Below are 115343 nucleotides of genomic sequence, written 5' to 3'. Positions count from 1 at the left end.
CAGCCGCTTCGGGCAATCCGAAGCACCCGGCACATGGCTTTGATGCTGAACTCAGCCTGATGCTTTTCGATGAAGACATACTTCATTTCAGGCGCTTCGCGAAGTATGTCGCGGCCTTTTGGAGAATGGCCAGCTCCTCAGCCTGTTCCGCCAGCTGTCGTTTGAGACGGGCATTTTCGGCCGCCAGTTCATTCTCGCGCTCTGAGGAGGTCATCTGTTGCTGTTGTTTACTGCGCCAGTTGTAGAGCTGGGATTCATACAGGCTGAGTTCACGAGCGGCGGCAGCAACACCGATGCGTTCAGCGAGTTTCAGGGCTTCATCGCGGAATTCGGGGGTGTACTGTTTACGTGCCGTTTTGCTGGTTGATGCTGGTTTTGTCATGAGTAATCACCTCTGGTTGAGAGTTTACTCACTTAGTTGCGTGTCCACTAATGGTGGGGAGGATCAATTAAGCAAATCTGCTTATGCCAGACACATGGGCGTAAGCCGGCAGACGGTGTACTCCTGGGCTGCCCGGGGCAGTATTGTACTGTCTGGTGATAAAGTTGATGTTGACGCATCACTGGCCAGACGAAATGCTGTCGCAGCCGGCGGCGTTCACCGGACTGAAATGACCTGGGCACAGGCGGCTGTATGGGTATGGGGGCATGATGGTAGCGAACTTTCTGATGGTGTGGAAGGTGGCCAGAGGGTTAAGGCTGCAGCCACTGAGCTGGGTTTTGATATTCAACACGAACCTGATGAGCAATTACTCATTTTGTTTCGACTGGATGAAGAAACCCACAGCTTTTATGGCAAAGACCGTGTGGCAGGCGCTTTACGTTTCCTCCGTTCTGAGCTGGGCTACGTTGCCACAATGCATCCGGATATACCGGACGACTGGAATGAACCGGGCCTGCGGGCATTATGTCTGCTGAAAGGCGAAAAACTGTAAACCTCCGTTTAAACTAAACCCGCCAACAACACACCAGCTTGACACTTTTTCGGGTAAAAACGGGAAAAGTGTCAACTTCGTCTAACAAATCCTGACGCCGTTGAACAACAGTTACAGATTGCCTGTAAAGGCCAGGTACTGAGTTTTGGTGAACGTAGCAGGGGGAACCAGGTTGTCAAAAGTTGGCATCCTTTAGGGCAGCCAGTGGCAGATTTTTGGCTGTGTGTGCCCTAAGTTACAGTTGATTTAATCTGTTGATTAATATGAAAATTAATGCAATTTTAATGCCGATAACTTATCAGGTTGAAAGACTTATTAAACTCATAAAATGAGAGTGATTACAGACAAATCATTGACAAAAAATGGCACATTTGGTTAATTCTTATATGCAATTTGTGACAAAAAAGTCATATAATGCCTATATGATTTTTTGTTTGAAGTAGTGGGGGTAAAATGATAGTTAACTTTGGATTTAGAAATTTCTTTTCCTTCAAAGAAGGTGCTGAGATAACCTTCTCGCTTGAGAAAAGAGTGTTAGATTCGATTCCGAATAAAAATGGGATCAGCTACATTCTCGGCATCAAGGGGGCAAATGGTTCAGGGAAGACCAACATAATTAGAGCGCTCGGCTTCATCTATACATTTGCCACCAGTTCATCTGATAGAAAGATTGATGAAACAATAAGATTAGACTCTTTCTTTGAAAGTGAAGAACCAAGTGAATTCTATATCGATTTTATTTTAGATGATAAACTTTATACCTATAGCTTTGTTATTGATAAATTTAAAGTTTACAATGAAAAGTTAACAAAAAAAGCTAAGCGTGAAGTTGTTATCTTTGAGCGTAAGAAGAATGTCATTGAGCATTGCTTGAAGAGTTTAGATGAAATTAAAAAAATAAAACTTAGAACTAACGCTTCCTTAATAAGCTTGGTTGATAAATTTGATTTTGATTCTGATATGGCCGATTTGCGAGCTGTAAATAAATATTTTTCCAAAATCATTTGTAACGTTGGTTATGCCGGGATGATGCGGGATAATTTTGGCCTTTCAATGAATGATATTTCTAGATTGTATAATTCAAATGAAAGACTACTTTGTTTTGCAAAGGATATTATAAAAACAGCGGATCCCTCTATTTCTAATATTAGCATTATTAAAGGTGATGATGATGATGGCAAAGAGCGGTATTATCCAATATTCGAACATTCAAACGGGAGTGATACTCATAGGGTAATATATCTTGATGAATCTAGCGGAACTCAAACGCTTTTTAACAAGATGGCAATGTATTGGTCAACTTTTATACGTGGTGGGGTTCTCGCTATAGATGAATTTGATATTCATCTTCATGCTTTGCTTCTGCCAAAAATAATCAGTTTATTTGAAAGTAAAAAATCAAATAACTTAGCTGCTCAATTCATCTTTACAGCCCATAATACTGAGATAATGGATTATTTAGGCAAGTACAGGACTATCTTGGTTGATAAGAAAAATTTAGAAAGTTATTGCTATCGACTTGATGAAATGCCTGCAACGCTAGTTCCTGGTACAACCGTTAGGTCTGATAGAAAACTTTCTGGCCTCTATCTTAAGAAAAAATTGGGTGGAGTTCCTGAATTATGAGCAGATTTAAGAATAGAGGAAAAGAAGACTTCATAAAGAAGGCGCATGAAATTGAGGACCATGAGCAACTTGTCAGACAAGTCGATCATGTTGAAAATAATATCTCAAAGAGAATGGCTTTCAATTTTTCTTATTTTTTAGGAGAGGCTCCCGGGGCCGATTTCAATAATTTAAACCAAGAATCACTTTCAAGTTTATTCATTAAGCTCAGGGAGTTTTGCCGGGAACCAATCAGTCATTGGCTATTAGAACCTATAGGCCATAAAGGAACCGTATTTGCTAATTACATTAATTTCCCTAAAAATTCAGACTTTGAAGTTCCAGCGCATGTACCCAAGGGCGTCGAATGGGGGCGATTTAGAATTGATAGAGCAACCAGATTAGCTGGTTTTATCGTGCCAGATAAAAAAAATGGTATTGAAATAACTAAAGGATACCGACTTTGCAATAATGTCTTTTATGTTGTTTTTTTAGATCTCAATCATGGATTTTATAAAACAGACCCTACCAAAAAGAAATAGGTACATTTGAAAAAGATATATTTAAATGAGAATTTCATGAGTTAATTTTGAGATAAATGATAAAGAAGCAATCATATAATTAGATCGCAGATAGTTAAGGATATTTAGTTAGAACTTAAATTCTCCTTACTGAGAGGATGATATTCTATAAAAGGGCAGAACTCTGCCCTTGCGTACAAGTCTTAATCTTCAATATCGCATATAGAAGCAATGATTGAAAGTCTATCCACATTTCAGAATACCTACCATTACATCACGCGAAATAAAGTTAATCCTCATTGCGAGGCTCGAGCATGACGGCCCGACCGGGCGAACTAAGTCCATCAATAAGAAGGGAAAGTGGCACCACGAGGCCCTGCATATCCTGTAACAAACCAGCCTATGATTTGATAAGCGCCAGTTGAGTCGACTACAGGTGAAGACAGAGGTCGAACAGTAGACAAATAAGATGGAAGCAGCGAACGAATGTGTATAGATTAAATTAATTAAACTAATTTTTATAAATTTCAATTAGTTATGATGAAATTCCTAATCCCTTCTGTGGTATTCAAAATCAATATGACACTTTATGTCATCTGTCAATTTGCAATCGCTGTCTATCAGGTCTCGCTGGTAAAGGACTATGGAAGGGCGAACGAGCATGAATGTGGATGTTTTTGTCGAGCACTACAAAATGGAAGGTAGATAACCGTTCTCTATTTTGGCAGGACACGGTAAATGCAGCACAACTTGCAACAGCCTGAGATTGGTCGATGCATTGTGATTTACTCACTCATACCTTTCCGTGGTATCCCCTGAGTATCCCTGAAAAAGACTAAGGGCCTACGTTTGCACGTAAGCCCTTGTTTTATTTGGTGGCCCCTCCCCGGCTTGAACGGGGGACCAAGCGATTATGAGTCGCCTGCTCTAACCACTGAGCTAAGGGGCCGTGGCGGACGATTATAATGGAACTGACTGGCTCAATCCAGCCATTATAATGCGTATGCTGATTTTATAAGCAGTGTTAACCCGTTAGAAAATCAACAAGAATTGGGAATGCCCGCTTGTCAGTAGCCTGGTTGCGGGTGCACTGGATTATTAAACGCGCTGAGAGTATCTGTATGGGCTTCAGGGCCATTATAGGGGAGAAGGTGAAGTCGGGCCGTTAAGGTCACTTGCTATGGCATATAGCAGCATGGCGGTTAAAGGGCCACTACCCAAAGGTAGTAGCCCATAAACGCTAATCAGAACACTAATCAGGCACTCAGCCAGCCCAGTTTGATAACAAACAGGATGGACATGATAATCAGTGCAGCATTCACTTCTTTAGTACGGCCGCTCAGCAGTTTCACCACAGTCCAGGTGATAAACCCGAAAGCGATACCGTTAGCGATGGAATAAGTCAGCGGCATGGTCAGCGCGGTTACGGTAACCGGCGCAGCAGTGGTGACATCTTTCCAGTCAATTTCTGCCAGGCCAGAGGTCATCAACACAGCAACGAACAGCAGTGCTGGTGCTGTAGCATAAACCGGTACGCTGCCAGCCAGTGGTGAGAAGAACAGGCTCAGCAGGAACAGAACTGCAACCACAATTGCTGTCAGGCCAGTGCGGCCACCGGCGCTCACACCTGCAGCAGATTCCACATAACTGGTAGTGGTGGATGTACCCAACAGTGAACCAAACAGTGCAGCGGCGCTGTCGGCAATCAGTGCGCGGCCCATCTTCGGCAGGTTACCGTCTTCATCGGCAAGACCGGCGCGTTTGGTTACACCCAGCAGTGTGCCGGTGTTATCAAATACATCTACAAACAGGAAGGCAAAAATAACGCTTACCAGGCCCACATTAAATGCACCGGAAATATCCAGTTGCAGGAAGGTTGGAGCGATTGATGGCGGAGCAGAGAACACACCACCGAACGGTGTCAGGCCAATACCCATAGACAGGAAGGTAACAATCAGAATACCAATCAGTACAGCACCTGTTACGCGGCGGGCTTCCAGTACCACAATGATGATAAAGCCCAACAGAGCCAACAACGGACCCGGTTTGGTCAGGTCGCCCAGGCCAACCAGTGTCGCCGGGTTATCAACCACAATCCCGGCACCTTCCAGTGCGATCAACGCCAGGAATAACCCAATACCTGCGGCTATCCCGGAACGTAAAGCTAACGGAATACTGTTGATAATCCACTCACGGATTTTGAATATCGACAGCGCAAAGAAGATACAGGCTGAAAGAAATACCGCACCCAGCGCGATTTGCCAGGTGTAGCCCATGTGCAACACCACGGTGTAAGTAAAGAAGGCGTTCAGCCCCATACCCGGTGCCAGAGCAATTGGGTAGTTGGCAATAAGGCCCATCAGCACACAGCCAATTGCCGCAGCCAGACAGGTGGCAACAAACACCGCACCTTTATCCATGCCGGTGGCACCAAGGATGCTGGGGTTAACAAACAGAATATAGGCCATTGCCAGGAAGGTAGTGATACCCGCGATAACTTCGGTGCGAACCGTTGTATTGTGCGCTTTTAGCTTGAATAGTTTTTCTAACATCATCATCTCTCGTGATGGGGAGACGTCACTGACGTGCGTTCTCTTGCCAATAATGGGTTGCATGCGCGTTATTGTTTCGGGAAAAGGCTGACAGCTGCATGCTCGGCTATCAATTTGACGATTTTTCGCCAGCGCCTTGTATACCAACTCCTTTCCCTGAATTCACATAGCAATTGCTATGCCATGCCTGGACGCAATCGTTTACCTTCTTCGTTGCATCACTGGCTAAGACTATTCCGAACCAGAATGAGGCGTGATTATGGTGCATTGCACTATGTGTGCGCAATCGTTTTCCCACACGAAAAGTGTATGTCAGGCCTTGGTTATGCGGGTTTGTTTAGCGAACGGTATAAAAGACGAAGTGTTGAAGGAATAAGGCAGGTTTTCGTGTATGTTTTTCTGTACTGCGGGCGATTACCCTACAAAATAAAAAAGGCCCATAAAGGGCCTTTTCACGTTGGAGGATTAAAATATTAATCGTCCAGGAAGCTGCGCAACACTTCCGAACGGCTCGGATGGCGCAGTTTACGCAGTGCTTTCGCTTCAATCTGACGAATACGTTCACGGGTTACGTCAAACTGTTTGCCCACTTCTTCCAGAGTATGGTCAGTATTCATATCAATACCAAAGCGCATACGCAGGACTTTTGCTTCACGGGCTGTCAGGCCGGCGAGAACATCGTGGGTTGCGGCACGCAGGCTTTCCGTTGTTGCGGAATCCAGCGGCAGCTCGAGGGTAGTATCCTCGATGAAATCACCCAGATGCGAATCTTCATCATCACCAATTGGTGTTTCCATGGAGATAGGCTCTTTGGCGATTTTCAGCACCTTACGGATTTTATCTTCTGGCATCAGCATGCGCTCAGCCAGTTCTTCCGGTGTTGGTTCACGGCCCATTTCTTGCAGCATCTGGCGTGAAATACGGTTGAGTTTGTTGATGGTCTCAATCATATGTACCGGAATACGGATGGTACGCGCCTGGTCAGCGATAGAACGCGTGATAGCCTGACGAATCCACCAGGTGGCATAAGTTGAGAACTTGTAACCACGGCGGTATTCGAACTTATCTACTGCTTTCATCAGGCCGATGTTACCTTCCTGAATCAGGTCAAGGAACTGCAGACCACGGTTGGTGTATTTCTTGGCGATAGAAATAACCAGACGCAAGTTTGCTTCAACCATTTCTTTTTTGGCGCGGCGAGCTTTCGCTTCACCAATCGACATACGACGGTTGATGTCTTTAACCTGCTCAATGGTCAGGCCGGTTTCTTCTTCAATCTGACGCAGTTTTTGCAGGCAACGCTGAACGTCTTCTGTCACTTCGTTCAGTTTTTCAGACCAGGGTTTGTTCATCGCGATAGCCGCGTTGAACCAGGTTTCGCTGGTTTCGTTGCCGGTAAACAGTGTGATGAAGTTTTTCTTCGGCATTTTGCACTGTTCAACACACAGTTTCATGATCAGACGTTCCTGGGTACGAACACGGTCCATCATGGTACGCATGTTGTTTACCAGGTAATCAAACTGTTTTGGCACCAGGCGGAACTGTTTGAATACTTCAGACAGTTTCAGGATTTCTTCCTGTGCAGTCGCGTGGCTACGGCCTTTCAGTTTGATGGTGTCACGAGTAACAATGTATTGATCACGCAGTTCAGCAAATTTCTCGCGCGCCAGTTCCGGGTCGATACTGTTATCGTCGTCGCTGTCGTCGTCTTCGTCTTCATCTTCGTCGTCGTCATCGTCCATATCTTCCTGGGACAATTCAGAACCAACGTGAGTGGCGGTCGGGGCAAGATCTTCTTCTGCGTTCGGGTCAACAAAGCCCGTGATCAAGTCGGACAGACGAGCTTCTTCTGCTTCAACACGATCATACTGTTCTAACAGGTAGGTGATAGCTTCCGGGTATTCGGCAACAGAGCACTGTACCTGGTTGATCCCATCTTCAATGCGTTTGGCGATGTCGATTTCGCCTTCGCGGGTCAGCAGTTCAACGGTACCCATTTCACGCATGTACATACGTACGGGATCGGTGGTGCGGCCAATTTCAGATTCAACACTTGAAAGCACTTGTGCGGCTGCTTCAGCTGCATCTTCGTCTGTGTCATTCGTGTTTTCAGCCAGCAACAGATCATCGGCATCCGGCGCATGTTCCATCACCTGGATGCCCATGTCGTTGATCATTTGGATGATGTCTTCGATCTGGTCGGAGTCGACGATATCCTCCGGCAGATGGTCATTGACCTCGGCATAGGTCAGGTAGCCTTGCTCCTTACCACGAGTGACAAGAAGCTTGAGCTGTGACTGCGGGTTTTGCTCCATAAGACGGTATCCACACTTAAGTCATGAGAGTTGGTGTTGGTCGGCGAAACTGCCAACAATAACGTATACCCGTTTCTTTCAAACTGCGGCGTTGTATGACCTGGTCTGTGTTTACCCGGCGGTTTCTTTCCGCCCGGGCCACGCCATCACTGTCATGCTGCACCCTGAAAAATCTCAGGTACGGCGGGCTGGTTTATTTTCTGGCCGCTGCCCGTCTTTGCGGCATTCGGGGTCTTCCCGAGGTATATTCGGCAGTTAAGCCGCTTAAATTCTTTCTCGTCATACTTCGCGCCGCAGGTGTGTTTTCACTTCCCTCACAACACAAAGCATGTTAATTCTGTAGTGCCACGCGCCTATTTCTTTGCGCGTTTTAACGCTTCGGTAATCACGCGAACTTCTTCACGCTCCGCAGCGTTTAAGCCTTCAGTCCTTGACCGTGCAATAAGCTCGGTGAGCCTGAGCTCCAGCACCGTATCAAACATGTGGCTGAGCGCATCGGTGAAGGTTTGTTCTGCAATGTCCTTATCTGCTATATCGTCCCAGGTTGCCAGTTTTTCAAGGGTCGGGGCTTCTTTTCTTCCACGATAAAGCTCAAGTAACTGCCCGGTGTTCAACCCTGGTTGCGCCAGACAGGCTGCAACCAACTCAGAGAACAACCCTAATCCTGGCAATTTTGCCTGCTCAAGCCCTGCCAACGAAGGAACCAGCGGTGCAAGCTGCGGGTTTTGTATCAACAACCCTATCAGTATACGCATGGTTGTCCGTTTTAGCCCGGCTGGCTGCGGATTTACTGGTGTTTCCGCCTGGCGCGGCATCAACCGTTCCAGTTGTGTTTCGTCCAGAATACCGAGTTTGTTACCCAACTCCTGGCGCAAAAAAATGCGTAACGTTTCGCCGGGTACCTGGCTGATTAATGGCAAAGCCAGTGTACTTAACTGTGCCCGCCCATCGGGTGAACTCAGGTCTACCTGTGGCAGCAAACTGTTAAACAGAAACGCAGAGAGCGGCTGAGCCTGCTCAATCCGGGTTTCAAAGGCGGCTTTGCCTTCTTTGCGAACCAGTGTGTCCGGGTCTTCGCCATCGGGCAGAAACATAAAGCGTAGCTGACGACCGTCAGTCATGAAAGGCAGCGCTGTTTCCAGAGCTCGCCACGCCGCGTCACGACCTGCCCGGTCGCCGTCATAACAACAAACCACGGTGTTCGTTGCCCGGAACAGCAGTTGAATATGATCTGCTGTTGTCGACGTACCCAGCGAGGCAACAGCATAGTTAATGCCATACTGCGCCAGCGCCACTACGTCCATATAACCTTCAACCACTAATAACCGTGCAGGAGAAGGCTGGCTTTGCTGTGCTTCATAAAGGCCATATAGCTGGCGGCCTTTATGGAAAATATCGGTTTCCGGTGAGTTGAGGTATTTGGGAAGCCCGTCACCCAACACGCGACCGCCAAAGCCAATGACTCTGCCGCGTTTATCCCGGATAGGGAACATAACGCGTTCCCGGAAACGGTCATAACTGCGCCCGTTATCGTTGGTTACCAGCATCCCGGCATCAATCAGCGCCTGTTTATTTTCGGCATGCTGACCAAAACGTTTAAGCACATTATCCCAACCAGCCGGTGCATAACCGATGGCGAAATGTGCAATAACTTCCTGGCTGAGACCGCGTTTTTCCAGATACTGGCGCGCGTTTTCAGCAACAGGTTGAGTCAGAGATTGTTGGTAAAATGCATTCAGCCCATCGAGCAGCTGGTACAGGTTTTGCCGCTGATGGCGTTCAATCTGCCCCGGGCCGTTACCGGCTTCGTAGGGAACTTCCAGATTGTGCATGGCAGCGAGCTCTTCAACGGTTTCGACAAACTCAAGCTTGTCGTAATTCATTAAAAAGTCGATGGCATTACCATGAGCGCCACACCCAAAACAGTGATAAAACTGCTTCTCGCCATTCACCGTGAAAGAAGGGGTTTTTTCATTATGGAATGGGCAACACGCGTGGTAATTCTTGCCTTGCTTTTTCAGCTTCACACGCGCATCGATCAAATCGATGATGTCGGTGCGAGCCAGCAAGTCATTGATAAAAACGCGTGGGATACGTCCAGCCATAGGCCCCGGTTTTTCAGCTCTTAAACGAGAATAAGCCGCGCATTCCTTTCGGAAGCACGGCCTTTACAACTAAAACTCAGTCTGTGTGACTGTTGTATTGCGGATAGCCCGCAACCAACAATTAGTACAGACGAGTACGGCGTGCGTTTTCGCGAGCCAGTTTCTTCGCGTGACGTTTTACCGCAGAAGCTTTAGCGCGTTTACGTTCAGTAGTCGGTTTTTCATAGAATTCACGACGACGAACTTCCGCCAGAACACCCGCTTTTTCACAGGAACGTTTGAAGCGACGCAGTGCTACGTCGAACGGCTCGTTTTCACGTACTTTAATTACCGGCATGTGCCTCTCACCTTTACTAAATCGGTTTGCCACTGGCATCAACGCCAGCATATTTCAAAATGGTGCGGAATTTTACTTCAACTATTGCTGCTTTGTAAAGCACCTGCTGCAAGCTGAAGAGGGCTTTTCTGTCAGGCCTTTCCAAAAGTCCGGCATTATACACTACGATGCGCCAGGATGAGCAAAGTTTTACAAGCCGCGCATCTGGGCATACACTTCGCGCTGACAAAAGAGGGTGAAGTATGCGTGTACTGGGTATCGAAACATCCTGTGATGAAACAGGAATAGCCATCTATGATGATGAAAAAGGGTTGTTAGCCAACGAGTTATACAGCCAGGTTAAATTACATGCCGACTACGGTGGTGTGGTGCCTGAACTGGCATCACGGGATCATGTCCGTAAAACGGTGCCTCTTATTCAGGCTGCGCTGGCATCTTCCGGGTTATCTGCGAAGGATATTGACGCCGTTGCGTATACGGCAGGGCCTGGTCTGGTCGGTGCATTATTAGTTGGTGCAACCGTTGGCCGTTCGCTGGCATTTGCCTGGAATGTTCCTGCTGTGCCTGTTCATCATATGGAAGGGCACTTGTTAGCCCCGATGCTGGAAGATAACCCACCTGATTTCCCTTTTGTTGCATTACTGGTGTCTGGTGGTCATACCCAACTGATTAGTGTGACGGGTATTGGCGAATATGCATTATTAGGTGAATCCATTGATGATGCCGCCGGTGAAGCGTTTGATAAAACCGCGAAGCTGCTTGGCCTGGATTACCCGGGCGGGCCATTACTTTCGCGTATGGCGCAGCAAGGGCAGGAAGGGCGGTTTGTTTTTCCGCGTCCAATGACAGACCGGCCCGGGCTGGATTTCAGCTTCTCCGGCCTGAAAACTTTTGCGGCGAATACCATTCGGAGCAACAGCGACGACGACCAGACTCGTGCCGACATCGCCAGAGCTTTTGAAGATGCTGTGGTTGATACGCTGGCAATCAAATGCAAGCGTGCACTGGAGCAAACCGGTTTCCGCCGCCTGGTTATGGCGGGTGGGGTCAGTGCTAACCGGGCATTGCGCGCGAAACTGGCGCAGGTAATGGAAAAACGTGGCGGTGAAGTTTTTTACGCCCGCCCGGAATTTTGTACCGATAATGGCGCGATGATTGCCTATGCGGGCATGGTGCGCTTTAAAGCGGGTGGGGTGTCTGATTTAGGCGTTCGTGTACGCCCGCGCTGGCCGCTGGCTGAACTACCGGCAGCGCAATAACTGCTTTTGCTTGCCCGTGTTTATTCTGTGCCGTGCTGAGCCACGGCATTATTCTTTGCTTTCACTCTTCTTTTTACGCCGCAGTTTTTCCCAAATTTTGGTTTCCTGACCGCGCCATAACCGCTGTATATTATCGTGATGGCGCAGCAGAATCAGGCATGAAAGCATGGCGACGGGGAAGGTGAACTGGGGTTTGAACCACCAAACATAGAAAGGTGCAATCAGGGCACTGATAATAGCGCCCAGCGAAGAATAACCGCTCAGCAGCACGGAAAGTAGCCAGGTTCCTGCCATAACACCTGTCAGATCCCAGCCAATAGGCGCGATGGCGCCAAAAGCTGTTGCAACACCTTTACCACCACGAAACCCGAAAAAAACCGGCCAGATATGCCCAATACAGGCGGCAATGGCGATAAAACCAAGCCACATCGGGCTGACGCCCAATGCCCATGCACCCCAGACAGGCAGCATGCCTTTCAGAACGTCAAAAACCAGCACGGCTGCGGCGGCGCCTTTCCCACCGATACGCAATACATTGGTTGCCCCGGGGTTGCCGGAGCCCTGGACACGCGGGTCGGGAAGGCCGATAAGCCGACAGACAAGAATGGCGCTGGATATCGAGCCACAAAGGTACGCGAGGAGCACTATTCCGGGCGCGATTGCACTCATAACGCTGTTCCGTTTTGAAAATGTCGTTTTATTCTCTGCATCAGTGGATAATACGCATATTTCGCCGGAAGTGGTATCCGGCTGGGCTAAAAAGCGGCGGGACGTGATGGATATTGTATTTATAGAGCAACTTTCGGTAATCACCACAATCGGTGTTTACGACTGGGAACAGACCATTAAGCAAAAACTGGTGTTCGATATCGAAATGGGCTGGGACAACCAAAAAGCAGCGCAAAGCGATGATGTGAATGATTGCCTGAGCTATGCCGATGTGAGCGAAGCAATATTAGCCCATGTCTCTGGCGGGCGTTTTGCACTGGTAGAGCGCGTGGCAGAAGAAGTTGCCAGTTTGCTGTTGGCGCGGTTTCCCATCCCCTGGCTGCGCCTGAAAGTCAGCAAGCCGGGAGCCGTTGCTGAAGCAACTAATGTTGGCGTAATAATTGAACGTAAGCAAAGTCTGAAAAGCGAATAACTTAATCTAAACTAAATTATTTCCGGTTAAGCTGGTCTTACAGATAATCATTTGCGGCAGTGCGAGTATCTGCCGTTTTTTTATATCTTTTTTTAGGGGTAACGTTGTCATGAGCGATCTGCATTCGCTTGGTGTTGCGGGCATTTTAGGGGTGGTCGAGGGTTTGACTGAGTTCCTCCCGGTATCCAGCACAGGCCATCTGATAATTGTCGGCCATTTACTGGGGTTTGAAGGTGAAAAGGCCGATACCTTCGAAGTTGTTATTCAGTTGGGGTCTATTCTCGCTGTGGTCGTGATGTTCTGGCGGCGGTTGTTTGGTCTGATTGGTATTCATTTTGGCTCTGTACCACATGAAGGCTCGGGCACCGGGAAACTCACCCTGTTGCACATTATTGCTGGCATGGTGCCTGCGGTTGTTCTCGGGCTGGTTTTTCATGATTTTATCAAGACACTGTTTAACCCGGTGACAGTAATGTACGCGCTCATTGTGGGTGGCTTCTTACTGATTGCCGCCGAGTGCCTGAAGCCGAAAAAACCGCGTGCTGAAGGGGTGGATGACATGACAATCCGCCAGGCATTTGTGATTGGCTGCTTCCAGTGCCTTGCGTTATGGCCGGGTTTTTCCCGTTCGGGCTCAACGATTTCAGGTGGGATGTTAATGGGCGTAAGCCGCTATGCCGCCTCTGAGTTTTCGTTTCTGCTGGCCGTGCCAATGATGATTGGCGCAACTGCGCTGGATCTCTATAAAAGCATTGGCTTTCTGAGTATGGCTGATGCGCCGATGTTCGCGGTCGGGTTTGTGATGGCGTTTGTCGTTGCGTTAATCGCCATTAAAACCTTTTTGGAATTAATTAAACGAATTTCGTTTATTCCATTCGCCATTTACCGGTTTATCGTTGCAGCAGCCGTTTACCTGGTCTTTGTGCATTAATCCCTGCAGCCCTTAACTTTCGGGTTGAGGGCAGTGCTCCTGCTTCCAGTCTGCAACCGCCTGTATACGGCGGCGTGTCAGCTCTTCCCTAATGCTTGCGCCCTGAAAACCCGCCGCTACCACCGCTTTACTGTCTACTGAACGGGCAACCTGCCAGGCGGCACGTAACAACCGGCCCTGCGGATAATCGCTGGATTCAAAACCGGTTCGCCCACGGGCATCGGCTTCACTGGTTAAGGCCAGTTGCTCAACACGTTCCGGCTTACGCCAGGCATCCAGGTTATCAAACAACTTCACCAGAGTTTTTGGCTGCAGTATTTGTATGGTGTGAATCAGGTCGTGGAACTCCGCAACCAGTTTGGCCAGGTCACGGATGGCAACCGGTACTTTATAGCGCTCACATAACCGGGCCACCAGTTTCACCCCGGCAGGGCCATGCCCATGATGACGCGGCCACAGTTCAGGTGGAGTCAGGCCTTTGCCTAAGTCGTGGCACAGTGTGGCAAAGCGTACATCCAGTGCCGGGCTGAGCTGGGCTGCAATGGTCAGCGTCATTAATGTGTGAATGCCGGTATCGATTTCGGGGTGCCATTTCGCAGGGGCCGGAACGCCGAACAGGGCGTCCACTTCCGGGAACAGCACGCTCAGTGCGCCGCAGTTGCGTAGTACCTGGAAAAAGACCTGTGGGTTGCGTGTTAACAGTGCTGATTCCGTTTCTTTCCAGACCCGCTCAGGTGTCAGGTGAGACAGCTCACCAGCCTGAGCCATCTGTTGCATAAGCGCCAGAGTTTCCGGCGCAATACGAAAGCCCAAATGGGCATAACGGGCAGCGAAGCGCGCCACCCGTAACACGCGTAACGGGTCTTCACAAAAAGCGGGGGAGATGTGGCGTAACACACGCTGAGCAATATCTTTTTGCCCGTTCCAGGGGTCAATAAACGCCCCGTCTTCGCTTTGGGCAATGGCGTTGATAGTCAGGTCACGGCGCAGCAGATCCTGCTCAAGTGTGACGTCTGGTTCAGCATGGCAGATAAAACCAGTGTAGCCGTGGCCACTTTTTCTCTCTGTGCGGGCAAGCGCATATTCTTCGTGGGTATCTGGGTGCAAAAATACAGGAAAATCACGGCCCACCTGTTGGAAGCCTTGACCCAGCATTTCTGCTGGCGTGGCGCCCACAACAACCCAGTCCCGGTCTTTTACCGGCAGGCCTAACAACGTATCCCGTACTGCACCACCCACCAGAAAAATCTTCACCCGCTACCTCATTTATGGTCACTTTGCCCAATATCATACGTTAAGTGTAACCATAATGGAGCAAGAACAAGAAGAGAACGCCCAGTTTACCGGGGTGGCAGAACATGGGCATCTTCACAACCGGGGTTAGTTCATCCACCGGTCTTTACGGCGGCGACCAGGAATAATATGGGGCAGGATCAGGCCCAGTAACAAACCAATACCTGCAACGCCGCCGCCATACATAAACCATTGCATGATGATGGTACGCTGCTTGTCATCCAGTTGCAGATTAGCCATGTTGACCTTTTTCTGGGCAACAACCAGCTCATTCTTCAGCTTCTGGTTTTCGCTTTTCAGGCCATTGATGATGCCATCACTTTCGGCCACTTTTTTCTGCATATCTGCCGTGCGCTGGTTCCAGGTGGCATCAATGTTATTGAGCTTATCTGTCAGGGTTTTTACCTGAGATTCAAGTGCAGGTACGCGAGTACGCATACTGGGGTCAGTATTCAGTTCTTTCAGCGGTATCCAGGCTGTTCGCCCGTCTTTGTCACGAACCTGGCCATAATTTGTGTTTTCATTGGTTTGCAGCAGCGTAACAGCTTCGCCCGCAGAAAGGGTGCCGACCAGACGGTAGTTGTCACCCGGCCCGCTACGCAGCCAGGTGGTGAGATCATCGGAAACATAACGTGTTTCATCCGCGACAGCTGTAGCGGAAACGCTTAAAGCAAATAAAGAGAGACAAATCAGGCGTAATTTCTGCATTAGTAAGTCATTATTGTCATAAATGGTAGAAAGATAGTAATGGCAACAGTCTGACGACGCAAAAACTAAACCTGAATGGGAATCTTCCTGATGTGATTTTCACCACCAAAAAGTCAGGTCGCGCCGAAGCCAGCTACCCTTAGCGTCATTGGGTGTCACTTCCATTCTTCGGGTTTCACCAACAGTTGCTGTGTTGGCTGTGTTTCTGGCCGTAGGGTTATTTTGCAGCCCTGAAACCCGAATTATTTAGAGTATACTGACAGTTAAATGTTTTTTTAGTTCACTTCCCAACCTGGGGAACGACAGTAAGCAGAGACTATGGCACAAGAAATCGAATTAAAGTTCATTGTTCAACCGCAAAGCCGTGATGCGTTATGCACTTTTCTTAATACGCTTCCCGGCCAGCACAGTGAGCCACGGAAACTAAGCAATATCTATTATGAAACGCAGGATAACTACTTGCGGCGCCATGATGCCGGCTTGCGTATCCGTGGTGTGGATGGCCGGTATGAAATGACGATTAAAACGTCCGGGCATGTTGTCGGTGGGTTGCATCAGCGCCCTGAATATAACGTTGCTCTGGATGCGCCTGTATTAGCACTGGAAAAGTTTCCGGCAGAGATTTGGCCACAAGGTTGTGATGTAGCAGAGCTGGGAAAAGCGCTGCACCCGCTGTTCAGTACCGATTTTTTGCGGGAAAAGTGGGTGGTTACTCACGGTGAAAGCGAAGTAGAAATAGCTTTTGACCAGGGCGAAGTGAAAGCGGGTGAGTTCAGCGAAGTCATTCATGAACTTGAACTGGAACTGATTAAAGGCAATACGGAAGATGTCCTGAGCCTTGCCGGGGTTTTGTCCTCCCACCCGGGCATTCGCCAGGGGCTGCTCAGTAAGGCTGCCCGGGGTTACCACCTGGCGAAGGGCAATCCTGAGCGTACTCATCAGGCGTTACCCATTATGCAGCTCCCGTTGAAATCCAGTGTGGAAGCCGGTTTGGAGTGCGCGCTGGATATCGCGCTAAACCATTGGCTTTACCATGAAGAGTTGTGGGTGCGTGGCGACCAGAAAGCGAAGAACGAAATTATTGAAAGTATTGGGCTGATTCGTGCAGCGCTGGTGCTGTTTGGTGGCATTATTCCCAGAAAAGCAAGCACTCACTTACGTGATATGTTGACCAATGCTGAAAGTGACCTGGCGCTGGATGTCTCAGCAGAAAGCGTGGTGTGGGAAACACGCTTTACGCAAACTAAACTGGCGTTAACCCAATGGCTGGTGACCCGGGGCTGGCGTCCATTTTTGGACGATAAAGCGTTGCGTAGCCTTAATGAAGGGTTTAAGCGTTTTGCCGATATTAATTTGTCGCGCCACAGTGCGGAGCTGAAGCGTGCATTTACTCATGTAACAGGCGACAGCCTGCGGGACCAGCTACCGCGTCTGAGCCGTGAAGTCCATATTTTACGCCTGTTGTCTGGCTTTTATGATCAAACTCAGGCCAGCCACTGGCTGGAAAACTGGCAGGAGCTTTGCCTGGCTATCAGGCAGGGGAGCCGCCATGAAGCAGACCACTTCCGCCATGAGGCACTGGCTCAGGCCCCCTTCTGGTTGCACAGTGGTCAATCAGGGAAACACTAATTAAGGGAAAATGGTGATGATTCCTCTCTCTCCTGTTTTACAGCAACACTGGCAGGCGCGTCTGGCGTGCCTGCCTGAGTCTTTTGCATCCCAGGCGCTGTCTCAGCAGGCACAAAGTGTTCTGGCGTTCAGTGACTTTGTGTGCGACAGCGTGCAGGCCTGGCCGCAATGGCTGGAAGAGTTGCAGGCTGCTGAGCCTGGCCCTGACGAATGGCAAAACTATGCTTCAGCGCTGGAGAGCTTGTTGGGCAGTATTGAGAGCGAAGCAGAACTGATGCGCGCACTGCGTATTTTCCGCCGCCGGGAAATGGTCCGCATTGCGTGGGGGCAGGTGACAGAGAGCAGCAGCACAGAACAAACATTGGTGCAATTAAGTGCACTGGCTGAAGCGTTAATTGTTGCTGCCCGCGACTGGGTATACCTGGCATGCTGCCGGGAATGGGGAACGCCTTCCAATAAAGAAGGTGTTCCTCAGTCATTGTTTATCCTGGGTATGGGGAAACTGGGCGGCGGGGAGCTTAACTTTTCTTCGGATATCGACCTTATTTTTGCCTGGCCGGAAAGCGGCGTAACACAAGGTGGGCGCAGGGAGCTGGATAATGCGCAGTTTTTTACGCGCATGGGGCAGCGTTTGATAAAGGTACTGGACCAGCCGACACAGGATGGCTTTGTCTACCGGGTTGATATGCGCCTGCGTCCTTTTGGCGAGAGCGGGCCACTGGTAATGAGCTTTGCGGCCCTTGAAGATTATTACCAGGAACAGGGGCGCGACTGGGAACGTTATGCCATGGTGAAGGCGAAAATGCTTGGCCCGCAGGACAGCACCTGGAGCAAAGAGCTACACGCAATGCTGAGGCCGTTTGTTTTTCGCCGCTACATTGATTTCAGCGTGATTCAGTCACTGCGTACTATGAAAAGTATGATTGCCCGGGAAGTACGGCGGAGAGGGCTGAAAGATAATATTAAGCTTGGTGCCGGAGGGATTCGCGAAGCCGAGTTTATTGTTCAGGTGTTTCAGCTTATTCGTGGCGGGCGTGAACCCGCTTTGCAGTCACGCTCATTACTGCAAACGTTGGATGTTATCAACGAACTGAATTTGCTGCCTGCCAGCGATGTCGTTGCGTTGCGTGAGGCGTACTTGTGGCTGCGCCGGCTGGAGAATTTACTGCAAAGTATTCATGATGAACAAACCCAAACATTGCCGGGCGATGAACTGAATCGCGCACGCCTTGCCTGGGCGATGAACGCCCCCGACTGGGCCGCGCTTGAAGCAACATTGCAGCACCATATGCTGGCGGTACGCACGATTTTCAATGCACTGATTGGCGATGAAGAGAGCGCGGAAGCGCAGCATGCGGTGGATGATGGCTGGAGTGAATTATGGCACGACACGCTGGATGTCCAGGATACCCCGGAAGTGCTGGCTCACCTTGCGGATACTGATCGCCAGCAAGTTCTGCGCCTGATTACCGACTTTCGTAACGATACCAACCGGCGGACCATTGGCCCGCGAGGTCGGCAGGTGCTTGATCAGTTAATGCCGCATTTGTTGCAGGCTGTTTGTAGCCGTGATGATGCGCCAGTCCCGTTCTCGCGCATGGTGCCTCTGCTCACGGGCATCCTTACCCGAACCACCTACCTGGAACTGCTCAGCGAGTTCCCGGGCGCATTGCAGCACCTGGTGCGTTTATGTGCCGCTTCGCCAATGGTTGCGGAACAACTGGCACAATACCCTTTGTTGCTTGATGAGCTGCTCGACCCTTCCACGCTTTACCAACCTACAGCACCAGATGCCTACCGGGATGAGCTGCGCCAGTATTTGTTACGTGTTCCTGAAGACGACGAAGAACAGCAACTGGAAGCACTGCGCCAGTTTAAACAAACGCAGCTGTTACGTATCGCCGCGGCCGATATCGCCGGGACTTTGCCTGTAATGAAAGTGAGTGATCACTTAACCTGGCTTGCCGAAGCAATCATTGATGCGGTTGTGCAGCGCGCGTGGGCACAAATGGTGGCACGTTTTGGCAGGCCGGGGCATTTAGCTGGCCGCGAAGGGTACGGGTTTGCCGTAGTCGGTTACGGCAAGTTGGGCGGATGGGAACTGGGTTACAGTTCAGACCTGGATCTGGTGTTCCTGCACGACTGCCCGGCCGATGCGGTTACGGATGGTGAAAAGGAAATTGATGGCCGCCAGTTTTATCTGCGTCTGGCCCAGCGCATTATGCATTTGTTCAGTACGCGGACTTCTTCCGGTATTTTGTATGAAGTTGATGCGCGCCTGCGCCCGGCAGGTGAAGCCGGGATGCTGGTCACCACTGACAGCGCTTTTGAAGACTACCAACGTAATGAAGCCTGGACATGGGAGCACCAGGCGCTGGTGCGTGCCAGAGTGGTATATGGCGACAGCCAAATCCACACCCGGTTTAACGCCATTCGCCAAAAGATTTTGTGTACTGAGCGTAATGAAGACCAGTTGCGTACTGAAGTGCGTGAGATGCGTGAGAAAATGCGCACGCATCTTGGCAACAAACACCGTGGCCGGTTTGACATCAAAGCTGACCAGGGCGGCATTACTGATATCGAATTTATCACGCAGTACCTGGTATTGCGCGATGCAGCAAAAGTCCCTGGCCTGACCCGCTGGTCTGATAATGTGCGCATTCTGGCGTTGTTAGCTCAGCATGGCATTATGCCTGAAGATGAAGCGCACGCGCTCACATCCGCTTATGTGACGTTACGCGATGCCCTGCACCATTTGGCCTTACAGGCACAGCCCGGGCATGTGGAGCCGGATGCTTTTGCAGCACAACGCCAACAAGTTACAGCCAGTTGGAATACCTGGCTGGAACAGGCCTGAACAGTGCGATTAATATCAGTTGTGGTATTATCGCGCGCAAATTTGCTATCTCTGCTGGAGAATAAGGAATGAAAGTAACGCTGCCCGAATACAACCGTGCTGGCGTCCTGGTGGTAGGTGATGTCATGCTGGACCGCTACTGGTATGGCCCTACCAGCCGAATTTCCCCTGAAGCGCCTGTTCCGGTGGTAAAAGTGGACACCATCGAAGAACGCCCCGGTGGTGCAGCCAACGTTGCGATGAACATTGCTTCTCTGGGCTCCAGCTCACGCCTGGTTGGCCTGACGGGGATTGATGACGCTGCACGGGCGCTGAGCCAGTCTTTGGCGGATGTGCATGTTAAATGTGATTTCGTTTCCGTGCCTACCCACCCGACAATCACCAAATTACGTGTATTGTCACGTAATCAGCAGTTGATTCGCCTGGATTTTGAAGAAGGTTTCGAAGGCGTTGACCCGGCACCGTTGCATGAACGTATCCAGCAGGCTTTGCCTGAAATGGGCGCGATTGTGCTGTCTGACTACGCCAAAGGGGCACTGGCTTCTGTACAGCAGATGATAGCTCTGGCGCGCCAGGCTGGTGTCCCCGTGTTAATCGACCCGAAAGGTACCGACTTTGAACGTTACCGTGGGGCAACCTTGCTGACGCCAAATTTATCTGAATTTGAAGCTGTGGTGGGTAAATGCGCTACAGAAGAACAGATTGTTGAGCGCGGTTTGAAACTCATTGCTGATTATGATTTGAGTGCTTTGCTGGTAACTCGCTCGGAACAGGGCATGAGCTTATTGCAGCCGGGTAAGGCCCCTCTGCATATGCCCACTCAGGCGCAGGAAGTTTACGACGTCACAGGTGCCGGGGATACCGTAATTGGCGTGCTGGCCGCAACGCTGGCAGCCGGAAACTCACTGGAAGAAGCCTGTTACTTCGCTAATGCTGCAGCCGGGGTCGTTGTTGGTAAACTGGGTACATCTACCGTTTCGCCAATTGAACTGGAAAACGCGGTGCGTGGCCGGGCAGAAACCGGGTTTGGCGTGATGAGCGAAGCGGCGCTGAAACAGGCTGTGAGCGATGCCCGTAAGCGGGGCGAAAAAGTGGTCATGACGAACGGTGTGTTCGACATACTGCATGCCGGCCATGTTTCCTATCTGGCAAATGCCCGTAAGCTGGGCGACAGGCTGATTGTGGCCGTCAATAGCGATGCCTCGACGCGCCGCCTGAAAGGAGAAACCCGGCCGGTTAATGCGCTGGAACAACGTATGATTGTACTGGCGGCACTGGAAGCGGTAGACTGGGTCGTTGGGTTTGAAGAAGACACCCCGCAGCGCCTGATAGCTGACATCCTGCCTGATTTACTGGTAAAAGGCGGCGATTACAAACCGGAAGATATTGCCGGGAGTAAAGAAGTTTGGGCAAATGGCGGTGACGTGCTGGTGCTCAACTTTGAAGATGGCTGCTCAACCACCAATATTATTCGTAAAATTCAGAATCAGTGATTCTGAACAGAGCCCTGTGAGCCACCAACGGTTGGCAGTCAGTTAATGTTACCAGCCGTTGGTTTTTCAGGGTTATGCCTGCTCGTCACTCTCTTGTTTCTGGGCACTTTCAAGTGCGGCGAGGCGCTGTTCCAGCACAGCAAGCTTTTCGCGCGTCCGCAGTAAAACCTGGGTCTGCACATCAAACTCCTCACGGCTCACCATGTCCAGGCGCGTCAGCTGTGCCTGCAGGGTCTGGCGGATTTTTTTCTCAACATCTTCACCAAAATCACGCATGCCTTTGGGCATTGATTCGTGAATCTGACGGGCTATCTGCTCAATTTTTTTGGGGTCAATCATTGTCTTTTCCGGCGATAAAGTGAGGTGATTCTTCTATTGTAATCGCTGAGTCCGGGGGGATAAACCAGAAATATTTCTAAGCCCGTTGCCGGGTTAGTGGATTGGCGTTATAGTAAGTGCGTTTATTCTCAGGGCGGGGCGAAATTCCCCACCGGCGGTAAATCAGCTCTTTGCTGAAAGCCCGCGAGCGCTCCGCTGTCATGGCGGAGGTCAGCAGACTCGGTGTAATTCCGGGGCCGACGGTTAGAGTCCGGATGGGAGAGGATAGCGATCCAGTCGGGTGAAAGCCCGCTCGCGTTATTTATTTGCCTTTTGGCACTCCTAAGACTGCCCTGGTTCTGGTAATCCATAAGTTTAATGAGGTTTCTTACCATGAATCAGACGCTGCTTTCTTCTTTTGGCACGCCTATTGAACGTGTTGAACAAGCGCTTACTGCATTACGTGAGGGCCGTGGTGTAATGGTCCTTGATGACGAAAATCGTGAAAACGAAGGTGACATGATTTTTGCCGCTGAAAACATGACGGTTGAACAAATGGCACTTACCATTCGTCATGGTAGCGGTATTGTGTGTTTGTGCATTACGGACGAGCGCCGTAAGCAACTTGACCTGCCTATGATGGTAGAAAATAACACCAGTGCGTTCGGTACCGGGTTTACCGTTACTATTGAAGCTGCTCACGGTGTGACTACCGGTGTTTCTGCGGCCGACAGGCTGACCACAGTGCGTGCCGCAATTGCCGATGGCGCAAAACCCAGTGATTTGAACCGCCCGGGGCATGTTTTCCCGTTGCGTGCTCAGGCTGGTGGTGTGCTTACCCGCGGTGGCCACACTGAAGCGACGGTAGATTTAGTTACGCTGGCCGGGTTCAAACCAATGGGTGTGCTGTGTGAACTGACCAACGACGATGGCACTATGGCTCGTGCGCCGGGTTGCATCGAATTCGCTGGTAAACATAACTTAGCGGTTGTCACCATCGAAGATATCGTGGCTTACCGCCAGGCTAATGAGCGTAAAGCCAGCTAACTGGCAATGACCTTTTATTTACTGTGGCAGCCATTTGGCTGCCACAGTGCTTTTCGGGGCCTGATACGGTTATGAAACCAGGTAAATCATGATGCCCTCGGTCACAATGCCCAGAGCTGTCCCCAGTAAAATGGACGATGAAGCTGATTCCACATAAGTATCACTGCGTATGGCAAACATCCCGGCAGCTATAGCGGAAGGTGTTGCGCCAATAATCACCACTTGCTGCATAAACGTGTGGCTCAGGCCAACCGCCAACCCTGCGGCAACCATTAATGCAGGCTGGATCAGGTTCTTAATACTGATGTTGGTGAGTGTATGTATATTGAAAGCAGGGCGTTCGCCATAGAACAGTAACCCCAGAGCAAACAGTGAAATCCCTCCGGCAGTTTTCCCCATCATCTCAATTGGTGACTCCAGTAGTGCCGGGATTTTCAGACCACTCAGGCTAAGCAATACCCCCAGAATCGGGATCCAGACAATAGGGTTGCGAACTGCTTTAAATAAATTCGCGGCTATCATACTGCCCAGGCTAACGGCTTCAGATTCGCTACCTTTTTCCCCCATGCGAATCAGCATAATGGTCAGTGGGATCATCAGTACGCTGGTTATCAGGTTACCTATCAGAACCCCCAGAAAACCTTCCGGGCCAATCAATACCGCCAGTACCGGTGCGCCAAAGTAAGCCATATCCGGGAAGGCACATACCAGTGACTGAATTGCACTGGTTTTAATATCATGGCGAAAGACAAACCGCGAAATAAGTAATGCCAGCAACCACGACCCCATCAGACCAAATACCAGTACGGCCATGAATGGCAGGTTTTGAATTTTCTCCGGGTCTGTTTTTAGTGCCCCCATAAATAAATGTAGAGGCAGAGCAAAACGGATAACTACCGTCGCCAATACCGATGCATCTTCACGACGGGTATAACCCAGCTTACCACTTAGCCAGCCAAGAACCATAATAAACACAAGTGGAAATAATGAGGATAAGAGTAATGTTGGCATGATATTACCTTGTAATAGTATTGGGTGAAAACAACCTGTATATCATCTTCAGTGATGTTTTCTCTCGTTGAGATTTTTCTGGTAACTCACTGAATACCAAGGTTGTATTACGCTGTTTTTGTAATGGTTGAATAATCGTTATGGTGAACTGAATATATAGTTACTGGGTTTTCTTGTGAGTGACATTAGTCACAGCAAAGGGCTAACATTAATTACTAAAGCCTGATTAAATTTAATAAAGTAACCAGTGCGTGTTTTTGTGGTGGAAGGCTATTTATCAATGGCTGATGGCGGGAATAGATGTGAGAAATAAAAAATGCGCCAATAAATGGCGCATTATGCACAGGCAAGAAAAATAAATTAAAATGCCGCGTGTTTATAAGGCTGGTATTCTGCTTTCCAGAATGTTTTATCTATAGCGGCAAGAATAGCATTGTCATCCATTTGTGGCGCAACACCATCCTGCTGTGCGGCTTTAGCCACAGACAGCGCTATTGCCCGGGAAACCTGTTCGATTTCTTCAATCGGAGGCAGTAACTTACCGCGCTCGGTCTGTACCAGCGGTGAGTGGTCTGCCAGTGTCTGGCTTGCCGCCAGCAACATACCATCTGTGACACGGCGAGCTTTCGCCGCCAGAATGCCCAGCCCCAGGCCCGGGAAAATATAGGCATTGTTACACTGGGCGATATCGTAAATATTATCCTGGTAGCATACCGGTGGGAACGGGCTCCCGGTAGCAACCAGTGCTGCACCTTCAGTCCAGGCAATTAAGTCCTGTGGTTTAGCTTCCGCGCGTGATGTTGGGTTAGACAACGGCATAATAATGGGATGCGGGCAGTGGCGATGCATCTCTTTGACGATTTCTTCACTGAATAACCCGGGTTGCCCGGAGACGCCAATTAACACAGTGGGTTTAGCGTGGCTGACTACATCCATCAGGGAAATTGTTCCGGCTTCATTTCCCCAGCCCTGCACTTTTTCCCTGTTGGTAACCAGGCGGTGTTGGAAATCCCGCAGGTTGGGCATGTCGTCGGTCAACAGGCCAAAACGGTCTACCATGAAGACTCGTGAACGTGCTTCTTCTTCACTGGCGCCATCTGCCACCATACGTGCAATGATCGTTTCCGCAATACCGCAACCAGCGGAACCCGCACCCAGGAAGGCAATACGCTGGTCACGCAGTGTTGAACCTTTAGCCTGTGAACCGGCAATCAGTGTACCTAATGCCACTGCGGCGGTGCCCTGAATATCGTCGTTGAAGCAGCACAACTCGTCACGGTAACGGTTCAGTAATTGTGTGGCATTATTCTGAGCAAAGTCTTCAAATTGCAGCAGAACGTTTGGCCAGCGCTCTTTCACGGCATTGATAAACATATCCATAAATTCACGGTATTCACCATCCGTGATTCGCGGGTGGCGCCAGCCCATATACAGCGGATCGTCCAGGCGCTGGGCGTTGTTTGTGCCCACATCGAGCATAATCGGCAATGTGGATGCCGGGTCAATGCCACCACAGGCGGTGTACAGCGATAATTTACCGATAGGGATCCCCATGCCGCCGATCCCCTGGTCACCCAGGCCGAGAATACGCTCGCCATCGGTAACAACAATGACTTTTATGTCATGACGGGAAAAGTTTTGCAGCATGTCATCAATACGGTGGCGGTCTGGCCAGGAAATAAATAACCCGCGGGCGCGGCGGTAGATATCAGAGAAGTGTTCACAGGCCTCACCCACTGTAGGGGTATAGATGATGGGCATCATCTCTTCAAGGTGTGCACGCAGCAGGTTATAGAATAATGTTTCGTTAGTATCCTGGATATTTCGCAAATAAATATGGCGGGAGAGGTCGCGTTTAAAGTGATTAAACTGGGACCATGCACGGTCAGTTTGTTCAGTGATGGTTTCGACTTGTTCCGGCAACAGGCCAATTAAATTTAATGCAATACGCTCTTCATGAGAAAATGCCAGGCCTTTATTTAATAAAGGGTTTTCCAGCAACATAGCCCCAGTATATGGGGTATATACAGAATTTTTTTTTAACATCTGAATGCTCCAGGGACGACCATACTGCCACGGCGCATAAGAGAAAATATCACCATGTAAATATACGTCTGGCGTATGATGTAGGGGTGTAACGGTTTAATTTAGCCCCGATTGTAGTCCTCATTTTTGCAGATTTTTAATTACTTTAATTGCATTAAACTTTAATTAGTTTTTTTAGTGTTTTTTGTTTGATTATTATCCAGAGGATGGATGGCGGGTAACTATCTATGGGGAACTGATAACCTATATAACGGTATTGGTGCGTTATATAATACCAAGTGTTTTATTTTATGTGACGAAGTTAAATATTTCAATAAATGATTGTGGAAAATCTGAGTTAAATATGTATTTAGTTTCCTGCCTCTATTCGGTTTTTTTGTGCGATTGCCTGGTATTCATTACCAGCTACTACCAGGCTAATCGCGCACAATGAACACACCGGGAGTTAACCCAGCCCCAAACTTTGTAATGCGCTCAGGCTTAATCCCATTACAGCCATGCCGCACAATACGCCATAACTGGGGTTATTTTGCGGGTCAATCTCTTTTGCCAGTGGCATCAGTTCATCTACGGACAACGCCACCATAATACCGGCAACCGCTGCCATTACTGCGGCCATCACCACAGGTGAGACCATACTACCGAGCAGCAACCAGGCAAGGATCCCCCCCAGAATTTCTGCCATGCCGGATAAGCCTGCCCACAGTAATGCTTTGCGCTTCGAACCTGTTGCGGCATATACCGGAGCGGAAACCGCCAGCCCTTCTGGAATATTATGCAGCGCGACAGCGAGTGCAATACCCAGCCCCAATTCAATATTGCTGCTGGCGGTTACGAATGTCGCTATTCCTTCAGGAAAGTTGTGCAGACTAATCCCCAAAGTGAGTAACAAGGCTGTGCGCCGCAATTTCCTGGTGTTGATACTGCCATCCATCAGGTCCTGCGGGTGGGCATGGGGCAGCGCGCGATCAAGAGCAAAGTAGCCAGTCAGCCCGGCGATAAACATACCGTAACCCAACAATGGCGACATATTAGGTGTATCCAGGGCTGCAGGCAGCATTTCCATCAGGGAGATTAACAGCATAATACCTGCGGCAAATCCCAGTGCGAATGCCAGCAGGCGGTTAGAAGGTTTTTGGCCTATTATCCCTAAAAATGCGCCAATAAATGTCGAACTACCCGCTAACAGAGTCAGAACCAGCGGTACGGACATAGCACTCTCCTTTGATAATGATTATCATTTATACATTTGGTTACACAGAGTGTCGAGAGCCGGGACTGCGTTTTACATAACAATACATTCAAAATTTCTGATGATCATCATCATGGTTATCTGCGTTTATTTGCAGGCTAAAAGCCGTAATCTGACAGTAAGTAATCTGACACGGTAATTAAGGATATAATGATGAACACCTCACGTATGCCTGCGCTGTTTGTTGGTCATGGCAGCCCAATGAATGTGCTTGAAGATAACGTGTTTACCCGTTCCTGGCAGCAACTGGGTAAAACACTGCCTCGCCCGAAAGCGATGGTAGTGGTTTCTGCTCACTGGTACACACGGGGAACTGGCGTTACAGCTATGCCTAATCCAAAAACTATTCATGATTTTGGCGGGTTTCCGCAGGAACTGTTCGATACACAATACCCGGCGCCTGGCGCACCGGATTTAGCTCAGCACTTAGTGGATATACTGGCTCCTGCCGCCGTAATTAAAGATGACAGTGCATGGGGTTTTGACCACGGTTCATGGGGAGTGGTTATCAAAATGTACCCTGATGCCGATATTCCTATGGTGCAGTTGAGTATTGATGCCACCCAACCACCGGCCTGGCATTATGAAATGGGTCGTAAGCTGGCAGCACTGCGTGATGAAGGTATCCTGCTGATTGGTAGCGGCAACGTTGTACACAACCTGCGTACTGTTCGCTGGCAGGGGGGGAGTGAGGCTTATCCCTGGGCAACCGCCTTTGACCAGTATGTTCGCGATAATTTGACCTGGAAAGGTGAAGCGCAAAACCACCCGTTGGTTAACTATATGGACCACTCAGGCGCTCAGCTTTCTTGCCCAACACCAGACCACTACCTGCCACTGTTGTATATTCTGGGAGCATGGGATGGCGAAGAGCCGGTGAGTATTGTCACCGAAGGGATTGAAATGGGCTCTCTGAGTATGCTTTCTGTGCAGGTTGGCGCATAACCGCGTTGCCACACAGTACTGTGTCAGAGCCAGATGAATACTGAGTAAGAGCGCGCCTGGTTAACAGGCGCGTGCAGTATTTATTCAGGTGTGAAGCTGTGTGGGTAAAAGCGCGAAAGATCTTGCGTGATCAGCTCTCTGTCTTCCCGAATACCGATCCCGGCGGGTTGATCATTAATAAGCCAGGATCCAATTAGCGTATAGCTGTCGCCAAACCTGGGTAACGGGTGGTATTGCTGGACAATCATACCTTCTTCGCCATATGGCCCATCTGCCCGGGCTATTTCTTTCCCGTGTTCGATAATCTGAATATTGGCACCTTCACGGGAGAAAATGGGTTTCACCACGTAGCTCTCCATGGCGGGGTGATCATCTGCGGCAAACCAGGCGGGTAAAAGGTTTGGGTGGCCTGGAAACATTTCCCACAGCAATGGCAGTAACGCTTTGTTAGATAAAATACTCTTCCAGGCCGGTTCCAGCCAGCGCACACCAGCATCTTCCAGTTTTGTCGAAAACATCTCTCGCAGCATGAACTCCCACGGGTAGAGCTTGAACAAGTTGCTGATGACCTGATCCTGCATATCAGTAAACTGGCCTTTCTCACCCAGCCCAATTTGGTCCATAAACAGGAATTCGGTCGGGAGCCCGGCTTCGGCTGCGCAGTCCTGGAGATATTGCACTGTGCCACGGTCTTCAATACTGTCCTGGCAGCAGGCCATGTGCAGCAAATTGAATCCATGTTGCTCGTGCAATACACGAAAACGCTCGATTAGCTGTTCTTGCAGGCTGTTGAACTGATCACTTCCCGCTGGCAGGTTACCGGCGTTGATTTGATCTTCCAGCCAGATCCACTGGAAAAACGCAGCTTCATATAGTGAGGTTGGGGTATCGGCATTGTTTTCCAGTAGCTTAGGTTCCCCGGTGCCACCCCAGGCAAGGTCCAGCCTGGAGTAGAGCGATGGCTGGCGGGTTGCCCAGCTTTGGCGTACGAAATCCCGGGTATGGCGCGGGATGCAAAATTTATCCATCAAAGCATCACTGGCAACCACGCGTTCTACGGCTTTCAGGCACAACTGGTGTAATTCAGCAGTCACATCTTCCAGCTTTTCAATTTCCGCCAGAGAGAACTGGTAATACGCGTCTTCACACCAGTAGGGTTCGCCATACATGGTGTGAAAGTTGAAGCCAAATTCACGGGCTTTATCCTGCCAGCCTGGGCGTTCGGTAATAGGCAGACGTTTCATGAATTAACCACCCATTGTACGACGCGTTGTGCCACTGGTACTGGAGCGTTGCATGGAAGTTTGTTTGGCTACGCTTTCACCAAAACCACCACGAGTAATTGTGCTGGTGGTTGCTGGTTTTGGTGCCATTGCGGTTTTGGGAACTGTCATCGTGCGCCCAGGTGTTGCGGCACCATAGTTTTTGCCGCTGGCGTCTGTGTAGCGGCCATAAGCCGGGCTGGAAGGGTTTTTCGAACTGAATAGTGGCTGTTGAGCGTAAGAGCCGCCCATCATTCGGCCCATCATGTAGCCGGCCATTAACGGCATCCAGAAACTCCCTCCTGACTGGGCCTGTGCCTGGTTATCACCTGCCACACTGGCCTGAGATGGCGCAGGCTGGCATTGCCCTTCACCAAACTCGGCAATACAGTCTTCGCGGGTGGCGTATTTAGGTGCAGTGCGTTCAGCTTCTTTCAGAGCGTTGTTATAGGCTGTTGTACACTGCTGGCTTTCACCCGGGTTGGCAGCGCTGCAATCATCTGCATTTTGGTAAAGTTTTACGGTCTCATCGCTTTTTTCGCAGCCTGCGAGTAAGAATGCCGCCGTGACAGCCAGAGCTACAGGCGTTAAATGCCGCGCATTCCAGCTTTTGCGAAAGGCGGAGAGTTGTATTGTTTTGGTCCTTTTCATCATTCTTTTCCTGGCCCAGTGGTAGGTATTACTTGGAGTGCCAAGAATAGAGGAACACTGATTATATTTGAAGCAATGTGCAGAACTGTGGAGGCTTCTTTACGAAGCCTTACGTTTAGCAAAAAAAAGAGAGCCAAAAGGCTCTCTGTATATGAGTGAAAAACGACTGGTTTGACTGAACGTTCATGGAACGAGTAAATGAACCAGGGAAAATCAATTCATTGATTTTCGGCTGTTAACTAAAAAGCAGGGAAAACCACGTTTTTCCCTTCTTTTTCATCAAGCTAAGAGAGCCAAAAGGCTCTCCCGGGGAAAACAAACGGCCAGTTAGTGGCTCAGCATTTTTTTGCTGCTGGTGGTGGTTCTGCTGGCTGTTTTCTGTACAGTAGTGTCACTGTAACCATCTGCACTTGCGTCCTGTTGCACATTATCCGGCGCAATGCTTTCAGGTGAAGTCGAAACCGGTTTGCTCAGTTCACTGTTCAGTGTGACTAAGTCCTGCTGGTTCAACGTACCCAGAGCAGATTTCAGTGTCAGAGTATTAATCAAGTAGTTATAACGCGCGCTGGAAAGCTCCTGCTTGGCGCTATACAGCGTGGATGTTGCATCCAGAACATCAACAATAGTACGGGTGCCGACAGAGTAACCGGCTTCCATTGCATCCAGTGAGCTTTGCGCAGAAACAACTGCCTGTTTGTAGGCATTGATGCTGCTAATAGATGCATTGATGTTGTTCCAGGCTGAGCGGGTGGTTTGCACAACACTGCGGTGAGCGCTTTCCAGCGATTCGCTGGCACCCACAAAGTTATATTGCGCCTGTTTCACCTGTGAAGTGACAGACCCACCGCTGTAGAGCGGTAAAGAGAAGCTCAGGCCAACAGAGTTCTGGCCGATGTCTCTGTCTGCATAGCTTGAACCAACAGCGTTGTGACCATCGTATTTGGTGTTGGAAACACTACTGGACGCGGTCAGATTCAGTGTCGGCATATGGCCGGTCTGGTAGTAGCGAATTTGCTCACGAGCCAGATCCTGGTTCAAACGAGCCTGCAACAAAGACAGGTTACGGTTTTCCGCTTCTTTGAGCAGGTTCTGAACAGCCTGAGGTTTGTTGACTTTCATGTCCGCAACATTGACGGATGCCAGTTCAGGGTAGAAATTGCCGGTAATCTGGCGCAAAGATTCCAGTGCATTATCCAAATTGTTACGGGCGGTGACTTCATTAGCCAGAACGCTGTCGTATTGAGCACGGGCGTTTTGTACGTCAGTAATCGCCACCAGGCCGACATTAAAACGCTGGGTAGTTTGGTCAAGCTGACGGTAAATAGATTGTTTTTCCGCTTCAACGTATGACAACGAATCGATAGCGCTCAATACGTTAAAATAAGCTGTTGCGGTATTAAGGATCAGCGTCTGTTCGTCAGACTGGTAGGAGACATCCTGTATTCCTGCCGTTTTTTCCTGAATGGTCAGCGCACGCCATTTTGACATATCGAAAATAACTTGCGTAAGCTGTAAGGACGCACTGGTGGCATTGGAGTTAATGCCATCGTTGTCACGGTAGCCGTTGTTATAGGTATAGTCGGCTCCCAGACCCAGTTGAGGTAATAATGGGCTGCGTGATTCATTGATTTTCTCAAATGCCGCGTCGCGATCAGCTGCGGATTTACGCAGGTCAGGGTTACTGATACGTGCCTGCTGATAAACCTGCAACAGGTTTTCTGCCTGGCTCATGGTACTGAACGCGACAAAGCTCAGACCAATAAGTGTGGGGAGCAGTTTCTTCATTTGCATTCCTTGTTGTGAAGCAGAAATTGTGTGTAATAGCGCTGACTGATGCCAAAAAGGATCGCCGATTTTAGCAGGTTCAGCTTTGACAACGTCTTGGCGTTAAGTGCCATCTGCCCTGAAAATTCATCAATCTACCACAGAGTGGTTGAAACAACATTCCTGATGGATTGAAATCAAGAAATCAATCACTGTTCGAGCAGGTTTACTGATGGCTATAGAAAACAAAAACATCACAACGTTTACAAAAAACGATGTAGAAATTATTGCACGGGAAACAGTTTGGCGTGGTTTTTTTTCGCTCGATGTCTGGCGTTTTCGTCACCGTATGTTCAATGGTGGAATGAGCGAAGAAGTTCGGCGGGAAATTTTCGAGCGTGGGCATGCTGCAGTACTGTTGCCCTACGATCCTGTGCGTGATGAAGTGGTGATTATCGAGCAAATTCGAATTGCTGCTTTTGATACCAGTGAAACCCCATGGTTGCTGGAAATGGTTGCCGGCATGATTGAACCGGGCGAGTCGCCGGAAGATGTAGTGCGCCGTGAAGCAGAAGAAGAGGCCGGGTTGCATGTGAAACGTACCCGGCCAGTATTAAGTTACCTGGCAAGCCCTGGCGGAACCAGTGAACGTTTGTCTATTCTGGTCGGAGAAGTGGATGCAACGACAGCTACCGGGATCCACGGCCTGGCGGAAGAAAATGAAGATATCCGCGTTCATGTCGTCAGCCGGGAAACTGCTTACCAATTAGTCGAGGAAGGGAAAATCGACAACGCCGCATCTGTCATCGCCTTGCAATGGCTGCAGTTGCATTATCAACAATTACGACAAGAGTGGAACGCATGACAATGAAGCGCTATACACCTGATTTCCCTGAGATGATGCGTTTGTGCGAAACCAACTTCGCCCAGTTGCGCCGGTTGCTGCCACCTGTTGACGCAATCGGTGAAAAAATCAGCTACCAGGTCAATAGTGCTCAGTATCGGTTAACGATTCTTGAATCAACTCGCTACACTACGCTGGTTGAGATTGAACAAACGCTACCCTCTGTAACATACTGGAGTCTTCCTTCCATGTCCGTCAGGCTCTATCATGACGCCATGGTTGCTGAAGTGTGTTCAAGTCAGCAGATCTTCCGTTTTAAAGCACGTTATGATTATCCTAATAAAAAGTTGCATCAACGCGACGAAAAACATCAAATTAACCAGTTCCTTGCCGATTGGCTACGTTACTGTTTAGCGCATGGAGCGATGGCGATTCCGGTTTGTTAGCGTCGTGAAACCTAAGGACACCATTTGGAAAGCCTGTTGACAATACCTGCTGCTGATGAAGCCAGTATCAGGATACTACAAATTACTGACACCCATTTATTTGCCGGGAAAGATGAAACGCTGTTGGGCGTTAACACCTGGTCAAGCTACCGGGCAGTGCTGGCGGCTATCCACAAAGAGGCCCGCCCGTGTGATCTGATAGTTGCCACCGGGGATTTAGCACAGGACCAGAGCAACGAAGCCTATCAGCACTTCGCTGAAGGGGTTTCTTCGTTGGCGGCGCCTTGTGTCTGGCTGCCTGGTAATCATGATTTTCAACCCGCAATGTTCAGCTCGCTGAAAGAATCGGGTATTTCGTCTTCAAAGCAGGTACTGGCAGGGAAAAGCTGGCAGATTGTGCTGCTTGATAGCCAGGTTTTCGGTGTGCCCCATGGTGAACTGAGCGAATACCAGCTTGAGTGGCTGGAAAAAAAACTGGCTGAAAACCCTGACCGGCAAACTTTGTTGCTGTTGCATCACCACCCTCTGCCTGCCGGGTGCAGCTGGCTTGATCAACACAGCCTGCGCAATGCTCAGGCACTTGATGATGTGTTGCAACGTTATGCCGGAGTGAAACACTTGCTGTGTGGGCATATCCACCAGGAAATGGATGTAGACTGGAATGGGCGCCGGATGATGGCCACACCGTCTACTTGCGTGCAGTTCAAGCCACATTGCGCCAATTTTACGCTGGACACGATTGCTCCAGGATGGCGCTGGATAACACTGCACCCTGATGGTTCGTTGACAACTGAAGTTTGTCGTTTGTCGGGCAGTGCTTTCAGCCCCGATACTGATTCTGAAGGTTATTAATGGCCACTCTTCTTTATCTCCATGGTTTCAACAGCTCACCACGTTCTGCTAAAGCCACCAGTATGAAAAACTGGCTGGCTGAACATCATCCTGACATCACCATGGTTATCCCTCAGTTACCTCCTTACCCGGCCGACGCCGCAGAAATGCTTGAATCTATTGTGATGGCCAGAGGAGGGGAACACATGGGCATTGTGGGTTCATCATTAGGTGGGTACTACGCCACATGGTTGTCGCAATGTTTTATGTTGCCTGCTGTGGTTGTGAATCCGGCTGTACGCCCTTTTGAATTACTGGCAGATTTTCTGGGAAACAATGAGAACCCATACACCGGCCAGCAATATGTGCTAGAGTCTCGCCATATTTATGATCTCAAAGTCATGCAGGTTGACCCGCTGGAAGCACCCGATTTACTTTGGTTGTTGCAGCAAACGGGTGATGAAGTGCTGGATTACCGCCAGGCAGTGGCTTATTACGCCCCTTGCCGCCAGCATATTGAAGAAGGCGGTAATCATGCATTCACCGGCTTTGAGCATCATTTCACACAGATTATTGATTTCCTGGGGCTGAGTTAGTACCAGGTATCTTCTTCCTTAGTTGAGCAGCGAAAAACCATGACGCAATCCTATAACGCTGATGCCATTGAGGTACTTACCGGGCTTGAGCCGGTTCGCCGTCGCCCGGGAATGTACACTGACACCACGCGCCCTAACCACCTTGGTCAGGAGGTTATTGATAACAGCGTGGATGAAGCGCTGGCAGGCCATGCCAAAAAAGTTGACGTAATTCTCCATGCGGATCAGTCGCTGGAAGTCATTGATGACGGGCGTGGTATGCCTGTCGATATTCACCCGGAAGAAGGCGTTCCGGCGGTTGAGCTTATTCTGTGCCGTTTACACGCCGGGGGGAAATTCTCCAATAAAAACTACCAGTTCTCTGGTGGATTACACGGGGTGGGTATCTCGGTTGTCAACGCGTTATCCAAACGGGTTGAAGTCACAGTTAAACGCGATGGCCAGGTGTATGGCATTGCGTTTGAAAATGGCGATAAAGTTGAAGAACTGCATGTGACAGGGACCTGCGGTAAACGTAATACCGGTACCAGCGTGCATTTCTGGCCTGATGAACAATTTTTCGACAGCCCGCGCTTCTCTGTTTCTCGCCTGTCGCATTTGCTGAAAGCGAAAGCAGTACTGTGCCCGGGCGTTGAAATCACTTTCCGCGATGAAGTGAACAACACCGAACAGCGTTGGTGCTACCAGGATGGCCTGACAGACTACCTGTGTGAAGCTGTTAATGGTCTGGTGACACTTCCGGAAAAGCCATTTGTGGGTAACTTTTCTGGTGAAGCCGAAGCCGTTGACTGGGCACTGCTGTGGTTGCCGGAAGGTGGTGAACTGCTCACTGAAAGCTATGTCAACCTGATCCCTACCATGCTGGGCGGGACTCATGTTAACGGTCTGCGCCAGGGGCTGCTGGATGGTATCCGCGAGTTTTGTGAATTCCGCAATATTTTGCCGCGTGGTGTGAAATTATCTGCTGACGATATTTGGGAACGCTGTGCTTACGTACTGTCTGTCAAAATGCAGGATCCGCAGTTTGCCGGGCAGACCAAAGAACGCCTGTCATCGCGCCAGTGTGCGGCATTTGTCTCTGGTGTGGTAAAAGATGCTTTCAGCTTGTGGCTGAACCAGAACGTGCAGGCGGCAGAACAACTGGCTGAACTGGCGATTGCCAGCGCGCAGCGCCGTCTGAGAGCCGCTAAAAAAGTTGTGCGTAAGAAACTGACCAGTGGCCCGGCCCTGCCTGGTAAGCTGGCAGACTGTACCGCCCAGGATTTGCATCGTACCGAGCTTTTTCTGGTGGAAGGGGATTCCGCAGGGGGTTCGGCAAAACAGGCTCGCGACCGTGAGTACCAGGCCATCATGCCTTTGAAAGGTAAGATCCTGAACACCTGGGAAGTGTCTTCAGACGAAGTGCTGGGCTCCCAGGAAGTGCATGATATTTCCGTCGCCATTGGTATTGATCCCGACAGCGACGATTTAACCCAACTGCGCTACGGTAAGATTTGTATCCTGGCGGATGCTGACTCCGATGGCCTGCACATTGCTACATTGCTGTGTGCGCTGTTTGTGCGCCATTTCCGCCCGCTGGTGAAAGCAGGCCATGTGTATGTGGCAATGCCACCGCTGTATCGTATCGACCTGGGTAAAGAAGTTTATTACGCCCTGACTGACGAAGAAAAAGACGGTGTCATGGAGCAGCTTAAGCGTAAACGCGGTAAACCAAACGTTCAGCGCTTTAAAGGGCTGGGTGAAATGAACCCGCTACAGTTACGTGAAACGACGCTGGATCCCAATACCCGCCGCCTGGTGCAGTTAACCATTAGCGATGACGATGAAGAGCGTACCCAGTCAATGATGGATATGTTATTGGCGAAAAAACGTTCTGAAGACCGCCGTAACTGGTTGCAGGAAAAAGGCGATATGGTGGATATCGAAGTCTGATTGATTGCCGGTTAACAACCCTGATGGTGGAGGCGTAAAGCCCGAATCACAGGGTTTTTTTATGCCCGTTGGCACGTCGCAGGCTCACCTGTATAAGCGTGTTGCCTCATAATGATGCAACCGCAGCCTCATTGATGGCTAATGCCTGCATAAATAAATTAATCACCGGGTTAATTTTTTTTCCTTTTTTTAGCATCAGATAAAAAGGTGTTTCTGCCACCAGCTTTTCATTACTGAGTGCCTGCAGTAAGCCCCGATCAATATAGCTTTGCGCATAATGTTCCGGGAGGTAACCAATAAAGTGCCCGGTTAATATTAGCATAGCAACTGACTCTACCTGAACAGCCTGTATTTTTGTGTCGTGAACCGGCAGGATACCACTGGTATCGCGGTGTGAAACATACATGTGATTAATCATTTTTTGTTGTTTTATTGTATCAATAGAAACATTATTTTCCGCTTCTTTATTAAATAATGGGTGAGATGAAGAACAATAAATTTTCGAGGTTTCATGATATAAAAGGAAATATTCAAAGGCTTCTTTTTTTTCGTATACAGGGCCAATTCCACAATGAAAACGCCCCTCGCTAATACCTCTTTCTATATCTTCTAATTGTGATGTCTGCAGGCGGATATTTACTTTTGGTGCATTCTGGTGCAATTGTTGCACCGCTTTGGTGACAGGTGATTGAGTGTCTGAAATAGTATTATCAACCACGCTAATTGCGATGTCTCCAAGAACTTCATTGCGGCTGCTGTGAACCCTCTCACGGAAAGTATTAAGTGAAACAAAGAGTTCCAGTGTTGCCTGGTATACGTTTACACCATATTCAGTCAATTCAAATCCTTCGCGCCCGCGGCTACATAAGGTCATCCCAAGGCGTATTTCAAGGTCGGAAACCTGTTTGCTAATTGCGGCAAGGCCAATATTCAGTTCATGGCTGGCCGCCGTCATTCCCCCGGCTTCAACCACACATTTAAACACCCGCAGTAATTTAAGGTCGATGTTATTTAATGAAAGTGTTGTTCCGTCATTACGATTCATCGCGCTGTTTCCATTGCCCGGACTTGCCATGTTTCCATAATGAGAAACTTTACTTTCCATTTTTACTATTTAACTCCGTAAATATTGCGGTAAAAGTACAGTGAACATGAAATGAATTAAGTTTTCCAGTGATTGTAAAAATAAGTTTTTATTATTACCGGAAACGAAATCATTTATCGCCGTCTTGAAAGGGAAACAGCATGTCTGAAAATGCAGAGCGCCTTTGGGGAGCGCGTTTTAAATCCGCCCCAGCCGCGAGCCTGAGTGCGTTATCACGCAGCCCAGAGCACTATTTCTCACTGGCTCCTTACGATCTCGCCGGGTGCCGGGCCCATGCCAGAGAGCTGGAAAGAGCCGGGTTGCTCAGTGCTGAAGAGTTATCAGCCATGCTGGTGGCGATTGATAAGCTGGACCAGGATTTTCGTGCCGGGCTGGTTTCACCGATTATTGCGGATGAAGACGTTCATACATTTATTGAACGTGTACTGGTTGAACGCCTGGGGGAATTGGGCGGCAAGTTACGCGCAGGCCGGTCTCGTAATGACCAGACAGTGAATGATTTGCGTCTCTACCTGCGGGATAACGGGCGCCGTGTAGCCAGTGCATTGCTGGAGTTACAACAGGCTCTGATGGGGCAGGCAGCCCAGCATCTTAACAGTGTTGCTCCAGGTTTTACCCACCTTCAGCAGGCTCAGCCCATTGTTTTTGGACACCAGTTACTGGCTCACGCTCAGTCTTTCGCCCGGGATATTTCACGTATGCAGGACTGGGATCAGCGCAGTGCATACTGCCCTCTGGGCGCTGCGGCCATGGCTGGTTCCGCTATTGCCCGCCAACCGGAGCTTGCAGCGCAGGAACTGGGGTATATCGCAGCCTGTGAGAACTCTATTGATGCCGTTGCCAGCCGTGATTTTGCCGCGGAATTCTTGTTTGTGACTGCCATGATAGCCGTCAACCTGTCGCGCTTGTGCGAGGAAGTCTGCCTCTGGTCATCTCGCCAGTTCCGTTGGGTTGAACTGGATGACAGCTATGCCACGGGTAGCTCGATTATGCCGCAAAAGAAAAACCCGGATATTGCCGAGCTGACCCGTGGGCGCAGTGGTCGCCTGGTCGGAAACCTGATGGCATTACTGACCACCATGAAAGCGATGCCACTCTCCTATAACCGGGATTTAAGTGATGACAAGCGCAATGTCATTGATGCGGTAGAGACCCTGTTACTGGTTCTGCCTGCCATGTCTGGCATGGTTGCCACCCTGAAATTCGATACACAAAGAATGGCTCAGCAGGCGCCAGAAGGCTTCACCCTGGCAACAGAGGTGGCGGACTGGCTGGCAATGCGCGGGGTGCCATTTAAACATGCCCATGAAATTACTGGGCAACTGGTACAACTGTGCGAACAACAGCAGTGCGCGCTGGATGCGCTGAGCGATGCCCAACTGCAATCGGTAGATGAGCGCCTGACACCTGACGTTCGCGAGGCCCTGACTCTGGAAGCGGCATTAGCTGCCCGCCACGGTTTCGGTGGCACCGCGCCGCACTGTGTTGAACAGCAGTTAGCCCGCCTGCAAACACTGACTGAATCCCAGTTGCGCTGGACCCGGGATTACACAGGGCCGCGAGCCTGAAGGAGGCAGGATGGAACAATCAACCCCGCTTGCAACATCATCACCGGCGCACAACAGCCGCACACAGTATGACCTGGATAAATACCAGGTCGTCCCGCGCCGTTACTACGGGCGAATTACTGCCTCGGTTGTGATTTTGTTCCTGGTGGCAATGCTGGTGAATGCTTTTGCCCACGGCAATATTGAATGGCGCTATGTCGGGCAGTTTTTTACGGCCAAAGCCATTCTTCAGGGGGTGATGAACACCCTGATTATGTCGATTCTGGCCATGATGCTGGGCGTGGTTTTTGGTGTGGTGGCGGCAATTATGTATATGTCGCCCAACCCGGTGTTGCATTACCTCGCAGTGGTCTATGCCTGGATTTTTCGTGGCACTCCACTGATTCTGCAATTACTGCTGTGGTTCAACCTCGCACTGGTATTCCCGGTGATTTCCATACCCGGCCTGTTCAGTGTGCAAACCGTACACGTAATGACACCATTTCTGGCCGCTTTGCTGGGGCTGAGTATCAACCAGGGAGCGTATACCTCCGAAGTGGTTCGTGCCGGTTTGCTGTCTGTGGATATTGGCCAGTATGAAGCGGCGAAATCTATTGGCATGCCGCGCCTGCAGGCTTTACGCCGCATTATTTTGCCCCAGGCGATGCGAGTTATTCTGCCGCCAATTGGTAATGAATTTATCAGCATGATCAAAACGACCAGTCTGGCGAGCATGATTCAGTACTCCGAATTGCTCTACAACACGCAAAACATCTACTTCGCTAACGCGCGTGTGATGGAGCTGCTGTTTGTGGCTGGTATTTGGTATCTGATGATTGTCACGGTGCTCTCTTTTGGCCAAAGCCAACTGGAGCGTTATTTCTCCCGCGGTCATCGCCGCCGCCAGTAACTGGAGAGCCTCATGAGAAACATTGTTCGTGCCATGAAGGTGAACAAATATTTTGACCAGTTCCACGCGCTGAAAGATGTCAGTCTGGAGGTGAATTACGGCGAGGTGATGTGCATTCTCGGGCCATCTGGTTCAGGGAAAAGTACCTTTCTGCGTTGTATTAACCAGCTTGAAAAGGTGGACAGGGGCGGGATCTGGATAGACAACGAATTGGCTGGCTATCGCATTGCGGGCGATAAGCTGTACCCGCTCAGTGACAAACAAATTGCCCGCCAGCGCCTGCATACCGGCATGGTTTTCCAGCGCTTTAACTTATTTCCCCATAAAACTGCGCTGGAGAATATCACTGAAGGCCCATGCAATGTGTTATTGCGCCCAAAACGCGAAGCAACTGAAGAAGCAATGGCATTGCTGGAGCGGGTTGGTTTGGCAAACAAAGCACACGCCTACCCGCAGTCGCTCTCTGGCGGGCAACAGCAGCGCGTTGCCATTGCCCGGGCACTGGCCATGAAACCAAAACTGATGCTGTTCGATGAACCCACTTCGGCACTGGATCCCGAAATGGTGGGGGAAGTGTTGGCTGTCATGCGTCAACTGGCGCAGGAGGGCACAACAATGCTGGTGGTGACCCACGAAATGGGCTTTGCCCGCGAGGTTGCCAACCAGGTGGTGTTTATGGATGAAGGCCAGATTATTGAGCAGGGCGCACCAGAAGAGATTCTGCTCAACCCGCGTAACCCGCGGATGAAAAATTTCATTAATGCCATTCTCCTTTAATTAACCGGGGTAAACCATGAAGAACGTGTTTCTGAGCGTGATAGCAACTGCACTCGTTGTCCAGGCCTCCAGCACCTGGGCGGCAACTGAATTACCAGCATCCATTAAGGCAAAAGGCGAAATTACCGTGGCAATTATGCCGAACTACCCGCCAATGGATTTTAAAGACCCGACCAGCAATCAGTTAACCGGTGTGGATTACGATCTGGGCGTTGCCATTGGCAAAGAGCTGGGTATCAAAGTGAACTGGCAGGAAATCGCGTTTGAGCAGATGGTCAATGCTGTAGTAACCAAACGAGTCGATATGGTGATGTCAGGTATGACAGATACCAAAGAACGCCAGAAAGTGGTCGATTTTATTGACTACTTCAAAACCGGCCCACAGTTTTACACGCTGACCGCCCGTCAGGATCTCCAGCATGATATTGATTTGTGTGGCAAACATGTTGGCACCAGCCGCCGTACTACATTCCCGCAGGAAATTGCTAACTGGAGCAAATCCCATTGCGAAGCTGCGGGTAAACCGGCCGTTGTGGTTGTGGGTACTGAAGGTAGCGCGGATGCACGCACGCAGTTACGCCAGCGCCGCCTGGATGCAGCTGTGCAGGGGAGCGAAACGCTGCCTTACATTATGGGCCTCGAAAAGGGAACCTTTAAGCCACTGGATAAAGCATTCGCCTTCCAGTACACCGGGATGGCGATTGGCAAGGACAACACTGCATTACGTGATGCCATTCAGGGCGCGTTGAATGACATGATTGCTAATGGCACCTATCAAAAAATCCTCACTAAATGGGGCTTATCAGATAACGGTGTTGCCAAAGCCACCGTCAACCAGGGCTAAAGCAGGAGCAGATGATGCAATCACCGGGTGAATTGCGTTGGCCTGAGGGAAAACGCGGTTGTATGGCGCTGGCGTTTGATTTAGATGGGCCAACTGGCGATGCCATGCTTAATGGCAGTATCTGGTCTTCGCCGGAGTACTTTACCTTTGGCTCGTATGGGCCATTTCGGGCACTCGGTCGTTTGCTCGATTTACTGCAAGACTTTCAGTTACCTGCCACGTTTTTTGTTCCGGCCTGGGTTGTTGAGCACTGGCCGGAACAATGCCGCGCCATCGTGGAGCAGGGGCATGAAGTTGCGTTTCATGGTTATCGGCATGAATCGTTTTTTGCCCTGAGCCCTGATGAACAACATGCAGTGATGGCGAAATCCGCAGAAATCTTTCAACGCTATTTAGGTATCACCGCACGGGGGTTTCGTACCCCGTCGGGAGACTGGCATGCCAGTACCCCTGAAGTGCTCAAAGCGGCAGGTGTTCTCTATTCGAGCAGTATGCGTGGCGATGATCGCCCTTATTGCATTGAGGTTGCGGGTTTCCCGCCCCTGGTGGAAATTCCTGGTAAGTGGGAAATGGATGACTACGCCTCACTGGCTTATACCCGAAACCCGGATTTCCCCAAAGGGGGAGACCGTACTGCCAGCTATGCACTGACGCTGGATAACTGGCAACGGGAATTTGATGGCGCCATGGATGAAGGATTATGCCTGACAACTTTGTTCCACCCCAAAATCTCCGGGCAGCCCGGACGCATTTTGTTGCTGGAGAAATTCTTTGCCCATATGACTTCCCGTGACGACGTGTGGTTTGCCCGCTGTGATGCCGTCGCTGAGTGGTATATGCAGGAGTGTCAACATGCCGGATAAAAACACAATGTTTACCGGGAGTACTTCGCCCTGGCCGCAGGGGTACCGTTCTGCTGCGGTTATCACCATTGATTTTAATGATATCTACGGCATTTTGACCCAGGCTCCTGCTGTTGAAGGGCGGGATAAAACATTGTCTGTCTGGCGCTATGGCACGCTGCGCGGTGTGGACCGTTTACTGAATCTGCTGGCGAAAAAACAGGTGAAAACCACCTGGTGCCTGCCTGCCATTGTGGCGCAAGAACAGCCACTGCTGCTGGAACGGATTTTGGCAGAAGGGCACGAAGTTGCCTGCGCTGGCGACCAGCACGAAGATTTTTCCGCTATGAGCCTGGAAGAGCAGGTTGCCTGTGCGCGCCGCGCTACAGAGAAACTGACAGCGTTATGTGGCCGTGCGCCACGGGGTTTTCGTACTCCTGCCGGGCAGTGGAAACCCGGGTTTGCTCAGGCACTGAGCGGCATGGGGTTTCAGTGGTCTTCATGCTGGCGGGGCGATGACCTGCCGTATTTCCATCCGGGCACACCTCTGGTTGAGTTACCGCTGCATTATGAACTGGAAGATGAACCCTATTTCGCGTTTAACCTCAGCCCGGCAGTACCACCTGGCCAGTCGCGTATTGCGTCCTACCAGGAAACACTGGCGAACATGACCCAGGATTTTTACGGTTATCACCGGTTCGGTTTGTGTTACTTACTCCGTTTACACCCGGAAATTATGGGGACGGCAGGCCGAATTTCATTACTGGAAGCGCTGATTGATACGTTGCAACAACAACCCGTCTGGTTAACCACCGCGGAGTCTGTGGCCGAACACTGGCGTTCTTCTCAACCCGCTAATACGCCAGACCACCCGGCGGAAATATTCCAGCGGTTGTGGGAGCAAAATCATGGCTGAACCAGTGATTGATTATGCGCACTCGCTGGGTGAGTTCATTGCCTCTACAGGCTACAGCGATTTTCCGCCGCACCTGGTGGAAAAAGCCAAACGCCATTTTTTAGATACCCTGGGCGCTATGCTCGCAGGCACAGACAGTGATATCTGGCATCAGTGTGCTGCATTAGCCAGGGAAGAAGGTGGGCATGCACAGTCCCTTCTTGTCGGGCAGGCGTGGCGGGTAACCCCGCGCCAGTCGGCCTGGCTGAATGGTGTTGCTGCACATATGTATGAACTGGATGATACCGGTGGCTGTGACCACTCCGGAGCGGTGGTAATGCCGGCCATTCTCGCGGCATTACCGCTGGTGGGGAACGTTGTTGACGGGCAGCGTTTGCTGACCGCGTTTATTATTGGCTATGACATTGGCCGCCGTGTGCTGGAAGCCTGTGGCGGTTATAACGCTCATAACGAAGCAGGCTGGCACTCGACGGCAACTTGCGGGGTATTTGGTGCCACTGCCGCAGTATGCAACCTGCTCCGGTTGCCCCCTGCTCAGTGCAGTGCTGCCCTAGGTATTGCGGGCAGTTTCAGTAGTGGCCTGTGGGCTTTTATACACGATGGTTCACAAACTAAAAAACTGCATGCTGGCCGGGCTGCTGAGAGTGGGCTGTTTGCCGCGCAACTGGCACAAAGAGGCATTCAGGGGCCGGGTGCTATTTTCGCTGAAAAATGGGGCGGTTTTTTGCAAACCATTGCACCTCACAGCCAGCTACCTGAGGCACTGGTGGCATCGCTCGGGCAAGTCTGGAAACTGGCGCGTTGCTCAATCAAACCTTATGCCTCATGCCGGGGAACCCATTCAGCGGTTGATGCACTGAACCAGTTGTTATCTGTGCAGCCTTTAGCTCAGGTGCAGCGCATACATGTCCGGCTGAACCCATTTTTAATGGAGATGTGCGGTGGCCGGTCAACTGACAGCCTGGCTGCGGCACAAATGAGCCTGCCTTATGCGTTGGCTGCGCGTTTATGTTACGGCAGTGCCGGGCTGGAAAGTTACAGCGAAGAAAAGCGGCTTTCGCCACAAGTGAGCGATATGATGGCGCGCATTATTCTGGAAGTTGATGCGTCTCAACAAGGTGATGAAGAACCGGTGGTTATCTTGCACACTACCAGTGGCCGTGTGGCGCAGGTTCAGGTGCCGGTACCTTCAGGTTCTCCGGGAAACCCCCTGAGTGATGAGGCATTGCTGGCAAAATTCCACCAGCTTGCCAGCCGGGTGTTGCCGGAGGCGCTCTGCAGAGAACTCGAGCAGATTTGCCTGCATTTGGATGGTTACCCGGATACTGCTGCGTTACTCAATATACTTAGCCGGGAAGAAGCACAAACAAGGGACGAGGCTGCGCGGTGAAACGGGTGAACGTTGCTTAAAAAAGCAGAATACAGCAGAAACAAAAAAGAAGGAAAACCGGGTTTTCCTTCTTTTTAGAAACGCCAGCACAGTTATGTTGTGCCTGGCACTGGAGTGAAATCAGGCGATGCCGGGTTTCAGAATGCGAATGTGCATATCCAGCACATCATTCTTCGTTTTTTCCCCGAATGCTTTCATATGCGGCGTTTCCAGGTGCGCTTTGAGATGTGCGGCGCTTTCCCACACTTCAACCATCACAATGGAATCAGGTGCAGTTGCCTGAAAATCCAGAGAGGTGTTCTCATCCACCATTGGGGTGTAGCCATGGCAACCTTCTTCCTGAAGAACAACAGGTACCAGGGTTTTAAATTCATTCAGCACGGCCTGGCGATGATGAGCGCCTGGACGTGTGCGAATTTCAGCAATCACTGTCAGCATAAATTCACTCCTTTTTAAATGTGCTAACAGTTAAGCAAAAATTGCCCGCAGATGCTCGCGATATTGTGCAATATAATGCGGCACATCTGGTTGCTTAATCACATCGTTGGCAATAAACGTGGGTAAACTTTCCAGGCCAATAAACTGATTGGCTTTGTGGAACGGCAGGTAGACGCCATCCACCCCTACGCCGTGGAAGAACTGTTCTTTGTCGGTAAATGCTTCCAGTGGAGCGTTCCAGGTCAGTGACAGCATATATTTTTTACCCTGCAGCAGGCCGCCTGAACCATATTTTTTGCTGGCGTCTGAACGGGTACGGCCATCACTGGCGTACAGGCTGCCATGGCCTGCGGTGAACACGTCATCTATGTATTTTTTAACGGTCCAGGGCGCGCCCATCCACCAACCAGGCATTTGCCAGATAATGGCGTCAGCTGCCAGGAAGCGGGCAACTTCATCGTCAACATTGTAATCGCTGTCGGCAACGCTCACTGTTACTTCGTGGCCCAGCTCACGTAATTGAGCTACAGCTTCTTCGGTCAGCGTATTATTCAGTTGGCCGGCGGAATGTCCAAATGACTTGGCACCATTAACAATCAGTATGTTACTCATGGTCTCTTTCCGATAAGTTAAGATGCAGAAGATTTTATCGTGATGTGCGTCACACCTGTAGTGGAAAGACAGGCAAAGACTTTTGCTCTGGGAGCAATAATGCGCTTCTTGTGACTCTCTACGCCAGATAGGGTACTATCGGCGACAATAGTGCCATTCAACTTTGCTTCGGCCAGTCAGTTTGAGGGTTAAGAATTAATGAGTGAGATTACTCATGACGGCGTAGAGCGCCGTGCTCTACATGAATTTACGGAAAGTGCGTATCTCAATTATTCCATGTACGTCATCATGGATCGCGCATTACCATTTATTGGCGATGGGCTGAAACCCGTTCAGCGGCGTATTGTGTACTCCATGTCTGAACTGGGGCTCAATGCAGCGGCTAAATTCAAAAAGTCGGCACGTACCGTTGGTGATGTTCTGGGTAAATACCATCCCCATGGCGACAGCGCCTGCTACGAAGCAATGGTGCTAATGGCGCAACCCTTCTCCTACCGCTATCCACTGGTAGACGGCCAGGGGAACTGGGGGGCACCGGATGATCCGAAGTCCTTCGCAGCGATGCGTTATACCGAATCCCGTTTGTCGCGTTATGCCGAAGTACTGCTTAGTGAACTGGGCCAGGGAACGGTTGATTATGTTCCTAACTTTGACGGGACGCTCAGCGAACCGAAAATGCTGCCAGCCCGTTTACCAAATATTCTGTTAAACGGCACCACAGGCATTGCTGTGGGGATGGCGACAGATATTCCGCCTCATAACCTGCGTGAAGTGGCTCAGGCTGCAGTAACCCTGATTGAAAACCCAAAAACCACGCTGGATGCCTTGCTGGATATAATCCATGGGCCGGATTACCCCACTGAAGCGGAAATCATTACCTCCCGTGAAGATATCCGTCGCATTTACCAGAACGGGCGTGGTTCTGTGCGCATGCGCGCTGTCTGGAATAAAGAAGATGGCGCTGTGGTTATTACTGCGCTGCCTTACCAGGTTTCAGGTGCACGGGTTCTGGAACAAATCGCCAGCCAGATGCGGGCGAAAAAACTGCCCATGGTTGACGACCTGCGCGATGAGTCCGACCACGAGAACCCGACTCGCCTGGTGATTGTGCCGCGCTCTAATCGCGTGGATATGGAACAGGTTATGAACCACCTGTTTGCCACTACCGACCTTGAGAAAAGCTACCGCGTTAACCTGAACATGATTGGTTTGGATGGCCGCCCGGCGGTTAAAAACCTGCATGAAATTATCAGCGAGTGGTTAGTTTTCCGTCGTGATACAGTGCGCCGCCGCCTGAGTTTCCGGCTTGAGAAAGTGCTGAAACGCCTGCATATCCTCGAAGGTTTGTTGGTTGCGTTCCTGAATATTGATGAAGTTATTGAAATCATCCGTACTGAAGATGAACCGAAGCCAGCGCTGATGTCGCGCTTTGGTATCTCAGATACCCAGGCGGAAGCGATTCTTGAACTGAAATTACGCCACCTTGCCCGCCTGGAAGAAGTGAAAATCCGTGGTGAGCAGAGTGATCTGGAAAAAGAACGCGATACACTGCAGGGCATTCTCGCTTCTGAGCGGAAAATGAATAACCTGCTGAAAAAAGAGTTACAGGCAGATGCGCAGGCTTATGGCGATGACCGCCGTTCTCCGTTACACGAACGTAGTGAAGCGAAGGCGATGAGCGACCATGAAATGATGCCGTCAGAACCCGTTACGATTGTGTTGTCGCAAATGGGTTGGGTTCGCAGTGCCAAAGGCCATGATATTGATGCCGCCGGGTTAAATTATAAAGCGGGCGACAGTTTTATGGCCGAGGCCAAAGGCAAGTCCAACCAGCCTGTGGTATTTATTGATTCCACCGGGCGCAGCTATGCGCTGGACCCGGTGAACCTGCCGTCTGCCCGTGGGCAGGGGGAACCGCTTACCGGTAAACTGACGCTGCCGCCGGGTGCGGTGGTTGAACAGGTTCTGATGGCTCCGGATGAGCAGAAACTGTTAATGGCTTCCGATGCCGGTTACGGTTTTGTGTGTACCTTTAATGACCTGGTTGCCCGTAACCGTGCGGGTAAAGCAATGATTAGCCTGCCGGAAAATGCCCGTGCATTGCCGCCGTTATGGGTAAATCATGATGATGATATGTTACTGGCGATTACTACCGCCGGGCGTATGCTGATGTTCCCGGTTCGTGATTTACCGCAACTCTCGAAAGGTAAAGGCAACAAAATTATCTCCATCCCTGCGGCCGATGCCGCGAGCGGGAAAGATAAACTGGCCTGGTTGCGTGTTCTGCCACCACAAAGCACGGTAACAATCCATGTAGGTAAACGGAAGCTGAAACTGCGCCCGGAAGAGTTGCAAAAAGTCCATGCGGAACGTGGGCGCCGGGGAGCGGTTATGCGTGGCTTGCAACGGATTGATAATATCGAGATAGACTCGCCAGCCCGCTCTGATGACGAGAGCGAGGCATAAAAAGAACAGGGGAGTGGTGCCTCACTCCCCTGAATTCGTATGATTTTTTTCACCTCACCATTGTTTGTTATGGCGAAGCGTCTGACAATGCTTGCTCCAGTTATGGTGAATAGCTGGTCTGCAAATAGTGGTTGCTAATGTTATTCAGGGGACAGGATAAAAGGCGTTGAACCCTGCCTGAAACTGAAATTATACCAGGGCTCTGGTGAACATCGCCTGTGTCTTCAGAGGTTGCTATGCTTTTGATTATTCGTTTTATTATTGTCGTATTCTACAGTATTTTGGTGTGTGTTTTCGGTTCGATTTACTGCCTCTTCAGCCCCAGAAACCCGCGCCATGTCGCCACGTTTGGCCACCTTTTTGCCCGCCTTTCGACTGTATTTGGGTTAACTGTGGAAATCCGCAAACCATCCGGCGCGGAAAATTTTGGTAATGCTATTTATATTGCCAACCACCAGAACAACTACGATATGGTTACGGCGTCTTACATAGTTCAGCCATCAACCGTAACGGTGGGCAAAAAAAGTTTATTGTGGATCCCCTTTTTTGGGCAGTTGTACTGGCTGACAGGCAATCTGCTGATAGATCGCAATAACCGGGCAAAAGCACATGGTACGATTGCCCAGGTAGTTCAGCAGATTCGCGAGCGTAATATCTCCATCTGGATGTTTCCGGAAGGAACGCGAAGCCGTGGTCGTGGCTTATTGCCTTTTAAAGCAGGGGCATTTCATGCCGCGCTGGCTGCCGGAGTGCCTGTCATTCCTATCTGTGTTTCCAACACCAGCAATAAAATTAAACTTAATCGCTGGCGTAATGGGCTGGTGATAGTTGAAATGTTGCCACCCATTGATACCAGTGGCTTTGGTAAAGATCAGGTCCGTGAACTGTCTGCGCATTGCCGCCAGTTGATGGAAGAAAAAATTCGCGCACTGGATGAAGAAGTTGCTTTGCGTGAAGCGGGAAAAGTTACGTCCGAGAAAAACGAACAACGTTAAGCCTCTTTCTGGCCATTTTTAGGCGGGAAAGGTGTCCCGCCAAATTTATTCAGTTTACATGGAGCAATTATGTCACTCAGCCGGCGTCAGTTTATTCAGGCATCTGGCATTGCACTGGGCGCGGGGGCGTTGCCGTTAAAAGCCAATGCTGCCACCCAGTTGCCTCTTCCTGTTCCGCCATTGCTGGAGTCCCGGCGCGGGCAACCTTTGTTTCTGACGCTGCAAAGCGCTCACTGGTCATTTGCGGCCGGGACGCGTGCTCAGGTATGGGGGTTCAACGGGCGTTATATGGGGCCAACCATTCGGGTATGGAATGGTGATGATGTCAAAATGATTTACAGCAACCGGTTAACGGAAAATGTCGCGATGACGATTTCCGGGTTGCAGGTTCCGGGGCCTCTGATGGGCGGCTCGGCGCGCATGATGACACCTAACGCAGACTGGGCGCCGGTGCTGCCGATTCGCCAGCAGGCTGCAACGTTGTGGTACCGCGCAAACACGCCAAACCGTTCCGCCGAGCAGGTTTACAAAGGGCTGGCGGGGATGTGGCTGGTGGAAGATGACGTCAGTAAATCATTGCCTGTCCCTAACCACTACGGAGTGGATGATTTCCCGGTAATTTTGCAGGACAAACGGCTGGATAACTTTGGCGCGCCAACCTACAGCGAACCTTCCGATGGCGGGTTTATTGGTGATACCTTGCTGGTCAATGGCGTGCAGGGCCCTTATGTCGAAGTTTCGCGAGGCTGGGTGCGCCTGCGTTTGCTTAATGCGTCGAATGCCCGGCGTTACCAGCTACGTATGTCTGATGGCCGGCCGCTGCACGTTATTTCCAGTGATCAGGGTTTTTTACCGGCACCCGTATCCGTTTCTCAGCTCTCTCTTGCGCCCGGTGAACGCCGTGAAGTGCTGGTGGATATGAGTAATGGTGATGCCGTCTCCATTACCTGCGGGGAATCTGCCGGCATAATGGAACGCATTCGTGGCTTTTTTGAACCATCCAGCATTCTGATTTCAACGTTAGTATTAACGCTACGCCCAACAGGGTTGTTGCCCCTGGTTACCACCCCACTTCCTGCGCGCCTGTTACCTGAGGATATTATTGCCGGTTCTTCGACACGCAGCCGTGATATTTCTCTGGGTGATGATCCGGGTATTAATGGTCAGTTGTGGGACGTGAACCGCATTGATATTGAAACCCTGCAAGGGACCTGGGAGCGCTGGACCGTTCACGCCGATACGCCCCAGGCTTTCCACATCGAAGGTGTCATGTTCCAGGTGCGGAATGTGAATGGCGCTGCTCCCTTCCCGGAAGACAGAGGCTGGAAAGATACCGTCTGGGTTGACGGGCAGGTGGAATTGCTGGTGTATTTCGGCCAGCCGTCCTGGCCGCATTTCCCCTTCCTGTATTCCAGCCAGACACTGGAACTGGCCGACAGGGGCTCAATTGGGCAGCTATTAGTTCAACCTGCATCCTGATGCTTATCCACCTGATATCACTGAGCATTCAGGGGTGTCAGGTGGTAGCCAAGTGAACATAATTTGTTCAGCCCTCTTCTTTTCCTGCACTAACCGGGCGTATAATCGCGACCCTTTGATATCTTTTTACCTTTTTTCGGAAGCAATATGAGCCGTACCAGCCTGATTCAGCCCGAGCGCGACCTCTTTTCATGGCCCCAATATTGGGCTGCCTGCTTTGGTCCCGCCCCATTTCTGCCCATGTCCCGCGAGGAGATGGACCAATTAGGCTGGGATAGCTGCGATATTATTCTGGTTACTGGTGATGCCTATGTTGACCACCCGAGTTTCGGGATGGCGATTTGTGGCCGTATGCTGGAAGCGCAGGGGTTTCGTGTCGGGATTATTTCCCAGCCAGACTGGACCAGCAAAGACGCATTTATGGCACTGGGTAAACCCAACCTGTTCTTCGGTGTGACTGCGGGCAATATGGACTCCATGATTAACCGCTACACGGCAGACCGGAAATTGCGCCACGACGACGCATACACACCGGATAACGTCGCAGGTAAACGCCCGGATCGTGCCACCCTGGTTTACACTCAGCGTTGTAAAGAAGCCTGGAGCGATGTGCCGGTGATCCTTGGCGGTATTGAAGCCAGCCTGCGCCGTACCGCGCATTATGATTACTGGTCTGATACCGTTCGCCGTTCCGTACTGGTTGATGCCAAAGCAGATATGCTGATGTTTGGCAACGGCGAGCGCCCACTGGTGGAAGTGGCACACCGTTTATCGCAGGGTGAGCCGATCAGTGAAATTAAAGATGTGCGCAATACTGCAATCATCGTTCGTGAAGCACTGCCTGGCTGGGAAGGGGTGGACTCCACTCGCCTGGACACGCCCGGTAAGATAGACCCGATCCCGCATCCCTATGGCGAGGATTTGCCTTGTGCGGATAATAACAAAGCCGTTGAAGTGGGCGCGGGGGCAAAAGCTGAAGCTATCGTGGTACAGCCGCCAAAACTCAAGCAAAAGCCGTGGGAAAAGACTTACATTCTGTTGCCCTCCTATGAAAAAGTAAAAGGCGACAAAGTGTTGTATGCCCATGCTTCACGTATTCTGCACCATGAAACTAACCCCGGTTGCGCTCGGGCATTAATGCAAAAACAGGGTGATCGCTATATCTGGATCAACCCACCGGCAATTCCGCTTTCCACTGAAGAAATGGACAGCGTGTTCGCACTGCCTTACAAACGTGTACCGCATCCGTCATATGGCGACAGCCGTATTCCGGCGTATGAAATGATCCGTTTCTCAGTCAATATTATGCGTGGTTGCTTCGGCGGGTGTACTTTCTGTTCTATTACCGAACATGAAGGGCGCATTATTCAGAGCCGCTCAGAAGATTCAATCATCAATGAAATCGAGGCGATCCGCGATACGGTGCCAGGCTTTACGGGCGTGATTTCCGACCTGGGCGGGCCAACCGCCAATATGTATATGTTGCGCTGTAAATCCCCGCGCGCAGAGCAAACCTGCCGCCGTTTATCCTGCGTTTACCCGGATATCTGCCCGCACATGGATACCGATCACCAGCCGACAATTGACTTGTATCGCCGTGCTCGTGATCTGAGTGGTGTTAAAAAGATCCTGATAGCTTCTGGTGTGCGTTACGATCTGGCAGTTGAAGATCCGCGCTACATTAAAGAACTGGCAACTCACCATGTGGGTGGGTATTTGAAGATTGCGCCTGAACATACCGAAGAAGGCCCGTTGTCGAAGATGATGAAGCCGGGTATGGGAAGCTATCATCGCTTCAAAGAGCTGTTTGACAGCTATTCGAAACAGGCAGGTAAAGAGCAGTACCTGATCCCTTATTTTATTTCTGCGCACCCTGGTACGCGGGATGAAGATATGGTCAACCTTGCATTGTGGCTGAAGCAACACCGTTTCCGCCTGGACCAGGTACAAAACTTCTACCCGTCGCCGCTGGCGAATGCCACCACGATGTATTACACCGGTAAAAACCCGTTATCCAAAGTGAATTACAAGAGTGAGGATATTGTGGTGCCGCGTGGTGACAAGCAACGCCGCCTGCATAAAGCCTTGCTGCGTTACCATGATCCGGCCAACTGGCCGTTGATTCGCTCTGCACTGGAAGCTATGGGGAAAAAGCACCTGATAGGCCCGCGGCGCGAGTGCCTGGTGCCGTCACCAACAATGGAAGAAATGCGCGAAGCGCGCCGCCAGAACCGTAAGAGCCAGACAGCACTGACACGCCATACGCCAATGGCTCATCAGCGCCGGTCTCCTCAGGCAGCAACTGGCCGCGCACCTCAGGCCGCGCCTGCAGGCCGTACATCTCAGGCAGCAACTGGCCGCGCACCTCAGGCCGCATCTGCAGGCCGTGGGCCTCAGGCTACACCGGGGCGGTCTCCTCAGGCGGCGCAAAAACGTCGTAAACCTCAGGCCAAACAAGGCTAAAACAGGCTGGCTTAACAAATGAAAAAACGCCCTTCGTAATGAAGGGCGTTTGTTTGTGCGAGAGGCGCTTATATCGCCCTGCTTTGGTAAGATGCCAGGGCAGCCTTATGCTCCAAATTTATCCGGGTCCGGGCCAATACGCTTACCACAATCCAGTTTTGCCATCTCTGCCAGTTCTTCTTTTTCCAGGCGGAAATCCCAGACATTGAAGTTTTCAGCAATACGCGATGGGGTTACTGACTTCGGGATCACGACCAGGCCGTTATCCAGATGCCAGCGGATAATAATTTGCGCGGGGGATTTTCCGTATTTGTCTGCCAGATGGTGAATAATCTTTTGCTCAAAAATACCTTCACCAGCCCGGGCCAGTGGGCTCCAGGATTCCGTTTGTATTTGGTGGGTGGCATTCCATGCATGCAATGCACGTTGTTGAAATAACGGGTGCAGTTCAATCTGGTTGATCACCGGGTGCACGCCTGTTTCATCAATAATGTGCTGCAGGTGATCAATATTGAAGTTGCAGACACCGATACTCTTCACCAGCCCTTGCTGTTGAAGATCAATCATACTTTTCCAGGCTTCAATGTAGTGGCCTTTCGCCGGGACCGGCCAGTGCATCAGCCACAGGTCAATATAATCAAGCTGCAGTTTTTCAAGGCTTGTCTGGAGTGCCTGCGCAGGGCGCAGATGGTCAGCGTTCCACAATTTGGTGGTGATGAATAAGTCTTCGCGGGGGACATGACTATTTTTTAATGCCTGGCCAACGCCTTCTTCGTTGTGGTAGGCGGCCGCGGTATCTATTGCCCGGTAGCCCACATCCAGTGCACTACTTATGGCTGTTAGCACTTCTTCATTGCTGGCCTGCCAGACGCCTAAGCCAAGTTGTGGCATCAGGTTACCATCGTGCAGCTTTATCACACTTGCATTCGCCATTCTCTCCTCCTTTATTGAGCTGCCACCCGTAGCAGGTGGCAGCGAAGGGTCGAAACCAGGATCGTGAATGCTGGTTAGCGGGCCGCCTCATAAATACGGCGGCTTACTTCCAGGGTAATATCCTGATGCTCGCCCAGGTTGGTCATGCCGTGTTCTTCCAGTTTAGACAATAAGGCCGGAATAGTGCTGCCATCCAGACCATAATCGGATAAATGTGTTGGAATTCCCATGCTTTCAAAGAACTGGCGAGTGGCATCAATGGCCGCGTCAATACGGGCATCTTCGCTTCCTTCAGTGATGTTCCACACACGTTCAGCATATTGCAGCAGTTTTGCTCGTTTCTGTTCGCGTTTTTCATTCAGCAGCGCGGGCAGAACAATGGCCAGAGTTTGCCCGTGATCCAGGCCGTGCATCGCGGTGAGCTCGTGCCCCAGCATGTGTGTTGCCCAGTCTTGCGGCACACCAGCCCCAATCAGGCCATTAAGCGCCATGGTGGCGGCCCACATGATATTCGCCCGGACATCGTAGTTTTCTGGTTCTTTCAGCGCGACAGGGCCTTCTTCTTTCAGTGTCAGCAACAGGCCTTCAGCAAAACGGTCCTGAACTTTCGCATTAACCGGATAAGTGATGTATTGCTCAACGGTATGAATAAATGCATCAACCACACCGTTTGCCACCTGGCGGGCTGGTAATGTGTAGGTATAAACCGGGTCGAGAACCGCAAACAGTGGCTGAACATGTGGAGACATAAATGCACGTTTGTCGCCTGTTGTGCGGCGAGACACTACTGCGCCATTGTTTGATTCAGAACCGGTCGCTGGCAGTGTCAGCACGGAGCCCAGTGGCAGGGCACCTTTAATATTGCTGCCCCAGGTTTCCAGAATTTCCCAGGGATCCACGCCATCCTGGTATTGTGCTGCGGCGGCAATAAACTTCGTGCCATCCAGTACTGAACCGCCACCAACAGCCAGCAAGAAAGTAATATTTTCTTTCTTAACCACCTCTACGGCTTTCATCAGGGTTTCATACGCCGGGTTCGGTTCAATGCCACCAAAAGTTTGTACATTTAAACCATCCAGAGCAGTGAGCACCTGGTCAAGCACGCCAGTTTTTTTCACGCTGCCGCCGCCGTAGGTGATAAGAATGCGGGCATCTGCCGGAATATTTTCGCGCAGTGAAGACAGTGCACCTTTACCAAATAAAATGCGGGTAGGGGTATGTAAATCGAAATTGTTCATGGGGTGTACCCTTAGATAATTAATTATGCCCTGTGGGGCGTTGGCGTTTATTGTCTGATTCTACGCTCCATTGCTCAATGCTCATTTCTGCAATTGATTTGCCTATTTCTACAAAGTAATAGAGAAAGAATTCATTTCAGGTAGACTGTGCTTTGTCCGTATTCTCTCAACCTGGTAAGTAAAAATGAGCCGAAGTGAAATTTGCCTGGCGTTAAAAGAAAAGGTTAATCACCTGATAAATATAAAAAATACTTCTAATTTTTTTGGTGGTGAAATTAGCCTGCTCTATGGGGAATCTCCGTATCCCCGCACGCCGGTAATGTATGAACCAGGTGTTGTTTTTCTCTTTTCAGGCCACAAAACGGGTTATCTTAATGATCGTGTCTTTCGCTATGATGTGAACGAATATTTATTGCTGACAGTGCCATTGCCTTTTGAATGTGAAACTGCAGCAACACCAGAAGAACCGCTTGCCGGGTTACGCATCAACATCAACATCATGCAGTTACAGGCTCTGCTTATGGATATTGGCGAAGAGCCGGGGTTCCAGCCGCGTCCTGTATCCAGTGGTATTCATTCAGCACCTTTATCTGAACCCATTTTATGTGCTGTTGAGCGCTTGCTGGATGTGCTGGAAAGCCCGCTGGATGCGCGCATCCTGGGTAAAGCTATTATTCGGGAGATTCTTTATCATTTGTTGACCGGGCCGGTAGGTGGGGCATTACTGGCTTTGGTCAGCCGCCATACCCATTTCAGCCTGATTAGCCGGGCATTGCGGCGTATTGAAACTCAGTACCGCGATAACCTGACGGTCGACCAGCTGGCTATAGAAGCAAACATGAGCGTATCAGCGTTTCATCACAATTTTAAATCTGTCACCAGTACTTCACCGTTGCAGTACCTGAAAACCTACCGGTTACACAAAGCGCGTTTATTGATGCTGCATGACGGGATGAAAGCAGGGGCTGCGGCCATGCAGGTGGGCTACGAAAGCCCTTCTCAGTTCAGCCGGGAATTTAAACGTTACTTTGGGCTGACGCCCGGGGAAGATATTCTGAGAATGCGGGCAACGCAAACGAGTACCCGCAATCTGCTGAACACGGCTGTTCGCCAGTAGAACCCTGGCTGTTGGTTAGTTCACCGGGCGGTTATTGTTTGTCACAACGCCGCCCATCGGCTTTTTTTTAACAGCAACAATAATGGCCCCGAGTAACCCGGCGACCAGCAAAACAACCGGTAAAATCATTAACCCGGTCATGACCTGGTCTTCATGGCGTTTTACAAATGGAATCATACTCAGTGCATAACCCAGGCCGGTAACAGTGCCCACCCACAATATAGCACTCAGCCAGTTAAAGAACTGAAACCGGCGGTTGGACAGCCCGGACAACCCGGCAATGATGGGCAGAATGGTGCGCACAAATGCCAGAAAACGCCCCACCAACAGCGCCAGCAGACCATGGCGGTCGAACAAACAGGTTGCACGCTGGTGGTACTGCTCAGGCAGTTGATGTAACCAGCCTTTCACCATGCGCGTATTGCCCAGCCAGCGGCCTTGCAGGTAACTCAGCCAGCAGCCAAGGCTGGCAGCGGCGGTGAGCAACAATAATGTAGAAGTAAAATCCATTACACCCCGGCCAATCATTGCGCCAGCGAGTAACAGCAGGCTGTCCCCGGGAAGAAAGGCTGCAGGCAACAAGCCGTTCTCAAGGAACAGTGTTGCGAACATGATGCAATATACGATACCGATAACATGTGGATTAGTCAGAGCCACAAAATCATGGTGCCAAAGTGCAGCGATGATATTTTCGATAACAACCATGAAACATCCCGTGGAACAGCATAAATTATAGTAATTGTACCTGACGGATACAGTTTAACACCTTGATCCGGCGCTCAACATGGCACATCCCATACTCATGTATGACAACTTTTTTCAGACTTAAACCAAACTGAGTTAACCAATACGCTCCAGCCCGGCGGCGAGGTCGTCAATCAGGTCTGACACATTCTCAAGACCGATGTGAACGCGTACCAGGGTGCCAGTAAAGTCTACCTCACTCTCCGGCCTGATAGCGGCAATTTCTTCAGGTTGATTCGCTAAAATGAGTGACTCAAACCCGCCCCAGGAGTAGGCCATGCTGAAATGGCTGAAATTGTCCAGAAAATGGGCAAACTCAGCTTCGCTAAGGCGTTTTTTCAAAATAAAGGAGAACAGCCCGCTACAGCCGGTAAAATCGCGCTTCCAGAATTCATGGCCTTTACTGCCAGGCAAAGCCGGGTGGTTAACGCGCTCAACTGCCGGATGCTGTTGCAACCAGGTGGCAATAGCAATGCTGCTTTCCTGGTGTTGTTTCAGGCGCACACCCAGGGTACGTAAACCGCGGCTGGTCATGTACGCGGTATCGGCATCCAACATTTGCCCCATCAGGTAGGCATTTTCACGAAGTTGTTCCCAGCAACGGGCGTTGGAAACAGCGGTGCCAACCATCGCATCGGAATGGCCAATCAAATATTTTGTGCCAGCCTGAATTGAGATATCGACACCAAAATCCAGAGCCTTAAACAACACACCCGCAGCCCAGGTATTGTCCATCATAATAATGGCATTGGGGGCTTTCTCTCGTACTGCTTTGACGATAGCCGGGACATCATGCACTTCCATAGTAATGGAACCAGGGGATTCCAGAAAAACAACCCGCGTTTCCGGCCTGACCAGTTTGGCAATATCAGCGCCAATTAGCGGGTCAAACCAGGAGGTGGTCACGCCTAACCGGGAGAGGATTTTGGTGCACAAATCTTGCGTCGGTTCATACGCGGTGCGTGTTACCAAAATATGGTCACCTTGTTCAACGAAGGCCAGAATAGTATTTGCGACGGCCGCAGCGCCACAAGGAAACAGTGCGCAACCAGCACCACCTTCGAGTTCACACATAGCTTCCTGCAAGGAAAAATGCGTGAGGGTGCCGCGGCGGCCGTAAAATAACTCACCTGTTGCACGGCCTGCAGTAGCCTGCTTTTTAGCACTGACGGACTCAAATACCAGCGAGGATGCGCGCTGGATAACACTGTTAACAGAACCCTGGGTATAGCGCTTGTTACGGCCAGCAGTAATCAGCGCGGTTTCAAGATGTTTCTCTGACATTGCCTGTCCCTTTATACGTCTGGATGTCTAAATAAGTTACCACGCTTCTGCCGGGACCGGCACAGGGAAATTAGCGTCATAAGAAAAAGCGCGGAAAAAAGCGGTGAATTTCTGTCCTGGCGCAAAGAAAAAGAGTGTGATCCAGGTCATTATGTAAATACTAATGAGAACGACTATCAATTCGACGGTATTTTGATATGATACCGCCAATATTCATTTTTTTCATGTTGGTCCTGGAGATTCACTGTGGCAGAAAATTTGATGCAGGCGGATTTGTCCGTCTGGGGTATGTATCATCATGCCGATATTGTGGTGAAGCTGGTCATGATTGGCCTGTTGCTCGCCTCCGTGGTCACATGGGCGCTGTTCTTTCGCAAATTTACTGAACTGCTTGCCTGGAAACGCCGCCTGAATGGTGAGTATTCCGCGCTCTCAAGTGCCCGCTCTTTAGATGAAGCCAGCGAAACGGCTGCCGGTTTTCACGCCCGCAGTCTGAGTGCTCAGTTAATTAATGAAGCACAGGACGAACTGGTCCTTTCAGAAGACAGTACTGATAACGAAGGTATTAAATCGCGTACCAGTTTCCGTCTGGAGCGCCGCGTTGCGGCAACCGGGCGTTATCTGGGGCGTGGTAATGGCTTTTTGGCGACTATTGGCGCTATTTCTCCATTCGTCGGCTTATTCGGCACGGTCTGGGGCATCATGAACAGCTTTATCGGTATTGCGCAATCGCAAACAACGAACCTGGCAGTTGTGGCTCCGGGTATCGCAGAAGCGCTGTTGGCTACCGCAATTGGCCTGGTTGCTGCTATTCCAGCTGTGGTGATTTACAACGTTTTCGCGCGCATGATCGGTAATTACAAAGCCTCTCTGGGTGATGTGGCGGCGCAAGTCTTGTTACTGCAAAGCCGGGATCTGGATTTGGCCACGAGCCGTGAAGCACGAAATATCCAGCCCGCTCAGAAACTGCGTGTAGGTTGATGCCTTATGGCTATGCATTTTAACGAGAACGCTGGCGACAGCGCCGAGATGCACGATATCAACGTCACACCCTTTATTGATGTGATGCTGGTGTTGCTGATTATCTTTATGGTGGCGGCACCACTGGCGACAGTTGACGTAAAAGTGAACTTACCTGGTTCATCCAGCGAGCCGCAACCACGCCCGGAAAAACCCCTGTATCTGTCAGTCAAAGCCGACAAAACGCTGTTTATCGGCGATGAGCCTGTAACTGAGCAGAACATGGTGGACGTCCTGAACACCATGACAGACGGGAAGAAAGACACCACTATCTTTTTCCGTGCGGATAAAACGGTTGATTATGAAACCCTGATGCATGTGATGGATATGCTGCAACAGGCCGGGTATCTCAAAATTGGCCTGGTAGCGCAAGAAAGTAACCTAGCAGCCGGGGCGGCAGCAGGCCCGACGAGTGCGTCACCACAACCCGCTCAGCCATCACAGCCGGCAGAGGCCGCTACTAAGTAAGCCTTGTGTTACGAGCAGGGTAACGGGTGAGTGGCTAATCCGTTAATAATGCGGATTGCTGCCAGCCCGGCTGGTGAATCAATAGTGGGAATTTTATCTGTTCCAGGTAAGACGGAAGGCTTGCTTTGCTTCTTACCGGAATCAAGGCGTGGCACTGGCCACGCTTTTTTTATGTGTGAAAGAATGTGCCAGAAAAATTGAGATGTGGGAGGTTAGCTGCCGAGCGCAGAAGACGTCTTAAACTGGCCGTCAACCAGTTTGCGTGAGACTTCCAGTGTTTGTGCTTCATGAGTACGGAATTGCTGGTAATGAGCCTCAATACGCGCCATGACCTTTTCTTTTAGCTCCGGGTTGCTGGCCAGTAACTGGCACAACACGCTGCCATAAACTTCTTCTTTCACCTGGAACGAGTACAGCGCTTTACGGTTCTGCCACTTCAATTCAACCAGGGCTGCCGGAATGCTGGAGACTTTACGGGTATAACGGTCTACCACTTCGTTTTTATAAAGCCGCAGTGACTGTAAATTTCTACTTAAGATAAATTGGTGCTTATTTTCAGTATTTAAAGTGAAATTTTTATTAATTGATTGAGCCTGTTCAGACATAGGGCTAATCCTCAAACCGGTAAAACAAAGGTGATTTAATTTCGCTGGTAATTAAATTAAGCCAAATTTTTTCACCTTGTTCATTTATTTCTACGGTTTTCTGTGTGATTAGCTCAGAGAGGGCTTCCTGGGTAATTTCATTTTCTGCGACTAATTCTTTTAGTACCCGGGCAAATGTCTCTATTTTAGCAACACTAAATAGCCGCTCTTTGAAATAGCGGTCATGTTCTTCCAGAAGGGCGTTCTTCGGCAGGCCAATACGCCCGGGTTGCGAGACGCTGCTAAGAATTTCCACTTCGAGTTCCTGAAGTTTTTCAGTAACTAAAGTGAAATCAGATGGGGTATCAGAACTGTCTTGCGGTGATTCCGGAACTATATAGTGATACCGCCCGGGCACCAGGTTATCTGGCAGCATAACTAATAAGCCTTTTATATCAAAAAGATAAAATTATTTAGGGCGAGTGTAACGTTGACAATAACATGTTGTAAAATTAAAATCAAAAAAAAGGAGTGTAAATGTGAGCCTCACTATTTATCTCGTCTTTATATTATTAATACTGCTGGGTGGTGTGCTTGTTTTAATGCGCGATAATAAAAACAGCGCAAAACGGGAACAGCAACAGCCTTTATATTCACAACCTTCATTAACGCCAGATCAAGGTGAGGATCAGTTTGCCCGTCTGATCAACCACATTACACCACCCTGGTACTGGCGGGTGAATAACGAATACATTGATTTTGTTCGCATCACAGTCAAGCAAATGGGGATTGATAAAATCACTTCGACACCAGGGTTGTTTGATGCCCAGCGGCGTTGCAGTGACCTTAACTCGGCGGTGTACAAATACTATGACAACCTGAAAAAGCGCTGCATGAACGGTGAAGTGATTGGCTACTCAGATATCGAAGTGCTGAATCTGCGCCAGTGTTTTTATGAGTTCAGTCTGAGTGCTTATCCGGAACTGGTTGCCATTGTGTGGCCGGCTTACCAGCGCCCAATGGTTTCTCTTGGGGATGTATAACGGTTATGGCAGAAAGGAACCCGGCCAGGCGAAGGATTAGCGCCTGGCCGGGTTAAGCATTACATCAACCCCAGCAGTTTCGGTATGAACAACGAAATCTCAGGGATATAGGTTATCATCATCAGTGAAATAAACAGGGCTGCATAGAACGGCAGTAACGGTTTAATCAGGTTCTGGAGCTTCACACCAGAGATAGAACACCCAACAAACAGCGCACTCCCCACTGGTGGTGTCAGCAGGCCAATACACAGGTTAGCTACCATCATTATCCCGAAATGTACCGGATCCATTCCCAGTGTCTGCGCAATTGGCAGGAAAATGGGCGTGAAAATCAGCACTGCGGGGGTCATATCCATGAAAATACCCACTACTAACAACACCACGTTAATCATCAGCAGAATAACGAGCGGGTTGTCAGAGATACCCATCATGGCATCACTAATTAAGTAAGGGATATCTGCGTTGGTCATGGCCCAGGACATGCCCACAGAGCAGCCAATCAGCAACAACACGATAGATGTGGTGACGACAGATTCCAGAATAAGCTTGGGTAAATCGCGCCATTTCACTTCACGGTAAATCAGCACCGACAGGATAAAGGTGTATACCACCGCAATGGCTGAAGCTTCAGTGGCGGTAAACACGCCACCCAGAATCCCACCCATAACGATAAACACCAATAGCAGGCTGGGAAGTGCATCCAGAAGTGCTTTCAGTGCCTGGCGAGTTGTCGGGCGAGGTGACAGTGGATAGTTGCGTTTACGAGCCAAAAACCAACAAACCAGCATGATGGAGAAACCCATCAGAATGCCCGGCAGGTAACCCGCCATAAACAGTGAAGCTACAGAAACACCGCCAGCTGTCAGTGAAAAGACAATCAGCACGTTCGATGGCGGAATCAATAACCCGGTGATACAAGAAGAAACGTTAATGGCTGTTGAAAACTCGGGGGCATACCCTTCTTTTTTCTGAATAGGATCCAGTGTGCCACCAACGGCGGCAGCTGCTGCAACAGCCGAACCTGAAATAGAACCAAACATCATGTTTGCCAGCACGTTGACATGGCCCAGAGAACCTGGCACCCGGCCAACCATCACTTGCGCCAGGTTAATTAACCTGATGGCTATCCCACCACTGTTCATCAGGATGCCCGCAAAAATAAAGAACGGGATGGCGAGTAGTGCGAAGTTATCCAGCCCATTAGCCAGGCGCTGGGTGACGGTAATTATGGCAATATCCCACGGGAACATCAGCGCCATGGATGTGACAGTCGCTATCCCAATAGAAAACGAGATAGGCACGCCGATAAATACCAGGATAAAGAAACTACCAAACAGGGCGAGAGCAATATAACTTTCCATTATGGGGCAACCTCATCCGGATGACGTAAGCGGTGAATATCATGCGCAATAAACCATAAGGAATAGAACATCATGACGGCGCCAGTTAACGGCAGAACAAAATAGACATAACCCATAGGAATTTGCATGGCTGCAGACACTTGCGCAGTAGCAAGAGTTTTTTCAATCAGCTTCAGGCCGCCGGAAATAATCACGCCACCAGCAAACAGAAGAATAAACAGGTTAATTAAGATATTGAGAACCAGTTTTTTCCGCTCATTCAGACTGAGCGCCAGAATATCAATTGATAAATGGCGTTGCGCCCCCACGGTGTAGGCGGCACCCAGTAAGCCTACCCATATCATCAGAAAGCGTGCCAGCTCATCCGTCATGGTACTGGGTTGCCCCAACACATAACGGCTGAATACCTGCCAGACGACGCAGACAACAAGGGCTACCATTACCAGGATAGAAAAGGTCGCAATAATCCGGTCAACCACCCATTTAATACGGTCGAAGATCATTTTTGTTTTCCTGATTAAAAAAGGCGGGCTTCAAGCCCGCCAGAGGCCCGTCACTGTGGCGCGGCGGCTTCAAACTTGGCAAGCAGGGCTGCTTGTTTTGGATCTTTGGCAAAATCGTCATACAGCGGTTTTACTGCTGCACGGAACGGTGCTTTATCTACTTTTACAAAAGTGGCACCCATTGAAGTGGCTTTTTCACGAGACTCTTTGTCCACTTCATCCCACAGTTTCTGCTCATAAACTTCAGAATCAGTGGCGGCTTTAGCCAGGATCTGCTGCTGTTCTGGTGTCAGTTTGTTCCAGGTTTTGGTCGACATTACCAGGAAGTCAGGAATGGAGGTGTGTTCATCTTCAGAGAACACTTTGGCAATTTCGATATGACGTGTTTGCACCCAGGACGGCACGTTGTTTTCTGCCCCATCCACCACACCCTGTTGCATGGCTGTGTACACTTCCCCAAAGGAGATAGGTGTAGGTGAACCGCCCATCAACTCAATCATCTTCAGTGTAGTTGGGCTCGCCTGAACACGAATTTTCATGCCTTTCAGGTCTTCAGGTTTAGTAATCGGTTTTTTCGCGTAGAAACTGCGGGTTCCGGCAACATAGGCTGCCATGGTGAAGAAGCCTTTATCCTTGGTGGAGTTCATTATTTCTTTGCCCACTTCACCGTAGACGACATTGTTAAAGTGCTGCTGGTTTTTAAACAAATAAGGCAGGTTGTAGATAGCGTATACGTTGTCGAATGATTCCAGATCGCTGGCTGAACCTTTTGTCATATCCAGCGCGCCATTTTGCAGTAACTCCATGGTTTCCCTGGCGCTGCCCATTTGGCTGCTGGGATAAATACGGATCTGCATATTGCCGTGGGAAAGTTCTTTTACTTCTTTCGCCATTTGCTCAAAGGCTTTGTGAACCACATGGCTGCGCTCAAGGTTATGAGCCAGTTTAAGCGTAACTTTTTCTGCAGCGCTGGCATTGCCGGCACAGAGGGTCAAAATTGCTGCGCCCAGCAGGCTACGGGAAAAAGAGGTCAGTTTCATAACACATTCTCCGAAGGATAATTAAGGCGTAACGTCGGTGTAATAAAATGTAATTATTGGTTTTGATGTATGACATCTTATCTTACTTGTCGGATAGCATTTGTTAGTGTGGTTCACATTTTTCCGGATGAAAGCTATGGATAACCATTTCTGTGAATGAGATCACCTGAATTAACTTCATCAGGTTACTCAGTTTTTAATACAGGGTTCAGTGCAATAGTCACCGGTGATACTTATCAGCCCGCAATATTTTCCTGCGTCATTCATATAACAGCGCGTTTTAATTCGTTACTTAATAGTGCTAATTGAAATAGGTATGACAACTTCTCATATTGGTCTGTTGCATGCGGGAAACCGGCGTATTGATGGCGCTCTCACTTCTTATGTAAAAATGAAACGCTGGTTTATTTTTGTGGGTGGAATTGTTCTAATAAAAAAAACTCCGACAGGGATGCAGAGATGATTCAGTTCAGTAATTCAGCTTTTTCGTTATGTAAGTCACGTTTTCAGGCTTACCCCAATTTTATTCAGGCTATCCGTGAAGATAACGAGGCTATTTTGGCCTGGCCGGTACTGGTGCCTGAAACCGCAATCGCGACATGGAATCTTTACTATTTTTGCCCGGAGCACGGAGTCCGGCTTAACTGGGACCGGCAGTCTCCAGATGCACATTGCTGCCCGGTAGATGGCAAAATATGGCGTGGAGAACCCTGGGATGGTGCGTGGTGGCGGGGTCTTAATGGCCTTAATGCAAAGGCCTGCTATCAGTTAGGGCTACTCTGGCAACTTACCGGCGACGCAGAATACCTCGGCAAAGTGCGTGAAATACTGCTTGGTTACGCCAAATATTACCCGGACTATGAAGTACATGGTGGCATTCCTTGTAATGGCCCCGGAAAAGCCAATGCGCAAACCTTGTGTGAAGCGAATTGCCACCTGGATTTTGCCCTTGGCTATGATTTCATTCGCGATGCACTCAGCCTGGAAGAACAGCGCTATATTGAACAGCGGTTGTTGCGGGAAGGCGCCGATTTTCTGATAGCGCACCGCGCCAGGCAATTACATAACCATGAAGTAAAAATCAGTGCCACAGTGGGTGTTATTGGTTTAATTCTTGGGGATACAGACTACCTGGAATTTGCGGTCAACAGTGAATACGGGCTGCGTTATCAACTTGAGCACGGGTTACTGGAAGAAGGGCTGTGGTTCGAGGGATCGGTCCATTATCATTTTTATGCGCTACAAGGTTTCTGCGCTTTTGAAAAACTGGCCCGGGGAACCCGCTGGAGTTTATTGCCATTACCCGGCTACCAAAAGATGCTCGATTTCCCGCTGGATTTACTGCTGCCTGACGGCACTTTCCCGCCAATAAATGATTGTATCACCGGCCAGCAAGTGCTGACTCATTCCCATATTTACGAGTTCTTCTATGGGGAATATGGCAAGCCTCGCTATGGTGCAGTACTTAACACTATCTACCAAAAGCAGCCGCGCAATAATCTGGATGCCTTGCTATATGGGGCAAGCGTCTTACCCGATGTTACCCCGGTTCTGGTTCCCGTTGACACGACCCATGCACCGGGGGCCGGGCTTTCAGTGTTGCGCCAGCCTGGCAGTGACCAGGCGTTGCTGCTCAAGCACTCCCCGTTTGGCGGTGAACACGATCACCATGACCGCCTGGGAATTATATTGTTTAATCAGGGGCACCACTGGCTTCCAGACCTGGGGACCACCGGGTATGGCGCGCCGGCGCATTACCAGTATTATAAAAACAGTGTCACCCATAACACGCTGAGTATTGGGCGAACCAATCAGCCCCCTGCAGTACCTCTGGTTATCAACTGGCAACAAGAACCCGCTTATAGTTGGTTACAGGCCGAAGTGAGCTGGAGTGGCGCATTAGTGCAACTGGACAGCCATTACCCACCCGCGGTGGATACCGAAATTTGGCAGGGGGTTGTCTTTCGCCGCAATATCCTGTGGCTGGCGGGTATGGCTGTGGATGTGGTTGAAGTTGAGAACCCGCACCAGCAGGCACTGGATTTTACTTTGCATGTGGACGCGAGCCTGGCGAAATGCCCGCCAGGTGAAGCCTGCCAGTGGCCGAATCAGGGGGTCGATGCGTATTTTCATTCTGTTAGCTGCCGCCCACTTAACGGTTTGATGCCACTTAACTTCCACCATGAAGATAAACAGCTGCCGTTGTGGCTTGCGAGCGAGAAGGAAACCTCTTTATACACGGCCCTGGCTCCGGCGAACCCGGCGACTCGGGATATCAACTACCTGGTGGTGCGTAGCAACCAGGCCCGTTGCCGCCTGGCCACGCTGTATGATTTAAGCGGGAGAAACAGTATTTCGCTTACTGATGTTGAATGGCAACCAGAAAGCGTGGTGCTTCATATTAACCACGGCGGGGCACGTCAGGTGATTACGCTGCCATGGAATAAAGGCATCCCGCAGATTATCAATTAACAAACCCCGACCCGGGCGGTTACTGCCTTCGGGCATACCGCCTGTTTATTCCTTCCCATATTTATTCTTACTCAGGGTATTGTTCCTGAAGGCCGAACTCGTGTTTGTGCTGAGCTTTTTTGTTGGTGCCTGGTGGCCCTGGCACTGTTGCCTTGTTTCCGTATGAGCATTGATGTGTGTTTATACGGGCGTCATGTTTTCAGTGCTAAAAATACCGAAAATGATGAATGAAAAATCCTAAAAATAACCATCATACTAATTATTTATCCGCTAACCGTTATTTTTCCTGTTCTGTATCTTTATGAAATTTACGGAGTTGTACCGTTTTTCATTTGAGTAATGATTTTCAGTCATAACTGAAACCATTCAGCCTGCATTAAATGTGATTCAGATCATAAATAAGTGTGACCTGTTTCATAATGATTCCACAAATAAAAACCACGTCACATTATTTTTAAAACACTGTTTTATAATAGTGGGAGATTTCATGGATTGGGTGATGTTTTCAGTGAGACTGCGTTTGCCAGAGCAAATGCAAGTGGCTCAGAGGTAATTAAATGAGTATAGATATCCTGGTAATTGCAGGCTATTTCGTCCTGATGGTCGTAATTAGCCTCGCTTTCAAAAAAATGGCCAGCCAGTCGGCCAGTGACTATTTCCGTGGCGGCGGCCGCATGCTGTGGTGGATGGTCGGGGCGACAGCCTTTATGACTCAGTTCTCAGCATGGACGTTTACCGGTGCTGCCGGTAAAGCATTTACGGATGGCTTTGCTGTTACCTTCGTATTCTTCGGTAATATTTTGGGTTATATGGCTTCCTGGTGGTGGTTCAGCCAGCGTTTCCGCCAGATGCGTGTTGATACGCCTACCGAAGGCGTTCGTGCTCGCTTTGGTAAAGGCAATGAACAGTTCTTCACCTGGGCAATTATCCCGCTGAGTGTATTGAGTGGTGGTGTGTGGCTGAACGGCCTGGCTATTTTTGTCGGCGCGGTATTTGGCTATGACATGACAACCACTATTTGGGTTACCGGGATTTCTGTACTGCTCATTTCCATGCTCAGTGGCGCCTGGGGTGTGGTGGCCAGTGACTTTGTCCAGACACTGGTTGTCGCAGTGATTTCTGTGGCCTGCGCGATTGTCGCACTGGTGGCTGTCGGCGGCCCAACCAACATGATTGAGCAATTCCCAAGCGACTTTATGATGGGCCCGGATATGAACTACGGCCTGTTGCTGGTGGGCTCCTTCATCTTCTTCCTGGTAAAACAGCTGCAAAGCATCAACAATATGCAGGACTCTTATCGCTTCCTGAATGCGAAAGATTCCGGCAATGCCCGCAAAGCGGCCTTGTTGGCAATGGGGCTGATGGTGGTAGGGACTATTATTTGGTTTATCCCGCCATGGGCGACCGCTGTTCTGTTACCGGATGCCGCAGCGTCTCATGCTGAACTTGGTAACAAAGCGTCCGATGCCGTATACCTGGTGTTTGCAGAGAAACTGATGCCAGCAGGTACGGTTGGCTTACTGGTTGCTGGTCTGTTCGCTGCCACGATGTCTTCTATGGATTCAGCTCTGTGCCGTAACTCAGGTATCTTTGTGCGTAGCTTCTGGTCGCCAATTGTATGCCGTAACAAAGTGCTGTCAGAAAAACAATTGCTGCGTACCAGCCAGATTGTCACCGTAGTCAATGGTATCCTGGTCATTCTGATTGCGCAGTTGTTTGCCCAGCTTAAAGGCCTGAGTCTCTTCGAACTGATGATGCGTGTGGCAACACTGCTGCAATCGCCGATTCTGGTTCCGCTGTTCTTCGGTATGTTTATTCGTAAAACGCCGCGTTGGGCTGCATGGTCAACGGTCTGCTTCGGTATGGTAGTTTCCTGGCTGGTAATGAATGTCTTTACTGCTCAGTGGTGTGCTGACTTGTTTGGTATCACACTGACTGCTCGTGAGCGTTCTGAACTGACCACTACACTGACAGTTGCAGCACACCTGGTGTTAACCGGCGGCTTCTTTGTCCTGACAACACTGTTCTATAAAGAGTCTTCACTGACACAAGAAGAGAAAGAAAACGTCGATACCTTCTTCAAAAACGTGGATACCCCGGTTGTGGCTGCTGAAGGCCAGGACGAGTTTGACCGCCTGCAACGTAGCAAACTGGGCCGTATTACTCTGATGATGGGCGCCGGGTTGTTGTTGATGGTATTACTGCCAAACCCACTGTGGGGCAGAATGTTATTCCTGGGTTGTGCGTTAGCTGTATTGCTGGTGGGTTATTTACTCAAACGCAGCGGCGAAGCAGGGCAACCTGCAGAGCAACTGGAAAAACAACTTTCATAGTATAATCAATTAGTTTAAATCAAAGGCCAGTCGTTAAAGACTGGCCTTTTTTGCTTAAGCAGCATTCGGAAAAAACTGCTTTTAGGGCAAGGAAACCCGGCGTACCGGCTCCGGCAACTATACTTATGCGCGAACTTCACATTTTAGTTATGGAGTCTGCATGGAGATACTTCAACGAACGAACTACCTGCAGTTACTGATGTCATTGCCATTTTGGGCCGATGTGGCATTAGTGATAGCGATAACGCTGGTGACCTATTTTCTGGTTAATCGCCTGATAAAGTTTATTCACCGCCGGGTTGATGCCTGGTCGCAAAACACCACCCACAAAACGCAATTTCACTTCATTTTTTTTGAAGTGTTACAACAAACCAAAAAATTACTGATCCTGTTTGCCGCATTCCTATTCAGCCTGCAGTTCGTTGCTTTGCCGGATACACTGTACAGTACAATCTCCCATGCCTGGTTTCTGGTCCTGGCATTGCAGATTGCGATTTGGTTTGACCAGGGGATCCAGTCCTGGCTGAAAAAGCTGCTGTTTGCACCTGGTATCTCCCGTAACCCGGTCACACTGGTCATTTTGGGGTTGATATTACGGGCGCTGGTTTGGTCTGTCATGCTGCTCTCCATCCTGGCCAATGCGGGGGTGGATATTACTGCACTGGTTGCCAGCCTGGGGGTTGGTGGTATTGCGATTGCTCTGGCGGTACAAACTGTCCTGAGTGATGTGTTTGCGTCGCTGGCGATTGGGTTTGATAAGCCCTTTGAGATTGGCGATTTTATCGTGTTCAACAATGTAGCGGGCAGTATTGAACATATCGGTTTGAAAACCACACGGATACGCAGCCTCAGTGGTGAACAAATTGTCTGTGCCAACGCGATACTGTTGCAGCAGATAATTCACAACTACAAGCGCATGAATACCCGGCGCATTGTCTTTACTTTTGGTGTTTCGTACTCCACCACCGCAGCGCAGTTACGCAAAATCGGCCCACTGCTCAAAGACGTGATTGAACAAGTCGGCGGGACGAAATTTGACCGCGGGCATTTTCTGTCGTTTGACCAGGACCGCCTCACTTTTGAAGTGGTGCATATTGTTGATACTGCTGACTACAACAGATACATGGATATTCAGCAGGAGATTAATATTCGCCTGATTGAGCGGCTTAACGAAATCAATGTCAGCCTTGCTGTCCCTTGCCGGGTGATTATCCCTCAGGATAACCAGGACCGTGCCGCAGCTTAGTCTGGTGGAATGTGGCAAATAAAACAGTCCACATCCAGGTGGTTGATAAAGGCCATGGAGCGAGAGGTCAGTACACCAAACAACCGGTTATGGTGCCCAATAATCACCAGGTCAACCTCCTGTTTGCGGATAAATGTTGCCAAAGCCCTGACCTTATCTAACGAGATTATCACGCGAGTGGTGACCGGCCAGGGGCTGCTGGCCGCCAGGTGGTTAAGCAGGGCTTTGATTTCAATTACCTGGCTGGAACCCGCATCGTTCATCATACTGTCGGAAATATAATTCATGGCCCGGTAATCAATCAGAATATGTGCCAGGGTTATCCGGGCATCCTGGTGAACCATTTGGTTTGCCCGGTGCAACAGCAGGGGACCATCCTGTTCATCATTAACCAGCACCAGAATATGTTGATAGTGTTTCATACCGCCCTCCTGTGCTCTCCTTCTGGTGCTAACTATAGCCAGCGCTTCCTGGTTATCACTGTGCGCCAAGACGCATTTCTGTTTGTTGCATCAATGTTGTGCAAAAGAAAGCTATATGATGCTTTTGGTGAAACAAAAGTAACAATGTGGTGCATGAGTGATTTTATGGTTTCACCCGGTGCAGTCAGTAATACAGAGAAACGCACAGCCTGCTTACCCTGGCGGTAAAAAGCCTGCTTCGACCATACCTGGCCTGGTTTATGCATTTTAGTTTGGTACTCAACGGATCAGGATGCTTACCATGTCAGACACTAACCAAAAAGAATTGATCTATGGGCTCGAGGAGCGCATTTCTCCCTGGGCCGCACTCCTGACGGCGGTTCAGCATGTGCTGGCCAGTGTGGTGGGGATAATCACGCCACCACTGATTATTGGTTCAGTTCTGGGGCTGAATGCTTACCTGCCGTATCTCATCAGTATGTCCTTGCTGGCATCAGGCATTGGCACTTTTCTGCAGGCTAAGCGTGTGTGGGGCGTGGGTGCCGGTATGATTAGCCTGCAGGGCACCAGTTTTGCTTTCCTGGGGGTGATTCTCTCCGGGGGCTTTTTAGTTAAAAGCCAGGGCGGCAGCCCCGAAGATGTGCTGGCGATGATCTTTGGTGTTAACTTCGTCGCGGCATTTATTCCACTGCTGGTCAGCCGCTTTTTTGATTCATTGCGCCGGGTTCTGACACCGTTGGTGACCGGCACAGTTATTGCGCTGATTGGTATCAGCCTGATTAAAGTCAGTATTACTGACTGGGGCGGCGGGCATGGTGTCGCGAATTTTGGTTCACCCGCTAATCTGGGCCTCGGTGCACTGACGTTACTGGTTATTATTGCGTTAAACCGTTCCCGTAGCAGGGCTTTGCGCCTGTCAGCTATCGTGATTGGGATTGCGGTTGGCTGTATCGCTGCGGCGGTAACCGGGCACCTGGCCATTCAGCCATTGCCAGCACAGTGGTTCGCTTTACCTCAGCCATTCCGCTTTGGTTTTCACTTCAGTTGGGCCATTTTTATCCCTATTGCTCTGGTTTCATTTATTTCTATTCTGGAAGCCGTGGGGGATCTGACAGCAAATTGCATGATCTCGCAGCAGCCTATTGAAGGGGAATCATTCCGCAAACGCCTGAAAGGGGGGATCATGGCCGATGGCATCAGTTGCATGGTGGCTGCCATGTTCTCGTCATTCCCGAATACAACTTTTGCCCAGAATAACGGGGTTATTCAGATGACTGGCGTCGCCAGCCGTTATGTGGGCATGTATATCGGTGTGATTTTATTACTGTTAGGGTTGTTTCCGGTCGTTGGCGGGTTGCTGCAACAGATCCCGGCGCCAGTTTTAGGTGGTGCGACACTGGTAATGTTTGGCAGTGTGGTGGCGGCAGGGATCCGGATCATGACGCAAAGCCCGTTAGGCCGCAGGGAAATGCTGATCATTGCCATCTCGTTTGGGATTGGTCTGGGTATTGAAGCTGTACCTGAAGTACTGGGCCAGTTCCCGAAAATTATCGGCAATATTTTCGGGCATGCTGTTACCAGTGGTGGTATTGCCGCGATGGTACTCAACCTGTTAATGCCTCATGATGAACCACAAACAGTAAAAGCCGGCGCGGCAACCTCCGCGCGCTAATTAACCTGCCTGTGTGTTCCCGTCCCCTGAGCATTCAGGGGCATATTCTTGTTGAATGGCGCGGTATTAACCTGCGCCATTTTCTTTTTCTGATACGGTCTGATTACCGTTAAGCGGATCCGGACGGTAAAGTTTGCGATACCACGCAAGGCGCTGGGCAAAAAAATCCTCATACTCGGGCGGAATGTCATGGGCCAGTGGTGTGGGGTTACCCTGCTTATTCAGGTACTCCAGGAAAGCCTGGGTAGATGCCATGAAGTCAATAGCTTTATCAACATGAACAATATGTTGGCCTAATTTACGTGGCATAGTCAGTTCCTTTTTTTAAAAATTTATAGGGGACTGCCCGTAAAGCGTAGCAAAGCAATTTATCTTTGGGCGCGACGGATTTCTCATAAGGCAGGACAGAACGCTAAAATTTCTGCTTAGATGGGGTTTTACTGTAAATGTTTTCCGGCTCTGCGGGCTTGCTGTCTTGGGTGCTGGCTGTATTTTTCTCTCGTCATGGCGATTATCAGTTTTATCTATTGTCTGTTGTGATTATTTCCTGTCATTCTGTACGGGTATTATTTTTTGTGCGGTTTATCACATACAGGAGCGAGATATGGCTGTTTCAGCACGTAACCAGTTAGCCGGTGTTGTCTCTTTGGTTGCCGATGGCGCGGTAAACGATGAAGTTGAACTGACCCTTGAAAGTGGCGCTAAACTTGTCGCGGTTGTCACTCATGCCAGTAAAACTGCAATGGGGTTGGCCACGGGGAAAAGTGCGGTCGCGCTAGTTAAAGCCCCCTGGGTGATTCTGGCATCTGAAGACAGTGGGCTAATTTTTTCAGCTCGTAATCAGTTTGCTGGCGTGGTGGAGTCCGTGCAAAAAGGTGCAGTGAATACCACCGTTCATGTTAAGACTGATGCTGGCTTTACCCTGATTTCCGTTATCACTAATGAAGGCACGGATGAGATGGGGTTAGTGGCCGGGAGCCGGGTTATTGCTCTGGTCAAAGCCTCCAGCGTGGTGCTGGCTGTTAAAGCTTAACCGCCTGTTTGTGCCCACCCTTCGGCTGCAGGTGGGCACGCGGTTGCTGGTTATAGCTGGTCGTTACCCGGTGTTTTGCCCTGGGGTTTCAGGGGAGTGGGTTTACCCAGCGTCTGGCTGAACCAGGTAACAACTTTCTGAATAATTACTGGCTGGAACCAGTGAATATCGCCATGCTCAGCGCCATCCACCAGGACATATTGCACCGGGTCTCCGGCTTTTTTGAGTGCGGTGTAGAGCTGTTCGCTTTGCTGAGGAGATACCAGGGTATCGGCGCTACCATGCATAATCAGAAATGGTGGTTTTTTCCCGGCTAAATACCCCATGGGGCTTGCCTGCAGGGCTTTGGCTGGGTCAGCACTAATTGCAGCGCCAGCAAAATTGCGAAACGCCGGGCCATTTACCAACAATGCTTCCGTGACTGCTGGCGACTGATGTACTTTTTGCACATCGGCAGGAAAACCTGCGCCAATATTGCGTAAATCGGAAATACCATACAGGGTTGCAGCCGCCTGAACCTGGGAAGACTGATTCAGGTATTCCCCTTTATCAAACACCTTATCTCCACCAGTGACACCCAACATTTGTGCCATCCAGCCCCCGGCAGAATCACCTAACACTCCAATACGTGCAGGGTCGATACCATATTCCTGGGCGTGTTCGCGTAAATAACGCACTGCGGCTTTACCATCAATAACCGGGGTCGGGAAAGTATCTGGTACTACACGGTATTCCGCAGCAGCCACGACGAAACCGGCTTCTGCCAGCGCCATGCGCATTTCAATAAATTTATCGTAATCAGCAGAGATAAAACCGCCGCCCGGGAAATAGATAATCGCGGGTTTCAGGGCGCTGGTGCGTGGCACTAATAATGACATATGCAACTGGCGAACGGCCCGGACTTGTTTAATCTGCGAATAAACCACACCGTTAAGTGCATCAATTTGGGCACGTTCCGGTGCGACTTTTATAACTTCGGCACCGCTGGTATAACCGGGCAGGGAAGGCTGGGCACTGAGAACTGCCTGAGATAACAATGTCATACAAAAACCGCCTGTGATTACCAGTTTTTTTACTAAACGCATGGCTGCTTTCCTTTTCTTGTAAGGCATTCTTTCAGCAAAGAAACCGGTAATACGCCAGTTGTGGATGGCATGGCTACCGGTTTTTATATGCATACGCAAAAAGAAGGAAACGTTGTTCCCTCTTTTTCGCTATGCAGGTATGTGGCATACCTTGTTAATCAATGAACTGCGCCATTAACCTTATTTCAGGTTATTGGGGAAATCTTTCGGCAGTTCGCTGGCTGCACAGGCGATGACGCTTTCATTGTTTTCGCCACAGTCACGGATAAAGGTGATTGTCGCGAATTCATCAATGACTTCAGTTGGGTAAGCCGGGCCCGCCGCGCGGTAAGCTTCCATTTCCGGGATATGATCATTCTGGAAACAAATAGTTTTTTCCGGGTTATTGATTATCCAGCGCGGGAAGAAGATGGTGCCATGGAACAGACGATCCGCCAGGTTAACGATCAGGCTGACATCGGTGCCGGTGGGTTCAGTCCAGGAGATCTTATAAATGCTTTCCCCGACGCGGGCAATAAAGACACGTTGATCTTTCACCCAGCGGTTACCGACGATCCCACTGTGAATGCGGTAATCCATGGTGCGATCATTTTTAACGTAAATTTCGTAATTCCAGCCGTTATCGTAGGTATAAACCAGGTGTTTCCCTACCAGGCCTTGCAAATCGTGTTTATCAAAGGTGCTCATTTTGTCTCTCCTCTGTGGAATGAATACAGCTTACATCTTCATTTTTTGAATGAATAACGCTAATTTTGCATTAAATTGATTTAAAAATTGGATTGATTATGCATAAAACAACACTTGAACAGTGGGCTCTGTTGGACCAGGTTGTGCGGCTGGGCAGCTTTGCGAAAGCCGCTGAAGCAACCAGCCGTAGCCAGTCTTCGGTCAGTTATAATTTGGGGTTGCTGCAAAGCCGCCTTGGGGTGGAATTATTGCGCCAGGTGGGGCGACGGGCAGAGCTGACGCCTGCCGGGCAGGTACTGCTGACTCAGGTGAGGCCGTTGCTGAGTGCTTTTGATTATGTGGAGGCGCGCGCTCAGTCAATGCGTGGCGGTATCAGGAGCCGGTTAGACCTGGTGGTGGACAGCATTTTCCCCCGGGCACTGCTGTTTTCAGTATTACGCCAGTTCCAGCAACGCCACCCTTATACCCAGGTTAACCTCACCGAAGTGCTGGAAAACCATGTGGATATCAACACGGACGCTGACGTCATGATCCTTTCCCGCCGCCAGGATATAACTGGCCGTGGTGAGTGGCTGATGAATATTGATTTTGTTGCGGTTGCCCACCGCGACCACCCATTACACCAAATCACCCCTTTCCCCGGGGAGGACGCGTTGTCACGTTACCCTCAGGTACGCATCGCAGAACTCGACGGCGCTCAGGATACACACCAGATTTCAGCAACTGAATTTTGGACATTCTCCACCTTTGAAGCCGCCATTGAAGCCGTGTTGTACCAGGTAGGTTATGGCTGGTTGCCACAAGAGCGTATTGCCGGGCACCTTGCTGCCGGGATCCTGAAAATACTGCCGTTACCTCATGGTGTAAAACGCGCCACACCTTTGCATTTGATCGTGAAAAAGGATCTCACACCGCCGGATCAAGTGGTACAGACATTAACCGCCTTGTTCAAACAGGCTACTTCTGGCCTGGAGTGTTAAAAGCCGTACAGTTTGTCTGTTCATCGGTAAGCCATTCGTTATATAATTTTTTATATAACGATTAAGGGGACATAATGAAACACGCCACTATTACAGGCTGGCTGGCAGCCTTATTTTTTTGCTGCCTGGCATTTACCGCACAGGCTTCGCGCACAGTAACGGATCAATTAGGCAGGCAGGTGACAATTCCTGACCAGGTGGACCGGGTTGTGGTGCTGCAACACCAAACACTGAATTTGCTGGTACAAATGCATGCCGGGAACAAAATTGTTGGTGTGTTGGCAAACTGGAAACAACAACTGGGGGATAATTATTTGCGCCTGGCACCCTTTTTGGCTAACACCCCGGGGCTGGGTGATCTTACGCATGTGGATACCGAAAAGCTGGTGGCCCTGCACCCGCAAGTGGTGTTTGTGACGAATTATGCACCTGCGGCAATGATAGACAGTATTACGCAACTGGGGATTCCGGTGGTGGCTATTTCGCTGCGCCACGATGCAACCCCAGGCGATGCCACCAGGTTAAACCCAACACTTGCTAATGATGAACAGGCGTATGACCAGGGGCTGGGTGAAGGCATTACTCTGATTGGCGAAATTGTTAATCATCAGGCGGATGCCCGTGCACTGAATGAGGCGGCATTTGCATACCGCAAAGAAGTGGCTTCCCGGCTGAAAGATATCCCGGCGAGTGAAAAAGTACGGGCCTATATGGCAAACCCGGATTTAACCACTTATGGATCCGGGAAATACACCGGGCTGATGATGTCCCGCGCTGGCGCAGTGAATGTCGCTGCCAGTACGGTAAAAGGCTATAAACAGGTTTCCATGGAGCAGGTTATTAACTGGGATCCTCAGGTTATCTTTGTCCAGGCGCGTTACCCACAGGTCGTGTCTGACATCACTCACTCACCCCAGTGGCAGGTGATTGATGCAGTGAAACACCACCGGGTCTACTTAATGCCGGAGTATGCCAAAGCCTGGGGTTACCCAATGCCTGAAGCTGTGGGCCTGGGTGAGTTATGGATGGCGAAAAAGCTCTATCCACAACGCTTTAGCGATATTGATATCAGCAAAGAGGTTAATCGTTGGTATCAGCGGTTCTATGGCACTAATTACCAGGGTGAACACTAACATGAAAGCACTTGTCGCCGGGAGTTTACGGGCTGTCTGGCAGCCGTTAATGGCTGCTTTTTATGAGCTTAGTGGTGAGCACGTGGATACCGGGTTTGGCCCGGCAGGCCTTCTGCGTGCGCGCATTGAACAAGGTGAAGCCTGTGACTTATTTGCTTCAGCAAACCTTGATCACCCGCTCTCACTGTTTATGGCTGGCAGAGCGCACCAGGTGATGCCCTTTGCCACCAACCGTTTATGCCTGACAGTGAAAACAGACTGCCTGGTACCCGGCGACACCTGGTTATCCGTGCTCTCCCGGCCTGAATTACGCCTGGGGACATCCACTCCGGTAAGCGATCCTTCCGGTGACTATACCTGGCAGTTGTTCCGCCAGATAGAATGGCGTTACCCCGGGCAGGGAATGGCTATCCAACAACGTGCGCAATGTTTGGTTGGCGGCAGTGAAACGCTGCCTGTTCCCCCGGGGGAAACCGCGGCAGGCTGGCTGATCAACCAGGGGCGGGTTGATATGTTTATCGGTTATGCCAGCTATGCCGCCAGACTGCGTCGCATTACTGGGCTGACAGTGTTGGATATTCCTGAAGATATGGGGGTGCAGGCGCAATATACGCTGGCGCTGCTGGATATGCAGGCGGAACGTTTGGCTGTATTCCTGGGCTCGCCTCTGGCTCAAAAAATTCTGATTGCCGCCGGGTTTGGCCCAGGTGGCGATGAAATTTTTGCAAACTTACCGGCGGCGGTTGGGTGCCGGTGACGGCGGAGGGCTGCCAACAGCAATACCTGATTTACCATTGTGCTTAATAGAGTACATGGCTTCGTCGGCGCGCAAAACCGCATCGGCAAATGATTCACGGCTGCCAACATCAACCAAACCAACTGATGCGCCTATGACGGCCTCGCCGTTATCCAGTTCAAATGGCACCATAGCGACATCCAGAATCTGCCTGGCAAGATGCATGGTTTCAGGATGGCTTACGCCCCAGGGGATAATCAACAAAAACTCATCTCCACCCAGGCGTCCGGCAACACAACCTTGCGGGCAAACCGCGTTAATGCGTTGGGCGAGTTGCACCAGCAGATTATCGCCACTGCGGTGCCCCAGCGTGTCATTAACGGTCTTGAAATTATCCAGGTCGATAAACGCGATGGAAAACGCTGATTGCTTCTGTAGCTTCTTATACTGGTTGGTCAGTGCATGGCGGTTTGCCAGCCCGGTGAGCGGGTCATGGTTTGCAAGGCGGGCCAGTTGTTGCTCGTATTGCTTTTCTTTCGTCATATCAATATGTGTGCCCGTCACTTTCAGTGGCCGCCCTTCGTCATCCCACTGAGTAACCCGGCCTCTGTCCAGCACCCAGGTGACAGACCCATTTTTGGCTTCCATGCGGTGTAATGCTTCATAAAACGGTGTTTTGCCTTCAATATGGTTATAAAAGGCAGCCAGCACAAAATCGCGGTCATCAGGGTGCAGATGATCGCGCCAGACATCGAAATGTGCATTTAGCTCTTTTGGCTGGAACCCCAGCATGGCCCCCCAACGGCGGTTAAAAATAACCAGTTTCCCGGAGGGAATATCCAGTTGCCATAAACATAACCCTGTGCCATCCAGTGCCGCACTTAATTTATCTCTGGCATCGTGGGCAATACGCTTTAATCTGGCATTATGTTTTTTGAGATTTTGTATTTGTTGCTTTAATGTTTCTTCCGACATAAGTCAGCTATCTCAGGTGCGCAGTTTTAATTCTGTGTCTTGAGACAAATCTCAAGCAGAAGATAATTTACTCGAAATACGTCTTACTAAGATATCAACCATTCGAACCAACCAGGTAACATAATTTAAGTATCCTGCTACGGTTTCAGAGCCGGTAAGTAATAAAACTGCAATGAGAGAATGAGATGGATCGTCTGGATTGTGACCGTATGTTTGTAATGGTGCTGGAGCTTGGTAGTTTTGCCCGGGCAGCGCAACGCCTGAATACCAGCCACGGCCAGGCATCCCGGTTGATTTCGCGGCTGGAGAAAGAACTGGGGATCCAGTTATTTAAACGTTCCACCCGTTCTCTGGCACCCACGGATGTAGGCCTGGCTTATTATGAGCGGGTAAAGGTGCTGATTGATGCCTTCGAGGCACTGGACGCCGATGTGCGCCACACGGCCCGTGACCCTTCCGGTAAGTTGCGGATTTCTGCACCCGTTACTTTTGGCACGCGCCAACTGACACCCGTAATGGTAAATTTTGCCCGCGAATACCCCAACATTGAACTGGATGTCAGCTTTTCAGACCGGCGGGTGAATATTGTTGAAGAGGGGTTTGACCTGGCATTACGCATTGGCAACCTGGAAGACAGTAGCCTGATTGCCCGTAAACTGTGCGATATACATGTCACGACAGTCGCATCACCTGCTTATCTTGCTGGTGCCGGCACACCAGAACACTGGAAGTCACTCTCTGAATTTGACTGCATTGTGGACACAAACTTTCGCGACCCAAATCACTGGCATTTTCATGAAGACGGCCGGCTGATTCCCTTTCCAGTAAAAGGGCGGTTACGTTTTTCAAATGCAGAAGCCTGCCTGAGTGCAGTGGTGGCGGGGCTGGGTATTGCCAGGTTACCTACTTTCGTTGCTGGCGATGCCATCCACCGCGGAGAAGTTGTAAAGCTACTTACGCAGTGGGATACACCGCCACTTGGTCTGTATGCCATTTATCCGCCATCGCGGCATCTTGCCCATAAATCCCGGACGTTTATTGATTTTCTGGTTGGATCCTTCGCAGACCAGGCATGGTTTGATTAGTGCTGAAATGGAAATAAATAATCTCACTTTGGCCGGATAATCATTTAATCAGAAATAACGTAGTCTTGCCTTATCGACAAAACCTGTCCTGATGATGAGGAAAAGACCATGATTGATAACCGTACTGCCCCCTGGGCTGCTTTAGTAATGCGCATCGCGCTGGGTATTCTGTTTTTGGCTCACTTTGGCTTAAAAGCTTTTGTATTCACTCCGGCCGGTACTGCGAAGTTCTTTATTTCGCTGGGGCTGCCAGGTGGCCTGGCTTATATCACCATGGCCTGGGAGCTGGTGGGCGCTATTGCATTGATTCTGGGTATCTGGCCCCGTATTGCAGCTGTTGCGCTGATTCCGGTATTGCTTGGCGCGATTTTTACTGTGCATGGCCCGGCCGGGTTCTTCTTTACCAACCCTAACGGCGGCTGGGAATTCCCCGGGTTCTGGATTGTTGGCCTGGTTGTGCTGGCTCTGACTGGTGATGGCGCAATGGCACTGAAACCGACACCATTTGGCCGTAAATAAACGTTTTTACTGTAATCAGGAGGTAAGCATGCTGGTAGATGGCAAATGGACCACCGAGTGGCATCCGGTTCAGGCAACCGATGAGAAAGGCGGCTTTGTCCGGCAAACCTCCAGCTTCCGCCACTGGGTTACGCCAGACGGTGCGCCAGGCGTAACCGGAGACGGGGGATTTAAGGCTGAAGCCGGGCGCTACCACTTATATGTTGCGTATATTTGCCCCTGGGCATCCCGGGTGCTGATGGCGCGTAAACTGAAAGGGCTGGAGTCTGTTATTTCAGTCAGTGTGGTGGAACCGCAATTATTTGACCAGGGCTGGCACTTTGGGCTCTTTCCTGGTGCGAACCTTGATGAACTGAATGGAGCTGAGTGGTTACATGAGCTCTATACCCGGGCTGACCCGCATTTTACCGGGCGGGCAACTGTCCCCGTTTTGTGGGATAAGCTTACCGGCACCATCGTGAATAATGAGTCCGCCGATATTCTGCGCATGCTGGACAGCGGCTTTGGTGACCTGGCCCGCAATGAATGGGATTTATATCCACAGCCATTGCGTGAAGAGATAGACAAGCTGAATGCGGTTATCTACCCAAGGCTGAACAATGGTGTTTACCGTGCCGGTTTTGCGACGACGCAAGAAAGCTATGAAGACGCATTTAATGATGTTTTCACTATGCTGGAACAACTGGAATCACGCCTGAGCGATGGGCGGCCATTCTTGTGTGGTACACAACTGACAGAGGCAGATATTCGCCTGTTTGTTACGCTAATTCGTTTTGATGTGGCTTACTACGGGTTGTTTAAATGCAATCTGAAACCGGTGCGTGAATATGCATTCCTCAACCCGTATATGCAGCGGGTGCTTGATATTCCGGGGGTGCGCGAGACGGTGAACATTGCCCATATCAAACATGGTTATTATTCAATTAAGGCGCTGAATCCACCGGGGATTGTTCCGGCAGGGCCAGATATGAGCGCTTACGGGTTGTAAGGAGCCGGACATGACGAAGAAACTGGTTATTTTTCTGCACGGAGTGGGCAGCAGTGGTGCGGATTTAGCTGTGCCTGGGCAATTATGGCAAGAACGCTTACCCGACACCCACTTCAGCGCACCAAATGCCCCGCAGGCCTTTGGGCAAGGTGGAGGCTGGCAGTGGTTCAGTCTTAACGGTATTACAGAAGCGAATCGCCCACAACGAATTGTTGAGGCTCGCCCGGAGTTCGACCGCACTATTCAGGCTATTTGCCAGCAACAGGGAGTGAACCCTTTACAGGACAAACTGGCATTGGTTGGTTTTTCTCAGGGTTCGATTATGGCGCTGGACGCACTGGTATCGGGCCGCTGGCCGCTGGCTGCTGTCGTGGCGTTTTCTGGCAGGCTGGCAACACAGCAGGAGGGCGCTGTGCCATCAGTACCTGCTTTACTGGTACATGGTCAGCGTGATCCGGTGATCCCCTGGCAGGAGAGCCAGCAGGCGCAGGAAAAACTTCAGGCGTTGGGGATTCCGGTTCAGGTGGTATGGGATGCCACAGCAGGTCACACAATAACGCAACAGGGTGTTGATAAAGCGGGGGAGTTTTTGGCTAAACACCTGGCGTAATCCGCCCGTTATTGCACCCGAATCCATGTACCGTTGGCCGTAACATTATGACCAAAACCACATTGTTGCGGCCTGACGGTGGTGACCGTTAACTGGTCCGGTGTGAACTGCAGATGAATATTGCAGTTAATGCTGTCATCACTGTCGGTGTCATTACTGGAGACGTCATCGTCATCATCGCGTAATTTCACCGTCGCGTGGTTGCCCGAAAAGGCAACGGTACGTACGAAATGTCCCATATTGGGCCCGTTATACAACCCCATCAGCCCAAAAGCATAGCCTTCAAAATCCACGTTGATTTTGTCATTCCCGGCACTGGTTACCTTAATGCTTTGCCAAATTCCCCTGCCGGCATATTTCCACCACACCCCATCTGGAGAGCGAGAAAAAGGTTCAGCAGCCAGTTTGTCTTTAATTAAAGCCAGGTTTTGCACAGATTCAGGGTAGCCAGGTGCAAGCATCAGCCACGCCCACGCCCGGTGGTAATCTGCCTGCTGTATATAGGTGTTTGCCACAGCATTATAAGCAGCAGCAATCTGGTCATCAGGCAGGTCACACTGTTCGCTCCAGCTAACCTGCTCTTCAAATGCAGCCCGCGCAGCAGCAAACTTATTTGCCGCCCACGCCGCCTTACCCTCAGCCGCATAGTGGCTAACTTTAGCGCAATCAGCAGTAATTCTCGCCTCGGTAATATCGGCCTGCGCACCAGCCGAAACCGCAAGCACCAAAGCGACCAAACATTTAGGATGAAAAGACATAACACCAGGCTCACACTACATTATCGCCTCAACATAATACGGCATTCTGCCCCCCATCCACAGTCAGCAGAGTGCAAAGTTCGGGTTTCAGGCTAAGGCTAAGGGTAAACAAATGTGTTCAGGCGCGTCATTCTTCGCACTAACAGGTGTGTTGGCTGCCTCGCTCACGCCAGTCACTTACTCATGTAAGCTCCCGGCGGTTCGCTGCGTTGCCGCCTTCCTGTAGCACGAATAATTTAGCGCCTGGCGGGGTGTCTTTTGCACTAACAGGTGTGTTGGCTGCCTCGCTCACACCGGTCACTTACTCATGTAAGCTCGAGGCAGATTCGCTGCGTTGGGTGGGGAAACCGCCTCATCCCTGAGGTGGGTTCGGGAATCAGAACGTTTCCCAGTTATTGTCGCTGCCAGCAGGCGGCAGGGCATGTGTGGCTGCCCGTGCAGTGGGTGGGGCGCTGCGGGAAGAGGTCGTTGGCGTCTGCATACCGTTAATCCGGAACACATCAACCACCTGGTGGAGTTTGCCCGCCAGCGCTTCCAGTGCCGCAGCGGCGGTAGCAGATTCTTCAACCAGGGAGGCGTTTTGCTGGGTGACACCATCCATTTGTGAGACCGCCAGGCCAACTTGCTCAATGCCACGGCTTTGCTCGTCTGATGCAGAAGCTATCTCACCCATAATATCCGTTACCCGGGTAACTGCCTGTACAATATCCTGCATGGTAGAGCCTGCAGTCTGCACCTGGCCGGAACCAGTATTCACACGAGAGACTGCGTTGTCGATAAGCTCCTTAATCTCTTTTGCTGCCTGCGCACTGCGCTGCGCCAGGGTGCGCACTTCTCCGGCGACGACTGCAAAACCGCGGCCCTGTTCTCCTGCTCTGGCCGCTTCAACGGCAGCATTGAGCGCCAGAATATTGGTCTGGAAAGCAATACTGTCAATAACGCTGGTTATATGGGCTATTTGCTGCGAACTGTCGGCAATGGCGCTCATCGTATGCACCACAGTATTCACCACTTCGCCACCTTTGAGTGCTGTCTCCGAGGCCGTTTTCGCTAATTGCGCAGCCTGGCGCGCGTTGTCGGTATTCTGTTTAACTGTTGCTGTAAGTTCTTCCATACTGGCCGCAGTTTCCACCAGAGAGGCGGCTTGTTCTTCAGTACGGGAAGACAAATCGTGGCTACCGGAAGAGATTTCACTGGCACCAGTGAAAATGGAATTTGACGTTTCACGCACTGCACTGACAGTGCGAACCAGCGACCCCTGCATGGCCTTAACCCCGGCAGAGAGTTGCCCCATTTCATTATTGCCTGTTGCGTCAATATTACGTGTCAGGTCACCATCCGCGATGGCACGGATATGCTCCATCACTTTACGTAATGGGTGCAACAGGATCACCTGGAGTCCACGCCACAAAATGACAATAGTGACCACAACCAATAACAGAATTACGCCCAACGTCCATTTCATACTGTTATAGCTGTTCAGGTTTTCCTGCCCGGCATTTTGTAGCAGGTTGGCGTTCTGTTTACGCCACTGGTTGTACATCCCTTCCAGGTCATCCTGCGCCTGCTGAGCATCCAGATTCCCATATGCCGGGTAGTTACCTTCACCCAGATACTGAATGGACATCTTCATCACGTCATGCATGGCCTGGTACTTTTGCTCCAACTGGCTGGCAAGAGCTGTGTCCTGCCCACTGATACCTTGCGCATCCTTGTATTTGGCAAAATAACCTTCTGCCTGGACCAGTGATTTCCCGGCGCTGTCCAGCAACCGCTTCATGCCGTCGATAGCAGCCTGGTCTTTTTGGTTTTTCAGAAAACGAATGGCGACCCGGTTAATGGTGACACGGGTTTTAATAAGAGTAAGAAAGCTGTCAGTAAGTTGTGACTGTTGGTAGTTCAGTACATCAGAGTTTTGAAAGTTACGGCGATCATTATTAACGGCAGAGTAGAAAAAACCGCTGGTAACCAATTGTAGTACCGAAAATATCACCAGTACTGCGATGATACCTGTTATGACTTTCAGGTTCTTTATCATGTTCATCATCCAATGTGAGAAAAATGAGCCGGGGATGATAAATTTATCGGTAAAAGGCGTTAAAACTTTATCCAGCGAAAAGGAGCTGGCAGAGTAAGGTTATGATTTTAATATATATTAATTAATTGGTTATTTATCTGTTTTGGTATTTGAGAACAGGTCAGAAAGCACGGCATATTTTTCTGGTACTTTATTATTAGAGTTTTTATTTTTTTAGTTTTTAGAATAAAAAGTGAAAGTATTTTTCTTTATTTTTAAATGCTACTTTTGAATAGCATAATTGCCGGGAGGAAGTGTACACGCACGGCCTGAACCAGGATGTCAGCCGTTGACAACTCAGTACAGTATGATGAAAATTTGCCTTATGGGTAAAAATTAACCATTACATGATTAACTATAAAAAAACAATAGGATTTTTACCTGTTTATATCGATCAAATTGCATGAATTGATAGGCATTAACACGTATTTTATCGATCAAAAATGATGTATTAATTGGTTTTTTCGATCATTTAAGTGATGTTAAACAAGGATGTCAGTTATGGAACAATACAATGCAGCACTTGCCCTGCTGGGGCAGGTTTCTGTGCCTGGCGGTTCTGCCGCCATTATTGGTGAAACCGGGAAATTATGGGGGATCATGTCAGGTGAACCTCCGGGGCATTATTTGCCTGCGGTCTTTTCTCCAAAAGAGAATGCCAATATAAACTGGTTTGAGAATCAACTGAGTTTCATTAGCCGGGCCGCCCATGTGTTTAACCACAGAGGGTTGTGTTACCTGCTGCATATGGACTTTGAACAGGCTGCGTACCTGGCATCTTCGCCAGAACACCTGCGCCAGCTCGCGTTAGCGCCGTTTGTGACTTTAATGGTGAATGAGTCTTTCCCGAATCTGGCCGATGCTCAGCATAACCCGCTATTGAGTGCGTTAATGGCTGATGTGAATCTGGGGCTGAGCGATGCAGGTGCTGGTATCATTCCATTTTCTGTTGTGTGTAGTGGAATGTTTGCTGTAACGGTGCTGGCTCCTGCATTTTTTCACCAGTACGTCATGTCCCCAATGCTGCCTGTTGTAGCCGAAAAGATAACAGACTGTGGTAGCACGCTGGTGCTCAATGGTGTTGATACACCTCAGCTATGGCAATTGGGGCAAACCGTTCCGGAAGCGAAAATGATGGGAAAATGTTTCGATTGTTCAACACCCGCAGGAAAGTCTCACTGACGTATTTTTAGTAAAAAGTGCCATTATCTTAATGTATTTATGCTGTTTTATTTTTTATGTTGTTCAGGCACGCTCATAATCAGGCGACACATTTAAAAAAATAGAAACAAAATCAGGAACGGAAGATACAGCTTCAGGGTAGGCGTGCCAGACCCTGTGTGCTAGCTTCCCCACGAAAGCAACTTCCTTGCTTGCAGAGAGCAGGTTTGAACCTGCCTGGATATTCATTTTTCAATTGCAGGTATGTTAGCTGTCCTCGCTTACTCCGGTCACTTACCCGTGTAAGCCCCGGTATCCACTGCGTTGCCGCCTGGCTGCAACTCGAATTATCTTGAGCATATGAGCATTTCTGTACTGTAAATTGATATGCAAAAAACACCCATTCGTGATTTTGACGCAGAGAGAAAACTCTTTGTCTACAGGGTTTCCATTGCGTTCGCACTGGTGATCGTCTGTTTTTGTATTCTGATTTTTAACTTATACCGCCTGCAGATTTTGGATCATAGCTACTACAGCGAGCGATCCAGCCAGAACGACATTAAATTGCTGCCAATAGCACCTACCCGCGGGATAATTTATGACCGTAACAACACGCCGCTGGTCAAAAATGTTACCCGCTATGATATTCAGCTTACACCTTACAAAATCAAAAACTTAAAAACCACGATTGCTGAATTAACGCCTGTGGTGGGGCTGACCCCGGACGATATCGATAACTTCTGGCATACGCTGCACAATAGTAGCCGTTATAAACCCGTTATCCTGAAGGACGAACTGTCAGATCGGGATGTGGCGCGGTTTTCGGTTGAGCAGTACCGTTTTCCAGGTGTGGGGATTGATACTTACCAGGAACGCCAGTACCCCTGGGGCGCGTCACTGGCGCATGTTATCGGCTATGTTTCCAAAATTAATGACAGTGACCTCAAACGCCTGAGTGAAGCAGGGGAAGCTGAGAATTACGCTGCTGACCACGATATAGGCAAGCAGGGTATTGAGAGCTACTACGAATCGCAGCTGCATGGCAAAACGGGTTACCAGGAAGTTGAAGTGGATAACCACGGGCGTATTGTTCGGGTTCTCAAACAGATACCGCCTGTGGCGGGTAAGAACATCTGGCTGACACTCGATCTTCCGTTGCAACAATTTATCGAAAAACAACTGGTTGGTCAGCGAGCTGCTGTACTGGTGGAGAACCCTCACGACGGTTCAGTGTTAGCTATGGTCTCGACACCTTCTTATGATCCGAACCCTTTTGTCGAAGGGATTAGTGCAAAAGGTTACGCCACGTTACTCCATAATCAGGACTTGCCGTTGATAAACCGGGTTACACAAGGGCTTTATCCTCCGGCATCGACAGTCAAACCTTACATGGCGATGTCGGCACTGATAAACCATGTCATCACACCTGAAACCCATCTGTTCAGTGGATCCAGCTGGACATTACCAGGCACCAGCCGCCGTTACCGCGACTGGAAAAAATCGGGGCACGGCAATATCACGGTTACACAGGCTATAGAAGAGTCATCGGATACGTTTTTTTACCAGGTGGCGAACATGATGGGGATCGACTTGATCCATAAAATGCTCAGCCAGTTCGGCTACGGTAAATACACCGGGATAGACTTGCATGAAGAGTACCAGGGGTTATTGCCCAACCGGGAGTGGAAGCTCAAAGTTCACAAAAAACAGTGGTATCGCGGGGATACTATCTCCGTCGGTATCGGCCAGGGGTACTGGGTTGCCACGCCCATCCAGATGGAAAAAGCGCTGGTAACCCTGTTAAACAACGGGCATGTGATTATTCCCCACTTGATGGCGAAAATGGCGCTGGGGAAAGCGGTTTCTTTCTACCGAACACCTAAAGAGCAACAACAAGTTGGCGACCCGGCATCACCATTCTGGGGCGTGGTCCGCCGGGCCATGTTTGGTATGGCGAATGCGCCCAATGGTACCGGATATAAATACTTCCATACGGCACCTTACGGTATTGCGGCGAAGAGTGGAACGTCGCAGGTGTTCAGCCTGAAAGAGAACCAGGTGTATAACGCAAAAGCTATTCCGCTACGCCTGCGGGACCATGTGTTTTATACCGCATTTGCGCCTTATAACGACCCGCAGGTCGCCGTTACACTGATTCTGGAAAATGGTGGCGATGAAGGTGTCACCGCCGCACCGATTATGCGTAACATCATGGACTACCTGTTCGCCGGGAAGACGGATGTACCTGCACCCGCTCCACCCGGCGCTTCTCCTGGTGCCGTTACCAGCCCTGTGGTACCGGGGAGCTAATCAAACAACACAGGCGATAACCGCTGCCATACTTGCGGTGCCGCCGCCCACATCACATTACCTTGTGTCAGGCCATTGCGAGCCAGAAAGGGGTTAGCCTTGCCGCCAGCTTCCAGAATCAGTAGCAAACCGGCCAGGGCGTCCCAGCTATTGAGGTGGGCCTCAAAATACCCGTGCACTTGCCCGGCGGCGACATGCGCCAGCATCAGCGCACCAGCACCAAACCGGCGGTATTCCACTCCCTGGTCAGACAGGTGTTGTAAGGTTTTCAGGTAGCCATCTAAAGGCGTACGGCTGGAGCGCCCCAGTCCAATAACCACCTGCTCCGGGTCGGGTTCCTTCAGGTGCAGGGAATTCCCATTTAATGTAGCGCCTTTCCCGGCTTCAGCCACAAAAAACTCGTTGCGGTCAGGTGCATAAATAATGCCGAGTACAACCTGCTCCTCTTCAACACAAGCCACTGAAATGCACCAGTAATCCATGCCTAAAATATAATTCGTGGTGCCGTCTATCGGGTCTATTACCCAGGTGCGCCCGGTACCGGTTTGTAACCCGCTTTCTTCACCTAAAAAACCGTCTGCGGGAAAGTGCTGTGTTAACCAGTTCCGTAACTGTTGTTCCACCCAAACATCGGCCTCGGAAACAAAATCTTGCCTGCCCTTACTATCAATTTTTAGCCCCTGGTTGCGCAATGCCTGAGCATGCTGCCCGGCGTGTTTAATCAGGGTGAACAATGCCTGTTTTTGATCAGTTGTCATAACGTGTCTGTCTGCTCTGTTACGCAAGGTGAAGTACGGCGATGGACAAGTTCCACCGCCACCGGGATAACCTGAGCCGCAAGCTCCGGATTCTTTGCCCGTTCATGCAGGCAATCCAGCGCTTTTGCTGCCAGTACATCCACTTGCTGGTGAATCGTGGTGAGTTGGTAACTTTCCCATGCGGTCTGGGGGGTGTTATCAAAGCCTATCAAATGAAAATCGGTCGGGGCGTTTATGCCTTGCTGGCGCATGCCATCCAGGAAACCACAAGCCAGCAGAGCATTGGCGCAAAATACACCGGTAGTGGCCCGCTGGGGTAATAAAGCACTGTGTTGTAAATCACTGTGTTGCGCCGCCCAAAAACCGCCTTCATACCCGTCCTTTGGGGCCTGCAACTCTCTCAGGCATTCTGGCGCGATGCCTTTTGCGGTAAGTGCATGGTGAAACGCCTCACCACGCGCCCGGCCTGCCCAGGTTGAACCCTGGTAGTTAAGCCAGATAAACGACTGGCACCCTGCTGCACGGAGTTGTGCTGCCGCCAGCATAGCGCCAGCATGGTTATCTGAACAGACAACATCCATGGACGGGCCACTCTGCGCCCGGTTAATACCCACCACAGGGATATGGTGCTCTATACACTCCCGCACAATAGATTCCGGGGGCTGCCCGGAAGTCACGACCACTCCCGATACCCGAAATTGCGTAAAACGGCGTAGTGACAGGCCAGTTTCTTGCTCATCAGTAATTTCAGTGACCAGTGCCTGGTACCCCCTGGCCTGAATTGCAGATAACAAAGCATTGACCAGGGTACTGCGAAACGGATCAGTCAACCGGGCAACCACCACGCCAATTAACTGGCTACGCTGCCGGTTAAGCCCCTGAGCAAGAAAGTTAACCTGATAACCCAACTGGCGTGCCGCAGCTTCCACTCTGGCGCGGGATTGCGGGGAAACGCTGCCATTGTTGCTGAGTGCTCTGGAAACCACAGCACGGGAAACCCCCGCCAGGCGGGCAACATCCTGCGCTGTTACTGTAGATTTATTGGGACTGGGGACTTTCACCATGCCGTTTGCAGCCGGTTTGGGCGGGCCAGGTCGAACATGGCGCCGTCGTCGCTGAGCCGTAAATGAGGGTGAAGCGCGCAGGCCTGTGCAATAGCTGGCCGGTCAGCATCCTGGCAGTGGTACAACACCATCAGGTTTAATGCCAGCTTTTCACATAATGCCAGGCAGGCAGGGTAATCGCCGTGAGAAGCATCAGCAGCCAGAGGGAGCCAGGACGCACATTCCTGAAAAGCCAGAGTACTGCCAGCCATCAGTGCCTGGGTTGCGTCTGTTGGCCTGCCATCACCACTGTAAAACAGTGCATGGTTATCGGCCTCGATACGAATGGCCTGGCTTGGAATTTCATGTTGCGCGAAGGCTGTTTGAATCTGCCAGCCACGCCACCGCCATGTGGGCTGGCTGGCAAGGATTTCAATGGGAAAGGTCAGCCCGGTGTATGGCCAGTTTGCCAGCGCGATTTGGTTAACCAGCACGGTTTGTTGTTCAGGCTGGCAATAAATTTGCAGTGGTTTTACCCGCCCGAAACTTTTCCAGTGGTTAAGTAATACCGCAAGGCCCGCACAGTGATCCGGGTGAATATGCGTGAAAAAAATCACATCAATCGCATTGATATCCACTTCCCGGTTCCATAACGCGCGAGGAACTGTAGGGCCGCAATCAATCAGCCACTGTGACTGCTGGTCATCAATAATACGAATAGCCGATGTAGTGTGGTTTAACGAAAATGCGCTGCCACAACCCAGAACATCAATTTTCATTCTGCCTCGCTAAATTTCTTCCCGCATTAATTAAAGTGTCACAAATGCACGACAAAGTAGGCTCACATCATGTCGATTCAAGGTTGCATTTTTTTTACAGAGAAATGAACACGTGTTCATTAACAGAAAAATCAGCCGCAATCAGGTTAAAAGACTATGAGCTATTTACAAATCAGCCAGTTAACTTCCGGGTACGGAAAGCAGGTTATTTTGCGTGACATTGATTTGTCGGTGAATAAAGGCGAAATGCTTGCATTACTGGGGCCTTCAGGGTGCGGGAAAACCACCCTGCTAAATACCTTGTGTGGGTTTATTCCTACTCTGTCTGGTGAGGTTTCTGTTGCCGGGCGCAATATTACATTACTGCCTGCTGAACAACGTAATATCACCATGGTTTTTCAAAGTTATGCGCTGTGGCCCCATTTAACTGTGGCGCAAAATATTGGTTTTGGGTTGAAAGTGCGCAAAGTTAGCAAGGCAGAAAGCCAGCGCCGAATAATGGATTTACTCGCCATGGTCAATCTGGAGGGAATGGCCGATAAAAATGTGGCGGCGTTATCTGGCGGCCAACGGCAGCGCGTAGCTCTGGCCCGAGCCCTGGCTATTGAACCCGACGTATTAGTGCTGGATGAACCACTTTCAAATCTGGACGCAAAAGTGCGCCTGAGCGTGCGCCATGAAATAAAAACATTGCAGGAAAAACTGGGTTTCACCTCGTTAATTGTTACCCACGACCAGGAAGAAGCTCTGGTGATGGCAGACCGGATTGCGGTCATGAACCAGGGAACCATTGAGCAACTCGATACCCCGGAAAACGTGTATCAACACCCGGCAACGGCATTCGTTGCCGACTTTATGGGAGCAGATAACCGGCTGGTCTGGTTGTCTGCCCAATTGCCTGACTGTATCAGGCCACAGCCTGAAAGCTGGGAAAGCGAAATTTATTTTCGCAGCACGGATGTTGCCATTACCCGTGAACACACAGAACACGCCAGCCCCGGGCTGCGTCTGCACGGGGTTGTCGAACAGTCGGCTTTTCTCGGCCACAACTACCGCCACGGTGTGCGGGTCAATAATCAAATGCTGTTTGCTGATGCCCCCAACTGTTGGGCGCAGCAAACTCCGGTAACACTCCATATTCCAGCGCCAGCCTTGCACATTTTTGCACGTGCAATGTAACGGCTTATTGTTCGTTAATATTTTGGGGATAGTTATGTTTTCCATGAAAAAATTGGCAGTAATGGCGTCACTTTCCTGCGGGTTGCTTACACCCTTAGCCTGGGCAGATACGGTGCTTAATGTGGCAACAGCCGGTGACCAGAACATGGTGGATTACGTGAAAACGTTTTTAGCACCGAAATTCGAAGCGGCGCATCCTGGCGTTAAAGTGAATGTTATCGGGACAGGGCCGGGGGATGCCGGTTCGAACAAAATTATGGAGAAGTTATCGGCACAACAGGCGAGTGGCGTAAAACAGTGGGATATGGATGTTGCCGTGGTGCACCAAAAAGCTGGTGGCGAGTTGGTGGATAAAGGCTTACTGGCACGTTACCGGGATTCTATTCCTGAAGGCAAAATGGTCAGTGCGCAGAATGCGAAAAATGCGCTGGGCGTGAATGTCGATGGCTATGTTATGCCGATGTTTTTAAGCCAGACAGCCATTGCCTGGAATAGTGACCTGGTAAAAAAACCGCCACAAAGTTATGGCGAATTAGTGCAGTGGGCGGAAAAACATCCCAAAGCTTTCGGGTATAACGGCATCAAAAACGGCATGTCGGGCGTCAGTTTTGTGGTGGGGTGGATCTATGCCTGGGGTGGGACGGATGCCAGCCGCCTGTCTGCCGGGAAGTATGATAAATCCATTGAACAAAGCTGGGGGCCAGCATTCCAGAAACTTAAAGCCTTTAATCAGAATGTGACATTTACACCGGGTAATGCGGGTACTCTCGACATGCTGAGCCGTGGTGAGATAGCGATGGGCCCGGTATGGGTGGATATGTTTTATAGCTGGAAAGACCAGGGCAAATTGCCTCCGTCGATTAAACTTTCGCTGTTAGCGCCAGGGATGCCCGGGCAACCAATGTATTACGTTCTGCCTGCCAAAGCTGCGCACCCTGAACTGGCGCGAGATTTTATTAGCCTGGCAACCAGCCCGGCTGTTCAGGCTCAGGGAATCGTGAAGCAATTTAACTGGTACCCGGGGATTGACGCGAAATATGTAAAACCAGAGCTGGATAGCGCCACCTGGGAAAAACTGTTTGCTGAAATTACACCTCAGGCACTGGCTGAATACGGTAAAAGTTTCCCAATAGCGCCTTATTTTGATGACATCAAAGAAGGCTATGAAAGCCAGGTCTCAAATTAATTATTCAGCCCGGGGGATTCTCCCGGGCGTATTTTGGTCATTAATTCTGTAGCCGGACAGCCTGGGATGAGAAATAAAAATATTCATTTATATCTGTTAGTCGCACCTGCGGCATTAATGATAAGCCTGCTGTTTATCTGGCCGATGGGTGCTTCTCTGGTTGCCGCATTCACCGGTAAGCAGGCGGAATTCAGCCTTGAGCCAATGCGCAAAGTATTTTCGCTCTATTCGCAGGATATTGTCTTTTCGGTGGTTATTGTACTGGTTTCTCTGGCGTTGCTGGCAGTGATTTCAGTAACAGTTTCCGCGGTAGTGGTGTTATCTCCCTGGCAAAAAGCAGTCCGGTTGTTGGGGTTATTGTACCGGTTGCCGCTGTTTATTCCCTTTATTGTCACGGCGCAAATGATGCGAACGTTCCTGGCAAAAAATGGGTTAATGAATAATGCGCTGGTGGCCACTGGCCTGGTTACCCCGCTGGAAACCGTGTCATTTTTAGGGTGGAAAGGCATTATTATTACTTTTGTCTGGAAGCAATTCGCTTTTGTGACGTTATTAGTTGCCGGGGCAATGGCGGCGGTAGACCCGGCACAAATTCAGGCTGCACGGAATCTGGGTGCGTCCAGAATACGTATTTTATTCACTATTATTCTGCCGCAGGTTATGCCCACTCTGGGTGTGGCACTGGTGTTATCCACGGTAATGATGTTGTCTGTGCTTTCTGTCCCTTTAATGATTGGCACCGGCTCCCCCGGCATGCTGACAGTCGATATGGCTTTTCGTGTTAACTCTTATGGTGATTACCCGGTTGCCAGTGCATTGGGCATTGTTTCCTGGGGAATTTGTGCAGTGTTGTCCTGGTTTTATTTACGCTACAGCCTGAAAGAAAAAGGGGGCCAGTAATGGCATCGGCAATGTTACCTGTTCCGGTATCGGTCAAATTACCACGGCGTATTTTGCAGATTTATAATGGGCGGTTTTGGCAAACGCTGCTGGTTATTTTTCTGGTGTTAGTCCTGTTAGGGCCGGTTGTTAATTTACTCATCTGGAGTGTGGCGGAAAGCTGGTTTTTCCCTCATGCGCTGCCCAGCCAGTGGGGGTTAAAATACTGGTTTCAGGTATTCAGTCCTTACAGTGATGTGTCTGGTTCATTGTTTACCAGCCTGGGGGTTGCGTTACTGAGTGTGCTGGTTTGCCTGGTTGTCTCTGTGCCTGCAGGTTACGCTCTGGCACAACGTACCATGCCGTTACGCCTGGTTTTCATGTTGTTGTTTCTTATCCCGCAGGCATTCCCAAACCTTACTGTGTACATGAATGTCGCCCGCCTGTTTTACCAGTGGGGGCTGAATGGCACGGTACTGGGGGTGGTGCTGGTGCACAGTGTGCATGGGTTAATGTATTCCGTCTGGATAAGCGTTGCCGCGTTTTCAGCCACAGACCCATTGCAGGCCAGAGCTGCCCGTAACCTGGGGGCCGGGCCGGTATACACTTTCTTCACCATTATTTTGCCCCAGGCGGCACCCGGGATTATCGCCGCAAGTATCTTTGTGTTCCTGGAATCAATGGATGAATTCACCGGCACTTTTTTTGTTGGTGCTCCGGATATTTCGACATTGCCGATTATGCTTTATACCGCCAGCATGTCTGGTAATTACCAGGTATCGTCGATAACCGCATTAATTCTGTTACTGCCTTCGGTGCTGTTTATGCTGGTCATCCATAAATTTATGCGCCCGGAAATACTATCCCGGTTGGGGAAATAGTTTGCACCTGCGCTGTGCAGAGTATTTTTACTTTATGTAAAGGCATAAAGAGTATGTGGGTAAAGTGTTTGCTGTGGAGAATATATCTTGCTGTTTTGTAAATAATTAAATAAACACCCCGCCTGAATTTGCCTATAGTTAACCTGGCCTGCCTCTTGCACGGAATTGACAACCATTCCTGCAGGGTTGCAGGCTTTTTTTACATAACAGGCAAGGAGTAACAATGCTAATAAGAAAATGGCAAGGGGCGCTTTCCATCGCAGCGTTATTGGTCAGTAGCCAGATTTATGCGGCTTCGGAACCAGCAACAGAAGCACAACATGGGATGGTCGTAACATCTCAGGACCTGGCGACCAAAGTCGGGTTGGCAATTTTAAAGCAGGGAGGGAATGCCATTGATGCAGCGGTAGCGGTAGGTTATGCCGAAGCCGTAGTAAACCCTTGCTGCGGGAATATTGGCGGTGGTGGATTTATGACAATCCACCTCGCCGACGGCAAAGATACCTTCATTAACTTTCGTGAGATGGCTCCGGCTGCAGCCAGCGCCAACATGTACCAGGATGCCAATGGTAACCTGGTCAAAGGGGCGAGCCTTTATGGCTGGCTGGCATCCGGTGTACCGGGTACTGTACTGGGCATGGAAACGGCGCGCCAGAAGTACGGTAAGTTGACGCGTGAGCAGGTTATGGCTCCGGCCATTAAGCTGGCTCGTGACGGGTACATTCTCACCCGGGCTGATACGGATGTCCTCGACACAACGGTGGAGAGGTTCAAACAGGACCCATACGTCGCCAGTATTTTCCTGCGCCCGGATGGCTCGCCATTACAACCTGGGGACAGGCTGGTGCAGCGCGATCTGGCGAAGACTTTGGAAGCAATAGCAAAACAGGGTACGGATGCTTTTTATAAAGGCCGTATACCGCAAGCTGTGGCTGCTGCCGCAAAAAAAGGCGGAGGGGTTATCTCGGCTGCCGATTTTGCCAATTACCGGGTGACGGAAACCGCACCAGTTACCTGCACATACCGGGGTTACCGCTTCGTTTCGGCACCACCGCCCAGTTCAGGGGGCGTTACGCTGTGTGAAACGCTGAATATCCTCGAAGGGTATGATTTGAAATCTATGGGGTTCAACTCCGCAGCGGCTATTCATACCCTGACAGAAGCGATGCGCCACGCTTACCTCGATCGTAACACCTATCTTGGCGACCCGGCATTTGTTAAAAACCCTCTGGACAGGCTGCTCAGTAAGGATTACGCAGCAAAAATCCGGGCAACCATTCCGGCAGATAAAGCCACGCCTTCGTCATCCTTAAAGCCCGGGGTGGCGCCTCATGAAAAACCGGAAACTACCCATTATTCTATTGTGGACAGCGCAGGCAATGCCGTCTCCACAACCTATACCATTAATGGGCGTTTTGGGGCGGTGGTGATGGCACCGGGCACCGGCTTTTTTATGAATGATGAAATGGATGATTTCACCACTAAGGTGGGAGCAAAAAACATGTACGGGTTGGTTCAGGGGACAGCAAACAGTATTGCTCCGGGCAAACGGCCACTCTCTTCAATGAGCCCAACCCTGGTAACTAAAGACGGGAAAATTTTTCTGGTGCTCGGCTCGCCTGGTGGTTCACGTATTATTACCATTACCCTGGAAACGGCTCTGAACATTATTGATTTTGGTATGGCGCCGCAGGAAGCCGTGAACGCCCCACGTATCCATCACCAGTGGTTGCCAGATGAAGTCTATTATGAGCAGCGTGGCGTCTCGGCAGATACGCTAAAAATCCTGGCAGGTATGGGATACAACATGGTGGAACAAACCCCCTGGGGGGCGGCTGAGTTAATTATGGTTGGGTTACCCGGTGCCGCGGGTGTCAGTACTGCCAGTTCCGGGAACGATGGTGCGGTATCAGGAAAAGTGCGTGAAGGGTATTTATATGGGGCAAATGATGTACGCCGACCGGCAGGCTCGGCAAGGGGCTATTAATTGTTCTTGCTGATTAACCAGCTACAATAAGAAAGCTTTTCTGTTTGTTCTAATTATTCCGGCCATATGGTTATATTGGCCGGAATAATTATTTCCAGTAAGGGGTTATTTGGCAGTGTCGCCGCAACCACCAATAATTTTAGAGATGGAAACCGCCGGGTGCAGCAGGTAATCATAGCTGCAGTCTTTCTCTTTGTTCTGAATAGTGCCGCTGCATGCAGTTAAGGTAGAAATAACGGCCAGTAAAGCAAATACTTTTGCTGCTTTTTTCATTTTATAAATCCATATTAGTTGATAAATGTTCATCCATTGTTGAAATTAATTTTCTCAACGGCGACAAAAATAGATATGCATGGTTTTTTTGTCAATTGACTGTGAAGGTATTTGGCGACGGAAGTGAGTATTTCGGAAATTTTCTTTAAGTTATTTATACTTCTTATGAGAATGACTAACGATTCATTGTAAATATAAATAGTAATAGCCGGCCTGGTTGTGGTGTTCTTTGTGCTGTTGCCGGGGAAGTTCCCCCTGGTTCTTGCTTTGCATATCTTTGCCGGAATTATTTATAGTGTAACCGCATGGCAAAGTGGATTTTGTCAGTTATCACGCGGCGAACGAAGGCACTGTTTGCCAGGTTTATTGTCAGTAACTGTCTGACACCAGCCACTGGCTGGCGAATAATGGTTGGTTTAATGGAAAATGTATCTTTTACTGCACCCAGAGCGGCGCTCAAAATTATTGCCACCGGGGTGGCATTACCTGAAACCTGTGTGACCTCACGCGAACTGGATAACCGCCTGGGGAAAAGGCCTGGCTATGTGGAGAAGCGTGCAGGCATCGCCCGGCGTTATCACGCTGGAGCACAGGAAAGCCAGGCAGAATTGGGTGCCAGGGCACTGCATGATGCGCTGGCACATGCTGGGCTGCCCGCTGAGTCAGTAGACCTGGTGATATGTGCTTCTGCTATTGCGGTGCAGGCACTACCCTGTACCGCCGTCCATATTATGAAAGCCGCCCGTCTGTCTGCCGGTGTGGCCGGGTTCGATGTCAACAGTAGTTGTGTCAGCTTTATTGCTGCACTGGATGTAGCCGCAGGCTTACTGAATACCGGCGCTTACCGGTGTATTGCTATTGTTTCATCTGACCTTGCCTCGCGTGGTATCGACTGGTCCCACGAAGAAGCTTCGTTGATTTTTGGCGATGGCGCGGCTTGCGCCATTGTGGAGAAAGGCGACGGGCGCAGCGGTATTATCGCCAGCCTGGCTGAAACCTACCCGGCAGGCAGTGCGTTATGTGAAATCCGGGCCGGGGGAACCCGCTGTAACCCGCGCACAGGCATGGAAGACGCCGATTTCTTATTTCATATGCAAGGCAAGGCACTGTTTCGCCAGGCTGCTTCATTGATTGAAGGGTATTTTGCCCGTCTGCTTGCCAGAAGTGGAATGACGCTGGCTGATATCGCTACGCTGGTACCCCATCAGGCAAGCCATCTGGCGCTGGAACATATGCGTAAGCGCCTGAACGTTCCGGAAACTGTGCTGGTGGATATTTACCGCGATTATGGTAATCAGGTGTCGGCATCCATCCCCACAGCATTGCATGAAGCGATGATTTCCGGGCGTTGTATTCCCGGGAAACCACTGATGTTGATGGGGACCGCCGCCGGTCTGACCTTTGCAGGCATGGTGTTGCTGCCATGAGAGTGCTGGTCACAGGTGCAACCAGTGGGCTGGGGCGTAATGCTGTCAATTTTCTGCTGGAGGCCGGTATTGATGTGGTGGCTACTGGCCGTAACCCGGCTCCCGGCCAGCAACTTGCACAGGCTGGAGCGCGTTTTGTCGCTATGGACCTTACGCTGGCTGATGAATCTGCGATTAAAGCCTTAATGGCCGGTTGCGATGCTGTCTGGCATTGTGCAGCAAAATCATCCCCGTGGGGTAAAGCAGAAGACTTCTTTCAGGCCAACGTTACGGTCACGCAAAAGCTGGTAAATACCGCCACTGGCCTGAACATTCCAAGGTTTGTGCATATCTCAACACCAGCAATTTATTTTGATTTTCAACACCATCATGCGTTACCAGAGACATACCTCGCCCGGCGTTTTGCCTGTCATTACGCCCGAACGAAATACCTGGCTGAGCAGGTGGTAGCTTTGGCGGTACCTCAAAATCCGGCGACGACATTTGTTGTTTTGCGCCCGCGAGGGTTATTTGGCCCACACGATAATGTCATTGTCCCCAGAGTGTTACGCCAGTTGCACCAGCGAAGGGGCGTGTTACATTTGCCACGCGGTGGCCGTGCTTTGCTTGATCTCACGTATGTTGAAAATGTGGTTCATGCCATGTGGCTGGCAACTGGTGCTTTTCTGGTCCGGTCTGGTGAATGTTTTAATATCACTAACCAGCAACCTTCAACCCTTGCCGATATGCTGTATGCCTTGCTGAATCAGCAGTTGGGCTTGAATTACCGCATAAAAGCAGTGCCCTGGCCAGTGGTGTCTCTCGTCGCCAGTGGCATGGAAAGGGTTGGCACATGGAGAAATCAGGAACCGGCACTGACCCGTTACAGCGCTGGTACTGTCAGCTTTGATATGACACTCAGTAGCGAAAAAGCTCAACGTATTCTGGGTTACCAACCCCGGTTCTCAATGGATGCAGGTATTGCCCGTACAGGAGAGTGGTGGCTGGCTCATGGCAACAATCACGGAATTTGAAGTGGGGTATTGCACCCACATTGGTTGTATGGCGCTGAAAGGCGCAGGGATGAGGGTGTGTAAATTTCCGGCTCGCGCCTGGTTGCTGGAAGTGGGAGATAAGCGCTGGCTCTGGGACACCGGTTATTCGGACTGGTTTGGCAGTGCCACCCGTCGGGGAGTATTCCGTATTTACCGCCATATGACCCCGGTACATTTTTCTTCACACCAGGCACTGGTTAACCAGCTACAAGCTTGTGGCCTGAATGCACGGGATCTTACCGGCATCATTTTGTCGCATTTTCATGCAGACCATGTTGCCGGCCTGCGTGATTTCCCGGGAGTAACCTCTATTTGTAGTGGTGATGGGTGGCAGCAGGTCCGTGCGTTACGTGGTTTTCGGGCATTGCGCCAGGCCTTTATTCCGGCACTGATCCCGCCTGAATTTGAATCCTCCCTGCAATTTATTGAAGCTTTTCCACTGGTTGAATTACCCGGTGAACTGAGTCCGTTTACCCGGGGGTACGTATTGCCAGGCAGTGAAGGGCAGATCTTTCTGGTACCACTGCCAGGCCATGCTCCCGGACACATTGGGGCGTTTGTGCAGACCGACGATAGCTGGGTGTTGTTAGCCAGTGATGCCGCCTGGTCTGCCACCAGTTACCGTGAGCTTCGTGGCCCTGCGCGGTTGGCGCATCTGGTCATGGGCAACCCGCAACAGTTCTACCAGACATTACAAAGTTTACATACTCTGTCGCAATGCGGGCAGGTTACTATTCGCCTGTGCCATGAGGGAGACTTATGAATCTGGTGGCATTACTGTGGCACTACGCGCGTACCAGGCGGCTACGCTTTACTCACCGCGAAGCGCTGGAAACCTGGCAGGCAAAGCGGCTGGCTCATTTTAGCCGCCATACTTTGCGCCACAGCCCATGGTTCAGGCCATATCTTCACCAGCCCTTCAAAAAGTGGCCGCTAATGGATAAAGCACAAATGATGGCCCATTTCGACCAAATGAATACGGCCGGGCTCAACCGGGATGAACTGCTGGCCTGTGCTTTACAAAGCGAACAAAGCCGTGACTTCACACCAAAAATAGGGCGTTTCAGTGTAGGGTTATCTTCAGGTACCTCTGGCCGGCGTGGTGTGTTTGTGGTCAGCCCGCAAGAACAATGCATCTGGGCAGGAGCCGTGTTGGCAAAAATGTTGCCAGATGGCTTGTTTGCTGGCGAACGGGTGGCACTGTTCCTGCGGGCTGACAATCATTTATACCAGAGCGTTAATAACCGCTGGCTTACACTGGCATATTTTGATTTGTTGATGCCGTTTCAGGAGCAGTTACCTGGCCTTACTGATTTCTCGCCAACCATTATTGTGGCTCCGGCCCAGGTCTTGTGCGCACTGGCAGAAAGGGTGCTGAGTGGTGCATTGTCATTAAAGGTTAAAAAAGTGATTTCAGTAGCTGAAGTGCTGGATGCACGTGATAAGGCGCTGTTGGTTCGGGTCTTTGGTAATGTGGGGGAAATTTACCAGGCAACGGAAGGTTTTCTGGCTGCCACTTGCTCACATGGCACATTACACCTGAATGAAGAATTCTTGCATGTGGAACCACAGTGGCTGGATGCGCACCGCTTTGTTCCGGTAATTACTGATTTTACCCGTTCGACGCAGCCGATTGTGCGTTACCGGCTGGATGACGTTCTGGTGGCACGGGAGGAAGCCTGCCCTTGTGGTAGCGCAACTCAGGCTATTGCCTGTATTGAAGGCCGCCATGATGATCAATTGCTGCTTCCTGGCCTGAAAGAACGCCTGGTAACAGTGTTTGCTGATGCCTGCAGCCGGGTGATAGCTCAGTCTTTGCCGCTGACTGCTGATTACCAGTTACGGCAGACCGACCATAACGCTCTGACTCTGGTTGCAGCGGTTTCTTTGGCTGAATTACAACCATGCCAGGACGCACTTAACCGCTTTTTTCAGCACCAGGGGGTTGTAAGCCAGAATTTGGTCTGGTCTCTGGTTTGTGGTGAGCCGGTGCTTACCGCGGGGACTAAACGGCGGCGTATTGTGCGCCAGTGGCGGGCGTTGCAATCCGTAATACAGGGAGTGAATGGGTGAATATTCTTGTTACTGGTGCTTCCGGGTTTATTGGTGGGCGTTTTTTGCAGCGCTTCGCCGCAAACAGCGGCTGTGTATTGTATGGCGTTGGCCGTCGTCCCAGGCAGAATGTACCTGCAGGAGCACAATATGCAGCTGTGCCTCTGGACAGGTTGGGCCAACTGGACTTTACACCTGATGTGGTGATTCATGCGGCTGGCCGGGCATCGCCATGGGGAACCAGAAAAGAGTACTGGCGCGATAATGTCCAGTCCACACAACAGGTGGTTTCGTTTTGCCAGCAACAGGGTTTACCGCGCCTGATTTTTCTCTCTACTGCTGCGGTGTATTATCGCTTTGCTCATCAGCACAATTTACTGGAAAGCCAGCCAGTTGGCCCAGAATTCACCAGTGAATACGGGCGTACAAAATATCAGGCGGAAATGTGTGTTGCCGGTTATCCGGGCGAGAAAACGGTACTGCGCCCCTGTGCAGTATTTGGTGAGGGAGATCAGCTACTGTTCCCGCCACTGTTGACCGCAGCGCGTAACAAACGGTTGTGTTGGTTAGAGGATGAAGGAGAACCTGCGCAGGCGGAATTAGTGCATGTGGATGTGCTGTGTGATTACCTGCTGCGGGCGGCAATGGCTCCAAAACTTCGCCCCTGCTACAACTTATCTGCCGGGCACCCGGTACTTACTCGTGATGCACTGCATCATTTGTTGATGCAACTAAACCTTCCTGTTCCAGATGCAACGGTCCCATTACGCCGGGCAATGTGGTTTGCCCGTGCTCTTGAATGCATGTGGCGTATTGCTCACCTGCCAGGAATTCCGCCTGTCACCCGTTTTGGTGTGGCGGTGTTTGGCTACAGTGCAACCCTGAATGTGGATGCAATGCGGGCAGATTTTGGCGAACCTTCCATTCCTTTTACTCACAGTTTCGACAGTTTTTTACACCATGCGAAAGGGTATATTCCATGCTAATACTGGCAATGTTATGGCTGTTTATTTTGCTGGTGAAGTACCTTCCCGCCCGGATAGTGCTGGCAGCGCATGCCACGCCATGTGATGTGCCTGCTTGTTTCAGCAATGTGGTGGTTATGCAGCCGGTGCTGAGTGGTGACCCTGCTCTGGAAAGCGTGCTGGCTGCCAACCTGGGCCAACTTAACGGCGCACAATTTCTGTGGCTGATTGACGACGACGACCAGGACGCTGGGTATGTGGCCCGGCGCCTGCAACAGCGTTATCCCCATGCTGCCATTCATATTCACTACTGCCCACCAGCACCTGAAGGCGTTAACCCCAAAGCGTATAAACTGGCGCTGGGTTATGAAATGGTTCAGGCCGAAGCTCTGTTGGTGCTGGATGACGATGCCATACTCAGTGCGCCTTCGCTTGCCAGAATGCTTGGCGAAATGGGGGATAACACACTGGTTACTGCGCTGCCCTGGTACCAGGCAGGTGCAGATACACCATCGCGCCTGTTAGCGCAGTTTGTGAATGATAATTCCGCACTGACTTATTTACCGCTTCTCCCCGTTGCCCGGCCTTTATCCATCAATGGCATGTGTTATGTGCTGGCACGTACAACACTGGCGCGGGCGGGGGGCTTTCAACCCATACAACACCAACTGACGGATGACCTGGCACTGGCCAGCCACCTGGCAGCACAGCAAGTGACCCTGGTACAATCCACTGCCACAGTCCAGGTGCAGACCAGCCTGAGCAACGCACATCACTACTGGCGGCAAATGCACCGGTGGTTTGTGTTCGCTATTTTACTGATGCGTGAGAAAAATGGGGTGACCCGGCTGGCGATAGGCCTGCTTCAGGGCTTACACCCATTCTTGCTTTGGGCGATGCTGGTGCTGGCATTTGGCAGCGTGATGAACGTGGGCACCCTGGTTGCTGTGCTGGTTGTTCGCCATTTGGTGTTACGTAATATTCAACTGGCTGTGCAACCGGGTATTCCCTCACGCCCGTTGTATTCGCTGCTTTCGGAACTATTGCAACCGCTACATGTGCTGCATGCTCTGGTTAACCGCACCATTACCTGGCGCTCACGGCGTTACCGCATCTACAGCAATGAACGGTTTGTTGCACAATGAGCATACCTTCGTTGCAGGTCGCTTTTATTACCGGGCGCAGCATGCCTGGCAACCTGGCTCTCAGCCCGGAGCAACAGGCCTTTTTGGAGCAGGTCACGCCACCGGGTGCATTGCCTGTTTATGCCAATTTCCCCTGGGAAAGCGGCCAGGCAGGCTGGCAACCTACCGGACTGCTGCGTGCCAGCCTGAATAATGCCCGTGAATATTTAAATGCCAGAAAACCAGAGTTTACCCGCCGTTACCAGCCCGTTGCACAGGCGCTGCTGGAATCTGCTGAGCATACGGTATTGCTGGCTGGCAGCTGTGGGCTGGCATTGTTCAACCAGCTGGCGTTGCCCCCACCATTTCTTGGTCGAGTGAGCGTTTTTGCCTGGGGCCCTGTTGCGCACCAACGGCCGGACTGCCGCCATTTGCTGGTTCAGGGGAGGCAGGATCTCATTTCCCGCCTGTGGTTGCGTGATGTTGATGCCTGTATTCGCTCGGGGCATATGGGGTATTTATCGCACCCGGAACTGGTGCCATTATGCCGCAATTTTATCGCTCCACTGATTTGCCAGGAGTAGTATATGCAACGTTTACTGGCCTTGATTCCCCCAGGGGCATCCCGCATCGATTTACTGGCACCGCCGTTTGCCGGGCACCTGAACCCGGTGCTGGCTATGGGCAGGGCTCTGGCTGAACACTACCAGGTGCGTATTCTCAGCACCCCAAAAGCGCTGCCGCGTATTCATGCTGCCGGGCTGACTGGCGTTGCAATTGAAGGTGAATATGATGATGTGTTATGCGCCGTGGCAAACCCACAGTATGCGGTGAAAACCCACCCGGTTCGGTTATACCGCCAGTTTCGGGAGGTTGTGGGGTTACTGGTTAACTTTTCCCATGCGTTGGCGCAATACTGGCGCGATGAAGGCACGCCTGATTTAGTTATCAGTGATTTCACATTACCCGTGGTGGGTGAGGTTTGCCACCAGTTTTCGGTTCCCTGGTGGACCAGCCTGCCATCACCTTGTGCACTCGAAACCGCTGATGGTGTGCCGGGGTATTGTGGTGGGTTGCTGCCTCCGCGCAATAAGTTTGAGCGGGTGATTCAATGCCTTCATCGCAAAAAAGTGCGTGGGTTCAAAAGGTGTATATTCTGGTTATTTCGCAAAACCATTCGCCCAACCGGTATTCACCGGTTATACCGTGAAGATGGTTCCGAAAGCGCCTATTCAGCTCACTGTATTCTTGCCTTAAGTGAAGAGCGCTTTGAATTTCCCCGAACCTGGCCTGCCGCTGTTCATTTTATCGGCCCGGCGTTATACACACCGCCAGTAATAGTGCCGCAGCCACCATTCGAGACCGGTAAGCGCCATGTTCTGGTGACACTGGGCACACACCTGGACTGGCATAAAGCTGAAGTGACCCGGGCGGTGGCAAAACTGGCGCAAACTCTGCCGGACTGGGTTTTCCACTTTACCCTGGGTAATCCGGATACTGCCAGTGTGGCGCACCAAAGCAACCTGTATTGCCTGCCCTGGGTTGATTATGACCGCTGGGTTTCTGAGTACGATGCCGTGATTCACCATGGCGGCGCAGGCATTATGTGGCACTGCCTGAAAGCAGAGCGTCCGGCACTGGTTTACCCGGTTGATTACGACCAGTTTGACCATGCTGCACGGCTTGCCTGGCACGGTAAAGGTATTTGGCTGAAAGGGGGTATTCACGCTCTGGAACAGGCAAGGCCGCTGCTGTTGCGCCTGGTCCAATCCACAGTGAAAAATGAAAAATAGTCACTTTGGCCTGCTTTTTGTACAAAACCGCTGCTTTTCTTACCATTGAGCACACAGTCTGCTAACCATCGCACCAATTGATAATACTTTTCGTTAGTTTGCCTGGTAAAAATGACAAATTGTATGCCTGTGTAACCTGTAGTTACATGAAGGTATGCGTTTTTTATTCAAATAAACAATTATACAAACAGACAACACAGGTAAACACAACGTGAAAAAATCACTGCCTTTCGCCGCCTTGCTGGTTTTGTCGGCAAATGCGGCTGCGGCCGACTCCGGGCAACAGACCAGTAACGGCTTTCTGGAAGATAGTCACCTGGATGTATTGCTGAAAAATGCCTATATCAAGCGTGATTATAAAGACGTTGGTGTTCGCGACCGCGATGAATGGGGCCAGGCCATTATTGCGACATATAATTCCGGGTTTACTCAAGGGCCGGTTGGCTTTGGTGTGGACGGTATTGCTCAGTATGCAGTACGCCTTGACGGTGGGCGCGGGCGTAGCGGTGCGGGCGGAATCGACTTTTTTGCTCAGGACCAGGATGGCAAAGCAAAGTCTGATTTAGCCAAATTTGGTGCGCGTGCCAAAATGCGTTTTTCCAATACTGTTTTGAGTTATGGTACTCAGCGCCCGGCATTGCCAATTGTTACCGCCGACGAATCCCGCTTGCTGTATGAATCTTTTACTGGCTTCATGCTGGATTCGCAGGAACTACAGGGGCTGGATGTCAGCGCAGGCTATTTCACTGCAGAACAGCAAAAAAGTGACGACAGCCATGACAGTGGGTTAAACAGCCTGGCTTTTGCCGGGGCACGCTATGCCTTTAATGACCAGTTTAATGCTGCTTTTTATGCATCATCTGTGCAGGATGTGCAGAATAAACAATATCTTGGCATGACGTTCACTCAGCCACTGACGAATGACCAGAAACTGATTCTGGACTTCAACGGCTATAACTCTCGCCTTGACCAGTCTTATGCCGACAGCCTGAACACCGGGCGCAGCAATACGATTTGGAGCCTGGCAGCCAGTTATGTGTTGTGGGATATCCATACCTTTAAAATCGCCTGGCAACAGAGCAGTGGCAGCACGGGTTACCACTATGGCGGTTACCGTAAAAATGGCGGTATCGGCGACGGCGGCAATACGATTTGGCTGGCTAACTCTTACTGGTCTGATTTCAATGGCGAGGACGAACGCTCCTGGCAAGTGGCTTACTCCGTTGACCTTGGCGGGTTGGGCGTGCCTGGTCTGAGCTACGATGTGGCTTATGTGCGTGGTGACAACATTAAAACCTCTGCCAGCAGCAACGGCCATGAACATGAGTTCTTTAACCAGGTGCAGTACAAAGTGCCGAATGGCATCGCCAAAGACCTGAAACTGAAACTGCGCTATTCCGTACTGCGCGTCTCTTCCGATGCGGCGGATTACAACATTGGCGGTAATGAAATCCGCGTGTTTGTTGAGTACCCGTTCTCTATTATGTAAACCTGTTTGGGTGGCAGCAAAAATATGCTGCCACCCAGCATTCTCCCCTCGGATTCAGTACGCCCAGCGGTTACGCCCTGACTGTTTTGCACGGTAAAGTGCGGCATCAGCCGTAGCAATAATCTCATTGGCATTTTTCCCGTTCTCTGAATTTGCCAGCCCCATACTCACTGTTACCCAGCCACTCACTTCTGACTTTTCGTGAGGCAATGCTTTTTCCGCCAGGCATTGCTGAATACGTTGCGCAACACGTTCAGTGTCTTGCTGGCTGGCATGAGGCAGTACAATGACAAACTCTTCGCCACCATATCGGGCGACCAGGTCCTCTGGGGTACGTACCGCACTTTTTAAGGCATCAGCAACATTCGCCAGGCATTTATCGCCAGCCTGGTGGCCATAATTATCGTTGTAACGTTTGAAGTAATCGACATCAAGAATGATGATGCTGAATGGAATTTGTTGGGCAACAGCGTGTTGCAGGTGGTCTTCCAGAGCCCGCCGGTTGGCCGTTTGGGTGAGTGCATCCTGGTGTGCCATTGTGTCCAGCCGTGATACCAGAAGCTGGTTTTCGTTATAGCGTTGCCAGGCTTCATTAAACCAGCGAACCAGTAGCCATCGGCTGTAGATAAAAATCAGGGTACAACCTCCCCAAATCAACAAAATCCGCGCATTAATACCCTGATTGATATACAAACTGGCACTGAAGGACATAAACCATAATGGCAACACAAAACAGAGCAATAAACTCAGGTGAAAATAGAGCGCAACCACAGTGCTCAGAAGCAGCGTAACACTGAGTGGGAAAGCAAAAGGCAAATGCCAGAAGGCGGTGAAAACAAAAGCGCTGAATGACCAGGCGGCACTCAGCAGAAGTAAGACAACCTGGCAGCGTATTCTGAAATGGGGTGAACAGATCATTTTGCGGTGCGACAGCACAACCAGCATTACCACTCCCGCCAGCACTACACACATGAGCATATCAATAACTGGAATTAACTCGCGCGCTGTCAGAATGGTTGCGTCGTCGTAGCCCATTAATCTAAAACGAAGCAGCACCATCAGCGAAAAGGTGGCGTGGACACAGGCAAGGAAAGGTAAAGCCCGGGCCAGCGCATGGTTGACCATATCATGTCTGTTCAACCATTGAGGTGCGGTTTCAGATACCCGATTATCGTGTGGCGGCGATATCTTCACAAAAAGCTCCCGTTCTTTTTATCCTGATAAGTGTAATCGCTGCATACAGGTTTGCTGCCTGCTTCCCACTTTTGGTCGCTATTTCGGTAATAACGGTATGTAAGTACAGCAAATATGTTTATCATTGGCCCTTGCCTTTATAACTATAAACGTACTCAGCCAGAATAGTGCCTGGCCTCGCTTTCTATTTGCTCTGTATTTCCGCGTTATTACCGCAGTCTGTGATATCCCATTGGCATTCTTTTTCTGTAGCCAGTTAATACATTTTGAGAATAAACGGCAGGAGCCACAACGTGACGCTGTATGACATAAAACCGCAGTTCCAAAATTTGTTAAGACCCCTTGTTGCCCGGCTTTATTCCCGTGGTGTTACCGCCAATCAGGTCACTTTGCTGGCTATGGTGTTATCACTGCTGGTGGGGGGCATTTTGATTTGTGTCCCGCATACAGCATTATTTGCCTTACTCCCGCTGTTTTTGTTTTTCCGCATGGCATTAAATGCCATAGATGGCATGTTAGCCCGGGAATTTAACCAGCAATCGGTAATGGGGGCAGTGCTGAATGAGGTTGGGGATATTGTGTCAGATGCCGGCCTGTATCTGGCATTCGCTTTTCTTGCCGGTGTATCGCCAGTTGTCGTTGTGCTGGTGGTGTTGCTGTCATGGCTGACGGAGTTTTGCGGGGTACTGGCACAGGTTTTAACGGGCACGCGTAATTATCGTGGGCCTTTGGGGAAGAGTGACCGCGCATTTCTCTTTGGCGCGGTTGGGCTGGTTATCGCCATCTGGCCTGAATATCTCCCCTGGGTGAATCACGTATTTATTTTGGCCGCACTGCTTCTGGTCTGGACCTGTATCAACCGTTGCCGTAGTGCAATGGAGGTGCCGCATGTCTGATTCAACTCACCTTCTTTATGTTTGCCTTGGGAGCATATTCGGCATTTTAATTCTGGCAACGCTGATTACCCTTGGGCTAAAACTATTGCGGCCGCAGAAAAACTGGCTGGAGCTACAGCAGCGGGTGACCAGTTGGTGGGTGATTATCGTTTTATTCTCTCTGGCGATGCTGTCGCCAAAATGGCTGGCACTGACTTTCTTCGGTTTTATTAGTTTTCTGGCACTGAAAGAGTTCCTGACCCTTTCCCCAACACGGCGTTCCGACAGCATTCCGTTATTGTGGATGTATGCCGCAATTCCGGTGCAGTATCTGTGGACGGGGATGTCGTGGTACGGCATGTTTATTATCTTTATCCCGGTTTATGTTTTTTTATTTCTGCCTGCCAGGATGGTGGTTGTCGGCGATACCAAAGGTTTTCTGCATTCAGCCAGTGTCATGCACTGGGGCATGATGACCACTGTATTTGCGTTAAGTCATATTGCTTATTTACTGACGCTGCCGGGTTCAGAAACCAAAGCGGGAGCGTTGTTGGTGGTTTTCCTCGTTGCTCTGACTGAGCTAAACGATATTGCTCAATATTTGTGGGGCAAATCGCTGGGCAAAATAAAAGTCACCCCGAAGGTCAGCCCAAATAAAACGCTTGCCGGGCTGCTGGGTGGGGTGTTTACCACGATGCTGCTCGCCGTTATTTTGGGGCCAGTTTTAACACCAATGAACGGGTATTACTCCCTTGCTGCAGGCCTGGTGATTGGGCTGAGCGGTTTTTGTGGTGATGTGGTGATGTCGGCGATTAAACGTGATTTTGGTGTTAAAGATTCAGGGAAATTATTACCAGGCCACGGAGGTATTCTCGACCGGCTTGATTCCCTGATTTATACCGCGCCGCTGTTTTTCCATTTCTATTACTATTTCTATGTGTAGAGGGCGCGTATGAATCGCCTGTTACGCTGGATTTTTACGTTGTGTATCGCTTACCCGGTTGTCTGGGTATGGCTGGGGGTGTCTGTCGCGGGGCGCAAAAAGCTCCCGGTTAACGGCCCGGCTATTATTGTTGCCAACCATAATAGCCACCTGGATATTTTAACCTTATTTACCCTGTTTCCTCTTTCAACTCTGGTTAATGTTCAACCGGTTGCCGCCGCAGATTACTTTCTCAAAAATAAGCTGATAAGTTGGTTCGCCCTGAAGGTGATTGGCATTATTCCGGTACACCGGGGGGCTCACCAGGCGAACCCTTTGCAGGCCTGTGCTGATGCGCTGGCAAACAACAAAATTGTGATTATTTTCCCGGAAGGCACACGCGGTGAACCGGGTAAATTTTCATCCATTAAGTCGGGAATTTGGCATTTAAGCCAGCAGTGCCCGGATGTACTTATTACGCCGGTGTATTTGCATGGGCTTGACCGCTCCATGGGGAAAGGCCAGAAAATCCCGGTCCCCTTTTTTATTGATATCTACGTAGATAACCCACTTCACTCTGACGCGGATAAAAATCGCTTTAAGCAGGATTTATTAAACCGCTTTATCGCATTACAACAACTCACCACAAGGAAACAGCATGAGTAAGGATACCCGCCACTTTAATGAGCGTGAGTTTTTAACCAGTGATGGTACTGAACTGTTCTTTCGCCACTGGCCTGCACCCGAGGCAAACAGCCATAAAGTGGTAGTGATGTTTCATCGCGGGCATGAGCACTCCGGCCGCTTACAACATATTGTTGATGAGCTACTGATGCCGGATACCCACTTTTATGCCTGGGATGCCCGCGGGCACGGAAAATCTCCCGGGGAACGCGGGTACAGCCCCAGCCTTGCCCGTTCAGTGCGAGATGTAGATGAGTTCGTGCGCTTTGTGGCACAAGATGCCCAGGTAAGCATTGAGCAAATTGTGGTGGTTGCCCAGAGTGTAGGGGCTGTTCTGGTTGCTACCTGGGTGCACGACTATGCCCCAAAAATTCGCGGTATGGTGCTGGCTTCACCTGCGTTTAAAGTTAAATTGTATGTGCCTTTTGCACGGGCTGGCCTGGGGCTGCTACAGCGCATTCGCGGCTTGTTCTATGTGAACTCGTATGTCAAAGGGAAGTTCCTCAGCCACGATGAAGAGCGTATTACCAGCTTTGAGCAGGATAAACTCATAACCCGCCAAATTGCCGTTAACATTTTGCTGGATCTCTACCAAACGGCGGAACGTATTGTTGCTGACTCTGCTGCTATTACCATTCCCACCCAATTGCTGATTTCGGGCAATGACTATGTGGTGCATCAAAAGCCACAACAGCAGTTTTATGCTGGCCTGCGTAGCCCGGTAAAAGAGCAGCATATCTTACCGGGCTTTTATCACGATACGCTGGGGGAAAAAGAGCGTGCGCGGGCTTTCGGGCATATGCGTCGTTTCATTGGTGAACTTTATGCTCAACAACCCTGCCAGTTTGATTACAGCCGCGAAGATTGCTGGAGCCCCAGTGCGGATGCATACCGGGAATTGCAGGCACCGCCTGGGCGCTTTTCACTGGAAGGCGCCGGGTATGCGGCGCTGAGCCTGGGCATGAAAACACTTGGCCGCCAGTCTCGTGGAATGAGTCTCGGCTATGAAACCGGATTTGATTCTGGCAGTACTCTGGATTATGTCTACCGTAATGAACCTGAAGGGAAGGGGATACTGGGGCGGATGATTGACCGCCAGTACCTCAGCAGTATTGGCTGGCGGGGCATTCGTGTGCGCAAGGAGCATCTTCAACAGATGATTGCACAGGCCGTTGCCAGGCTGCACAGTAATGGCCAACCAGTTCGCGTGGTAGATATTGCCGCCGGTCATGGCCGCTATGTACTGGATGCCCTGGAAAAACAGGCGGGTATCGACAGCATATTATTGCGCGATTACAGTGAGCTGAATGTGGAAAAAGGCCGGGCCATGATTGAAGCGCGTGGCTTGGGCCAACTGGCACAGTTCACAACCGGCGATGCATTTGACTACGGTTCACTGGCGGAGTTGGCTCCCTCTCCAACCCTGGGTATTGTTTCCGGGCTTTATGAATTATTCCAGGACAACAGCGCTGTCAGCACATCTTTAGCTGGCCTGGCAGCCGCCATTCCTCCCGGCGGCATATTGATTTATACCGGCCAGCCCTGGCACCCACAACTAAAAACTATCGCGTATACCTTAACCAGCCACCGTAATGGTATTCCATGGATGATGCGGGTGCGCAGCCAGGGGGAAATGGATTCACTGGTCGCGCAGGCAGGGTTTGAAAAGTGCCATCAACTGATTGATGAGTTTGGCATTTTCACGGTATCCATGGCGGTGAGAAAACACGATGGCTGAACCTGACCTGGCGGTGAATCGCGCTATGCTGTACCGGCGTGGCGTTTGCTGGCTGTTGCTGCTGGCTCCGCTCTTTTTCCTGACTTACGGCCAGGTGAATCAGTTCACCGCGAGCCGCGCTGGTGTGGGGAGCATGGTGTTTAACTGGGAGCACTCTATTCCTTTCCTGCCCTGGACCATTGTGCCTTACTGGAGCATAGACCTGCTGTACGGGCTTTCTCTGTTTATCTGCACTGTGCGGCAAGAACAGACTCGGCATGCCTGGCGCTTAGTCGCCGCCTCTTTGGTTGCCTGTACCGGTTTCCTGCTATTCCCGCTGAAATTTACCTTTATGCGCCCGGATGTTCCGGGTGCTTTTGGTTGGTTGTTTCACCAACTGGAGCAGTTCGACTTGCCTTATAACCAGGCACCTTCGCTGCATATCATCCTTGCCTGGATCTTATGGCTGCGCTTCCGGGAACACCTGCACGGCTTAATGCGCCAGGTCTGTGCCGGGTGGTTTCTGTTGATTGGCGTATCCGTTCTTACAACCTGGCAGCATCATTTTATTGATGTTATTAGTGGGCTGATAGTGGGGGTTCTGGTTAGCTACCTGGTGCCGGTTTCAGGCCGTTGGTGCTGGCAGCGCCCGAGTAAGCAGGCGTTGCGCCTGGCCGTGAAATATTGTGCAGCCAGCATATTGTTTGCTCTGGCGGGAGCCGTTATCCCCTACGGGTACTTCTTGTTTTGGCCGGCACTGTCTGTGTTGGTGGTCGCGCTTGGGTATGCCGGGCTGGGTACGGCGATATTCCAGAAGAGCAGTACAGGTACGCTGTCGCTGTCTGCGCGTCTCGTATTATGGCCTTACTTAGCGGGGGCTGCACTTTCCAGAGCCTGGTTTTCCCGCCATCTCGCCCACAGCAATGTGGTGTGTGATGGGGTGGCACTGGGTGGTTTCCCTGCCAAAGGCAGGAAGGTTTCGCAGGCTGCTGTGTTGGATCTTACTGCTGAATTTCACATGTGCCGCAGTCAGCCACAAGACTGGCTGTCTCACCCATTGATGGACCTGGTCGCACCAGATGAACCCACTCTGCGCCATGCAGTGAGCTGCCTTGAACAGTTGCATCAGGCACATGGCAATGTATTGGTGTGCTGTGCATTAGGGCTATCGCGCAGCGCAACGGTTGTTGCTGCCTGGTTGCTCACCAGGGCTCATGTGTCTTCAGTGGAGCAGGCTGTTAATTTGATTAAGTGCCAGCGACCGCAAGTGGTTTTTACCCCGGCACATATCGCGTTACTGGAACATTACCGGGCAACACACCTCAGAGAGACCCAATGCCAGACATCATGCTAACTCACCGGATTATGCGTATTCATTTGTCTTCATGGCGTTATTTTGCCGCGCTGACGCTGCCGCCATTGTTCGTCGGGTTTCTGCATTTAGCGTCGTGGGGAAGCCTGGTTTCGTTGGTGTTGTTTATCTCCACGCATTATTACTGTTGGCGGTTGTGGCTTGATGGGCGGCTGTTTCAGTTAATTGAAAACAATGAGAATTTACTGGAATTTGACGCTGGTATGGCGTGTATCTGGGGTGAGCGTTCCGGTGAAGTGCGGGATATAGCTCAACGCTGGCGTGGTGCTGTAAGGCTATTTTACCGGGCAATCGTCTCACTGATTTTATTGTGGCTGGCGGCATTGGTGAATGTGGTTTACTGGGTTAGCACCAGCCAATAACTATTGGTAATCAAAGAAGTTGTTATTTAAAAAAGGATTACGCAGATACCACGTTTTGTCACAAACGAAGTTCGATGGAGAGTCCGGCCTCAGAAAAGCAAAAACCCAGCCATAGGCTGGGTTCTCTGAATGAGTGGTGCCCGGACTCGGAATCGAACCAAGGACACGGGGATTTTCAAAACTCGTGTCATGGCAGTTTCTAAAATACCCGAAGGGAAAGGATACCAGATTTTTGAGTTGATCAACGGCGAATAAAATCTAGGAATCCTTTACCTAACTGAGTAATATTCATAGGCTTTTTGCTGGATTGCTCAGTAATTATTGATGCAACCCCCGATGCA

General features: G+C 50.4%; 102 protein-coding genes, 1 tRNA gene, 3 pseudogenes and 1 riboswitch (2 of these 107 cut by a window edge). Of the genes and pseudogenes, 65 read left to right on the top strand and 41 right to left on the bottom strand.

What is annotated here, in order from left to right:
* A pseudogene (locus DES37_RS02730) lies at positions 1-382 on the bottom strand (transposase) (its annotated part extends 102 nt beyond the left edge of the window); the annotation flags it as partial.
* Positions 383-497: 115 nt separating this feature from the next.
* Between DES37_RS02730 and DES37_RS02725 the strand changes: the two are divergent.
* The 3 genes from DES37_RS02725 (at position 498) to DES37_RS02715 (ending at position 3082) form a co-directional block, all read left to right on the top strand.
* Positions 498-935 carry a DNA-binding protein gene (locus tag DES37_RS02725; protein ID WP_245929947.1) on the top strand — a complete coding sequence of 146 codons (438 nt, stop codon included), beginning with the start codon at positions 498-500 and terminating at the stop codon, positions 933-935.
* A 453-nt stretch (positions 936-1388) separates the two neighbouring features.
* A complete protein-coding gene (locus DES37_RS02720) occupies positions 1389-2561 on the top strand; it encodes an AAA family ATPase (protein ID WP_110024727.1) in 1173 nt (390 codons plus the stop codon).
* Positions 2558-3082, top strand: coding sequence for a hypothetical protein (locus tag DES37_RS02715; protein ID WP_110024726.1), 525 nt, complete (start codon positions 2558-2560; stop codon positions 3080-3082). The genes DES37_RS02720 and DES37_RS02715 overlap by 4 nt, the downstream gene beginning before the upstream one ends.
* Before the next feature lie 852 nt (positions 3083-3934).
* On the opposite strand, the gene DES37_RS02710 is transcribed toward DES37_RS02715, so the two are convergent.
* The 5 genes from DES37_RS02710 to rpsU form a co-directional block, all read right to left on the bottom strand.
* Positions 3935-4010, bottom strand: a tRNA-Ile gene (locus DES37_RS02710).
* 307 nt (positions 4011-4317) lie between these two features.
* Positions 4318-5616 (bottom strand): NCS2 family permease, encoded by a 1299-nt coding sequence (locus tag DES37_RS02705; RefSeq protein WP_235234437.1) that lies wholly within the window; start codon positions 5614-5616, stop codon positions 4318-4320.
* Between the two features lie 470 nt (positions 5617-6086).
* Positions 6087-7928, bottom strand: coding sequence for an RNA polymerase sigma factor RpoD (gene rpoD, locus DES37_RS02700; RefSeq protein WP_036105593.1), 1842 nt, complete (start codon positions 7926-7928; stop codon positions 6087-6089).
* Between the two features lie 353 nt (positions 7929-8281).
* The gene (dnaG, locus tag DES37_RS02695) at positions 8282-10033 is read right to left on the bottom strand and encodes a DNA primase (RefSeq protein ID WP_036105594.1); all 1752 of its coding nucleotides are present in this window, start codon (positions 10031-10033) and stop codon (positions 8282-8284) included.
* A gap of 121 nt (positions 10034-10154) precedes the next feature.
* Positions 10155-10370, bottom strand: coding sequence for a 30S ribosomal protein S21 (gene rpsU / locus DES37_RS02690; protein WP_001144069.1), 216 nt, complete (start codon positions 10368-10370; stop codon positions 10155-10157).
* A 242-nt stretch (positions 10371-10612) separates the two neighbouring features.
* Between rpsU and tsaD the strand changes: the two genes are divergently transcribed.
* Positions 10613-11629 (top strand): tRNA (adenosine(37)-N6)-threonylcarbamoyltransferase complex transferase subunit TsaD, encoded by a 1017-nt coding sequence (tsaD, locus tag DES37_RS02685; RefSeq protein ID WP_036105604.1) that lies wholly within the window; start codon positions 10613-10615, stop codon positions 11627-11629.
* A 48-nt stretch (positions 11630-11677) separates the two neighbouring features.
* Here tsaD and plsY read toward each other — a convergent pair whose 3' ends face one another.
* The gene (plsY, locus tag DES37_RS02680) at positions 11678-12298 is read right to left on the bottom strand and encodes a glycerol-3-phosphate 1-O-acyltransferase PlsY (protein ID WP_036105606.1); all 621 of its coding nucleotides are present in this window, start codon (positions 12296-12298) and stop codon (positions 11678-11680) included.
* 106 nt (positions 12299-12404) lie between these two features.
* Here plsY and folB point away from each other — a divergent pair, with 106 nt between their 5' ends.
* Together folB and bacA are read left to right on the top strand one after the other, a co-directional pair.
* Entirely contained in the window at positions 12405-12770 is a 366-nt protein-coding gene (gene folB / locus DES37_RS02675; protein WP_036105609.1) for a bifunctional dihydroneopterin aldolase/7,8-dihydroneopterin epimerase, read from the top strand.
* 109 nt (positions 12771-12879) lie between these two features.
* The gene (bacA, locus tag DES37_RS02670; protein WP_036105613.1) at positions 12880-13701 is read left to right on the top strand and encodes an undecaprenyl-diphosphate phosphatase; all 822 of its coding nucleotides are present in this window, start codon (positions 12880-12882) and stop codon (positions 13699-13701) included.
* A gap of 12 nt (positions 13702-13713) precedes the next feature.
* Here the strand turns inward: bacA and DES37_RS02665 are convergent, their stop codons facing one another.
* Both DES37_RS02665 and DES37_RS02660 read right to left on the bottom strand, forming a co-directional pair.
* Complete coding sequence (locus DES37_RS02665) at positions 13714-14955, bottom strand: multifunctional CCA addition/repair protein (RefSeq protein ID WP_110024725.1); 1242 nt, start codon at positions 14953-14955, stop codon at positions 13714-13716.
* A 126-nt stretch (positions 14956-15081) separates the two neighbouring features.
* On the bottom strand, positions 15082-15702 hold the full coding sequence (locus DES37_RS02660) for a TIGR04211 family SH3 domain-containing protein (RefSeq protein ID WP_110024724.1): 621 nt from the start codon (positions 15700-15702) through the stop codon (positions 15082-15084).
* Between the two features lie 318 nt (positions 15703-16020).
* On the opposite strand from DES37_RS02660, the gene DES37_RS02655 reads away from it, so the two are divergent.
* The 3 genes from DES37_RS02655 to hldE all read left to right on the top strand — a co-directional run bounded on the left by DES37_RS02655 (position 16021) and on the right by hldE (position 21681).
* The gene (locus tag DES37_RS02655) at positions 16021-17331 is read left to right on the top strand and encodes a CYTH domain-containing protein (protein WP_110024723.1); all 1311 of its coding nucleotides are present in this window, start codon (positions 16021-16023) and stop codon (positions 17329-17331) included.
* A 16-nt stretch (positions 17332-17347) separates the two neighbouring features.
* On the top strand, positions 17348-20188 hold the full coding sequence (glnE, locus tag DES37_RS02650; RefSeq protein WP_110024722.1) for a bifunctional [glutamate--ammonia ligase]-adenylyl-L-tyrosine phosphorylase/[glutamate--ammonia-ligase] adenylyltransferase: 2841 nt from the start codon (positions 17348-17350) through the stop codon (positions 20186-20188).
* 68 nt (positions 20189-20256) lie between these two features.
* Positions 20257-21681, top strand: coding sequence for a bifunctional D-glycero-beta-D-manno-heptose-7-phosphate kinase/D-glycero-beta-D-manno-heptose 1-phosphate adenylyltransferase HldE (hldE, locus tag DES37_RS02645; protein ID WP_110024721.1), 1425 nt, complete (start codon positions 20257-20259; stop codon positions 21679-21681).
* A gap of 72 nt (positions 21682-21753) precedes the next feature.
* Here the strand turns inward: hldE and ubiK are convergent, their stop codons facing one another.
* Positions 21754-22020 carry a ubiquinone biosynthesis accessory factor UbiK gene (gene ubiK / locus DES37_RS02640; RefSeq protein ID WP_036105626.1) on the bottom strand — a complete coding sequence of 89 codons (267 nt, stop codon included), beginning with the start codon at positions 22018-22020 and terminating at the stop codon, positions 21754-21756.
* Between the two features lie 120 nt (positions 22021-22140).
* A riboswitch (FMN riboswitch) is annotated at positions 22141-22290 on the top strand.
* A 102-nt stretch (positions 22291-22392) separates the two neighbouring features.
* Between ubiK and ribB the strand changes: the two genes are divergently transcribed.
* On the top strand, positions 22393-23046 hold the full coding sequence (ribB, locus tag DES37_RS02635) for a 3,4-dihydroxy-2-butanone-4-phosphate synthase (RefSeq protein ID WP_036105631.1): 654 nt from the start codon (positions 22393-22395) through the stop codon (positions 23044-23046).
* 69 nt (positions 23047-23115) lie between these two features.
* Here the strand turns inward: ribB and DES37_RS02630 are convergent, their stop codons facing one another.
* From DES37_RS02630 to zupT, 3 genes are all read right to left on the bottom strand, one after another.
* Positions 23116-24057: an AEC family transporter gene (locus DES37_RS02630; protein WP_036105635.1), complete on the bottom strand. Its 942-nt coding sequence runs from the start codon at positions 24055-24057 to the stop codon at positions 23116-23118.
* Between the two features lie 360 nt (positions 24058-24417).
* Entirely contained in the window at positions 24418-26103 is a 1686-nt protein-coding gene (locus DES37_RS02625; protein ID WP_110024720.1) for an NAD-dependent malic enzyme, read from the bottom strand.
* Positions 26104-26548: 445 nt separating this feature from the next.
* Complete coding sequence (gene zupT, locus DES37_RS02620; RefSeq protein ID WP_036105642.1) at positions 26549-27316, bottom strand: zinc transporter ZupT; 768 nt, start codon at positions 27314-27316, stop codon at positions 26549-26551.
* Positions 27317-27508: 192 nt separating this feature from the next.
* Between zupT and ygiD the strand changes: the two genes are divergently transcribed.
* Positions 27509-28300 (top strand): 4,5-DOPA-extradiol-dioxygenase, encoded by a 792-nt coding sequence (gene ygiD / locus DES37_RS02615; RefSeq protein WP_036105645.1) that lies wholly within the window; start codon positions 27509-27511, stop codon positions 28298-28300.
* 80 nt (positions 28301-28380) lie between these two features.
* Here ygiD and DES37_RS02610 read toward each other — a convergent pair whose 3' ends face one another.
* From DES37_RS02610 to tolC, 3 genes are all read right to left on the bottom strand, one after another.
* Entirely contained in the window at positions 28381-29544 is a 1164-nt protein-coding gene (locus tag DES37_RS02610) for a glutathionylspermidine synthase family protein (RefSeq protein ID WP_110024719.1), read from the bottom strand.
* Positions 29545-29547: 3 nt separating this feature from the next.
* The gene (locus DES37_RS02605; RefSeq protein WP_036105652.1) at positions 29548-30213 is read right to left on the bottom strand and encodes a DUF1190 family protein; all 666 of its coding nucleotides are present in this window, start codon (positions 30211-30213) and stop codon (positions 29548-29550) included.
* Between the two features lie 327 nt (positions 30214-30540).
* On the bottom strand, positions 30541-31998 hold the full coding sequence (gene tolC / locus DES37_RS02600; protein WP_110024718.1) for an outer membrane channel protein TolC: 1458 nt from the start codon (positions 31996-31998) through the stop codon (positions 30541-30543).
* Positions 31999-32209: 211 nt separating this feature from the next.
* On the opposite strand from tolC, the gene nudF reads away from it, so the two are divergent.
* Genes nudF through parE form a run of 5 tightly spaced genes read left to right on the top strand, consistent with a single transcriptional unit; the run spans position 32210 to position 36626 of the window.
* Entirely contained in the window at positions 32210-32842 is a 633-nt protein-coding gene (gene nudF, locus DES37_RS02595; protein WP_036105658.1) for an ADP-ribose diphosphatase, read from the top strand.
* Positions 32843-32844: 2 nt separating this feature from the next.
* On the top strand, positions 32845-33267 hold the full coding sequence (locus DES37_RS02590; RefSeq protein WP_036105661.1) for a DUF1249 family protein: 423 nt from the start codon (positions 32845-32847) through the stop codon (positions 33265-33267).
* A gap of 24 nt (positions 33268-33291) precedes the next feature.
* On the top strand, positions 33292-34119 hold the full coding sequence (gene cpdA, locus DES37_RS02585) for a 3',5'-cyclic-AMP phosphodiesterase (RefSeq protein WP_036105664.1): 828 nt from the start codon (positions 33292-33294) through the stop codon (positions 34117-34119).
* A complete protein-coding gene (gene yqiA / locus DES37_RS02580) occupies positions 34119-34694 on the top strand; it encodes an esterase YqiA (protein WP_036105667.1) in 576 nt (191 codons plus the stop codon). The genes cpdA and yqiA overlap by 1 nt, the downstream gene beginning before the upstream one ends.
* A gap of 39 nt (positions 34695-34733) precedes the next feature.
* Complete coding sequence (gene parE / locus DES37_RS02575; protein WP_036105669.1) at positions 34734-36626, top strand: DNA topoisomerase IV subunit B; 1893 nt, start codon at positions 34734-34736, stop codon at positions 36624-36626.
* A gap of 106 nt (positions 36627-36732) precedes the next feature.
* Here the strand turns inward: parE and DES37_RS02570 are convergent, their stop codons facing one another.
* On the bottom strand, positions 36733-37731 hold the full coding sequence (locus DES37_RS02570) for a LysR family transcriptional regulator (protein WP_110024717.1): 999 nt from the start codon (positions 37729-37731) through the stop codon (positions 36733-36735).
* A 140-nt stretch (positions 37732-37871) separates the two neighbouring features.
* Here DES37_RS02570 and argH point away from each other — a divergent pair, with 140 nt between their 5' ends.
* Genes argH through DES37_RS02535 form a run of 7 tightly spaced genes read left to right on the top strand, consistent with a single transcriptional unit; the run spans position 37872 to position 44957 of the window.
* Positions 37872-39299 carry an argininosuccinate lyase gene (argH, locus tag DES37_RS02565; RefSeq protein ID WP_110024716.1) on the top strand — a complete coding sequence of 476 codons (1428 nt, stop codon included), beginning with the start codon at positions 37872-37874 and terminating at the stop codon, positions 39297-39299.
* 10 nt (positions 39300-39309) lie between these two features.
* Complete coding sequence (locus DES37_RS02560; RefSeq protein WP_110024715.1) at positions 39310-40188, top strand: amino acid ABC transporter permease; 879 nt, start codon at positions 39310-39312, stop codon at positions 40186-40188.
* Between the two features lie 12 nt (positions 40189-40200).
* Complete coding sequence (locus tag DES37_RS02555; RefSeq protein ID WP_036105682.1) at positions 40201-40965, top strand: amino acid ABC transporter ATP-binding protein; 765 nt, start codon at positions 40201-40203, stop codon at positions 40963-40965.
* Between the two features lie 16 nt (positions 40966-40981).
* Entirely contained in the window at positions 40982-41809 is an 828-nt protein-coding gene (locus DES37_RS02550; RefSeq protein ID WP_110024714.1) for an ABC transporter substrate-binding protein, read from the top strand.
* Positions 41810-41823: 14 nt separating this feature from the next.
* A complete protein-coding gene (locus DES37_RS02545; protein ID WP_110024713.1) occupies positions 41824-42672 on the top strand; it encodes a polysaccharide deacetylase family protein in 849 nt (282 codons plus the stop codon).
* Positions 42662-43567 (top strand): polysaccharide deacetylase family protein, encoded by a 906-nt coding sequence (locus DES37_RS02540; RefSeq protein WP_245929946.1) that lies wholly within the window; start codon positions 42662-42664, stop codon positions 43565-43567. The genes DES37_RS02545 and DES37_RS02540 overlap by 11 nt, the downstream gene beginning before the upstream one ends.
* Complete coding sequence (locus tag DES37_RS02535; RefSeq protein ID WP_110024712.1) at positions 43560-44957, top strand: MmgE/PrpD family protein; 1398 nt, start codon at positions 43560-43562, stop codon at positions 44955-44957. The genes DES37_RS02540 and DES37_RS02535 overlap by 8 nt, the downstream gene beginning before the upstream one ends.
* A 120-nt stretch (positions 44958-45077) precedes the next feature.
* Here the strand turns inward: DES37_RS02535 and DES37_RS02530 are convergent, their stop codons facing one another.
* Both DES37_RS02530 and DES37_RS02525 read right to left on the bottom strand, forming a co-directional pair.
* A complete protein-coding gene (locus DES37_RS02530) occupies positions 45078-45395 on the bottom strand; it encodes a putative quinol monooxygenase (RefSeq protein WP_110024711.1) in 318 nt (105 codons plus the stop codon).
* A 30-nt stretch (positions 45396-45425) separates the two neighbouring features.
* Positions 45426-46007 (bottom strand): NAD(P)H-dependent oxidoreductase, encoded by a 582-nt coding sequence (locus DES37_RS02525; protein WP_036105697.1) that lies wholly within the window; start codon positions 46005-46007, stop codon positions 45426-45428.
* Positions 46008-46205: 198 nt separating this feature from the next.
* On the opposite strand from DES37_RS02525, the gene parC reads away from it, so the two are divergent.
* The 4 genes and pseudogenes from parC to DES37_RS02505 all read left to right on the top strand — a co-directional run.
* A complete protein-coding gene (gene parC / locus DES37_RS02520; RefSeq protein WP_110024710.1) occupies positions 46206-48473 on the top strand; it encodes a DNA topoisomerase IV subunit A in 2268 nt (755 codons plus the stop codon).
* A gap of 236 nt (positions 48474-48709) precedes the next feature.
* Positions 48710-49468 (top strand): 1-acylglycerol-3-phosphate O-acyltransferase, encoded by a 759-nt coding sequence (locus DES37_RS02515; RefSeq protein ID WP_110024709.1) that lies wholly within the window; start codon positions 48710-48712, stop codon positions 49466-49468.
* Positions 49469-49537: 69 nt separating this feature from the next.
* Complete coding sequence (gene ftsP / locus DES37_RS02510) at positions 49538-50947, top strand: cell division protein FtsP (RefSeq protein ID WP_110024708.1); 1410 nt, start codon at positions 49538-49540, stop codon at positions 50945-50947.
* 147 nt (positions 50948-51094) lie between these two features.
* Positions 51095-53308: pseudogene (locus DES37_RS02505) on the top strand (YgiQ family radical SAM protein); the annotation flags it as partial.
* 207 nt (positions 53309-53515) lie between these two features.
* Here the strand turns inward: DES37_RS02505 and dkgA are convergent.
* Both dkgA and yqhD read right to left on the bottom strand, forming a co-directional pair.
* Positions 53516-54343, bottom strand: a complete 828-nt coding sequence (dkgA, locus tag DES37_RS02500) for a 2,5-didehydrogluconate reductase DkgA (protein ID WP_110024707.1) — start codon at positions 54341-54343, stop codon at positions 53516-53518.
* Positions 54344-54417: 74 nt separating this feature from the next.
* A complete protein-coding gene (yqhD, locus tag DES37_RS02495) occupies positions 54418-55581 on the bottom strand; it encodes an alcohol dehydrogenase (protein ID WP_110024706.1) in 1164 nt (387 codons plus the stop codon).
* A gap of 184 nt (positions 55582-55765) precedes the next feature.
* Between yqhD and DES37_RS02490 the strand changes: the two genes are divergently transcribed.
* Positions 55766-56698 carry an AraC family transcriptional regulator gene (locus DES37_RS02490; RefSeq protein WP_051691284.1) on the top strand — a complete coding sequence of 311 codons (933 nt, stop codon included), beginning with the start codon at positions 55766-55768 and terminating at the stop codon, positions 56696-56698.
* Between the two features lie 15 nt (positions 56699-56713).
* Here the strand turns inward: DES37_RS02490 and DES37_RS02485 are convergent, their stop codons facing one another.
* Both DES37_RS02485 and metC read right to left on the bottom strand, forming a co-directional pair.
* A complete protein-coding gene (locus DES37_RS02485) occupies positions 56714-57403 on the bottom strand; it encodes a DedA family protein (protein ID WP_110024705.1) in 690 nt (229 codons plus the stop codon).
* A gap of 135 nt (positions 57404-57538) precedes the next feature.
* On the bottom strand, positions 57539-58726 hold the full coding sequence (metC, locus tag DES37_RS02480; protein ID WP_110024704.1) for a cystathionine beta-lyase: 1188 nt from the start codon (positions 58724-58726) through the stop codon (positions 57539-57541).
* 246 nt (positions 58727-58972) lie between these two features.
* On the opposite strand from metC, the gene exbB reads away from it, so the two are divergent.
* Complete coding sequence (gene exbB / locus DES37_RS02475) at positions 58973-59707, top strand: tol-pal system-associated acyl-CoA thioesterase (protein WP_110024703.1); 735 nt, start codon at positions 58973-58975, stop codon at positions 59705-59707.
* 6 nt (positions 59708-59713) lie between these two features.
* Positions 59714-60124 (top strand): annotated as a pseudogene (gene exbD, locus DES37_RS02470) (TonB system transport protein ExbD); the annotation flags it as partial.
* Between the two features lie 302 nt (positions 60125-60426).
* Here exbD and DES37_RS02465 read toward each other — a convergent pair.
* Positions 60427-60819, bottom strand: a complete 393-nt coding sequence (locus tag DES37_RS02465) for a hypothetical protein (protein WP_036105716.1) — start codon at positions 60817-60819, stop codon at positions 60427-60429.
* A gap of 4 nt (positions 60820-60823) precedes the next feature.
* On the bottom strand, positions 60824-61234 hold the full coding sequence (locus tag DES37_RS02460) for a hypothetical protein (RefSeq protein ID WP_036105719.1): 411 nt from the start codon (positions 61232-61234) through the stop codon (positions 60824-60826).
* Positions 61235-61337: 103 nt separating this feature from the next.
* On the opposite strand from DES37_RS02460, the gene DES37_RS02455 reads away from it, so the two are divergent.
* Entirely contained in the window at positions 61338-61841 is a 504-nt protein-coding gene (locus DES37_RS02455; protein ID WP_036105721.1) for an ESA_00282 family adhesion-associated protein, read from the top strand.
* Positions 61842-61900: 59 nt separating this feature from the next.
* On the opposite strand, the gene DES37_RS02450 is transcribed toward DES37_RS02455, so the two are convergent.
* From DES37_RS02450 to DES37_RS02440, 3 genes are read right to left on the bottom strand one after another with little or no spacing between them, the layout of a single operon-like run.
* Positions 61901-63202, bottom strand: a complete 1302-nt coding sequence (locus DES37_RS02450; RefSeq protein WP_110024701.1) for a TRAP transporter large permease — start codon at positions 63200-63202, stop codon at positions 61901-61903.
* Positions 63202-63705 (bottom strand): TRAP transporter small permease, encoded by a 504-nt coding sequence (locus DES37_RS02445; RefSeq protein ID WP_036105726.1) that lies wholly within the window; start codon positions 63703-63705, stop codon positions 63202-63204. Before DES37_RS02445 ends, DES37_RS02450 begins: the two co-directional genes overlap by 1 nt.
* A 50-nt stretch (positions 63706-63755) precedes the next feature.
* Positions 63756-64745 (bottom strand): TRAP transporter substrate-binding protein, encoded by a 990-nt coding sequence (locus DES37_RS02440; RefSeq protein ID WP_110024700.1) that lies wholly within the window; start codon positions 64743-64745, stop codon positions 63756-63758.
* 459 nt (positions 64746-65204) lie between these two features.
* Here DES37_RS02440 and DES37_RS02435 point away from each other — a divergent pair, with 459 nt between their 5' ends.
* From DES37_RS02435 to DES37_RS02425, 3 genes are all read left to right on the top strand, one after another.
* Positions 65205-67217: a heparinase II/III domain-containing protein gene (locus tag DES37_RS02435; RefSeq protein ID WP_110024699.1), complete on the top strand. Its 2013-nt coding sequence runs from the start codon at positions 65205-65207 to the stop codon at positions 67215-67217.
* A gap of 557 nt (positions 67218-67774) precedes the next feature.
* Positions 67775-69550, top strand: coding sequence for a sodium:solute symporter family protein (locus DES37_RS02430; protein ID WP_036105736.1), 1776 nt, complete (start codon positions 67775-67777; stop codon positions 69548-69550).
* 160 nt (positions 69551-69710) lie between these two features.
* Complete coding sequence (locus DES37_RS02425) at positions 69711-70796, top strand: mechanosensitive ion channel family protein (RefSeq protein ID WP_110024698.1); 1086 nt, start codon at positions 69711-69713, stop codon at positions 70794-70796.
* Here DES37_RS02425 and DES37_RS02420 read toward each other — a convergent pair.
* Positions 70793-71218 (bottom strand): universal stress protein, encoded by a 426-nt coding sequence (locus DES37_RS02420; RefSeq protein ID WP_036105742.1) that lies wholly within the window; start codon positions 71216-71218, stop codon positions 70793-70795. The genes DES37_RS02425 and DES37_RS02420 overlap by 4 nt on opposite strands.
* A gap of 301 nt (positions 71219-71519) precedes the next feature.
* Between DES37_RS02420 and DES37_RS02410 the strand changes: the two genes are divergently transcribed.
* Complete coding sequence (locus DES37_RS02410; protein ID WP_036105748.1) at positions 71520-72890, top strand: uracil-xanthine permease family protein; 1371 nt, start codon at positions 71520-71522, stop codon at positions 72888-72890.
* Between the two features lie 66 nt (positions 72891-72956).
* Here DES37_RS02410 and DES37_RS02405 read toward each other — a convergent pair whose 3' ends face one another.
* Positions 72957-73199, bottom strand: a complete 243-nt coding sequence (locus tag DES37_RS02405) for a hypothetical protein (RefSeq protein ID WP_036105752.1) — start codon at positions 73197-73199, stop codon at positions 72957-72959.
* 295 nt (positions 73200-73494) lie between these two features.
* Here DES37_RS02405 and DES37_RS02400 point away from each other — a divergent pair, with 295 nt between their 5' ends.
* The gene (locus DES37_RS02400) at positions 73495-73923 is read left to right on the top strand and encodes a TOBE domain-containing protein (RefSeq protein WP_036105765.1); all 429 of its coding nucleotides are present in this window, start codon (positions 73495-73497) and stop codon (positions 73921-73923) included.
* Positions 73924-73973: 50 nt separating this feature from the next.
* Here DES37_RS02400 and DES37_RS02395 read toward each other — a convergent pair whose 3' ends face one another.
* Together DES37_RS02395 and DES37_RS02390 are read right to left on the bottom strand one after the other, a co-directional pair.
* Positions 73974-74966, bottom strand: coding sequence for an alpha/beta hydrolase (locus tag DES37_RS02395; RefSeq protein ID WP_211320529.1), 993 nt, complete (start codon positions 74964-74966; stop codon positions 73974-73976).
* A gap of 222 nt (positions 74967-75188) precedes the next feature.
* Positions 75189-75695 carry a phenolic acid decarboxylase gene (locus DES37_RS02390; protein ID WP_036105768.1) on the bottom strand — a complete coding sequence of 169 codons (507 nt, stop codon included), beginning with the start codon at positions 75693-75695 and terminating at the stop codon, positions 75189-75191.
* Positions 75696-75793: 98 nt separating this feature from the next.
* Here DES37_RS02390 and DES37_RS02385 point away from each other — a divergent pair, with 98 nt between their 5' ends.
* The 3 genes from DES37_RS02385 (at position 75794) to DES37_RS02375 (ending at position 78565) form a co-directional block, all read left to right on the top strand.
* Entirely contained in the window at positions 75794-76675 is an 882-nt protein-coding gene (locus DES37_RS02385; protein ID WP_036105771.1) for a LysR family transcriptional regulator, read from the top strand.
* Between the two features lie 74 nt (positions 76676-76749).
* The gene (locus DES37_RS02380) at positions 76750-77808 is read left to right on the top strand and encodes an ABC transporter substrate-binding protein (protein WP_110024696.1); all 1059 of its coding nucleotides are present in this window, start codon (positions 76750-76752) and stop codon (positions 77806-77808) included.
* 1 nt (position 77809) lies between these two features.
* A complete protein-coding gene (locus DES37_RS02375) occupies positions 77810-78565 on the top strand; it encodes a substrate-binding domain-containing protein (RefSeq protein WP_051691285.1) in 756 nt (251 codons plus the stop codon).
* On the opposite strand, the gene DES37_RS02370 is transcribed toward DES37_RS02375, so the two are convergent.
* The gene (locus DES37_RS02370) at positions 78539-79519 is read right to left on the bottom strand and encodes a GGDEF domain-containing protein (protein ID WP_051691286.1); all 981 of its coding nucleotides are present in this window, start codon (positions 79517-79519) and stop codon (positions 78539-78541) included. The genes DES37_RS02375 and DES37_RS02370 overlap by 27 nt on opposite strands.
* 185 nt (positions 79520-79704) lie before the next feature.
* Between DES37_RS02370 and DES37_RS02365 the strand changes: the two genes are divergently transcribed.
* From DES37_RS02365 to DES37_RS02350, 4 genes are all read left to right on the top strand, one after another.
* Positions 79705-80604, top strand: a complete 900-nt coding sequence (locus DES37_RS02365; RefSeq protein WP_110024695.1) for a LysR family transcriptional regulator — start codon at positions 79705-79707, stop codon at positions 80602-80604.
* A 108-nt stretch (positions 80605-80712) separates the two neighbouring features.
* Positions 80713-81123 (top strand): DoxX family protein, encoded by a 411-nt coding sequence (locus DES37_RS02360; RefSeq protein ID WP_036105779.1) that lies wholly within the window; start codon positions 80713-80715, stop codon positions 81121-81123.
* Between the two features lie 28 nt (positions 81124-81151).
* A complete protein-coding gene (locus DES37_RS02355) occupies positions 81152-82111 on the top strand; it encodes a glutathione S-transferase family protein (RefSeq protein WP_110024694.1) in 960 nt (319 codons plus the stop codon).
* Positions 82112-82121: 10 nt separating this feature from the next.
* Positions 82122-82721 carry an alpha/beta hydrolase gene (locus tag DES37_RS02350; RefSeq protein WP_110024693.1) on the top strand — a complete coding sequence of 200 codons (600 nt, stop codon included), beginning with the start codon at positions 82122-82124 and terminating at the stop codon, positions 82719-82721.
* 8 nt (positions 82722-82729) lie between these two features.
* Here the strand turns inward: DES37_RS02350 and DES37_RS02345 are convergent, their stop codons facing one another.
* Together DES37_RS02345 and tcp are read right to left on the bottom strand one after the other, a co-directional pair.
* Positions 82730-83479 (bottom strand): hypothetical protein, encoded by a 750-nt coding sequence (locus DES37_RS02345; protein WP_110024692.1) that lies wholly within the window; start codon positions 83477-83479, stop codon positions 82730-82732.
* Between the two features lie 376 nt (positions 83480-83855).
* Positions 83856-85517, bottom strand: a complete 1662-nt coding sequence (tcp, locus tag DES37_RS02340; RefSeq protein WP_211320528.1) for a methyl-accepting chemotaxis citrate transducer — start codon at positions 85515-85517, stop codon at positions 83856-83858.
* 540 nt (positions 85518-86057) lie between these two features.
* Here tcp and DES37_RS02335 point away from each other — a divergent pair.
* Both DES37_RS02335 and mrdA read left to right on the top strand, forming a co-directional pair.
* Positions 86058-86738, top strand: coding sequence for a hypothetical protein (locus DES37_RS02335; protein ID WP_110024691.1), 681 nt, complete (start codon positions 86058-86060; stop codon positions 86736-86738).
* A 366-nt stretch (positions 86739-87104) separates the two neighbouring features.
* On the top strand, positions 87105-89027 hold the full coding sequence (gene mrdA / locus DES37_RS02330) for a penicillin-binding protein 2 (RefSeq protein ID WP_110024690.1): 1923 nt from the start codon (positions 87105-87107) through the stop codon (positions 89025-89027).
* Here the strand turns inward: mrdA and DES37_RS02325 are convergent.
* Genes DES37_RS02325 through DES37_RS02315 form a run of 3 tightly spaced genes read right to left on the bottom strand, consistent with a single transcriptional unit; the run spans position 89024 to position 91607 of the window.
* Entirely contained in the window at positions 89024-89785 is a 762-nt protein-coding gene (locus DES37_RS02325; protein WP_110024689.1) for an inositol monophosphatase family protein, read from the bottom strand. The two genes, mrdA and DES37_RS02325, sit on opposite strands and share 4 nt — an antisense overlap.
* A complete protein-coding gene (locus tag DES37_RS02320) occupies positions 89782-90849 on the bottom strand; it encodes a LacI family DNA-binding transcriptional regulator (protein ID WP_110024688.1) in 1068 nt (355 codons plus the stop codon). Before DES37_RS02320 ends, DES37_RS02325 begins: the two co-directional genes overlap by 4 nt.
* On the bottom strand, positions 90843-91607 hold the full coding sequence (locus DES37_RS02315) for an MBL fold metallo-hydrolase (RefSeq protein WP_110024687.1): 765 nt from the start codon (positions 91605-91607) through the stop codon (positions 90843-90845). Before DES37_RS02315 ends, DES37_RS02320 begins: the two co-directional genes overlap by 7 nt.
* Before the next feature lie 156 nt (positions 91608-91763).
* Here DES37_RS02315 and DES37_RS02310 point away from each other — a divergent pair, with 156 nt between their 5' ends.
* The 5 genes from DES37_RS02310 to ggt all read left to right on the top strand — a co-directional run bounded on the left by DES37_RS02310 (position 91764) and on the right by ggt (position 97719).
* Positions 91764-92786: an ABC transporter ATP-binding protein gene (locus DES37_RS02310; protein ID WP_110024686.1), complete on the top strand. Its 1023-nt coding sequence runs from the start codon at positions 91764-91766 to the stop codon at positions 92784-92786.
* A gap of 43 nt (positions 92787-92829) precedes the next feature.
* Positions 92830-93972 (top strand): ABC transporter substrate-binding protein, encoded by a 1143-nt coding sequence (locus tag DES37_RS02305; protein WP_425451675.1) that lies wholly within the window; start codon positions 92830-92832, stop codon positions 93970-93972.
* 66 nt (positions 93973-94038) lie between these two features.
* On the top strand, positions 94039-94872 hold the full coding sequence (locus tag DES37_RS02300) for an ABC transporter permease (RefSeq protein WP_036105807.1): 834 nt from the start codon (positions 94039-94041) through the stop codon (positions 94870-94872).
* A gap of 11 nt (positions 94873-94883) precedes the next feature.
* Entirely contained in the window at positions 94884-95732 is an 849-nt protein-coding gene (locus tag DES37_RS02295) for an ABC transporter permease (protein ID WP_110024754.1), read from the top strand.
* Positions 95733-95955: 223 nt separating this feature from the next.
* Positions 95956-97719, top strand: a complete 1764-nt coding sequence (gene ggt, locus DES37_RS02290) for a gamma-glutamyltransferase (RefSeq protein WP_110024684.1) — start codon at positions 95956-95958, stop codon at positions 97717-97719.
* A gap of 105 nt (positions 97720-97824) precedes the next feature.
* Here ggt and DES37_RS02285 read toward each other — a convergent pair whose 3' ends face one another.
* A complete protein-coding gene (locus tag DES37_RS02285) occupies positions 97825-97992 on the bottom strand; it encodes a DUF4223 family protein (RefSeq protein WP_036105823.1) in 168 nt (55 codons plus the stop codon).
* Positions 97993-98411: 419 nt separating this feature from the next.
* Here DES37_RS02285 and DES37_RS02280 point away from each other — a divergent pair, with 419 nt between their 5' ends.
* The 9 genes from DES37_RS02280 (at position 98412) to DES37_RS02240 (ending at position 107876) form a co-directional block, all read left to right on the top strand.
* Complete coding sequence (locus tag DES37_RS02280; RefSeq protein ID WP_110024753.1) at positions 98412-99419, top strand: 3-oxoacyl-[acyl-carrier-protein] synthase III C-terminal domain-containing protein; 1008 nt, start codon at positions 98412-98414, stop codon at positions 99417-99419.
* Positions 99416-100432 carry an NAD-dependent epimerase/dehydratase family protein gene (locus tag DES37_RS02275; RefSeq protein ID WP_110024683.1) on the top strand — a complete coding sequence of 339 codons (1017 nt, stop codon included), beginning with the start codon at positions 99416-99418 and terminating at the stop codon, positions 100430-100432. Before DES37_RS02280 ends, DES37_RS02275 begins: the two co-directional genes overlap by 4 nt.
* Positions 100410-101216, top strand: a complete 807-nt coding sequence (locus DES37_RS02270) for an MBL fold metallo-hydrolase (protein ID WP_110024682.1) — start codon at positions 100410-100412, stop codon at positions 101214-101216. Before DES37_RS02275 ends, DES37_RS02270 begins: the two co-directional genes overlap by 23 nt.
* Positions 101213-102526, top strand: coding sequence for a F390 synthetase-related protein (locus DES37_RS02265; RefSeq protein ID WP_110024681.1), 1314 nt, complete (start codon positions 101213-101215; stop codon positions 102524-102526). The genes DES37_RS02270 and DES37_RS02265 overlap by 4 nt, the downstream gene beginning before the upstream one ends.
* A complete protein-coding gene (locus tag DES37_RS02260) occupies positions 102523-103491 on the top strand; it encodes an NAD-dependent epimerase/dehydratase family protein (RefSeq protein ID WP_110024680.1) in 969 nt (322 codons plus the stop codon). The genes DES37_RS02265 and DES37_RS02260 overlap by 4 nt, the downstream gene beginning before the upstream one ends.
* Complete coding sequence (locus tag DES37_RS02255) at positions 103485-104615, top strand: glycosyltransferase family 2 protein (protein ID WP_110024679.1); 1131 nt, start codon at positions 103485-103487, stop codon at positions 104613-104615. Before DES37_RS02260 ends, DES37_RS02255 begins: the two co-directional genes overlap by 7 nt.
* Complete coding sequence (locus DES37_RS02250; RefSeq protein WP_110024678.1) at positions 104612-105178, top strand: hypothetical protein; 567 nt, start codon at positions 104612-104614, stop codon at positions 105176-105178. The genes DES37_RS02255 and DES37_RS02250 overlap by 4 nt, the downstream gene beginning before the upstream one ends.
* A gap of 3 nt (positions 105179-105181) precedes the next feature.
* The gene (locus DES37_RS02245; protein WP_110024677.1) at positions 105182-106387 is read left to right on the top strand and encodes a glycosyltransferase; all 1206 of its coding nucleotides are present in this window, start codon (positions 105182-105184) and stop codon (positions 106385-106387) included.
* Between the two features lie 211 nt (positions 106388-106598).
* Positions 106599-107876, top strand: a complete 1278-nt coding sequence (locus tag DES37_RS02240; RefSeq protein WP_036105842.1) for an OprD family outer membrane porin — start codon at positions 106599-106601, stop codon at positions 107874-107876.
* Between the two features lie 54 nt (positions 107877-107930).
* On the opposite strand, the gene DES37_RS02235 is transcribed toward DES37_RS02240, so the two are convergent.
* The gene (locus DES37_RS02235) at positions 107931-109070 is read right to left on the bottom strand and encodes a GGDEF domain-containing protein (RefSeq protein ID WP_245929942.1); all 1140 of its coding nucleotides are present in this window, start codon (positions 109068-109070) and stop codon (positions 107931-107933) included.
* Between the two features lie 293 nt (positions 109071-109363).
* Between DES37_RS02235 and DES37_RS02230 the strand changes: the two genes are divergently transcribed.
* Genes DES37_RS02230 through DES37_RS02205 form a run of 6 tightly spaced genes read left to right on the top strand, consistent with a single transcriptional unit; the run spans position 109364 to position 115002 of the window.
* Complete coding sequence (locus tag DES37_RS02230) at positions 109364-109966, top strand: CDP-alcohol phosphatidyltransferase family protein (protein ID WP_110024675.1); 603 nt, start codon at positions 109364-109366, stop codon at positions 109964-109966.
* Positions 109959-110888 (top strand): phosphatidate cytidylyltransferase, encoded by a 930-nt coding sequence (locus tag DES37_RS02225; RefSeq protein ID WP_036105849.1) that lies wholly within the window; start codon positions 109959-109961, stop codon positions 110886-110888. The genes DES37_RS02230 and DES37_RS02225 overlap by 8 nt, the downstream gene beginning before the upstream one ends.
* Positions 110889-110897: 9 nt before the next feature.
* Positions 110898-111533 (top strand): lysophospholipid acyltransferase family protein, encoded by a 636-nt coding sequence (locus DES37_RS02220; RefSeq protein ID WP_110024674.1) that lies wholly within the window; start codon positions 110898-110900, stop codon positions 111531-111533.
* The gene (locus DES37_RS02215; protein ID WP_110024673.1) at positions 111526-113289 is read left to right on the top strand and encodes a bifunctional alpha/beta hydrolase/class I SAM-dependent methyltransferase; all 1764 of its coding nucleotides are present in this window, start codon (positions 111526-111528) and stop codon (positions 113287-113289) included. Before DES37_RS02220 ends, DES37_RS02215 begins: the two co-directional genes overlap by 8 nt.
* Positions 113282-114622, top strand: a complete 1341-nt coding sequence (locus DES37_RS02210; protein WP_110024672.1) for a phosphatase PAP2/dual specificity phosphatase family protein — start codon at positions 113282-113284, stop codon at positions 114620-114622. The genes DES37_RS02215 and DES37_RS02210 overlap by 8 nt, the downstream gene beginning before the upstream one ends.
* Positions 114604-115002 (top strand): hypothetical protein, encoded by a 399-nt coding sequence (locus DES37_RS02205; RefSeq protein WP_110024671.1) that lies wholly within the window; start codon positions 114604-114606, stop codon positions 115000-115002. The genes DES37_RS02210 and DES37_RS02205 overlap by 19 nt, the downstream gene beginning before the upstream one ends.
* Positions 115003-115243: 241 nt before the next feature.
* Here the strand turns inward: DES37_RS02205 and DES37_RS02200 are convergent, their stop codons facing one another.
* Positions 115244-115343: the end of a hypothetical protein gene (locus DES37_RS02200; RefSeq protein ID WP_110024670.1), read on the bottom strand. Its footprint extends 590 nt past the window's final position; the window shows 100 of its 690 coding nt (coding positions 591-690); its start codon lies beyond the right edge, outside the window — the gene reads right to left on this strand; its stop codon occupies positions 115244-115246.

Origin of the sequence: Mangrovibacter plantisponsor, from assembly GCF_003182475.1 — a bacterium.
Classification (GTDB): domain Bacteria; phylum Pseudomonadota; class Gammaproteobacteria; order Enterobacterales; family Enterobacteriaceae; genus Mangrovibacter; species Mangrovibacter plantisponsor.
This window is presented reverse-complemented; position numbering and strand designations above follow the sequence as displayed.

Bases quoted from the DNA above. Each gene is read 5' to 3' on its own strand.
- DES37_RS02720 (WP_110024727.1), top strand. From the start codon at position 1,389: ATGATAGTTAACTTTGGATTTAGAAATTTCTTTTCCTTCAAAGAAGGT.
- DES37_RS02715 (WP_110024726.1), top strand. From the start codon at position 2,558: ATGAGCAGATTTAAGAATAGAGGAAAAGAAGACTTCATAAAGAAGGCG.
- DES37_RS02705 (WP_235234437.1), bottom strand. From the start codon at position 5,616: ATGATGTTAGAAAAACTATTCAAGCTAAAAGCGCACAATACAACGGTT.
- rpoD (WP_036105593.1), bottom strand. From the start codon at position 7,928: ATGGAGCAAAACCCGCAGTCACAGCTCAAGCTTCTTGTCACTCGTGGT.
- dnaG (WP_036105594.1), bottom strand. From the start codon at position 10,033: ATGGCTGGACGTATCCCACGCGTTTTTATCAATGACTTGCTGGCTCGC.
- rpsU (WP_001144069.1), bottom strand. From the start codon at position 10,370: ATGCCGGTAATTAAAGTACGTGAAAACGAGCCGTTCGACGTAGCACTG.
- tsaD (WP_036105604.1), top strand. From the start codon at position 10,613: ATGCGTGTACTGGGTATCGAAACATCCTGTGATGAAACAGGAATAGCC.
- plsY (WP_036105606.1), bottom strand. From the start codon at position 12,298: ATGAGTGCAATCGCGCCCGGAATAGTGCTCCTCGCGTACCTTTGTGGC.
- folB (WP_036105609.1), top strand. From the start codon at position 12,405: ATGGATATTGTATTTATAGAGCAACTTTCGGTAATCACCACAATCGGT.
- bacA (WP_036105613.1), top strand. From the start codon at position 12,880: ATGAGCGATCTGCATTCGCTTGGTGTTGCGGGCATTTTAGGGGTGGTC.
- DES37_RS02660 (WP_110024724.1), bottom strand. From the start codon at position 15,702: ATGCAGAAATTACGCCTGATTTGTCTCTCTTTATTTGCTTTAAGCGTT.
- DES37_RS02655 (WP_110024723.1), top strand. From the start codon at position 16,021: ATGGCACAAGAAATCGAATTAAAGTTCATTGTTCAACCGCAAAGCCGT.
- glnE (WP_110024722.1), top strand. From the start codon at position 17,348: ATGATTCCTCTCTCTCCTGTTTTACAGCAACACTGGCAGGCGCGTCTG.
- hldE (WP_110024721.1), top strand. From the start codon at position 20,257: ATGAAAGTAACGCTGCCCGAATACAACCGTGCTGGCGTCCTGGTGGTA.
- ubiK (WP_036105626.1), bottom strand. From the start codon at position 22,020: ATGATTGACCCCAAAAAAATTGAGCAGATAGCCCGTCAGATTCACGAA.
- ribB (WP_036105631.1), top strand. From the start codon at position 22,393: ATGAATCAGACGCTGCTTTCTTCTTTTGGCACGCCTATTGAACGTGTT.
- DES37_RS02630 (WP_036105635.1), bottom strand. From the start codon at position 24,057: ATGCCAACATTACTCTTATCCTCATTATTTCCACTTGTGTTTATTATG.
- DES37_RS02625 (WP_110024720.1), bottom strand. From the start codon at position 26,103: ATGTTAAAAAAAAATTCTGTATATACCCCATATACTGGGGCTATGTTG.
- zupT (WP_036105642.1), bottom strand. From the start codon at position 27,316: ATGTCCGTACCGCTGGTTCTGACTCTGTTAGCGGGTAGTTCGACATTT.
- ygiD (WP_036105645.1), top strand. From the start codon at position 27,509: ATGAACACCTCACGTATGCCTGCGCTGTTTGTTGGTCATGGCAGCCCA.
- DES37_RS02610 (WP_110024719.1), bottom strand. From the start codon at position 29,544: ATGAAACGTCTGCCTATTACCGAACGCCCAGGCTGGCAGGATAAAGCC.
- DES37_RS02605 (WP_036105652.1), bottom strand. From the start codon at position 30,213: ATGAAAAGGACCAAAACAATACAACTCTCCGCCTTTCGCAAAAGCTGG.
- tolC (WP_110024718.1), bottom strand. From the start codon at position 31,998: ATGAAGAAACTGCTCCCCACACTTATTGGTCTGAGCTTTGTCGCGTTC.
- nudF (WP_036105658.1), top strand. From the start codon at position 32,210: ATGGCTATAGAAAACAAAAACATCACAACGTTTACAAAAAACGATGTA.
- DES37_RS02590 (WP_036105661.1), top strand. From the start codon at position 32,845: ATGAAGCGCTATACACCTGATTTCCCTGAGATGATGCGTTTGTGCGAA.
- yqiA (WP_036105667.1), top strand. From the start codon at position 34,119: ATGGCCACTCTTCTTTATCTCCATGGTTTCAACAGCTCACCACGTTCT.
- parE (WP_036105669.1), top strand. From the start codon at position 34,734: ATGACGCAATCCTATAACGCTGATGCCATTGAGGTACTTACCGGGCTT.
- DES37_RS02570 (WP_110024717.1), bottom strand. From the start codon at position 37,731: ATGGAAAGTAAAGTTTCTCATTATGGAAACATGGCAAGTCCGGGCAAT.
- argH (WP_110024716.1), top strand. From the start codon at position 37,872: ATGTCTGAAAATGCAGAGCGCCTTTGGGGAGCGCGTTTTAAATCCGCC.
- DES37_RS02560 (WP_110024715.1), top strand. From the start codon at position 39,310: ATGGAACAATCAACCCCGCTTGCAACATCATCACCGGCGCACAACAGC.
- DES37_RS02555 (WP_036105682.1), top strand. From the start codon at position 40,201: ATGAGAAACATTGTTCGTGCCATGAAGGTGAACAAATATTTTGACCAG.
- DES37_RS02550 (WP_110024714.1), top strand. From the start codon at position 40,982: ATGAAGAACGTGTTTCTGAGCGTGATAGCAACTGCACTCGTTGTCCAG.
- DES37_RS02545 (WP_110024713.1), top strand. From the start codon at position 41,824: ATGCAATCACCGGGTGAATTGCGTTGGCCTGAGGGAAAACGCGGTTGT.
- DES37_RS02540 (WP_245929946.1), top strand. From the start codon at position 42,662: ATGCCGGATAAAAACACAATGTTTACCGGGAGTACTTCGCCCTGGCCG.
- DES37_RS02535 (WP_110024712.1), top strand. From the start codon at position 43,560: ATGGCTGAACCAGTGATTGATTATGCGCACTCGCTGGGTGAGTTCATT.
- DES37_RS02530 (WP_110024711.1), bottom strand. From the start codon at position 45,395: ATGCTGACAGTGATTGCTGAAATTCGCACACGTCCAGGCGCTCATCAT.
- DES37_RS02525 (WP_036105697.1), bottom strand. From the start codon at position 46,007: ATGAGTAACATACTGATTGTTAATGGTGCCAAGTCATTTGGACATTCC.
- parC (WP_110024710.1), top strand. From the start codon at position 46,206: ATGAGTGAGATTACTCATGACGGCGTAGAGCGCCGTGCTCTACATGAA.
- DES37_RS02515 (WP_110024709.1), top strand. From the start codon at position 48,710: ATGCTTTTGATTATTCGTTTTATTATTGTCGTATTCTACAGTATTTTG.
- ftsP (WP_110024708.1), top strand. From the start codon at position 49,538: ATGTCACTCAGCCGGCGTCAGTTTATTCAGGCATCTGGCATTGCACTG.
- dkgA (WP_110024707.1), bottom strand. From the start codon at position 54,343: ATGGCGAATGCAAGTGTGATAAAGCTGCACGATGGTAACCTGATGCCA.
- yqhD (WP_110024706.1), bottom strand. From the start codon at position 55,581: ATGAACAATTTCGATTTACATACCCCTACCCGCATTTTATTTGGTAAA.
- DES37_RS02490 (WP_051691284.1), top strand. From the start codon at position 55,766: ATGAGCCGAAGTGAAATTTGCCTGGCGTTAAAAGAAAAGGTTAATCAC.
- DES37_RS02485 (WP_110024705.1), bottom strand. From the start codon at position 57,403: ATGGTTGTTATCGAAAATATCATCGCTGCACTTTGGCACCATGATTTT.
- metC (WP_110024704.1), bottom strand. From the start codon at position 58,726: ATGTCAGAGAAACATCTTGAAACCGCGCTGATTACTGCTGGCCGTAAC.
- DES37_RS02465 (WP_036105716.1), bottom strand. From the start codon at position 60,819: ATGTCTGAACAGGCTCAATCAATTAATAAAAATTTCACTTTAAATACT.
- DES37_RS02460 (WP_036105719.1), bottom strand. From the start codon at position 61,234: ATGCTGCCAGATAACCTGGTGCCCGGGCGGTATCACTATATAGTTCCG.
- DES37_RS02450 (WP_110024701.1), bottom strand. From the start codon at position 63,202: ATGGAAAGTTATATTGCTCTCGCCCTGTTTGGTAGTTTCTTTATCCTG.
- DES37_RS02445 (WP_036105726.1), bottom strand. From the start codon at position 63,705: ATGATCTTCGACCGTATTAAATGGGTGGTTGACCGGATTATTGCGACC.
- DES37_RS02440 (WP_110024700.1), bottom strand. From the start codon at position 64,745: ATGAAACTGACCTCTTTTTCCCGTAGCCTGCTGGGCGCAGCAATTTTG.
- DES37_RS02435 (WP_110024699.1), top strand. From the start codon at position 65,205: ATGATTCAGTTCAGTAATTCAGCTTTTTCGTTATGTAAGTCACGTTTT.
- DES37_RS02430 (WP_036105736.1), top strand. From the start codon at position 67,775: ATGAGTATAGATATCCTGGTAATTGCAGGCTATTTCGTCCTGATGGTC.
- DES37_RS02425 (WP_110024698.1), top strand. From the start codon at position 69,711: ATGGAGATACTTCAACGAACGAACTACCTGCAGTTACTGATGTCATTG.
- DES37_RS02420 (WP_036105742.1), bottom strand. From the start codon at position 71,218: ATGAAACACTATCAACATATTCTGGTGCTGGTTAATGATGAACAGGAT.
- DES37_RS02410 (WP_036105748.1), top strand. From the start codon at position 71,520: ATGTCAGACACTAACCAAAAAGAATTGATCTATGGGCTCGAGGAGCGC.
- DES37_RS02405 (WP_036105752.1), bottom strand. From the start codon at position 73,199: ATGCCACGTAAATTAGGCCAACATATTGTTCATGTTGATAAAGCTATT.
- DES37_RS02400 (WP_036105765.1), top strand. From the start codon at position 73,495: ATGGCTGTTTCAGCACGTAACCAGTTAGCCGGTGTTGTCTCTTTGGTT.
- DES37_RS02395 (WP_211320529.1), bottom strand. From the start codon at position 74,966: ATGACATTGTTATCTCAGGCAGTTCTCAGTGCCCAGCCTTCCCTGCCC.
- DES37_RS02390 (WP_036105768.1), bottom strand. From the start codon at position 75,695: ATGAGCACCTTTGATAAACACGATTTGCAAGGCCTGGTAGGGAAACAC.
- DES37_RS02385 (WP_036105771.1), top strand. From the start codon at position 75,794: ATGCATAAAACAACACTTGAACAGTGGGCTCTGTTGGACCAGGTTGTG.
- DES37_RS02380 (WP_110024696.1), top strand. From the start codon at position 76,750: ATGAAACACGCCACTATTACAGGCTGGCTGGCAGCCTTATTTTTTTGC.
- DES37_RS02375 (WP_051691285.1), top strand. From the start codon at position 77,810: ATGAAAGCACTTGTCGCCGGGAGTTTACGGGCTGTCTGGCAGCCGTTA.
- DES37_RS02370 (WP_051691286.1), bottom strand. From the start codon at position 79,519: ATGTCGGAAGAAACATTAAAGCAACAAATACAAAATCTCAAAAAACAT.
- DES37_RS02365 (WP_110024695.1), top strand. From the start codon at position 79,705: ATGGATCGTCTGGATTGTGACCGTATGTTTGTAATGGTGCTGGAGCTT.
- DES37_RS02360 (WP_036105779.1), top strand. From the start codon at position 80,713: ATGATTGATAACCGTACTGCCCCCTGGGCTGCTTTAGTAATGCGCATC.
- DES37_RS02355 (WP_110024694.1), top strand. From the start codon at position 81,152: ATGCTGGTAGATGGCAAATGGACCACCGAGTGGCATCCGGTTCAGGCA.
- DES37_RS02350 (WP_110024693.1), top strand. From the start codon at position 82,122: ATGACGAAGAAACTGGTTATTTTTCTGCACGGAGTGGGCAGCAGTGGT.
- DES37_RS02345 (WP_110024692.1), bottom strand. From the start codon at position 83,479: ATGTCTTTTCATCCTAAATGTTTGGTCGCTTTGGTGCTTGCGGTTTCG.
- tcp (WP_211320528.1), bottom strand. From the start codon at position 85,517: ATGATAAAGAACCTGAAAGTCATAACAGGTATCATCGCAGTACTGGTG.
- DES37_RS02335 (WP_110024691.1), top strand. From the start codon at position 86,058: ATGGAACAATACAATGCAGCACTTGCCCTGCTGGGGCAGGTTTCTGTG.
- mrdA (WP_110024690.1), top strand. From the start codon at position 87,105: ATGCAAAAAACACCCATTCGTGATTTTGACGCAGAGAGAAAACTCTTT.
- DES37_RS02325 (WP_110024689.1), bottom strand. From the start codon at position 89,785: ATGACAACTGATCAAAAACAGGCATTGTTCACCCTGATTAAACACGCC.
- DES37_RS02320 (WP_110024688.1), bottom strand. From the start codon at position 90,849: ATGGTGAAAGTCCCCAGTCCCAATAAATCTACAGTAACAGCGCAGGAT.
- DES37_RS02315 (WP_110024687.1), bottom strand. From the start codon at position 91,607: ATGAAAATTGATGTTCTGGGTTGTGGCAGCGCATTTTCGTTAAACCAC.
- DES37_RS02310 (WP_110024686.1), top strand. From the start codon at position 91,764: ATGAGCTATTTACAAATCAGCCAGTTAACTTCCGGGTACGGAAAGCAG.
- DES37_RS02305 (WP_425451675.1), top strand. From the start codon at position 92,830: ATGAAAAAATTGGCAGTAATGGCGTCACTTTCCTGCGGGTTGCTTACA.
- DES37_RS02300 (WP_036105807.1), top strand. From the start codon at position 94,039: ATGAGAAATAAAAATATTCATTTATATCTGTTAGTCGCACCTGCGGCA.
- DES37_RS02295 (WP_110024754.1), top strand. From the start codon at position 94,884: ATGTTACCTGTTCCGGTATCGGTCAAATTACCACGGCGTATTTTGCAG.
- ggt (WP_110024684.1), top strand. From the start codon at position 95,956: ATGCTAATAAGAAAATGGCAAGGGGCGCTTTCCATCGCAGCGTTATTG.
- DES37_RS02285 (WP_036105823.1), bottom strand. From the start codon at position 97,992: ATGAAAAAAGCAGCAAAAGTATTTGCTTTACTGGCCGTTATTTCTACC.
- DES37_RS02280 (WP_110024753.1), top strand. From the start codon at position 98,412: ATGGAAAATGTATCTTTTACTGCACCCAGAGCGGCGCTCAAAATTATT.
- DES37_RS02275 (WP_110024683.1), top strand. From the start codon at position 99,416: ATGAGAGTGCTGGTCACAGGTGCAACCAGTGGGCTGGGGCGTAATGCT.
- DES37_RS02270 (WP_110024682.1), top strand. From the start codon at position 100,410: ATGGCAACAATCACGGAATTTGAAGTGGGGTATTGCACCCACATTGGT.
- DES37_RS02265 (WP_110024681.1), top strand. From the start codon at position 101,213: ATGAATCTGGTGGCATTACTGTGGCACTACGCGCGTACCAGGCGGCTA.
- DES37_RS02255 (WP_110024679.1), top strand. From the start codon at position 103,485: ATGCTAATACTGGCAATGTTATGGCTGTTTATTTTGCTGGTGAAGTAC.
- DES37_RS02250 (WP_110024678.1), top strand. From the start codon at position 104,612: ATGAGCATACCTTCGTTGCAGGTCGCTTTTATTACCGGGCGCAGCATG.
- DES37_RS02245 (WP_110024677.1), top strand. From the start codon at position 105,182: ATGCAACGTTTACTGGCCTTGATTCCCCCAGGGGCATCCCGCATCGAT.
- DES37_RS02225 (WP_036105849.1), top strand. From the start codon at position 109,959: ATGTCTGATTCAACTCACCTTCTTTATGTTTGCCTTGGGAGCATATTC.
- DES37_RS02220 (WP_110024674.1), top strand. From the start codon at position 110,898: ATGAATCGCCTGTTACGCTGGATTTTTACGTTGTGTATCGCTTACCCG.
- DES37_RS02215 (WP_110024673.1), top strand. From the start codon at position 111,526: ATGAGTAAGGATACCCGCCACTTTAATGAGCGTGAGTTTTTAACCAGT.
- DES37_RS02210 (WP_110024672.1), top strand. From the start codon at position 113,282: ATGGCTGAACCTGACCTGGCGGTGAATCGCGCTATGCTGTACCGGCGT.
- DES37_RS02205 (WP_110024671.1), top strand. From the start codon at position 114,604: ATGCCAGACATCATGCTAACTCACCGGATTATGCGTATTCATTTGTCT.